This is a genomic window from Fodinibius sp. SL11, from assembly GCF_052060035.1.
GTDB lineage: Bacteria > Bacteroidota > Rhodothermia > Balneolales > Balneolaceae > Fodinibius.
On sequence record NZ_JBPOEA010000013.1, the window covers coordinates 1 to 81059 of the forward strand.

Sequence of the window (81059 nt, forward strand, 5' to 3'; positions counted from 1 at the left end):
TTCAGCCGGTGAGCTTGATCTGCAGCGTCCATCAGAGAACGTGGAGCGCATCAAGATGGATCGCATGCGCAAAACTATTGCCGAGCATATGGTTCGCTCCAAGCAGACCTCTGCTCATGTAACGACCTTCTCTGAGGTCGATGTTACCAAGCTTGTACGTTGGCGCGAAGCTAACAAGCATAAGTTCCAAGAACGTGCCGGGATTAAGTTGACATATACTCCTCTCTTTATCGAGAAGATTATTCAGGCGATGCGCGAATTCCCGCTCATCAACAGTTCGGTAGATAGCGAAAACGATGAAATTATCTTGAAGCGTGATATCAACTTTGGTCTGGCCGTTGCGCTGGGCGAAGGCGGTAAAGGCGGACTTATCGTTCCCGTTATCAAACATGCCCAGGATAAAAACTTGGTTGGTCTGGCAAAATCGGTGAATGATCTTGCCATCAAGGCTCGCAACAAGAACTTGAATCCTGATGATCTGGTAGGGGGTACGATTACGCTTACAAACTACGGTTCGGTCGGTAACCTTATGGGAACGCCGATTATTAATCAGCCACAAGTCGCTATTATGGGGACCGGTGTGATCGAAAAACGTCCGGTAGTTCGCGAAACACCCGAGGGCGATGTGATTGCAATCCGCCATATGATGTATCTCTCAATGAGTTACGATCACCGTATTATCGACGGCGCCCACGGGGGAGCATTCCTCAATCGTGTAAAAGAGTTGCTGGAGAATTTTGATACTGATCGTGCGGTGTAGTAAATCAAAATTTTAATAATCTAAAAGAAGGGGTTTATCGCGATAAACCCCTTCTTTATTGAGAAGTATATGGAAGCACAGCGAACTATTGCAGATATTCGTGATAAGGTGCAATCTCTCAAAGCAAAGGGGAGAACCGTCGCATTTGTTCCAACAATGGGAGCCTTGCATGAGGGCCACTTGTCATTATTTCGGTTGGCCCAGGAGCATGCTGATGAGGTCGTCGCATCTATTTATGTGAACCCCGAGCAGTTTGCTCCTGATGAGGATTTTGAGGAGTACCCGCGTGAGCTTGAGTATGATTTGGAGAAGTGCGAACAAGAAGGCGTCGCTGCTGTTTTTGCTCCAACTGATGAAATTATGTATCCCGGAGAACAGTTTTTGAGTATCGAAGTGAATGAACTTAATGAATACATGGATGGGGGTTCGCGACCGGGATTCTTTGAAGGTATTCTGTTAGTAGTAAATAAACTTTTCAATATTATTGAGCCGCATTTTGCGGTATTTGGCCAGAAAGACATTCAACAGTTTCGCATTTTACAGCAGATGGTTGCTGAGTTTAACCACGACATGAAGCTGATTATGGGTCCAATTAAGCGGGCTAATGATGGATTAGCATTAAGTAGTCGAAACAAGTACTTGGATCATGAACAGCGAAAATTAGCTCCGGGGTTGTTTCGTTCGCTGCAGTATGTGGGGAAGCAGATTTCTGATGGAGCGAAAAACGTGCAATTACTTTTGGACCATCAGAAAAACGAATTAGAAGCAAAAGGGTTTAAAATTGATTATCTTAACCTGTTTTCGTTCGAGAAGATGAAACCGGTTACCAATCCTGAGGTCGACAACAAATATATTTTGGCCGGGGCCGTTTACCTTGGAGAAACGCGCTTAATTGACAATATCATTATTGAAAAATAGCTACGATCATGAAGCTGACGATGTTCAAATCCAAACTGCATCAGATGAAGGTAACAGAAGCAAACCTTCATTATGAGGGAAGTATAACGATTGATCAGGAATTGCTTCAAGAGGCAGGCATCCTTCCCTACGAAAAAGTACAGGTCGTAAATATTACCAACGGTGAGCGCCTGGAAACATATACCATACCCGGTGAGGTCGGATCACGAGTATGTTGTCTAAATGGAGCCGCGGCCCGAAAAACGCAGGTGGGTGATCGAGTAATTATCATTTCTTATGCTGAGATGACCCCTGAAGAGGCCAAAGATTTTAAGCCCAAGGTGGTTATTGTGGATGAAAATAATAACCCCAAAACTATTGTTGATGAGACGGAGTATGCCACCAAGTATGATCTTGAGAAAGGTGTTGTAGATAATTCTGTTGCCAAGGAATAATAAATTGTGTTGCAGATAAGGGGTTTGAAAGAAAATGTGGTAAAACATCCCTATCCCAACCTTCAGGAGTTCATTTCTGAGGGTTTTATATATCTGAGACCTTTTCTAAACCTATCAGGTAAAAATTTGTTTATCTGAGGTGTTTCTCATTGAAGCATGCTATTCAATTAGCTATAATGGCTTTGATCATACCTCCTGAACCGGGGTTGCAAAGCTGATTCGAATCCAAAACCCATTTTTATGAAACGTTTACTACTCCCTTTCTTTGCCATTATCATGTTGCCTCTTGTATTGGTGGCCCAATCCAATCAATCCTTCACCGCCATGGATGTATTCGAGTTGCAATGGGTTGAAGAACCCCAAATATCGCCGGATGGGGAACATATTGTATATTCTCGCGGAGTGATGGATAAGATGAAGGATCGCCGCGTATCTCGTCTTTGGATAATGGATGCCGATGGTTCCAATCACCGGAAGCTTACCGACCGAGATGTTAATGAAGGCAGTGCCCGATGGTCACCCGACGGCAGCCGAATTGCTTTTACTTCTTCATCAGAAGATGATGGCAGTGAAATTTATGTCTACTGGATGCAAAGCCGCTCCTTGTCACGAATTACTCAGCTGGAGGAATCACCGAACGGTATTGCATGGTCGCCCGATGGAAAGCGTTTGGCGTTTAAGATGAAGGTGACGGAGCCTAATCCTAAATTGGCAGATTCCAAACAGCCTCCGAAAGGAGCCGAGTGGGCAGAAAGTCCGCGTGTAACAACCCGACTCAATTACGAATCTGATGGTTCCGGCTACCTTGAACCGGGCTTCACCCATATATTTACGGTACCGGCCGAAGGCGGAGCGCCGCGTCAAATTACCAGTGGCGATTATCATTACTCGGGTAATCCTGTGTGGAGCGCCGATGGAGAACGCCTGATCTTTTCTGCCAACTTAAACGAGGATTGGGAGCATGATCGCAGGGAATCGGAGCTGTATGCAGTGGATGTGGAAAGTGGTAAAATTGAACAGTTAACCGAACGAGAGGGACCGGATTACAATGCACAGGTATCTCCAGATGGAGAAACGATTGCATACCTTGGCTATGATGATAAGGTGCAGACGTATCAACTCACTGAGCTATATATGATGGATACTGACGGGGAAAATAAACGTAGCATTGCACTCAATTTGAATCGAAGCATCTCCTCCATCCAATGGGATGAGAATGGGCAAGGCCTGTATTTTATGTATGATGATGAAGGGAATACGAAAATTGGTCATGCAACACTCGATGGACAGACCACAGTAGTGGCTCATAATGTGGGCGGAACTACAGTAGCACGTCCCTATGGCGAGGGTTCGTATTCAGTGGCGGACGACGGCACGATTGCATATAATGAAACCACACCGTACTACCCGGCGGAGTTGGCAACAACTACAAGAGATCAGGATGGACGAACGAAAATTACCGGTTTGAATGATGCGTTGTTGGATTACCGTCAGCTTGGTGAGGTAGAGGAGATATGGTACAGGTCTTCGGTGGATGGACGCCAAATACAGGGCTGGATTGTGAAACCGCCTAATTTTGATCCCAATAAAGAGTATCCATTGGTGGTTGAAAATCACGGGGGACCTATTTCTAATTATGGGGATCGATTTTCGCCGGAAATTCAGCTTTACGCTTCAGCCGGTTATGTGGTGTTCTATCCCAACCCCCGCGGAAGTACGGGTTACGGTGAAGAATTTGGCAACTTACTATATCACGACTATCCCGGCGATGATTATCATGATGTGATGGATGGCGTGGATGCGGTGCTTAAAAAAGGCTATCTGGACGAAGAAAACTTGTTTGTAACAGGTGGAAGTGCCGGCGGAACGATGACATCGTGGATGGTTGGCAAGACAGATCAGTTTGCGGCATCGGCGGTCATCAAGCCGGTTATGAACTGGATTAGCAAGACACTTACGGCCGATAATTATTATGGATATGCTCACTATCGATACCCGGGTCAGCCTTGGGAAAACTTTGAAGCTTATTGGGAGCATTCCCCTGTTTCTCTGGTCGGCAATATCGAAACGCCAACGATGGTGATGGTTGGGACTAATGATCTACGGACGCCGCCATCTGAAGCCAAGCAGTTATATAGTGCGTTACAGCTGCGCAAGATTGAGACAGCCTACGTAGAGTTACCGGGTGCTTCGCATTTTATTTCTAATAGGCCCAGTCAGCTTATTGACAAAGTTGAGAATATCATTGCTTGGTTTGAGCGGTATCGGACAGATAAATGATTAGCTCAAATAAAAATGGTCACGAACCAGAGGTCCGTGACCAGATAAAAGTATTTACTGATAACAGCAGAAAGTCCGTGTCCGTACCTCTACTTTTGGGAGGTAACGAACTAGAACTCTTATCTTAACATTTAGCTGTGATCAGGAAGCAGCTCAAAGAATTTAGCAGAGGAGTGGATGCCCCGGTAGAAATCTTTGAGGGCAAATTTTTCATTGGGCGAATGAATGGCATCACTGTTGAGCCCAAAGCCCATCAGGATAGATTGCGCCCCCAGAATTTTCTGGAAGTCTGCGACAATAGGAATGGACCCTCCTTCGCGCGTGAAAAATGGTTCCTTGTCATAGACTGCTTCAAAGGCGTCGGCCGCTGCCTGTAGTCCATAAAAGCTCAGGTCAGTTATGGCCGGATGTCCACCGTGATGTTCGTTTACCTCAACGTTAACCGTATCCGGAGCTATCGATTTGACATGTTCCTTGAAAAGCTTGGCAATCTTCTTGGGATCTTGGTCGGGCACCAGTCGCATACTAACTTTGGCTCCGGCTTTGGCAGGCAGCACGGTTTTAGCTCCTTCGCCTTGGTAGCCGCTCCACATACCATTGACATCCAAGGTAGGACGAGCTGAAGTGCGTTCCAGCGTGTTGTACCCTTTCTCTCCTTTCAGAGCTTTAAGTCCCAGCTTTTCTTTGTAGTCCTCCTCGTCGAACGGAAGTTTCTGGTAGGTTTCCCGATCATCCTCGGTTAGTTCTATGACATCATCATAGAACCCGGGAATCTGTATAACGCCATCCTCGTCTTTGAGCTGTGCGATGATTTCACAAAGCACATTGGCCGGGTTGTCAACCGCTCCACCGTAAACACCGGAGTGCAGATCGCGGTTGGGACCTTTAACGTTGATTTCCATATAAGCAAGTCCCCGCAGGCCGTAGGTAATCGATGGGGTATCTTCCGCAAACATGGCCGTATCCGAAATAAGCACCATATCGCATTCGAGCAGTTCTTTGTGTTCCTCGATAAATGGCACCAGGTGGGGAGAACCTATCTCTTCTTCTCCCTCAAAAATAAATTTAATATTTACCGGGAAATCCGTATCGGTTTTTTGATAAGCCTCAAGTGCTTTTAGATGGGTAAACGATTGTCCCTTATCATCACTGGCGCCGCGGGCATAAATATCTCCGTCACGTACCTTGGGATCGAAGGGATCTGTTTCCCATTCGTCCATGGGATCAGGCGGTTGAACATCGTAGTGACCATATACAAGAACGGTAGGTTTAGACTCATCCGTAATTAACTCACCGTAAACAATAGGATTGCCGCTTGTTTCAAAAACTTCCGCACGATCCAGGTCAAGATTATTTAGTTTCTCGAGTAAGAAATTTGCAGCATCGATCACGTTATTTTTGTAATCGGAATCGGTACTGATGCTGGGAATACGTAGAAAATCGAACAGCTCGTGTTTAAACTGCTCTTTGTTAATATCAATATATTCGGTTACGTCAGACATAATAAGTGAGGTTTATTCCTTTGGTTAATAGCATATTGTAGTGCTGCGTATTTCGAAATCCGTTCGGATACGCATTACGAAATACGCCTCAGTAATCAATCAGAGTATAAGTATCTCGCTGTTGGGAATCCATCCGTACAGGCCATTGCTCATGCGAACGTATGTCCACTCTTGTTGCGATTTGCTTCGTCGATGATCAACAGTAAAGGCATAGCCTTCGTAAGCCCGACTTACAATAGGAGCGTCTTCTGTTGGTTTTTCTAATACGGAGATTCGTTCGGTTACCATCACCGCTTTGCTATACCGTTTGCTTACATATTGTGTGTAAAAACTGGTGGCAATGATAAGTAGTGCTGCGCCTATAAAAGAAAGTCCGCCGATGCGTAATACTTTGGGATACGCCTGCCCAAACCAGTGAGCGATAAATAGTAATACCCCGACATTTAGGAAGATAATCCCAAGCAATAAAATATTTTTTGCCCCTACATGTTCCTGTAGCCAGTCGGTAGCTACATCCCATGGTAATTTAGGCAGTACGGCTGATTGGCGACTGAATTGTGATTCAACAAACTGCAGGGCTTCCCGGGCTTGTTGTTCTGTTTCTTCAAATTGAGAAGCTTTCAAGAAGTAATACTTTGCTTTTCCCAGCGAATCGATACGTTGATAACTTATACCCAAATTTAAAAATAGGGCTCCCGAAACAGTGTTTTGTTCTTGCAGATTATGGTACAATGATATGGCCTGTTGATAGTTGCCTTTCTGTAGCATTTCATTGGCATCATCAAAAAGAGCCTGGGCATTTTGCTGGGCAAAGCTGAGAGGTGCCAATCCAACGAAAAGAAGAAAAAAGAATATTTTTATAGATCGATTGGGAATCACGGTTATAATACTTTTTGCAGTTTTTCAAGCGTACTTTCGGCTAAACCGACGTGTGATTTCAGGTATTCGTGGGTAGTGTCGGGTGCGTAGCTGATCGAGGCACATTTATCCAGCAACATGCGAACGTTCTTAACCAGGTTTTCTTCAATACCTTGGCCTTTGAGTGCTTCCACATAGTCTTGGTTAGCTAATCCGGCTTCCGGCATATTTAATCGATCGCTGATAAAACCGGTAATTGCTTTTTGAAGTAGATTATAGGCTTGCTTTATGTCTCCCTGTTCGGAAACTTCAATAGCTTTTTGCAATCGTTGTTGTGCTTTGTCGGGGGCTTTGACCGATCGGGCAAAGGCAATGTCTGTTTGCATTTTTTTAGCGTATGATTTTCGCCAATAGGCGATGCCGGCAATAATTAACGGGAGAACCAGTCCAACCCAAAACCACCACATTGACCAAATTGCTGTTGGCTCTGATGAAACGGTTACCCAGCTGGCCAGACCTGTGATGGGGGATACAGGGAATTGTCCGGGACTATCGGCATTGGCTACTGCTTCCGGGTTTTCATCAATGGAAAAGCTAAGTGCTTCAAGTGTTGTGGTAACATATCGGTCCCGAGAGGGATTATAATAGGAAACTGTTTTCGCGGGGATGGTATAACGTCCTGGGGAACGAGCAATAATAACATCAGTGAATGATTTGCTGCCACTGATGGTACTGTTTTTGCGATTAAGTCGCGTATTTTCCTGCGGTTCATAAATTTCAAGTCCGTCGGGAAGATCATAGTTGGGCTTTGAAATGAGCGGAATATTCCCTGAGCCTCTTACACGCGTTTCAATTTCGATAGATTCCCCAACAAGGGCGTTTTTTGTGCTTATACTTCGCGAGATATCAAAATCACCAACGGCTCCCAGGTAGCTGGCATCATCATTTTGGGATAATGGCTGTACATCTACCGTTATAGGATCGCTTGAAAGTTCAACTTCTCGCTGATTACTGCCAAAGCCACTAAAAAAACTGCTGAATGGATCGTTGCCGGACCTGGCAGAACGCACGGCCACAACAATTTCGTAGGGGCTAATTTCGAGTTTACCTGCTTTGGTAGGGAATAGTGAAAATTGTAACAGTCGTGCTTTTCGATATCGAACGCCGTCTAAAACAGTGGATTCAGCCCGGGGACGGCCAGAATTTTCGAGTTCTTCTTTCCAAAAGCCTTCTGCTTTCCATCCGGGTACCGGTTGGTAGGAGTTGACCTCTAATCCATCTCTGAAATATAAGATCACATCAGTAATAATTTGCTGTCCTGCTACCGGCTGTTTATCGGAAACTTCGAGTTGAAGAAAGATGTCTGGTCGTTCGGATGAATCCTGTGACTTTGCCGACTCGTTGCGATCAATAATATTTACGGCAATAGGATTGGTAGAATAGGTTTCCCCATCGATGGAAACGTTTACAGCAGGTAATTGGAATTTGCCTTTTTTCTGGGCAATAAGGTAGTAGCTGTAAGTGTATGAAACCGTACTTTGACCGTTGATATAGCGATAGCTTCGGGAAGTAGAGGGGTTATTACTCAGGAGTCGAAAATTTTCAAACTCAGGTAGTTCCGGTCGGGACACATTGTTAAAACTGCCGCTTATCTCAATTGAGAGGTTGATGCGTTCACCGGTATAAACGGTTGTTTGGGATAGGCTGGCTTCAACAGAAACAGTTGATTGTGCCCAGCTAAAAGCACTCCCAAGGAGTATAAAAACCAAACAAAAAACGAATGTAAAAAATGATTTACCAATCTTTCTCATTGGAACTGCTACTGGACTCCGTTTTCTGTTTTTTGAATTGCTTTAACAGTTCTTTCTCTTTCTGTTCCAAGGCTTTTAATATCTTTTGAGCCTCGGCTTTGCTCATTTTTTGAGATTGCTGTTGCTGTTTCTGTTGATTTTGCTGGTTTGGTTGGTTCTGCTGCTGGTTTTGTTGATTCTGTTGGTCTTGCTGTTGTTGCTTGTTTTGCTGCTGGTCCTGATTTTGTTTGTTCTTGTCTTGTTGCTTGTTTTGCTGTTGATTCTGGTTTTGTTGCTCCTGTTGTTCCTGCTTCTTTTTCTTGGCCAACTCATAATTATGTTTAGCATCAGCATCATTGGCTGTATAGCGAAGCGACTTTTTAAAATAGTCAACAGCTTTATCCCACTGTTCGTTATCTGATAATACCTTTCCAATATTGTAATTGGCTTTTGCCTTGTCTTCAGCGTTATCTGTCATCGATTTATATTGCTCAAACGTGCGGATGGCCGCTTCACTTTGTCCCGATTGAGCCAGGGCCGAAGCTAAGTTGAAGTAGAGCTTGGTATTTTCAGGATTAGCATCGATAGCCTTTTTGTATAGTGAGACCGCCTCTTCGTAATTGCCATTGTCGTAGGCGTCATTAGCCTTGCGAGCATCCTCAATAGAAGCTCCTATTAACAAAAAACATAGTAGAAAAGCCCAAACGTATCTCATTGTAATACCTTTAAATTCCATTCTTCATATTAACGAAAAAGTAAAACCAAAATTGTAAAGTTTAGTCCATCTGTTCGGCAATAGCCAGTGTTTCGTCATCCATTTTCATATTGGTAAATACATTTGATACATCGTCGTTATCTTCAAACTTTTCAATCAGCTTAAAGTTTGATTCTGCTACACCCGAATCTACTTTTACTTCGGTCATGGGGATGCGAATCAGCTCGGCCGAATCAATATCATAGCCCATATCTTCGAGTTCATCATTCACTTCGTACATCGATTCACGTCCGGTCGTTACATTCAGTACATCACCGTCAGTATCAATATCTTCTGCACCGGCATCAATGGCTTTTAGCATAAACTCTTCTTCGTCGATTTCGTGGTCCTGCTCTTCTTTTTTTATACGGATCATCCCTTTTTGTTCAAATAAATACCCAACAGAGCCGTCGGTGCCTAAGTTGCCACCGTGCGAGGAAAAAATATGGCGTATTTCTCCGACCGTGCGATTATAGTTATTCGTAGTTACTTCTATAAAGTAGGCAATACCTCCCGGACCGTATCCCTCGTAAGTAGCATCTTCATATTTGCCGTCTCCCTCATCGAGCTCACCGGTACCTTTTTTAATGGCACGTTCGATGTTATCCTTGGGTACGTTATCGCTCTTGGCATTATTGATGGCTGTATCAAGCCTGGGATTCATTTCAGGATCACCGCCGCCTTCGCGTGCAGCTACCGAAATTTCACGCAGATGCTTGTTAAAAAGCTTATTCCGCTTTTTGTCTTCTTTCTTTTTTTTATGCTTTATATTAGACCATTTGGAATGACCAGCCATAAGTTGTTATCTGTTTTTTAGAACAAAAAGTGTGTTTGGGTGCAGTGAATGACCAAAAAGCTCTAAGCCCTTAATATAATAGATTACTTACTTTGCACCTAATATGCGATTGTGGGAAATGAGATACACTGTTATTTTGTTTGGATCAATATGGTACTCGAAAATGTGTGAAATACTATTGTTAGATTAATTTTTTAAGCAGCTATAAATGAATATAGGAATTGTTTGTTATCCCACCTTTGGCGGCAGTGGCGTAGTAGCTACAGAGCTTGCAAAAGGATTAGCTCAACGCGATCATAATGTTCATATTCTAAGTTATGCGCGTCCGGCCCGCCTCGATACGTTTCGGACAAATATTTCGTATCACGAGGTGAATATGAATACCTATCCATTGTTTGAATATCCGCCGTACGATCTGGCTTTGGCAAACCAGATGGCCAGCCTTATTGAGTACGAAAAGATTGATGTTCTGCATGTGCATTATGCCATTCCGCATGCCACCAGTGCTTATTTGGCGAAGCAAATATTAGGCGAAAAGGCAGAACATGTACCCCTTATTACAACATTACATGGCACTGATATTACCATAGTGGGCAGCGATCCCAGCTATAAGAATGTGGTTGACTTTTCGATCAATCAGAGTGATGGCGTTACGGCAGTATCGGAGTATCTTCGTAATGAAACCTACGAGCGTTTTGATATCAAAAAGGATATTAAAGTGATTCCCAATTTTATTGATCTGAAACGTTTTCAAAAATCAGATCATAACCATTTTAAAAAGGCCATTTGTCCCAATGATGAAAAAGTTGTAGTACATGTTTCAAATTTTCGGGAAGTAAAGCGCGTCCCGGAAGTGATCAGTGTGTTTTCCCGCATTCTGGAAAACGATATTGAGGCGAAGTTGCTCTTGGTGGGTGATGGCCCCGATCGCCAACGTGCCGAACAGCGGTGCCGCGAGCTGAGAATCTGCGACCAAGTACGTTTTCTTGGCAAGCAAGATCAGGTGGAGGATATCCTTTCTATTGCTGATCTGTTTCTGATTCCATCCGGTTCTGAAACATTTGGGTTGGCTGCCCTTGAGGCCATGAGCTGCAGCGTGCCGGTAATTAGTTCCAATATCGGAGGGCTGCCTGAGGTTAACATCCATGGTGAAACGGGCTACCTATGTGACTTGGATGATATTGATTGCATGAGTGATTACGCGGTCAATATTTTATCGGATGAGAGCTTACACCGGGAACTTTCAGAAAATGCCCGAAAACAGGCAGAAACATTTGAGATGAGTAAAATAATTAGCCAGTACGAAGAGTATTACAAGCAGTGTAAGCAACAGTTAGAAAAAAAATCGAGCAGTGCTGAGTAATAGTAAAGCGTCAGTTATCAAATCAGTAAACATCCTGCATAATTTCTTGATATGACCGATTCTCAAACTTCGCTACGAGCAATAGGTTATATTATTTTTGGTGCAGCTATGGTTAGTTTTACCTCGGTGCTTGTAGAGCTGGCCAACGTTGGCCCTACCGTTTCTGCTTTTTACCGTATGTTTTTTGGCGGACTTATCTTGTTGGCAGTGGCAGTTATCAAACGTGACCGGTTGTGGTTTGGGATGAAAAACCTTGCCATTCCCCTTGTCTGTGCTTTTCTGTTTAGCATGGATCTCTTCTTTTGGCATCGAAGCATCAATTTTGTGGGACCCGGATTGGCAACAATTCTGGGTAATATGCAGGTGTTTTTTGTAGCCCTGTTGGCCGTGATTTTTCTCAAAGAAAAACTCGGATGGCGATTGTTGGTTGCTATCCCATTTGCGGTGGTAGGATTGTTTATGATTGTCCGAACAGGATGGGGAGAACGGGGAGGAACGGTAGAGATGGGGGTATTTTATGGTCTGCTTACAGCTCTTTCTTATGCGCTTTACATCCTTACGCTGCGAAAATCACAGTCATCAGGATATAAGCTCCGCTTTTCGTTGATTCCCAACATGATGTGGATTACCCTGATGTCGGCAGTTTTACTGGGGATTACGGTAATGGTTGAACCGGAAGCTCATTTTGCCATTCCGGATCTTCAGACCTGGTGGGCTTTAATTGGGCTCGGGATTGTGGGACAGGTTCTCGGATGGGTTTTTATTTCTAAGGGGTTACCACAGGTAAATGCTTCGGTGGCGGGATTGGCACTGCTGCTGCAGCCGGCGCTGGCATTTATGTGGGATATTCTTTTCTTTAATCGCCCCACAACGGCGCTGGAATATGTTGGTGCCACTATTGTATTAGCCGCTATATATTTGGGGGCAACCAAAACAAAGCAATAAAAATTGATACCCTGTAATTAATCAGCCCTTTTTCATCTGCTGGTATTTAATATGAGGAGCAGTGTGCCGATTTTGGTACCCGTGAATTGAAGCGGCAATAAATAGTATAGCCGAAACGATGAAAGCCGTAATAACAATAGGTTGATGAACACCCCAGTTGGCAATGGCTACTGCGATGATTCCCCAGATGCCTACTACTGCAAATTCACGCATATTTCGACTTGCAATCATAAATAAGTTAATGAGTCCTGCTGCTATAATCATAGTGATAGCCCAACTGCCATCACTGATGTCCCATCCATTCCAACCAATTTTAGTAAGGTAAGCGGAGATATTTGCGATCACGGCTACAGTAATCCAGCCGGAATAAAGGCAAAACGGCCACCAAAGAAGCAGAATTTTTGGGAAAGGAGCATCCCAGCGCTCCATATTGGTATTAACGACAATCTTCATCAAAGAAAACAGTAGTACAACTATCAGTATAACGGAAAGCCAAATGTAGTCGTAGATCCAGGCGATAAGCCAAAAGCTGTTGGAAATGCAGCTAATTACAAACCACCAGCCTATTTGTAGGATGAACTCATTGTTATCGACTTTTTTATAAAGCCCGCGGGCCTGATAGATGACAAACCCTGTAAGCATCAGATAAATTAAACCCCAGATTGAAAAAGCATAACCGGCCGGGGTAAACAGGTTTTCATAGCGGCCTGAAATGTCGCCAATGGTCTGACCGTTGATTAGCCCGGCACCTGCTACATAATTTAAAATGATGGTAGCAATAAGTGCCACAACGTTCGCGATTTGCAGTGTTTTCTTCATGATAGTCAATAGTATTATGGGGAATCCCTTGTGCTCAAAACTGATATTCTGTTCATACGGTTCCTTTAAATAAAAAACCCCATCAAAGTTTGGAACTCTGATGGGGCAATAACAGTAATTTTTTATGTACTTACGAAGCCGGTGCCAAAACCTTGGACACTTCTTCGGCGGCTTCTTTGAGGAGAACAGCAGAGATTACATTCAAGTCTGAGTTATCAATAATCTCTTTTGCTTCTTTGGCATTAGTGCCCTGGAGACGCACAATAATGGGTACATCCTCAACCTTCTCAGCAATTTCGGGATCTTTTACCGCTTCGATAACGCCATTTGCGACGCGGTCGCAGCGTACAATACCACCAAAGATGTTTATGAGAATTGCTTTTACATTTTTGTCTTCAAGGATAATGCGGAAGCCGTTTTTTACGGTTTCAACATTAGCGCTGCCACCGACATCCAAGAAGTTGGCAGGTTCCCCACCGGATAGCTTGATAATATCCATGGTAGCCATTGCAAGACCGGCACCGTTCACCATACAGCCAACGTTGCCGTCTAATTTTATGTAGCTCAATCCGTATTCAGAAGCTTCCAGCTCAACAGGATTCTCTTCTGATTTATCGCGCAGTTCTTCGATATCCGGATGACGGAAGAGCGCATTGTCGTCGAACGTCATCTTGGCATCGAGGGCCATTACATCGCCACTTGGAGTAAGAACCAGGGGGTTGATCTCAACCATATTGGCGTCCGTTTCCAGGTAGCAGTTGTACAGCGCCATGATGAACTTCACTGCCTTTTTGAAGGCGTCGCCTTCAAGGCCGAGTGCAAAAGCCAAATGTCGGGCTTGATTGTGCTGAAGATCCATGCCAGGCTCAACCCACTCTTTGACAATTTTTTCGGGGGTTTCTTCGGCAACGGTTTCAATATCCATGCCGCCTTCGGTGGATACCATGATTACGTTTTTGCTTTTTGCGCGGTCGAGCAGAATACCGAGATAAAACTCCTGTTCGATATCAACGCCATCGGTAACATAGACTCGCTGAACTTTCTGCCCCTCTTCGCCGGTTTGCTTGGTAACCAATACATCACCAAGTAATGATTCGGCAGCATCACGGACTTCATCAATTGTTTTGCAAAGGATTACGCCACTTGCTCCACTGTTCTTGGTTTCGCCTTTTCCGCGTCCACCGGCATGAATTTGCGCCTTAACAACAAAAAGGGATGAGCCATTTTCTTTCATCTCTTTAGCCGCGTCAACTGCTTCGTCAACCGAAGAAGTTGCTACGCCGGCCGGAACGGGGACATTGTAATCTTTTAAAAGTTCTTTTGCTTGATACTCATGAATTTTCATAACAACAATCGTATAGTTAGTAATTACCTCAGTTTAGCTCGTAAAAATGAGATGTGAAAGACATCCCGAAATACCGTATCAAAATTGAGCAGTTAATATAACAAATGAATGGCAAGAAGTTTAGGGCTTTGAAGGTAAATATTATGTCCCAAGTATTGCCGCATATTATGGAGAATAAGTTATTGCCATTAGGTTTGGATAAGAATTATTTTCCGTTATTCTTTGTACATTATATAAATCTATTAATCGAAAACCAGAGTCTATTATGAATTTTAAAACAGTACTTGCACTATTGTTGGCGATCGTTTTTTCAGTATCGATAACCCATGGGCAGCAAATTGTTGCAGAAAACGCTGAGCCCGAAAAGGTTACAGAAGGCTATGAATTTACGGAAGGTCCGCTCTGGCACGATTCGGGATATTTGTTGTTTAGCGATATCCCGGCCAATACCGTTTATAAATGGACTCCCGACGAAGGCGCCGTGGAGTATTTAAAACCCAGCGGCCATTCAAATGGACTTACTTTTGATAAGAATGGCAACTTGCTGCTGGCGCAACATGACGGACTCGTCTCGAAATTGACAAAGGATAAAGAACTTTCGGTGGTAGTTGATAGTTTTAATGGGAACCGGCTGAACAGTCCCAACGATCTTACGGTAAAATCGGATGGTTCGGTCTATTTTACTGATCCTCCTTTTGGGGTTTCAGATGATGATAAAGAGCTGAATATGAATGGGGTTTATCGCTATACCGAAGGCGAAGGATTAAAACTATTGACCGACAGTTTTGATTTGCCCAATGGTATTGTGTTTTCCCCGGATGAATCGCGTTTGTATGTAAATGATTCTCGGCATAATCATATTCGCGTGTTTGATGTCCAAGAGGATGGAATGCTTGCCAATGGGAGAGTATTTGCAAAAATGGAATCGGATGCCGAAGGAGCAGCGGATGGCATGAAGGTAGATACCGAGGGGAACCTGTATTCTACTGGTCCCGGCGGCCTGTGGATTTTCTCTCCTGAGGGTGATGTACTTCAGCAGGTTCAAACACCAGATCGCATAACGAATTTAGCTTGGGGTGGATCAGAGAACAAAACGTTATTTTTAACAGCACCGAATGCTGTTTATAGTTTGCAAACCCATAAAGTTGGTTCAAAATAAGTGTTGGTTATTTTTATATCTCAAACTCCGCGTCGCATTATCTTGGAGTGGCAGTTTTGTAAAAAAACTGCCACTCCAACTTTTCAAAAGTCATTACCGAAAGGTGTTAATTCGAATTTTTCGCAAGTTCTTGCCGTTTCTATTTATTATATAAATTTCGAATTTTCCGCTACGGTTGGAGCTGAAAACAATTTCATTACCCCCTGGTGACCACGAGGCATAATGATCTTTTCCGGGATCGGCTGTTAAGCGCTTTAAATTGGTTCCATCTGTTTTAATAGTAAAGATGTCAAAGCTGCCAAAGCGGTTTGAGGAAAAGACAAGATACTTGCCATCGGGCGACCACTGTGGACCCAGGTCAAAGTGGTGGTCGGAGGTAAGCTGTTTTACATTAGATCCGTCGGCATCCATTATATAGATATCGAAGTTATCGTTGCGGTTTGATGCAAAAGCAATGTTACTGCCATCTGGTGACCAGATAGGATCAACTTCGTAGGAATGGGGAGTGTAAGTCAGCCGGGTTTGGTTACGTCCATCGGGGCGCATTTTATAGATTTCAAGGTTTCCATCTCGATCGGAGAGAAAAAGAATAAATCGACCATCCGATGAAAAGAACGGATAGACTTCGGTTGCTTCATTGTCGGTAAGTTTTCGGATGTGGTTGCCGCTGTAATCACGAAGATAAATTTCCATATCTCCATCCTCGTTCGAATGATAGACTATATTGCGGCTGTCGGGCGACCATGAGGGCATATCAACATCACGCGCCGAATTTATGGGAAATGCCTTTTCCTGGTAGTCCTCATCTTTATATTTGAGGTCGTAATAATATTGGCGTTGGCGCTCCGAAAAATAAGCTAATCGCTTGCCACTAGGAGCCCAGGAGGGATAATAGTCGTTGGCAGGGTGGCGGCTCATATTTTGAACTTTCCGACTTTTTAAATCGATCACATAGATATCAAAATCCCCAGTTATCGGAGAAGAAAAGGCAATTTCGTTACCGGTGGGCGACCAGTATGGATGGATATGTCCTGTGGAGTCGGGAGGGATCAGTTGTGCAAGGGCATAACTGTTTAGAAAAAACAATACACTTGTTGATATGAGAAAGCGTCTCATGGAACCCTTCTCCTTTTTTAATGGTCGCTATCGTAACATTACTAAAAAATGTTATTTAAAGCATTAAAAACTGGGGAGTTAATTATTGCTTTTCAGGGTGTCAATAACTTCTCCGATATTATTAAAAGCCGAAATATGATGTCTATGTAACCACTGCTTATCTTGTTTAGGCTCGTGCCGTGATCGAATAAAAAAAGGCGTTATGCCGAGTTCAAGGGCCGGTTTAAGGTCGGTAATTTTATCTCCAGCCATATAAGAACTGCTGAAATCGATGTTATGTTTAGTCGCGGCTTTTTTGAACATACCTACCCCGGGCTTACGATCTTTGGGAGTATATTCTTTATCGGGATCATGCTCTGGATGATGTGGGGCATAGTACCAGTCGTCGATGTATAAGTCTTGTTTCGCCAGCTTCTCGTCAACCCATTGGTGGAGATCCTGAACATGTTGTTCGGAATATCGCCCGCGGGCAATGCCGGATTGATTGGTCACTACAATAATTTTAAAGCACTGTTCTTGCATCCAGCGCAAAGCATCAATAGCACCTTCGCACCACGTCCATTCCCTTGGTTTATGCACGTAATTGTAATCCACATTTAAAGTACCATCCCGATCAAGAAAAAACGCTTTATTCATATAAAAAGTTACAGTTGAGGGTAATAAGTAAGGGGTAGTAGATCATTAGGAAAATTAAGGCGTGCAAGAGGTTAATAAATCTTAGACTCATATTGTGGGAACATTTCTTCATGTATGCTATATCAACAAATCCCCATTAGATAAAATATCTAACAGACCCCAATACTAAAAGATAACGAAAAGGACATAATTATGAATACTACAAAAATTAAATCGACAGTTTATCGTGTGTTGCAAGGCACATTGATGATTGGATTTATTGCTTTTATTGCAATTTCATGTGATGATATAAATACCAACGGAACGAATGCTGGAAAAGCCCAGATGAATGTAAGTCTCACCGATGCCCCGGGCGATTATCAGGAGGTCAACGTTGATGTACAAGGTATGCGGATTCACTATACGCCCAGCAGTAACGATACTGCAAGTGCCGATGGACAATGGATTGATCTACCGGTGGAACCTATGAGAGTAAATTTGCTTGAGTTGACTAACGGCGTTGATACTTTACTGACTGAAGCTGAATTGGATCCCGGACGTTATAAGGAGCTACGCCTGATTCTCGGAGACGATAATACGGTAATGGTTGATAGCACAATTCAGGATCTCAAAGTGCCGAGCGGCCAACAGTCTGGCTATAAAATAAAATTTAAAACCGATCTTGAGGCGGGTGATGAGCTGGATGTAGTCGTTGATTTTGATGCCGGTCGTTCTGTACATAAAGCCGGAAACAGTGGCAAATATATCCTCAAGCCGGTACTCAAAGCTTTTGTGGAAGATGGAGATGAAGTTGAGGTAGGATCCATAGCAGGTATGGTTGATCCTTCAGAAGCGGCCCCCAATGTTTATGCATTGATGGATGAAGATACAACTGCTACTACGCAGACCGATGAGGACGGCAATTTCTTACTTCAAGGATTGGAAAGCGGTCAATATGATATCAGTATTGAACCTACAAATGATCAATATTCTGATACCACACTCACAGATATTACCGTAAACGAAGATGAACAAACGGATGTCGGTGTGGTTACACTAAGCGATAACGAATAAAATAAAGTCATTCTCATAAAAAAAGCCCGGCTGTATTAAACAGTCGGGCTTTTTTATTTGAGTAATTTTTCACAGCTCGGATTTACCTCAAATCCGAAATACGGTATCGGATGCTCATCTCTATGCCCAGGTGGTTTTTATCATTTTTATAGATGTAATCGTCATTGAGTTCTCTCCTGTACGTGAAGCCGATTTCGGTTTCGAACTGCTTGTAGTGATAAAGTAGTGAAGCCCCGAATCTCATCTCTACGTTGTGCAGCCAATACTTATTGTTATTTGGATTTTGGATCTCCTCAGCAAACATGGCATCAGAGTTGTATAGGAAATCATTGTTTTGGGTAACCCGCTGGGTGAATATTGTAATCCTGCCTTTGTCAAAATAAAGTGAGCTTCCCAGGTACTGACTATTAGAGCTGGGTCCAATAGATGCACCCAGCAGTTGTCCGCGGTTGGTATAGCCTTGTTGGGAGCGATGGTGAACATAAAAGCTGGGAAATCCTGAGCCGCGAATGGCACCTGTTTTACTGGCTTCAAGCTGAGTAAGTTCTGCATTGACGGACAAAATTTCAGTATTACTCAAATCAAAGGTTTTCTGCAGTCCAATCGTATAGCCCCGGCTGTGTTCGGGCTCGGTAAAAAAGTCGCGCCAGTTCCAGCTGTGATCGGTACGGGCCCATTCTCCATAAATTTCGAGGCCGCTTTGGGGAAAAGTCCATTTGCCGAATAGGGATATAAGCTGGTCAGCCTGATCGTTGCCGCCCGTATTGGTATTGCTCGTGAAATTCACCTTAGTGAAGGCTTCAAAGATTTTGAACAAATCTCCAAACGGTATCCCTTCGGGAGGGATAGTTTCATAAAATATCCTGTTTATGCCCAGAGTTAAGCCCGGTGTGGGTTTGGGTGTAAAAGATAAATTTAGCCCTGAAATATAGCGCTCGTTGTTTTCGGTATTGTTATCAAAATAATCCGATTCAATCAATTTTCCCCAAAGCATTTTGGCTTCCAGGTTTCCAATGTAAATATCTTTCGGTTCGGAGGTGCCGATAAAAAAGTGTCGGAATCCCGGCGCGTTACTGTCCATAAGAAGAGCATTTTGACGGGATGGTCCCCATCTCATCTGTTCGTTGGAAATGCCGGTGGCCCAGCCTCCATAATCGGCGCGGATATATGATTCGCCCGGATCAAGAGTCCAAAACGGGTCATTACCAAATTGCTGAGGCCAGTCGATATTACCGAGTGGATAAGCAAATTCAGACCTGTTTGAACGAGTTGCATAAGGAGAAAGAACAAAGTTTCTATTTTGATTATATATAAGGCGTGGACGAACGGAAGCCGATAAAACGCCGTATCGTAGGTAAAGGCCGGCTGAAAAATCGGTCGTGAAACCGCGCCCTTGCCAGACCGGACCGTCGTGCCATCCTCCCGGTTCCAGTGATTGCCAGTACGATCGAAGTTGGGGATCGTGAGGAGTGATCTCCCAAGGACTATTTTTATTATTCGCCGAGAGGGAACTTTCCAAACCTTGCCAGGGATGCTGTTTTAAGCTGTCCAGTTGACCGAGCGAATTTGAATTGGAAAGGCTTCCGTTAAGCTCTAAGGCTTTTAAATATTCTTTGTAAATATCATTTTCGGGAATGTGTTGAGCCTTCGATGTAGTGTGGGAAGAAACAGTGAGGATAAAAAGCATTACCAATCCACTAATAAGTTTAAGGATAGAATTAATGGAATAAGAATTGTCGGCAGAGTACATGGGAGATTTATCAGATGATAATTTTTAGAAATGTTCAATAGAATATTAAGGGGAGATTATTTGTTTTGTTCCTGAAGAGAGACAGTTTTTGAGATAGTATTATCAGAGGACGAAAAGGTTAAGTTTTTTATCCTCGACGTTGTGTTCTTACGATGCATTCCCTACATTCATTTTCTGAAACAGCACGAATTTTCGAATAAAAGACTTTCGTTTGGATTCTGTAAAAATCATGTCGGCCGAAGACTTAAATCGCACCTACCTGCGATTTGCCCATCAATTTTTAGAGCCGCACGACGATCCCAATCAGCTGGCCATCATTGGTATGCAAACCCGCGGGGTGTATATGGGCAAGCGGATTTTGCAGCACATCGAAGACAAGTTTGCATACGATATTGATTTTGGGGTGCTCGACGTCACTTTTTATAGGGATGATTTTCGAACAAAGCTCAAAATGCCACAGGTAAGAGTTACGGAAATCCCATTTGATTTGTATGACCGCGATGTGGTGCTGGTAGATGATGTGCTTTACACCGGACGAACGGTACGTTCTGCCATGGATGCGCTGATGGATTACGGTCGACCTCGGAGCATCAAGTTTTGCTGTATGGTGGATCGTGGGCACCGCGAACTTCCGATTTGTGCCGATTATGTAGGTACGAAGCTCCCGACTCATGTGCAGGAAGAGGTGCGTGTTAAGGTTAAGGCGTTGGATGATGAAGATGCCGTGTATGTGATAGAAAATGCAGAGGAGGACAAATAAATGACTGAAGATATCGAACTGCAGGATTACGATCACGAATTTACGCACAAACATCTGCTGGGACTTGCAGATTATTCCAAAGAAGATATTTTATTTGTGCTGGAGCAGGCCAAATATTTCCGTGAGATCCTGGATCGTCCTGTGCCCAAGGTGCCTACCCTTCGTGATAAGACTATTGTAAATTTGTTTTATGAGGATAGCACTCGAACGCGTCTTTCGTTTGAACTGGCCCAAAAGCGTATGGGCGCCGATGTTGTCAACTTTTCGAAGGGATCATCGAGCGTAAAAAAAGGAGAATCACTTAAAGATACCATCCGCAACATTAGTTCAATGAAAATTGATATGGTAGTGGCGCGTCACAAAAGTCCCGGCGTACCTCACTTTTTAACGCGATGTGTAGATGCGGCTATTATCAATGCCGGTGATGGTGCGCACGAACATCCTACGCAGGCACTGCTCGACATGTTTACCATGCGGCAGGTGTATTCCGACTTAAGGGATAAAAATATTGCCATTATTGGGGATATTGCTCATAGTCGTGTCGTACGATCCAATATAATTGGATTGTCAAAGTTGGGGGCTAACGTCACAGTTTGCGGGCCCAAAACAATGATGCCAGCTTATGTTCACGAGTTGGGAGCCAATGTATCCTACAATATCGATGAAGTACTGGACTGGTGTGATATTGCGATGGCGCTTCGTATCCAATTGGAGCGACAGGAGGATGGTACTGAACTTTTTCCAAGCATTCGTGAATATCACCAACTTTTTGGAATTACCATGAAACATCTCGAAAGATATCCTGACTTTACCATCATGCATCCCGGTCCGGTAAATCGCGGGGTAGAGATGGATAGCGAGGTGGCCGACAGTGAACGATCTATCATTTTAAGTCAGGTTACCAATGGGGTAGCGGTACGGATGGCTATTTTGTATCTACTGAGTGGCGGATCAAGAGTGTAGTACAAGTTCATGTATGAGAGTAATATGTTTTTACTTCTTGAACCCTTTCCGAATCATTTTGCCCCAGCTTTTCTTGCCTTTTAAAAAGTCTATGAGTCCCTTGAACTGCCACCATGAATGGATTTGTCGATATCCGAGGTTTTCAAGGAAAGAGTAGAAACTCAAAATAGCTACATCCTTGAAGTTGCTGTAGGTTTTAAAAGCTATTTCTTCGGCCAGTACGGCAATCAGGGAGACAATCATCCCATAAATGATAGACACCGCCAAGAATAAAAAGATAAAGGTGAGATTATAAAGAGACGGCATTGAAATAACCATAGCCAAGTAGGCGTAACTAAGGAGGTTTACAACAGGGCTAATAAGTTCAAAAAGTAAAAAGAATGGCATCACAAACATACCAATATGTTTATAAAAAGGATTAAAGAGCATATACTTGTGTCGCCACAGTGAATCGGCCAACCCGCGATGCCAGCGGTTACGCTGGTTCCGTAAGCTCTTGTAGTCAGTGGGTACTTCCGTCCAGCAGATGGGTTCCGGCAGGAATCGAATTTGGTAATCTTCGTTATTTCGCAAGTGATAACTGTGTAACCGAACAATCAGCTCAATATCTTCACCAACAGTATCGGTAAGGTAGCCGCCCACCTTGATCACCGCCCGACGATCAAAAATCCCAAAAGCACCTGAGACAATTAGCAGACTTTTAAAATAATCCCATCCTACGCGCCCAAATAAAAATGCCCGAATATATTCCACCGACTGTAAGCGAGCCCAGAAATTTTGTGGGACATGAATTTCTTTTATCTCTCTATTTACCATTTTACAGCCGTTAATAACCCGGATGACACCACCTGCCGCGACAGTGTTTTTATGTTCTATAAATGTTTGGATGAGTTTCTTAAGTACATCTTGCTCAAGAATGGAATCGGCATCAATGGAGCATATTAAATCGGTTTCAGCTATGTTAATGCCGGCATTAAGGGCATCCGCTTTGCCCCCGTTTTCCTTATCTACTACCGTAAGCATGGGCATATCCGGCGACCGATAGGTGTTACGGATATTCTTGTGCTCAACTTGTTCTTCAAAGTAAATATCGGTTTTGATCAAGTTAAAGTGATTAATAAGCTTTTGAAGCGTGTTATCGGTGCTTCCGTCGTTGATGACTATGATATGATATTCGGGATATTCCAGCTTGAGCAGCGATTCCACCGACTCCACAATATTATCGGCTTCATTGTAGGCAGGTACGAGGATGCTGATAGATTTGAAAAGCTCAGTCTTAAAAAGAGCATCAGCCTCGACAACACTGTGGTGCAGCAGTTGTTTGCGAACATAAATAAGTGCTCCAACGACTAATGCCAGGTAAACTGAATTAATTGTAAAGAAATAGCCTAAGATAAATTGCTCTACAAGATTAAATAACGAAAAGCTGTCAAGCATAAGAATCGTTTAGTCGGTGGTTAAGAGCTATTTTTATGCCGGATGTAATGTCTAAAATTTTATCTAAATATGAATCGAGCTGTTCGTTGGATTTGTTTTTATCAATTTGTGATAGTGATTGCAGTGTTTGTTTAACAAATGTGGTAAGCAAAGTAATACGATCTCCATTTCCTGACATAAATTCATAGATGATCGCCTTGCGGATGGGGAATTCTACTTTAGATAAATGGTCCAGCAAAAAAGTTAGGTTTTCTGATCCGCCAAATGTGCTTAGCGTCTTAACAGCAGCCAGTCTGATGGGAATATTATTCCCTTTGGCACAATAGCTTCGGATAAGATCAGCAGCTTTAGTATGATACAACTCTCCGAGCGCAATTATTAGCCCCCGAATAAGAGTGGCCTTTTCTGGACTAAAGTGCAGCCTCTTTAAATATTGATATAAAAACTCACTGCATTCATAAAATTGTTGATATCCCATATACCGAACAATAATGTGCTTGGCATGAGGATCTATTTCTTTGAGTAGCAAGTCTTTTAGAGCCTCAGAAACATGTTCTCGATCTTCGGCTAAGCCCGAATCAAATATATGAAGCAGTTCTGCTACCATTAGTTCTGAAATATCAGTTCGTTTAAAAAATCGCAGTAAGGCATTCTTTCGAACAGTCCAGTCCCCAGCAGACTGAAGGGCTTTGGTAGCAGCAAATGCCAACTTTAAGTTTTTAGACTTGCTTATGGTAAGAAGCTTGGCCAATATCCGGCTGTCGATATTACCACTTTTTTGAAAATAGATGCAGGCATAAATTTTAGAATCTGTAGAAAGCTCAAATAGTTTTTTCTGGTAAAACGAATCAAAAACGGGATGCACAATAAGATCGCTAAGTCGTTTGCGTTCAGTGCCGTCCAGGATATCATCAAGCTCGTTAAGGAGTTTTATAAAAAAAGAATAATCCTTGGAGCGCTTGCTTATTTTTTTGATAATTTCGTCAGCACTTAGCTTCGGGCTGGATTGCTCGGAGTAATCCAGAAGGAGAGAAAAGAAATAATCCCGAAACTTTTGTTCATATCTATTCCAGTACTGTTGCTTTTTCCGGGTCCAAAAAGTATAGCCCAGAAGAAAAAGGAATAGAAACACCAAAAAGGCTGTTAGCCCGATAAGCGATTGTAAGGCAATGTTAAAATCAAACATGCCATAATATATACTCTAAGCGGCTTTTGTCAATAATTTTCGGATGCGGGCTGCAAACTCCTTGGGTTGAAAGGGCTTGGTAATATATTCATCTGCTGTAAGATCAAAGCCACGTTCAATATCTTCGGATCGAGATTTGGCAGAAACCAAAACTACTTTTGTCTGCTCAAACCTTTGATCTTTCCGAATTTCTTTAAGGATTTCGAATCCATTCATGCCGGGAAGCATTAAATCCAAAATAATCAGTTGCGGCACGTGTTTTTGGGCATACTCCAAGGCTTCAATCCCATTTGATTTGCTAACAACTTCAAAATCAAACTCTTTAGAGACGAGCCGATTAAGCAGTTTTCTGCTGAGTTCATCATCATCAACAATAAGAATTTCCTTTTTTGCTGTTGCTGATTTGTCACCACCCATCCCTTTATCTGCCGAATTTTTTGCAACTCCTGCCAGCTTGCGATAAGAATCCATTCTATTCATGACTGCCTCCTATTTTGCCGTTGATTTTTTATGGCAGTATATATCTATGCTGTTACTTGGAATGTAATAGTTTTCATTAAAAAATCTTAATAATTCTTTTGCATGTTGTATCTTAGGTGCTTTCGAAGTAGTTCGTTAAATTCGTTTGCCACATAACGAGTTGTTATCACCATTTGAAAAGTAACCCAAAATGCCCGATACGACCTCTAACGATAATAATTTTTTTCCGCGGGAAATACTTAGTCTCTTTTTAGCTCTTTTTTCGGTGATGTTATTGGGGCGTAGTTATGAGGTTGTACTTGGAACGTGGAATTTTGGGAGCGAGTTTATCGGTCTTTCATATTTTTGGGCTTCAGTGGTCAGGGACTTCCAATTTAGTGTCTTATTGCTCCCTGTTTTACTGTTTTTTTTATTTGTGTTGGGAAAAGTTCAAAAACCCAAGGTTGCAAATCGGGTTACCGCTCATCTGATAGCTCTAACAGGGATCGTCAATATATTGCTGATATCCTATTTTGGAGCAACACAGATGCCTTTGGGAGCAGAATTCTGGGCCTACTCATTGACGGAAATGACAAATACCGTTATTGCAGCAGAACAGATGACAATAGTGAGTGTTGGTTTTGTTATAATCGCTTATCTGCTGATGTATTTGGTTATTTCAATAATACGGTCTGTGCAATTTTTTGAGGTGAGGAAGTCAAATTTAATGTTCAGTAGTCTGGCTGGGATCTTCAGCTTGTTTGTGGTTTCATTTTTTGTATCGGTAGATAATACTACCCCGGCGCAACAAGAAAAGAATGCTAACAAATTATCATATTTTTTTAGCCGGAGTTTAACTTCCATTGAATGGGGTGGGCAGGAAGAGTCAAGTTTTAATCCGGAAGAATACCCCCTCTTGGAGAAGACAAACTATGAGCAGGATGTGTTGGGGTCTTACTTTAAAGAGTTTGAAGAGCCTCCCAATATTGTATTTTTGTTAGTTGAAAGTCTGGGAGGAGAATTTATAGGCCCTTCGGGTCAATGGACGGGCTTTGCTCCATATTTGGATTCTCTTTCGCGCAAAGGATTATATTGGGAAAATGGACTCAGCCTTTCGGGACGCACTTTTGGGATGGTTCCTTCCCTGCTGGGATCGCTTCCTTTTGGTCGCCATGGTTTTATGGCTCTTGGCCCCGATTATCCGAGCCACCAATCGCTTATTAGTATGCTGGGTGACCGTGGATATTATACCGCCTTTTATAGTGGGTATGATACTTATTTCGACGGCCTCGACCTCTTTTTGGATTATCAGGGTACTGATTATGTGTTAAATAAGCAGAAACTGGAAAGGATATTGCCGGCAGCCAAAAGTCAATCCAACTATTGGGGGGTGGATGACAAAACGATGCTGAATTTTTCTGCAGAATTACTGGATACGGCCAATACATATCCGCGACTGGAGATTTATCACACCTTGCAAAGTCATTCCCCATTTACGGTCCCCAACCCACAAAAATATGAGAAGGAATTCACTAATCGATTAGATCAGTTGGGTCTTGCCGAAAAGAAGAATCAATCCTATCAGAGGTATCAAAATGAGCTAACCACATTGTTATTTGCCGATCAGGCGGTCAAAGATTTTATGCAGTCGTATAAACAAAAGCCACAGTTTGAGAATACGATTTTTGTGATAACCGGTGATCACTGGCTTATTCCTGTTCCGCAAACGACAGCAATCTCGCGCTATCATGTGCCCATCATCATATATTCCCCGAAGTTGAAAAAGCCGGTACAATTCAAGTCGGTTAATACCCATGCCGAGATCATGCCCTCGCTTGTGGCCATGTTGGATCAACAAACAGATCTAAATATGCCGGAACAGGTTCACTGGATCGGCGGAATGATGGATACGACGAGAGCTTTCCAAAATGTACAGTCGGTTCCGTTTATGCGAAATAAAAATAGCATTTCGGATTATCTGGACGGGGAGTACTACCTTTTTGATGATGAACTTTATACGGTGAACAAAACCCTTTCGCTTAGTCGCAGTAATAATGCACAGAAAAAAAGGCAACTGCGCCAGAAGCTGGAGGCTTTTAAATCCATAAATAGCTTTGTGGTGCAAAACAATCGGTTATATCCCGAGGAACAGGCAAACCCATCAGAGAAATATGCCTTTTTATCTGAATACGATACGCTGTTTACAAAGCTGGATTCGTTGTCGTTAACGATTGACGAGCAGTTTCAAAGGGCGCGCCAACGGGCTTTTGATGGGGATTATGAAGTGGCGCGTGCTATTGCAAAGCGTATCCTGTTACAGGAACCTGATTATCACGATGTGAGAATTTTGATCGGCCGAACAAATGCCTGGCAGGGAAACTATGAGCGGGCCGAAAAATATTTCAAGGAGGTGCTGGATGAAGATGCAACCTACGAGGATGCATATAGCGCCTATGTTGATAATGAGCTTTGGCAGGGGGATTACGAGACGGCTTTACGGGTAATTAGTCAGGGACTCAAACATCATCCGCAAAACAAGGCATTTTTGGAACGAAAAATTAAGATTCTTGCTCAATTAGATAGACGAGGTCAGGCGAAAAAAACATTAGAAATGCTTCAAGATCTTGATCCGAACTATAATCAATTGCCAAATTTAAGAGAATATATCGGGGAATGATATTTTACCTCGCAGCGACGGCAAATTAATTGAATCGATGTTATGAGAAAAGTATTGTCCATTTGCATAGGCTTATTATTGTTATTGATTGGTAGTGCTACGGTTTTGGCACAGGAGATGGAGGATTTCACTGTTGATGAGCTATACGAGAAGGCCCGAACGGCTGCATTTGATGAAAGCGATTATGAGAAGGCACGTAAGTTTGCGTACGAGGCGCTGGAACGAAGTCCTAATTATCACGGTATCCGAATTTTTGTAGCTCGGTTATACAGTTGGGAGAGCGAATATGATAAGGCAATAGACGAGTTGAATTATGTACTGGACAAAGATCCTCAAAACAGACAGGCCTTGTCGGCTCTGACCGATGCTCAAAAATGGTCGAAACAAATGGATGCCGCGTTAAAAACTACAAATCTGGCTTTGAAATATTACCCGGACGATCCTGAATTCATGATGGCTAAAGCTTCCGTTCTTTATGGAATGGAAAACTATGAGGGGGCAGAGCAGACTTATGAGGCAATTTTTGCTAAAGATGCTGGAAATCGCAAGGCGCGTGAAGGTTTAAAGGACAGCCAATTGCAACAAATGAAATATCGTGCAAAAATATCCTATCGTTATGACCGGTTTCGAACCATTTTTGATCCCTGGCATTTTACGGAGTTTGGACTCACGCGACAAACGCCTATTGGTTCGGTCACTGGCCGAGTTGAGCATGCTCGACGATTTGGTTCTGATGGATATCAGTTTAACGTAGACGCATATCCATCAATAGCATCGGGACTTTATGCCTATGTAAGTGGCGGTTATTCTCAATCTCCTGTGCATCCTGATTACAGGTTTGGCTTTTCGCTGTATAAGTCGCTACCTGCTGCTTACGAGATCGAAGCTGGAATACGATATCTTGATTTTGGAACGTCCCAAACTGATATCTATACGGTATCGCTCACCAAATATGTGGGCAGTTATCTTTTTACAGCACGGACGTATTTAGTGCCGTCATCGGGAGGAACATCTAAGTCCTTGAATCTCGTGACACGGCGTTATTTTGGGACGGCGGAATCCTATCTGAGTTTAAATGCCGGATACGGATCGGCTCCAACAGAAGTTGAAACTTCATCTGGGACATTAGCAATTGATGCATTAGATTCATGGTCGGTAAGTGTAGATGGGCAAATGCCCCTTTCGGAACGTTTGTTTTTGGGTGGCAATGTCGGATTTGACTCTTCAGAATATCCTAACTTTGTACGGGAGCGGTTTAGTGCAAAACTGAATATCTCCTTCCGATTTTAGCAGGTTATTTGCCTTTAAGTTCAGCGGCAGCAATTTTTTGGGCTTTTTTTCTTTTCCAACGAGCTAATACAATTCCGGTAATAACCAAGGCCGATCCGCAGTATTGTAGTAGGGTTAGTTGTTCATTGAGCAGAATCACGCCAAATACAAGTCCCATTACTGGCACAAGGTTTTGATAGGTTGCAGTGTGAACGGCCCCAACGGTTTGGAGACCGTAATTCCAGATTAGGTAGGCCACGCCAATAGAAAGTAGACCGCTATAGACCACACCGCCATAGGCAGCTACCGAAATTTGGGTCCACTCAAGCTGTATCATGCTCGGCAATCCAATCAGAAAAAGTACAATTGCCCCGATGGTAGCCATAATTGCTGAAAATTGGATAGGTGTATATCTGCTTAAAAATGATTTCGATAAAATCGTATAGCCACCCCAGACAATGGCCGCGCCAATTATAATGATATCGCCCAGAAAGGTTTCGGATCCAAAGGAGAATGGGTTTTTGCCTCCAGATACAATGAATGTGATACCGGCAAAGGCAGCGATAACGCCAAAAGTTTTGAAGATATTCATTCGCTCGAGGTTAAAGAAATGGCTAATGAGCGCCACCCAAATGGGGATGGTTCCCAGCATCACGGCGGCATTCGCTGCGTAGGTGTAGTCGATGCCAACAATAAACAGGCCTTGATAGATGAGGTTACCCAGCAAGCCCATACCTAATAGAGGCAGCCAATCTTGTTTGGGAATTCGAAAAGACTCATTCCGATAGAAGACTACAATCCAGATAATAGCTGCGGCAAAAATAAATCGAAGTCCATTAAAGCTAAGCGGATCAATTTCAGCCAGCGAGTATTTGACGACTGAAAAATTTAATGCCCAAATAACTGCTACTAAAAATAACGAGAATTCTACAAGAGATTTTTTAGAGAAGTTCAATAGTACGGATGTGATTAGATAAGAAAATGAACCCCTAAAGGTAGGAGATAATTTGGAAAGTGTCGCGAGGTATTCGAGGGAGTATATCTGTTAATAAGATATAGGGAATTTTTTGGCTGCGGATGTTGTACTTATCTTAGCTTACTCTTAACTTTGGTCACTTTCTGACTGGTAGTCATTTTTAATGATAAGTATATGGGAAAAGAAGATCGAAAAGCACGTGAAAAGGAACGGCGCCGCAATCAGATTATTGATGCCGCTGAACGGATTATTTTTTCAAAAGGCCTCGAACAAGCTACGATGGACGAGATTGCTGCAGAGGCTGAGCTAAGTAAGGGTACACTCTATCTGTATTTTAAAAATAAAACAGAGCTTTACCTAGCCATTACACAACGTGGGTCAGATTTGTTGAATAGTCAGTTTGCGAAAGTTTTTGCCGGCGGGCATGAACATACCGGCTTAGAACTAATCCGTTTGTTAGGAGAAACATATCTCAATTTTGTACGAGAAAATCCCAACTATTTTAATGCATTTATGTATTACGAGTCGCTGAGCAATGTTGAAGAGCTTAAAAGCAGTAAACATGCAGAGCGGTGCGAAGAAAACAGAAGAGAGGCGTTGAACTTTATGATACGAGCCCTCCAGATCGGCATGCAGGACGGAACGGTAAATGACAGTTATGAACCCAAGGAACTGGCCGTGGTAATACTGTCGAGCACGCGGGGAATCACCGCAATGAGTCACATGCATGGAACAGGGTATCATTTTGAGATGCTCGATGAAATGGAGATTTCAGTAGATATGTTATTTGAAAACTTTTTAAAGCTGGTAGGTGCCGGTATTGCCAGCGACGATGCCCGTAAGCGGTGGATGACTGACAGTCATAATTTTGAAACAAATGGAAAATAAGAGCGTAGAAGCGAGCCTTTAAAATGAAGAACATTCAAAAAAATACGACCAGAAACGCTAAAGTATTTATGGATTACCTTACCTCTGGGTTAGGAAATCGTTTACAGGAAATGATCGCCTTAACATTTATAATGGTTTTCTTGGTGACAGTACCTACGAAAGCACAGCAGATAGATACTGCTTCGGTGAAGGGTGCGCTTTCTGATGCCAACAAGCTACAGCTGACTGAAGCTATTCATGTTGCAATGGCCAATAACTCTGATATCAAACGTTCACTATTTAATCTGAAAGATGCAGATGAACAAGTACAGCTGGCGTGGAGTGAGGTGTTACCAGATATATCAGCTTCAGCTACCTACACGCGTAATTTAGAAATCCCGGTAAATTTTGTTCCTGCACAGTTTTTTGATCCAAGTGCCCCGGCCGGAGAACTGGTACCCTTGCAATTTGGAACGGATAATAACTGGCAGGGAGGTCTTTCGGTGCAACAGACTATTTTCCGGGGAGAGGCTATCGTCGGCATAAACAGTTCTAAATTATACAAGGCAGCCCAGGCCGAAAATCTGCGGGCAACAACCCAGCAGATTGTTACCCAGACCCGATTGGCTTATTACAATGTGCTTATTGCCGAAGAGCAACTTCGACTGCAGGAAGCAACGGTAGAACGGTTGCGGAAAAATTTGGAAGAAAATAGGTCGCGCCAAAAAGCAGGACTAATAGATGAATATGCCGTGATGCAAGTAGAGGTGCAGTTAAAGAATCAAGAACCGCAGCTTGCGGAAGCTCGCTTTGCGGTGCAGAAAGCATACCGAGAATTAAAAGTAGTATTAGGTATTCCTCTTGATTTGGAATTTTCGGTACAGGGAAGTTTAGGTACTTTCGATGTCGCATCTCAGCAAGCGGCCAATGCAGTCAACAATAACCTGAAAAAAGTGGATCGGATGACGCCCTTCCAGTATACCGAAAAAGATAACGTAATGGATTTGGCTACCGATTTAAGGGGAGACATCCGTGTTTTGGAAACCCAGTCAGATTTAAAAGATCGAGAAATTAAAGCGATAAAAAGCCGCTTTTTGCCCACCTTGACGGCAAACTACAACCTTAATTGGTCAGCCGCACAGGCTGGTAATCCTGTCTTTTTTGGTTCCGAAGATACCAGAGCTCGATCGCAAACTATAGGTGTTACGTTTAGTTTGCCCATTTTTCAGGGATTTCAGCGTACGGCCAACTTGAGTATTGCACAGATCGAAAAAAAGGATATTAGGGAACAACAGCGTGCGACTGAACGAGCAGCGAAAAACGAAATACAATCCGCACGAGAATCATTAAATCAAGCATTGGAAACAGCTCCCGCACGTCAAAAGGCGTTAGAGTTAGCCCAGGAAGGATATGAGCGGGCCCAAGCGAGGCTTGAAAATGGAGTTGGTTCACAACTGGATGTTACAAATGCTGAACTTCAGTTACGCGAAGCCGAAGCGAATTATGCACAAATGGTCTTCAACTATCTTTCGGCAAAAGCGCAGTACGACCAGGCTATTGGAATGGTTCCATATGTCGATAGCGAAAAACCCTCTTTAAACGAATAAAAATAATTTTCAGAAGTAAATATTATGACCTCTCGATTATTAATCACAGGAATCTTAGCGATAATGCTTTTTGTTGGCTGTTCTGAAGAAGAACAATCTACTCAAGAAGAGTTGGTGAAAACAGTTAATGTTGAAACAAAAATACTGGAAGCCCAACCCTTTGAACGGAATTTAAAATTAGTAGGTACTGTAGAAGCACCCAATGATGTGCGAATATCGGCAGAAGTGTCCGGACGTATCGAAAATTATTTTGTTGAACAGGGGGATGATATCAAAAAAGGAGATCCCATCCTTAAAATTGACGATGAACAGCTGGTCCACGAACGGCAGCGGTTAGAAGCCGTCACTGCCCAGGCAAGAGAAAATTATGAGCGCTTGAAACGGTTGTTTGAGCAGGATAGCATAGGTTCAGAAATTGATTATTTAAACGCGAAATATAATTACGAGCAGAACAAAGCTTCACTTGAAGCGGTAAAAGTAAATATCAATAAATCGACGGTTAAGGCCCCGTTTGATGCGACGGTCGAAAACATAGTGATGGAAGAGGGGGAGATGGCATCTCCCGGTGCTGTATTGGTGCGGTTAATAGGAAATAAAAACTTAAAAGTATCTACTGGCGTGCCGGCGATGTACGCTGATGTGGTTAACAAGGGCGATATAGCACGAATCTGGTTCGATTTTCAGCCTGAGGATACGCTGCAGCTGCCCATAAGCTTTGTTGCAAAAAGTATTAGCCCACAAGCACGTACGTTTGAAGTAGAAGTGAAATTGCCGGAAAGTAGCGACTATAAAGTAGATATGATCGCTAATTTAATGGTTCGAACAATGACCCTGGACCGCTCTATTGTAATAGGCGAAGAGTTCGTTTATAAGAATAATAGCAACGATGTCGTTTATGTTGTTACTGAGGATGATTCGGGAAATAAAATCGCGAAAATGAAACCTGTAAAACTTGGGCCCAGCTATAAGAATGAAGTCGTTATTGCAGAGGGTCTGCAAGCAGGGGATGAACTCATTACAGTAGGATCATCTTTTCTGCAGGACGATATGCGTATCACGGTCGTAGAGTCGCGAGAGAATAGAATTGCACAACAGAATTTGTAGAGGAAAAGAAGTATGGACAACCAAGAAGTCGAAAATAGCAGTTTAACCGGCAACGGTAAAAGCGGCTCAGTAAAACAGAAAGAGTTTTGGCTTTCTACCTTTTCAATCAACAACCGCATTAGTGTACTTGTGTTGGTTGGGCTGATTGCCATTTTGGGGATCCAATCCTATATCAATATTCCCAAAGAATCTGCGCCGGATATTACGATCCCTAATATTATGGTCATTACGACCTATCCCGGTGTTTCGCCTGAAGATATGGAAAGTCTTATCACCCGTAAGTTAGAAGATGAGCTGAGTGGAATTTCTGACATAAAAGAAATGACGTCAACCAGTGCAGAGGGATACTCGAATATTAATCTTGAGTTTAATTCGGATGTCAATATTGATGATGCGCTGCAGAAGGTGCGTGAAAAAGTAGATCTTGCAAAGCCAGAACTGCCTTCTGAAGCAGAAGATCCTGTTATCCAGGAAATAAATTTTTCTGAATTTCCGATTATGCAGGTCAATATATCGGGGCAATACGGGTTAGTGCAGTTGAAGGAAATTGCCGAAGATCTGCAGGATCAGATCGAGGCCGTACCATCAGTTTTAGAGGTGAATTTAGCCGGTGGGTTGGAGCGTGAGGTCAAAGTGGATGTTGATCTGCCAAAGCTCAAATACTATGGGCTTAGCTTTGGCGATATTATTGCTGCTATTCAGCAAGAAAATGTTACGGTGCCGGGTGGAAATATTGAAGTTGGCATCAAAAAGTTTTTACTGCGGGTGCCCGGGGAGTTTAATTCGGTTGATCCTATTGAGGATATCGTTATTGATGCCCCCGATGACAAGCCGATCTATATACGCGATGTGGCAGACGTTAAGTTTGGGTTTAAGGAAAGGGAAACGTACGCTGAACTTAACAGCGATCCGGTAATTTCGCTGTCGATAGTAAAAAGAAGCGGAGAAAATATTTTGGAGACCTCTGCGGCCGTCAAGACCATCATGGAAGAACAATTGCCTGCGCTGCCACCGACTACGAAATACGAAATTACGTCGGACCAGAGCGAAGATATTAATTCTATGGTGAGTAGTCTTGAGAATAATATTATTTCGGGACTGCTATTGGTGATTGGTATCTTGCTGTTTTTCCTTGGGATTCGTAATGCATCCTTTGTGGGTATTGCTATCCCTATGTCAATGTTCTTGTCGTTTATTATTATCGGAGCACTGGGAATGACGATGAATATGATTGTACTGTTCTCGTTAATTCTCGCTCTTGGCATGTTGGTCGATAATGCCATTGTAGTAGTCGAAAATATATATCGCTACCTCGAAGAAGGTTTCGATAATTTTACAGCTGCTAAAAAAGGAACCGGTGAAGTAGCTATTCCTATTATCTCGGGGACATTAACTACCCTTGGCGCTTTCTTTCCGCTCCTGTTTTGGCCGGGTGTGGTGGGAGAATTTATGGGGTATCTTCCACAGACATTGATCATTACGCTCTCCAGCTCACTTTTTGTAGCCTTGGTAATTAATCCGGTTTTATGTGCATTGTTTATGGATTTGGATCAAAAAGAGGGCAGCAGAAATCCCAAGATGACGGACAAAGGACGGCTATTTATAGCCGGTTCGGTTGCGGTCTTGCTCATCATCGGATTAATAAACAGTGTATTAACTTGGACGATGCTTATTATTGCAGGACTACTGTTGTGGGCGGCCAACCGATATGTGATGAGTCCTCTTGGTGCTTGGTGGCAAACAAAAGGGTTGCCCAGAGCACTTGAAAAATATGAGACTACCCTCAAGTGGTCTCTTGACCATGGGAAAACCATTTTGGCAATATCAATATTGACGTTGATTTCCAGCTTTGTGTTTTTTGGTATTTTTAATCCGGGGATAGAATACTTTCCCGAAGGAATTCCACCGGCGCGAGCTTATATCCAGGTTGAAGCTCCTGTAGGCACCAATGTAGAATTCACCAAACAAATTGTTAATAAGCTTGAAGCCAAAGTACAGAATATCCCCAATAACGGAGATGTTGAATCGGTGTTAAGTACCTCTGGATCAGCTATTACGTCGGGACCCGGCTCTAATCAAGGGAGTTCTTCACATTTGGGGACCGTCGTACTCAATTTTGTAGATTACCAACAGCGTGAAGGTACTTCTTTTGAGGCTATGGAGTATGCACGCAGTAATTTCACAAAAGGATTGGCAGGAGCCGAAGTCACCGTAGAAGAAGAACAGCAGGGGCCACCCTCGGGCAAACCCATTAACCTGGAGATAAGCGGCAAAGATATGGCACAGCTCGAGCGCATATCATCCGAAGTGTTAAGTATTATTGAAAATGATCCGGTTTACAGTAAATTGGATGGCTTGGAGACCGATTTGCCCGAACCAAGTCCCGAAGTGCGAGTAGATATCGACCGGGAAAAGGCGGCTGTATATGGTTTATCAACCCAAAGTATTGGTAGTACTATTCGCCAGGCTATTAATGGTGTAGAGGCATCGCAATATCGCGACGGCAAAGATGAGTATGATATTACTGTTCGGTTAGATGAACAGTTCCGCAATGATTTAAGTGCATTGCAGGATCTGAATATAATGGGCGAAGAAGGTCGGCAAATTCCGTTGTCGAGCGTTGCTACGTGGGGCATTCAGGAAGGTCTGGGAGGAATCAAACATAAGGACCAAGAACGGGTAGTAACTGTTTTGGCCGATGTTCGATCCAGTTATAACGCCAATGCCGTACAGCAGGAAGTGCAAACGGTGTTGGATGAGTATTTAAGTAACGAGGTGCCGGCTGGATACAGTACCAGCTGGACGGGCCAGCAAGAAGATCAGCAGGAGGCAATTGATTTCTTATCCACGGCTTTTTTAATCGCTCTTTTCTTGATTGCTTTTATCTTGGTATCACAGTTTAATTCCATCAGCAAGCCCTTTATTGTAATGACCTCCGTAATTATGTCTACGGCGGGGGTATTCTTTGGCTTGGTTATTTTTCAAATGCCGTTTGTGATTATTATGACGGGTATTGGTGTGATTTCACTGGCTGGGGTAGTGGTAAATAACGCGATTGTTCTAATTGACTATATCGATATTTTACGCACCCGCGACAATATGCCGTTGTATGAAGCATTGGTACAAGGTGGCAAAGTTCGTTTTCGTCCCGTGGTGTTAACGGCCTTAACGACTACATTGGGATTAGTACCACTGGCTATAGGTTTTAACTTGGATTTTATCACGCTGATAAATACGCCGGCTGAATTTTTTACCAATATTGGTGAATATCTTTACTGGGGGGGCGAACAAGCTGCCTGGTGGGCACCGATGGCCATAGCTGTTATTAATGGGCTAATCTTTGCAACATTTTTGACGCTAATTTTGGTGCCGGTACTTTACTATCTGTTTGAAAAAGGGCGGCGTAATATTAATCTATTCTTTTTCAATGAGCGAGATCCCGGAATTATTGTTGAGTCTCCCAAAGCCAATGGTACTTCGAAACGCCATCATGATGTGGAACCGACAGTGAAAGACTAAATTTATTTTCAAAAAAGGAAAGCCCGGGAAAGATCTCCGGGCTTTTTTAAAAACACCGGTATTTGCATTTGATATGACCAACTCGGCAAAAAATTGTATCTTTGCCAATCGCATGAAATAGAATAAAAAATCAGCCATACTCGTGATACAACGGATTCAGTCAGTATTCCTTTTTTTAGCTTTCTTATTAAACGGAAGCGTATTTTTCAATGCACTATATAGCCATGCCATGCAAGATCCACAGCAATGGGTGGGATTAAGCTTCGCGATCATTTTAACCATCGCTTCGCTTGGATCGCTGGGGACAATATTTCTATACAAAAACCGAGAAAATCACCGAAAGTGGGTAAGTGCTTTGCTGCTCGTTCAAATAATTGCCGTTGGTTTTGCGATAGGTATTTATATTTCACTGGGCGGTTTTGGTACGTTTTTATGGGATGAAACCATTGGTCTGGGATTATTAGTGCTGGCACTTGGAGCTCAGCTGTATGCACGCAAAAAAATTAAAGACGATATCGAGCTGGTCAAATCGATGGACCGGATTCGGTAATATAATTTCAATTTCATCTTTGCGATATGGCTGAGGAGTATCCAAAAGTAAAAGTACTGGCAGCCCTGTTGGCCGGACTAACTGCTTTTGGATTTGCGCCTATCCTGGTACGCTTTGCCTCCGATACCTCTCCCTTGGTGTTGGTGGTTTACCGCACCGTTTTTGCGGCCGTTATGTTATTTCCCTTTTGGATTTGGCTACGAAGCAGCGAGCAGCGAACGGGAAAAGGCAAAGAGCGGTTGTGGATAGCGTTATCGGGAGTATGCTTGGGACTGCACTTTACCTTTTGGATTTCCTCTCTTTATTATACCTCTGTTGCTTCAGCCTCGGTACTGGTAACCATCCACCCCATTATTATGATTTTGGTTGAACGACTGTGGTTCAAGCGGAGCTTTGCAACATCCACTTGGATTGGGGTACTGTTGGCCTTCTCTGGATCAGTTTTACTGGGGATTTCTGACAGCCAGATAGAGCAGGATTTTGCTGATCCGCTGTTTGGTAACTTTTTGGCGTTGATGGCTGCCATTATTTTTGTGGTGTATCTTCTCATTGGCCAAAAAATTCGAAAGAAACGAGCGTGGATTGATTACGTTTTTCCCGTGTATTTTTATGCCGCCGCGGCCTGTGTATTAATGGCAGTGCTGCTTGGTAAAAACTTGCTCAATATTTCTACAATAGGAGTTTGGGCGGGAGCCGGCTTGGCCTTTGGTCCGCAGATATTAGGCCATGGGTCTATGAATTATGCGGTAAAGTACGTTTCACCCACATTGTTGTCGACACTCATTTTGGTAGAGCCACTGTTAGCATCAGTGTTGGCTTTTTTCCTATTTGCCGAGTTACCTCCGATTGCTTCTATGTTATCAATGGGAATCATTTTGGTGGGGGTCGGTTTAACATGGCGCAGATCAGCTAAATAAATTGCCTGTTAAGAGTTGTAAAGAGTGACGGTATCGCATGATTATAGTATTTAGGTTTCCGTTTTTCGTTTCTATAATCGGTTGAATTTAGAATTCAGAAATAGATTTCAATGACATTAAGGTATTGGATACTACTTTCAGTCAGCTTGTTACTTTTTACGGTTGATCTGTCAGCTCAGACGGTTCGTGTGGTAGATGGGGATTCACGCCGGCCAATTTTCAACGTTTATATCTTTAATAACGAGCGTAACAAAATGGTGTCAACCAATGATGAGGGGGTTGCTCAGATTGATAAATTTTCTGCTGGGGACACACTGAACTTTCAGCATCCGTCTTATCAAAAGTTGTCCATTACTTTTCAGGAGGTAAAAGAGCAGGACTTTCTTGTACAACTAAAAGGGCGACCGGTTTTAATGGACGATATTTATGTGTCAGCCAGTAAGCGGGCTGAGGACCGCACAAAAATACCACAGCCTATAACCCGGATCGATGAAGAGCAGGTTGCTTTTAATAATCCCCAGACCTCTGCCGATATCTTAAAATATTCTGGACAAGTATTTGTCCAGAAAAGTCAGCTGGGCGGTGGAAGTCCTATGATGCGGGGTTTTGCCGCCAACTCAGTTCTATTGGCTGTAGATGGCATTCGAATGAATAATGCAATTTTCCGGAGTGGAAACCTGCAGAATGTTATTTCAATAGATCCCAATGCCATTGAAAATACGGAGGTGTTGTTTGGGCCTGGTTCGATTATTTATGGAAGTGATGCCTTGGGTGGAGTGATGAACTTTCAAACGCGATCTCCGAAACTTTCTTTTGTTGAGCAGGATACCCGCACAGATATCAATGTTATGAGCCGTTTTAGCTCTGCAAATAACGAAGGGACGATTCATGCCGATGTATCCGTTGGATTTGAAAAATGGGCAAACACAACAAGTTTTACGTATAGTAGTTTTGATGATCTGCGATCCGGCGGTGATTTTTACGATGAGTTCCCAAATTTTGGTAAGCGGAAAGAGTATGTGGTACGGCGCGATGGTTTTGATGCGGTGGTGCCCAATGAGGATGTAACGCTGCAGCGTTTTTCGGGCTATGAACAGCTAAATCTAATGCAGAAAATCCGGTTTAAGCCCACATCTGATTGGGATATGGAGTATGGGTTTCACTTGGGGACTACTACAGATATTCCCCGATATGACCGGCTAATTCAGCGCGAAAATGGCGATTCAGGTCCATTGGTGAATGCGGAATGGTATTATGGTCCACAGATATGGATGATGAATACGCTGAAAGTCGATTATTTTAACGGGACAAGTTGGTTTGACAATCTGACGACTACACTCTCTCATCAGTGGTTTCAGGAAAGCCGAAATGACCGGGATTTCCAGGATGATTGGCTCCGAAATCGTGAAGAGAATGTAAATGTTTATATCGCTCAGTTCGATTTTGATAAGCATTTTAATGATAACAAAGCACTATATTATGGCCTTGAGGGTATCCATAATTATGTGGGATCTAATGCGAAATCCACCAATATAGCCACGCAAAATGTGCGTCAGGTGGCTACCCGGTATCCTGATCGGGGAAGTGATTACTCACAGTTGGCAGCTTATGCGAAATATGAGCAGGATATCACTCCTAATCTGACAGCAATTTTAGGGTCGCGGTACAGTCATGTACTGCTGGATGCTGAGTTCAGTAATACCTTTTATGATTTCGACTTTCAAAAGATCTCGCTGAATACGGGGGCATTAAGTGGAAATATTGGCTTTACTTATCGTCCGGCTTATCAGCTACAATTTAATGTGAATGGTTCTACCGGTTTTCGGGCTCCCAATGTTGATGATGTTGCCAAGGTCTTTGACTCTGAACCCGGTAGCGTAGTTGTTCCCAATCCGGATTTGAGTTCAGAGTATACCTACAATCTGGATGTAGCAGTTATTAAAGGTTTTGGTGAAGGAATGCAATTTGAGATAAATGGTTTTTATACCTGGCTGAGAGATGCAATGGTGCGGCGCGATTTTGGAGACTCATTTGGTCAGGATTCTATCATGTATGATGGTACCTCGAGTAATGTCGAAGCAGTTGTAAATGCAGGAAAAGCATATATTTATGGAGTTAAAGCGAAGCTTGAAACGAAAATAGGCACTGATTTTTCATTCAGTGCCCAAGGTACCTATACCGAGGGTAAAGATAAATCAAATGATGAGCCCTTGCGGCACGTAGCTCCACTATTTGGGATGACGTCTTTGACATATCAGCATGACCCAATAAAAGTTGAACTTTTTTCGGAATTTAATGCCAAAAAGCCTATTGAAGATTTTTCTCCTTCAGAACGTAATAAACGCCATATTTATACTCCTGAAGGAACACCGGCCTGGGCTACCCTAAACTTGAGAACATCGTATCAGCTTACTGAAGAAATAGCGATAAATGTTAGTTTGGAAAATATTTTTGATAAACACTATCGTCCCTATTCGTCAGGTATAAGTGCGCCCGGAAGAAATTTTGTATTAGTCCTACGGGGTCAATTTTAGCAAACGAAGTCGGTTATTTCTCTGTTAATAGCAAATAACCGCTTGTTGCTAAAGATCAGTTAATGAACATTAGAAATTTCTTGTAATAACCGATTTTCCAAGAATTTTGGGTATTTTACATTAAACAAATAAAGATACGTTGGTAAGACATTTGCATATAAGATCCATCTGGCGCTAACCAATTGATACGTTATGCAAAACAAGAAATATTATTTTCCGAAAATACGCTACATGCTTGTTGGCGCACTTTCGGTACTACTAATGAGCACGGGGTGTGTTAATACTGATGATATTGATCAGTTCGTTGATGGCAGTGCTGCAGAAGGGTTGGATGTTTCGGTAACAGAGCCTATCGACCGGGATTATGCTGAGATAAAGCAGGATGGTACAATCAAAATGATCACCCGTTACAGCTCAAACACCTATTTTCTGCATCAGGGTATTGAATGGGGATTTGAGTATGAGCTTGTACGAAAATTTGCCCGCGAACATGACCTTGCCTTAGAAGTTATTGTTATTGGTCCCAACGAAAATCCTTATGATTTACTCAATAGTGGAAAGGGAGATCTAATTGCGGCTAATTATACAGCAACCGAGGAGCGAAAAAAATACGTCAAATTTACGAGGCCCTATAATCTGGTTAATCAGGTATTGGTTTTTTCTGATGAGGTAGAAGATCCACCGAAAACGATAGAAGAAGTGGCAGAGCGTGACATACCGATTACGGTTCGCCGAAATAGTTCGTATTACTATCGTATTCAGAATCTGAAAGATCAGGGAACGAATTTAGAAACACACGAAGTGCCCAATACCAAAGATACCGAGTCGCTTCTTTTTGAAATATCAAATAATACCCATCCTGCAACGGTTGCGGATGATAATATTTTCAATGCCTCCAATAAGTATATGCAGGGTTTGTTAAAGGGGCCGACTATTGCTGAAAATGATACCATCGCATGGGCAATTCGCAAAAATGCTACTGACCTTGAAACGGAGTTAAATCGTTTTCTGTATAAGCATTTTCGATTTGGGAAAGTAGGTGAATCACCTAAGAGGTCGACATTTTTAAATGTTTTGCGTAAGCGGTATTTCGAGTCAGGACAACAGATCGCGGAATATTATAATCCTGAGAGGTCAAGCAGAGGCTCCGGTGTGATTTCACCTTATGATGATCTGATTAAAGAGGTGGCAGATTCTGCTGAAGTTGATTGGCTATTAATTGCTTCCATAGCAGCGCAAGAAACAAAATTTAATCCTAATTCAAAGAGTTGGGCTGGGGCAGTGGGATTAATGCAGGTTATGCCTCGTTTTTCTAAAGTGCCGACAGAAAAACTTTATGATGCAGAAACAAATATCAAAGAGGGGGTTCGCATTATTAAGGAACACCTTGACCATTATTCGTATATGGACAGCACCAATAAATGGTCTTTTGCGCTTGCTACATACAATGCTGGTCCGGGTCATATTGCAGATGCCCGCCGCCTGGCAGTTGATCAGAATAAAGATCCCAATAAATGGGAAAATGTGGAAGATGCCCTGCTCAAACTAATGCATAGAAAGTATTACAAGGATGCTCGCTATGGATTTTGTCGAGGAATTGAAACGGTACGCTATGTTAAAGAGATTAAAAACCGATATAAAACCTATAAGAGTATATTGACGATGGCTGACCACAATAAAAAGGCGACGGGACCTGGTGTAATGGGACTGTTTAATTAACCTTGATGACAATAATGGTTACATCATCATGCTGAATATCTTTCGAGAAACTTTTAACGTCTTTGATTATTGCATTTTGAATCTCTTGGGAGGATAACTCTCGATGTTTCTTGATACACTTGAATAATCTCTCTTCCCCATATTCTTCCGTTCCGTCTTCATTTTTGGCTTCCGTTACCCCATCGGTATAAAAAACCAAGACATCCTGTTTTGAAAGCGTAATGGTTTGCTCTTGATAGGGGGTCATCGTGGACATAGCGCCTAAAATTAGTCCGCCCTCCGAGAGTTCCTCCACTTTATTATTATCAGATCTCAGCAAAATGGGAGGGTTATGTCCGGCATTAACAAATTGGAATTGATGGTTTTTTGGGTTAAAAATGCCCCAGAAGAACGTAATAAACTTATCACTGGGTGTGTTTTGGTAGATGATATCGTTGATTTGTCCGGTAGCTGCACTCAGCGAAATATCAACCGGTAGTAGCACGTGCAACATTGCCTGCAGGTTGGCCATAAGTAAGGCGGCGGGCATACCTTTACCGGTTACATCACCAATAGCAAAAAGCAACCTGTTTTCGGGTGCTTCTAAAATATCGTAGTAATCCCCACCCACCTGATATGAAGAGATGTTACTGGCAGTGATATCGAGCTCTGTACTTCGCGGAATAGGATCCGGAAGCAGCCCTTTTTGAATACTTTTAGCAATATTGAGCTCCTCTTCCATGCGCTCTTTTTCGATACGTTCCTCCAGCAGATACGTTTTTTGGATGGAAAGAACAGCAAGATTCCCAAGCGATTGCAGAAAATTATAATCGGAACTACTATATTCTTCCTCATTTGCTCTTGCACCAACCCCAACGAGTGCTACCCGTTCACTTTGAAATTGAAGTCCGATAAGGGCCTTAATCTCATTGTCTGCTAAAAATGGAATTTCTTGTTCCAGAGATTCATCAACTACGGTAAGGTCGTCATCCAACGAAAATAACTTATCAATAGCATCATCCGAAAGCTTACTGTTGATGCCGCTGGTAGCCATTACCTTACGCTCATTCTCGTGCTCAAGCACAAAAAAGAACTTGCGTATGAGCATCTGACCGAGCATGGCAAACTTAAAAATACGGATAATCTCATCGCGATCGACCAGGATGTTGAAATCTTTGCTGAGGTCAAAAAGCGTGTTAAGCTCATATACTTTTCGATCCAGCATTCGGTTGATGCGCCGCAGCTCGGTAAACATTCTGGAGTTAGCTATGGCTACCGAGGAGATGATGGTAAGGCTTTCTACAAACTCAACCTCGTGCTGGCTAAGTGGTTTTTTGTTGCCCTTGGAACCAAGGCATAAAAACCCGATGTGGTCGTTACTGGTCTGCAGATTAAAAAATGTACAGTGTTTATCTTCTTCAATAAGATCAGGCATTTCAAAATCATCAACACCACACTGTACCACCGATTGTTCTTTTACTTCCTTATCCCAGTCAAAAGAGATTGTTTGTCCTTCTTTAGGACAGTTTCGTCCCTTTGATTTTGAAATGATATAATTATCAGTTCCTGGTTGATACAACAGAATCATACCTTTGCTAACCATTAGTTTACCCATAGTAATTAGCAAAAGATTATTGAGAACAAAATCCATGTCTTGAGACTCAATAAGCATTCGCGAAGTCTCAAGTAGGGTTTTTAACTCAAATCTGGAATGTCTTTCCTCGTGTTTGTTGGAAGAGGTGCTCAAGTTTTTATTTATTTTTGGTCATCCTGATTTCGTTCACCGTACCTTCAGTATGGTATTCCACATCGTCCATAAGCTTTCTAATAAGATAAACTCCAACACCACCACGCTTTTTCTCTTTTATTTTTTGTCGCACATCGGGTTTTGAATATTTGCTGGGATCAAAGGCATCGCCGGTATCCAGTAAAGAAATCCAAAAAATATTTCCGTTGTATCCAAGCTCAATATCTACCGTCTTTTTATCATCGTGCTTATAGGCGTGCTTGATAATGTTGGTATAGGCTTCGTCAACAGCAAGGCGTATATCGGCCACTTCTTGTTTGTTGAACCCAAACTCCTTGGCGTGTTTTGCGACAAAATTCCGCACCTCAGCCAAGTGTTCGGTAGAAGCCTGTACAGAAATACTATATGTGGTAGTAGGTTTTGCCAAGGTAATTATGATTCAGCTTCGTCGGTTTCAAACTTTTCAATAGCATCAGATTCGTCTTCCACTATGTCGTAGAGCGAAGGGAATCCCAGCAGGTCAAACACGTTATAAACCTTGGAATTCATGTTCGTTAGCTTTATATCGCCTCCCAAGGAACGAACATCTTCGATATATGCCATAAATACTCCCAGGCCTGCACTGGCAATGTAATCCAACTCATCGCAATTGACGATTATCTGGTGCTTATCCTGATCTATTAACTTCTTGAGCGAATCCTCTAATTGTGAGGCCGTATGAGCATCCAGTTCACCGCAAAGCTCCAACACATCATAGGACTGAACTTCTCTGTGATTAATTTTAAAATTTTTCATTACTGCGGATTTGTTGTTAGAAACTATTCCCTAAAAGAATGAATGAACGACTAAACATAAAAAATTTTATAAACATGGTACGCAAAATTGAGTAAAGGCCTAAATTTATCTGGAATGGTTTAATCCGGTATTGAACATAACTTTAGGCTTACGGAAAGAAGGGGAAAATGATTCAAAAAATAAGGCCTCACGAGTATCAGTCGTGAGGCCCTGACTATTCATCAAGAGAGACGCTACTTGAGCGCACTTCAATATACATTAATTTCAATGGTTTCTACAAATTTTTTGCTAAAAAAATATTATTGCTACCCTTTAAAAATACCCCAAAGCCTCATTTTATGCTATTTAAATGGGAGCCAACGTTTTTCAGAAATTTATTAGTGTTATCGATAACATTATTGGCAGACTTTGAGACGAGTGAACTACAGATGACGTGGCTGTTAGCCTCGGGGAAGTTTGAGATACTTAGTGATTCTGTGCGAGTACCTAAGTTTTGGATCATTTTTTTTATGGCAGAAACAGAAACGACGGTATCCTGCTCCTTCTTATTTTTATAATAATAACCCACAAAAGTGGGATGAGTTATCCCCTTAAAAAGCTCAGGAGTCATATTATGTTCAACAAACGCTCCCAGCTCCAAGGCACCTGCAAGGGCATAACGTTTATCCCAAATTTTGTCCTCAGCAAAAGTAGTATTTTTTGTTGTGATGAGGTGTTTTTGGCCGGGGATAATTTGTAAAGCTTTGCGGCTTAGCTTATTCGTCAACAGTTTTGCACTTATCCCATAAAAATCGATTAATGGTGAGTATAAAATGAGGGATGAGATATCTTCTTTATACTCGGCTTTAGATGCCAGGTAAAGAGATAGGGAGCCGCCGGTAGATGTGCCCATTAAAATAACTTTCTTTCCAATCCGCTTGCCGATTTCCAAAGCAAAGCGAGCCGAATGGAGCATTTTTTCTTCTGTCAAATTCAACAGGGGATACTCGCTTTTGATCCCGTGCTCTTCGATCCGACTTAAAAAAAGATTATACCCAAACTTTTTAGCTACTGTTTTATGAACGGGATTCCCTTCGGGGTGAGACGCACGAAATCCGTGGAGGTAGACTATCGCATATTCGGACTGCTGTGGTTCGGGTGTTTGCCATATTATCTGTGCCTTTGTGCCTTCCTTCAAATCAAACTGTGATTCTCGATTTTCCAGATAGCTATCTAATTGGCGAAGATCTGTAGGAATCTCAGAAATGCTATTTACCATCGATGCATTAGATTAGTTTGTCATTTAATCAGCGTTAAAATAAAAAAGCACCGTAGATTTAACCACGGTGCTTTAATCAACAGTATAAAGAATTCGATTATTCTTCCGTTTTCATCGTATCTGCTTCAGCAGCATTAGGTTCCTGCATATCCATCGTCATTGAAATCCAAGATTTTGCATTATGGTTACGCATCAGCTTATCCTGCAACTTTTGGGCCATTTCTTTAGTAGCAACGTGTCCCAATCGCACTCGGAACCAAACATCGCCTGTTTCTTCATTTCCCATTTTAACGACATAAGCATTTTCATAGCCTCGGTCCACCCACTTCTGTATCTGAGCTTCCGCTTTTTCTTCCGAACGCCAAGCTTCTACCTGAACTGCAAAGGCACCATTGCTGTCATATTCAATTCTATTTCGCTCACGTTCTCTTTTGGCAGCCTCAATACTATCTTGACGAGCTTGCTCAATGCTATCTTGGCGTTGCTGTTCAAGACGCTGCTGTTTAACTCGTTCCAACGAATCCTGACGGGCCTGCTCTCTCTGTTGAATCTCTTCTTCACTCGGTCCGCAGGCCTGTAGCATACTGATTGCCATCGCCGAAGTTATAAGAAAAATAACTGCTCGTTTCATAAGCTTAGTGTTGTTAATGTATTGGGATGAATTGTTTTAACCTTACTATCTTAATTTTACTTAAAAAAAGGAATGGTACAAAACTAATTAAATAAAAAAGATCATTTTATTTAATTAGGCTACTATTTGATCCTTCAAAAGGATAAAAATTCGGGGCAAACGGTTGCTATCAAGGATGTTTCTATTTAGATTTGATCTAAATTTTTCACTTCTCAGAGAAGGATAAGCACTATTATAGGCACAACATCAAATAGTAAATCGCCCCCGTGGTATCTATTACTTATAGCGGGACTTATTGCGACCGGTGTTTTATTACCCCTTGTTTATTTATTGATCAGGGCTTTTGAAGCATCTCCGGAGATGCTTAATAACGTTGTTTTCCGGATGCGAAATCTGCATCTGCTTGGTAACACCCTGTTATTAACATTTGGGGTGTTGCTGTTGGATATTTTGATAGCATTGCCATTGGCTTATATATCAGTAAGAGTTCAAATAAGGGCGCGGAAGTTTATTACTATATTAGGGGTTCTTCCGTTGGCAATTCCCGGTTATGTAATGGCTTATGCGCTGTTGGGGCTTGGGGGATATAACGGAACCTTTCAGGCTTGGTTTGGATGGACGCTTCCACGCATCAATGGTTTTTCGGGTTCATTAATTGTATTAACGCTTTGCACGTTTCCTTATCTGTATTTAAATCTTAGGACGGCACTGGCGGGCATGGATCGTTCTATTGAGGAGGTATCGCGGTCACTGGGACATGATGCAAAATCTACATTTTTTAAGGTGATACTGCCGCAGTTGAGGCCGGCCTTACTTGCGGGTTCACTCCTGGTTAGTCTTCATGTAATCGGTGATTTTGGAACCGTTTCGCTGATGCGGTTTGAGACGTTTAGTTACGCTCTATATTTACAGTACATTGCAGCATATGATCGGATTTATGCGGCCTGGTTGGCGTTGATGCTTCTGGCACTTACCACGGGGGCGTTGGTATTAGAGTATAAATTGCTTAAAAAGGCGATTTATCATCGGCTGGGACGTGGGGTATCCAAAGCCAAAAATTATTTAGCGTTGGGGTCATGGGCTATTCCCGCTTATACTTTTGTAGGGATATTATTTTTAATTGCGATTGTTTTACCGGTTTCTTCGATTGTTTTTTGGCTAAATCAAACAGCTTTTGCCTCGGTTGCAGGCAATTTATACGACGCCTTTTTGCATTCTGTGCAGGCATCGGCCCCGGCAGCGGTTCTTACAACCTTGATGGCATTGCCACTTGCATATATTGGCGTCCGGTATAAAACGAAGTTAAGTAGTCCTATTGAACGGGTTGCTTATTTGGGATATGCAACGCCGCCGCTTGCTTTTGCACTGGCTTTTGTATTTTTCTCTCTGCAGGTGTCTACAGTACTATATCAGTCCCTGTTGTTATTGGTTATTGCATATTCGTTGCACTTTTTGGCAGAGGGCATTGGCCCGGTACGCAGTGCTTTATATCAGGCGCCGGAAGATCTCGAGGAGGCGGCACAGTCATTAGGGTATTCATCCATAAAGTCATTTTTTAAGGTTACCCTGCCATTGCTGCGCGGTGGAATTATTGCGTCGGCATCTTTGGTTTTTTTATCTGCAATGAAAGAGTTATCGATAACGTTCTTACTATCACCCATAGGGTTTGATACCTTGGCATTGAACGTATGGTCTTACACAGGAGAAGCAATGTTTGCCGAAGCGGCTCCCTTTGCACTGTTAATTTTGTTATTTTCATCCCTGTTCGTGGGATTTTTGTTCACTAAGGAGTTGAAGAAATGATGAGTGATTTACTTACCGTAAAAAGTTTAACAAAATCCTTTGATGAGAATGGTCCGGTTGTGGATAGGCTGGACTTTGAAGTCAGAGAGCATGAGATTTTTGCCCTTCTGGGACCAAGCGGTTGTGGTAAGACAACATGCCTGCGACTCATTTCGGGGTTTGAAGATGCAGACGAGGGAGAAGTACGATTAGACGGCAAGTTACTGGAATCTCCGGAAACCCATGTAGCCCCCCAAGACCGGGGCATTGGTTTCGTGTTTCAGGATTATGCCCTCTTTCCTCATTTGTCAGTGATAGAAAATGTGGCGTTTGGGCTTACCGATATTCCAAAGCACAAACGGTTGGTATATGCCGAAGAGGTATTATGCCGAACGGGAATGGGTGATTATAAAGATCGAAATCCCAGCGAACTTTCGGGTGGTCAGCAGCAACGTGTAGCATTGGCCCGTGCTATTGCACCCAAACCAAAGTTGGTGTTGCTTGATGAACCATTTTCTAACCTTGATGCCATGTTGCGCGATTCTATGCGTAAAGAAGTAAGGGAAGTACTAAAGAAAGCTGGCATGAGTGCCTTGCTTGTTACGCATGATCAGGAGGAAGCTCTTTCCTTTGCGGATCGCATTGCCGTGATGAATGACGGGAAAATCGAACAAATCGGTACACCGGAGGAAGTCTATTATAATCCGAAGACAAAGTTTGTAGCACAATTTCTCGGCCGTACAAATCTTTTCCATGCGAACGCAAACGGGGGATCGAAAGTAGCAACAAAATTGGGTCCCATGAACCTGAATTGTAATGCCTGTGGACGTGTACTCTGTTCTATTCGTCCAGAACATTTAACGTTGGAGAAGCCTAACAATCAAAAACCGGAAAATATAGGCACGGTGCTCGGACGTGAGTTTAAGGGGCACGATATTACCTATCATGTGCAGTTGGGAGAGCAGAAATACTTGGTACATACCGACAATCGTGTCCTTTTTGAGCCCAATGATGCGGTGGTTATCAAACCGCTTGAGTCAGCGGTTATCTTGGATGAATCCGATAAATAAAAACTTGATCTTATGAGCTTTTTATTACTACTCGTAATTGCCGCTATTTGTGGTGCTATTGGCCAAAGTATTGCAGGGTATTCGTTGGGCGGCTGTTTAATTACGACGGTTGTGGGATTTATTGGTGCCTTGATTGGCAAGTGGCTGGCTGCAGAAATGGGGCTTACCTACATTCTTCCCATTGAAGTAGGCGGAGAGACGTTTCCGATTATTTGGTCAATATTGGGATCTGCACTCTTTGCCGTTGCAATTGGATTATTATCTCGCGGAAAAGATCGACTAAAGAAATGATGAGTTGGTGAGGAGTACAAGTCATTATTCTGTTCGTCTGCTACGATCTATTGGGGAGCAGAAAAATCCTGATTAAAGGGGTTTTTATCAAAACCGGGTGTGACTTTCACGAAACCATGTGAAGTAGCATTATGGCAGGAATTGCAAGATTTAGCGAGATCTATCGTTTTTTGTCTAACCTCATCCCAGTTTTTGTTAGCCAATGCTGTTTCCACGGGTTCAACAGCAGGATCGAAAATAAGTTTCATAAACCGTTTAATGTCATATCCTTCATATCCGGGGATGTTTTGTTTAATACCATCTGCTGCCGCTCTCACTTCATGAAAATAAAAGGTGGCTAATTCATGATTTTTTGCGTTAACAGCTAAAGCGTATTTGTGAAAATATTTTTGTAGCTGTCCCATAGCATCAGCAAGTTCGGGGGTATCCTCTTTCGCTTTTTTAACCTCTTGTTGTGTTTCTGATGCACTATTATCCGATTGTTCGGTTGTGCATTGGATGGTTAGAAAGGCACATAGTACGACACTCAATACAAGAGATAATAGTTTAATAGGACTCATTCCGGCAAACATTTTTTAGAGGATATATTCACTATTTAAAATGAGTCTAAGTATATAAAAAAATGACTAAAGGTGGAATCGAAAATCAATTTGTTACGATAGATTAAAATAGCCGCGATACACTGATATTAAGCAACACCGTGGGTTGGTCCAGGCGGGTAGCAAGGTCGAGTCGGAACAGCCCCAATATACCATTTAATGATGCTCCTATCTCCCAATGAGTGCCACTGGTTTGTCTTGGTTGGTATCCGGATTGAGACAAAAAATTGTCGTTTTGTAACCAGGTTTGTGCCATTCCTCCGAAGATTATAAACCCGATATTACGATCTGTTAGTGCTTGTAATCCCAATAGCTCGAAGGGTATGGTACGGAAATTATGCTCGGCATTTATCGAAAAATATTGTTGGCCCTGGTAGGGACGATTTCGGATCGTTTTCATTACACCATACGGAGCTGTTGCACCGATAGTGCCATCGATGATGCCCCATTTTTGTGGGGGAAGATCTCCGCTGTAGGTACCACCCTTGATAGTAAAATCCAGCGTGTTGGATAAAAAGCGGCGTTTATAAAAGGTGGGTAGTGACCATGAAACGAATCCCGTATAACGAGTAAATTCATAGTCGCTGCCAAGAGCATCTGACGAGTGTTCGATACTCAGCTGAATCCTTTTTTGTGATGTGACTCCAAAATTATAGGTTTCGTCAATATTATATCCGGTTGTAAAATCGATTGATTGTAATGTTCCTTCGGGAATGCCGGGATTAGCCTGAAAGTTCTGAGTGTTTCCCAGTATGTCATAGGCGGTAGTAGTAGCCAGGGATGTGTGGTTTTGATGGTTGTATCCCACTTCGAGAGATATATTTTTGGGAAATTCCCACCCAGAAAAAAATCGAAACCCTTCTGATCGATAATAATCAAAATAGCCTTTGTGACCCAGCAAATTGGGAATGATGGTATAGTAGGGGGCATAAATGTGGGACTGGTATCGTGTTTTGGTGTCTGCGTGATAGCCACCGCCAAGGGTTGCCGAGCCCCAGCTGCTCTGAAGCCACGTCATGGAAAGACCTCCGGCATAACTCCACTCTTGGTATCCTGTGTTGTATCCGCCCCGACCGCGTATATTGAGCCACTTGGTCGCATCAATGCTATAGCGTAATCCAATGAACGCTTGGTCAACGCGATTGTACCTTCCGTCAGGCATCATATTGCCGGGTATTTCATTCAGGAAGCTCAGAAATCGAGAGTTGGATTCGCCCTCGTTTTCTTCTCCATCATCAATAAGCTTTGCTAAAAATCCGCTGGGCTTAAACGCTTTTTCGAGTGTGGCTGTACTGTCGAGGGTAGTATAGGCTTGTTCCTCTTCAGAAGAAAGGGGAACGGTGTTGACCTGCCGGACGATCAATGAATCGGATTGAACGGTAGTGCTATCGACGCTAAAGCGTTCCTCCTTTTCATAGAGCGAGTCCGGTAACGGGGTGTTGACTTGGTAGTTAGTAATACGTGAAAGCTGATTGAATTTAATCATCGGAAAATTGAGTCCAACCATCTTTATCTTGATATCGCCTCCAATACGTACATCTACCGGCAACCAAAAATCTTGACCGAAATTATTAAACTGCTGTTTGTAAGAAGTGCTAAATGATTTTATAGGAGCAGGAAATTTGACGACGTCGTTCGGGACTAAATCGACTTCGATCAGGGCATATTCCTTTGCCAACACAAAAGCAGTTCCCTCGAAGAGCGGCTGTAGTTTTCGGTCAGGTGATACTTCAATTACATATACTGTTTGATTATCGATGGAAGTCTGATCTACAAGCTTAAAGTTATAGTATTTAAGTGCTTCAGGATGGGTGATACCTACCAGCTCGAATTCTGCAATTTCGATGTCATCATCATAAAAATTAGGCAGGTAACTGACCCCGGCAAAGTTACTTGCTGCCTCAATATTAGCAGTTTGTCGCTTCGATTTTTGCACTTCGCGGTGTCCTCGCTGTTTATCCCAAAAAACCTCGGAAACGGATTCGGTAATGGAAACAATCGATGTGTCGTTCGATAACGACTGACGAGTGTAAGCTTCTGCTTTATAGGTTTTCAGTTCTTTACGCCACTGCTGCTTCCGATTAATTACTTCGCGCATAATTCGCATTCCGGGATCTTCATCGGTAACGACAATTTCCTGCATTTCAGTGACTGACGGATGCAGAGAGATGTTCTGTCGGGCTTCTGATGTTTGGCTGATGGTCAGTTCCTGGGTTTCATAACCGATATAGCGAATAACAAGTGTAGCCGGTAAAAGCGAGTCCGGAATAGAAATAGAAAAGTTACCATTGCCGTTGGTGATTGTTCCGCGATAAGTGTCTTTAATCAGAATATTGGCCGCGGGGAGTGTTTCCTCTGTTTGGGCATCGATTACGGTGCCGCTAATTGTTTTTTGTGCCCAGGTTGTAGAGCTGATACAGAGCAAGAGCAATAGTAACGCTGAAGTTTGGATATTTTCTGTCATGGAAAAAGTTTGGTTCTAAAACGAAGGGGATATTGTACTATTTCGCTCTGAACAAGTTACAGTAAAAGTGATAGACTTTGCATAGTAAATGCTGAGTGTTGCCATAATTGAAAATTTAGCTTGTGCTTTTAATACTAATCTCCGTATCGTAAAAGCCGTTGCACCAACGGCCCCTATAGTTCAAGTGGATAGAACGGAGGTTTCCTAAACCTTAAATCCGGGTTCGACTCCTGGTAGGGGCACAATATTTTCTTTTATATTATTTTAACCCAATCCATCAAATTGTGTTTAAAAAAATCAACAGGTACTTCTTGAAAAGATAATGTGGATAATTCTTCATCTGTGAAAGTTGGTTTGCTGTTGTCCATGTAATGCCATCTTTGTGGAATCAAAGTTGGTGATTCCAAATTTGGCCATATCAGCAGCGGTGGAGAGAATAGCTCCCAAATCCCAGTTCGCAGTCGGATTACCTCGCTTATTTAATCTTGCTACAAGCTTATCTCGGACCAGCGATCGCAGGGTAGTGAAATGCATCATATCAAGCGGCTGAAAGATTTTTTGTTGCAGGATCTCTTAGTTGAAATGTCCGGGCGCATTATATTTGCTCCCAATTTATGAATTATCAGAACAGGGTTCAGAGGCCTATTGTGATATTGAAACAGGTCAGATCTGTATTGATAAAGCCATAAATGAAATGGGACAAATCAGACTGGCAGTGTATACCCTCTTTCGTCAAGGATGAAGATGAAAAGGGAATCAAATAAAAAAGCCCGCCTTCGTCGGCGGGCTTAAAAACTACTCTCTTGATATTATTTAACGGCTTATCTGTTAGTAAGACCACCGAGGATGATAATCCTTACGAAATTTCTTTTCATATTTTTATATTTAATTTCATGCACTTGTTCATGTATTATTGTATAATACTTCTTATGAAATCATTGACCGACAAACAGCGACAACTTTGGGAATACATCCTAAACTTTTATGAAGACTACGATCAGTTTCCAAGCTATGAAAACATGCAGCAGGAGTTTGGATATAGTTCTTCCAACAGTATTTACCAACATCTGCAAGGGCTTACCAAGAAAAATTATTTGAATAAACATGGCAGAGGCCATTACGATATCCATCCGAGTAAGCGGAATCAACTGAGCGGCTTTTATCCCGGTATTCCTGTTAAAGGACGTATTGCAGCAGGAGCTATGCATGAGGCCATCAGCGAGAATCTCGGTCATCTTCCGGTAGAGATTCATCCCGAAAAATCAGATCACTATTTTGCGTTGATTGTAGATGGAGAAAGTATGATTGATGCTGATATTCGCGACGGTGATTATATTATTATTGATCCCCGAAAGCCTAAAGATGGAGAGATTGGTGCCATTCGTTACCGTGGTGAAACCACCTTAAAGACGATTCGAAAAAGAGAGGATGGTATTACTTTGCACCCTGAAAACCCATCTTATGAGCCCATCAACATTACGCCGGATGAATGGGAGGAGGTAACAGTTTATGGAACGTATGTTGGTAAGGCTTGGAAGAAAAACGGAAACTGGGGACTTATTTTCCGAAACGGATAATAGTGTAATCCAGGAAGCCCGAATATTATAGAAGAATAACCACTGCATATTCAAAACTATTTCTTTGTCTGTACCATGCGCAGCATTATGACATCATAAACAGCATGGGCACTCATGGCGGCGATAAGTCCAGCATGTTCAAAGAGGTAACCCAACATCATGCTGAGGCTAAACATCATCAGACCGAAAATAATGTGGGCTATTGAAGTGAATTTAAAGTAGCCGTGGATACCAATAAAAATAGCGGAGGTGATCCAGATACCAAGCAGGGGCTGGATGGCACCGCGAAATAGCAGTTCTTCGCCAGTCCCCGCAAAGGCGGATAGTTGAATACGATCAAAATGGGTAAGCTTCATTTTTGAAATGATTTTTACAATGTAAAAGTCATTGAGTACGTCGGCTACCGGCGGACGCTTGATAATAAATCCAATGAGGCCCGCTGCAATGGCTCCTGATAATATGCCTATAAGCAGTTGAAAGCTCGTTGTGTAACCGTGATCAAAAGCTGTAAGTAGACTTTTTTGGTGAACGAATCGAAAAAGAAGAAGGGCAACAATCAGATAGGTGAGGGTAGAAAGAAGAGAGAGTAACAGCAAGTTATGGCTTGGCAACCGCGAGTCATCGTCAGTATCAGGTTGGGCGTTATTTTCTTCATTGAGCATAAGAATTCTGATTTACTTGATTGGGCATAAAATGCTGTAATGAATAATATGCTTCCAAAAGTATAAATTTGTAAAACCAATTAGCATAAAAGTCTGAATTATGTAAGTTGGCAAATATTGCTAAAACCTTTCAACCTCTTTGAAATCAACTTTGATATTATGAAACGATTGCTGCTCTTTCCTTTGCTCATATTTTTTGCATATCCACAGGATATGCAGGCACAGGATCTTAGAATTGATCCCCAAATGTATGAGATTATTGATGCGGTCAGTGCGGATCAATTGGAATCAGATATACGAACGTTAGCTAATTTTGGAACGCGGCATACGATGTCAGATACGTCGTCATCAGAACGGGGCATTGGTGCAGCTCGCAGATGGATTAAGCAGGAATTTGAGAAGATTAGTCAGGAATGCAGTGGATGTCTTGAAGTGCACGAGCAGCGCACGCTGGTTGAGGGGGATCCTGAAAGTCGTATTGACGAAGATACATGGGTAGTAAATGTGTATGCTGTTTTGAAAGGCAATACGCACCCTAATAGATATGTGATTATGAGTGGGGATATTGACAGCCGTGCTTCAGATATAATGGACGAAGAGATCGATGCCCCCGGTGCCAACGATAATGCATCGGGTATGGCCGGAGCAATAGAGGCAGCGCGGGTGCTGTCCAAGTACGAATTTGAGAGTAGCATTATTTTTGCCGGACTTTCGGGCGAAGAACAGGGACTCTACGGTGGACGTCACATGGCGGAAATGGCCAAGGAAGAAGGCTGGGAAATTATTGGCGTTCTCAATAACGATATGATCGGGAATATTCGGGGAATTGATGGTGTGGTAGACAACCGTGAATTTCGCATTTTTTCAGAGCCTTATTCTTCGCAAGCTACTGAGCGTGAATTACAGATGAAACGCTTTTTTGGTGGAGAAAATGATGGTATTTCGCGTCAGCTTGCCCGTTATATTTATGAAACGACTGAACTTTATATGCCCCGGATGGATCCCATGCTGATTTATCGCCTGGATCGCTTTGGTCGCGGTGGTCATCATCGTCCGTTTAACGAAGCCGGTTTTGCCGGGGTTCGCATCATGGAAGCCCACGAAAATTATACGCAGCAGCATCAGGATATTCGTACCGAGGATGGCATTGAATATGGAGATGTGATTGAACACGTCGATTTCGACTATGCCAAGAAGCTTACGGCAGTGAACGCTGTAGCAATGGCGTCGCTGGCGAAGGCTCCCCCTGCACCGAAGAATGTAGAAATAGGTGGTGCCGTTGAACCTTCAACTACGCTGCGTTGGGAAAGACCGGATAATGACCTTATTAAAGGATATAAAATTTACTGGCGACCAACGTCTGAATCGCTTTGGGAAAGTCAGCGATATGTAGGCGATGTTAGTGAGTTCACCCTCGAAAATATCGTTATCGACAATTACTTATTTGGGGTTTCTGCGGTTGGAAAAAATGGACACGAAAGTGTGGTTTCATATCCATCCGGATTAATTCGTGATTAATTTTTCAACTATGGCCATGGCAGGGCTCATTAGTGCTAAATTACGGAGTATTAAAATTCACCTTTTTTGATTCCACTTGTCGCAAGTGCAGCGGCAGGATGGTAATTTCTTTGCACTTACTAATTCATCACAAAAAAAATAGAAAACCATGAAAAAACGAATATTCTCTATTTTAATAGCGGTTATAGCTTTGTTGTATTGTGATAAAGCTGTAGCCCAGTCCGATCTGTTTACGCTCGAGAATGTCTTTGATCTGGAATACGTATCCGATACGCAGATTTCACCGGATGGAAAACAAGTGGTCTATCAGCGTAATTTTATGGATATAATGGAAGATCAGCGGCGCTCAAACTTGTGGATAGTGAATACCGACGGAAGTCGGCATCGTCCGCTAACATCAGGTAACAATAATAACTTTTCGGCTCGTTGGTCGCCCAGTGGAGATCGCTTGTTGTTTGCCTCCACACAGAGTGGTTCCAGCGAACTGTATATACGCTGGATGGATACCGGTGAAACAGCTAAGATTACCAATCTGACGCAATCCCCGCGCTCTATAAGCTGGTCTCCTGATGGGAAATATATTGCCTTTACAATGTTTGTCCCCGCCAGTGAAAAGCCGATGGTATCGCTGCCCGGCAAACCCAATGGCGCAAACTGGGCCGATCCCGCAAATGTTATTGATGATCTCGAATATCGCCGTGACGGGTCTTCCGGCTTTGTAAAAGATGGATTTACGCATGTGTTCGTTATACCCGCTGAAGGCGGAACCCCTCGACAAATTACCGAGGGTGATTACAATCACAGTTCTCCTGAGTGGACGGCTGACGGGGAGCATCTTATCATATCATCCAATCAAAAAGAAGATTGGCAGTATAAAGAACGTGATACTGAGCTCTATAAAGTTTCGGTCGATGATGGAGAAATGGTGCAGCTTACGGATCGGCGCGGACCTGATTATGGGGCACAAGTTTCGCCTAATGGGCAACAGGTAGCTTATCTTGGGTATAATGATAATATGGACAGTTACCAGCTTAGCAACGTTTATGTGATGAACGTGGATGGTTCCGGGAAGCGAGCATTGACGAATAATTTTGATCGTAGCGTGAGCAACCTGCAATGGACTGATGACGGAAGCGGACTCTATGTTCAGTATGATGATGAAGGCAATGGAAAAGTTGGATTTATTGCATTGAATGGTTCTCAAAGTGTGCAGAAGATTTTGGATGATCGAGGTGGTACCACCATCGGACGTCCATACGGAAGCGGATCATATACTGCTTCAAATGGCAAAATCGCTTATACCTATGCCACGCCGTATCATCCGGGAGATGTGGCGGTGACCGATCGTAATGGTAATATGAATCGGTTAACGAAGGTGAATGAAGATCTGTTTGGTCATAAGACACTGGGTGAGGTAGAAGAGATTTGGTACGAATCATCGTATGATGATAAGTTGGTTCAAGGGTGGATTATTAAGCCCCCAAACTTTGATCCTGATAAAAAATATCCGCTGATCTTGGAAATTCACGGCGGACCACACACCAACTACGGCAATCGTTTTACGGCTGAGCTGCAGCTGATGGCTGCCGCAGGCTATGTTGTCGTTTACACCAACCCAAGAGGCAGTACCAGCTACGGTAAAGCCTTTGGTAACTATATCAACAAGAATTATCCCAGCGAAGACCATGATGATCTGATGTCGGGCGTAGATGCAGTGATCGACAAAGGATATGTTGATGCCGATAGCTTGTATGTCACCGGTGGTAGTGGCGGTGGGGTACTTTCGGCCTGGGCTATTGGTAAGACCGATCGCTTTAATGCTGCCGTTGTAGCCAAGCCGGTGATTAATTGGTACAGCTTTGTTCTTACTTCGGATGGGTCTTCCTATCATAAATACTGGTTCCCGGGTTTTCCATGGGAAAATCGCGACCATTATATGGATCGTTCTCCTATTTCGCTGGTGGGTAATGTGACAACCCCAACGATGTTGTTAACGGGCGAAGAAGACTATCGCACCCCTATGTCAGAAACAGAACAATATTACCGAGCATTACAGCTGCAGAAAGTGGAATCAGCGATGGTTCGTATTCCGGGTTCCGGTCATGGTATTGCCAGCCGCCCAAGCAATCTGATGAGCAAGGTGGCACATATTTTGGAATGGTTCGACAAGTACTAATTGTTACATAATATAAATTTATCTAACAGCCCCGGTGGGATTTACTCATCGGGGTTTTTATTTGGGATAATTTCGAAGGATTTTTCTTTCAATGAAGCATTGTCACTGATATCTTCAGCACCTTTTAAAAAGGATCTATCAATAAAGTTCTCGAAAAATGTATTTAACTAACAGGATTGCTATATCTACACTTACTTTATCAATATTCATCTCACTATTGTTTTTGGGGATATATACTAACAGTCAAGCCCAAGAAGCTGAAACCCTGGATACCCTGATAGTTTCTAAAGAGGTAATTATATCATCAAGCCGGGTACCTCAAACGGCTGCCGGATCGGGTCGCAATATCTCAACTATTTCTGCCCCCATGATGGAAACTACTCCAGCTCATACTCCCGACGAAATGCTGCGCTATATCCCTGGGGTAGAGGTGCAGTCGCGTGGTGCGTTTGGTACGCAATCAGATTTTAGCCTTCGAGGAAGTACGTTTTCGCAGGTACTGGTACTGGTTGATGGAATGAGGATAAACGATCCATTGACGGCACATTTTAATTCCAATATTCCGGTTGCTCCGGCCGAAATTCAGCATATTGAAGTATTGCATGGTCCGGCGGCCGCACAATACGGTGCTGATGCGGTTGGAGGTGTTATCAACATTATTACGCATACTTTTGGCAGTCAATCAAATGAGAAGAAAACCAATGCTCACATTAAAGCAGGATATGGCCAAAATAATTTAAAAATGGGCCGTGGCGGGTTTTATCACAGCGCTGAAAATTATCGCCTCAGTGGAGGTGGGATGTGGCACCAGAGTCCGGGACAGCAGCTGGCTGATGACTATAAAAATCGGTTTAATATTGCCAATGGATCTATTTCAGGTGGCATTAAATTAAACAATAAATGGGATTTGGCGCTTCGAACTGGTTATGATTACCGAGATTTTAATGCCCGCTATTTCTATACTGCCAGCCCGTACGATGATGCCACCGAAACCGTATCGGCATGGTGGAATCAGATACGGCTGCAGCGATCATCCGAAAGTAGTATTACAACCCTAAAAGGGTCGCTAAAGCGAAATAGTGATGAATATATCTTTAACCCTAATACGCCGGCCAACGAGCACACTACAACGCTGGGTTCGTTGCAGATGTATCAATATAGAAAGTTGGCGGCCGCTTGGGATATTACCTTCGGCGCGCAGTTGGAAAATCGAAGTATACGTAGTACCGACCGAGGGGATCATAACAATTGGCATTACGCAGGGTTTACGATGTTGCAGTGGAAGCCGACCAATCCAGTCACAATTTCAGGGAGCCTGCGACTGGATCATGATGAAAATTACGGTACGGAGCTAATGCCTCAGCTAAGTTTTTCGTACCACCAAGAGCGATGGATTTTGCGGGCTTCGGGTGGTCGTAGTGTTCGGGCCCCCAGTTACACGGAGCGATTTATTTCAACGAATCTGGCCGGCCCCCTGGCGGAGGGACGTAATGTCGGAAATCCCTGGCTACAGGCTGAGCGAGCATGGTCCGGAGAAACAGGTATGGATCTATTTCCGTGGAAAAATGTTCGCTTTTCAGCAACGGGATTTGTCCGAGAGTCAACCGATTTAATTGACTATGCCCTTACAAATACTACTCAAATTAGAAATAATGAAAATCTGCAGGCCGGCGGAAATTATCTGTATGCCCAAAACATCAACAACATAACGACAGCGGGTGTAGAAACGGAACTTTCTGTGAGCCAAGACCTGGGCAATCGCTGGCTGGTTAGCAGTACAATAGGCTATGCTTTTACCGACTTTTTTGGGGATGACAATGTAGCCTCAAAATACATCGCAAATTATGCTCGACATCTGGTAAATGGAATCCTAAGCGTTAGCCATGGACCGATGGAGGGGACGATAAGTGCAGCCTGGAAAAAGCGGGAACCTTCCGCCAACCCAAATATTGGGGCTTTTAAGTCGTCAATTTACAGCTTGTGGAATCTGAAACTCAATTATGAGATCACGCCACGAGTGTCACTTGGAGTACAGGTTGATAATGTGTTTAATCAGGAGAATCAGGATGTCCTTGGCGCGCGTATGCCGGGACGCTGGGCGTTGGGAACAGTAAGTTGGAGATTATAAACTGATTTTACAGGAGTAGGAGGATTTAAATTTTAGATCCTCGTAGTAAAATACTGCGGGGATCTTTCTTTTTTATAATAGTATTATCATCGCATTTCTGTGGCTGGGGTTGGTAATTCCTCCACTGGTGGACGGCCCATTATACCACGCTTATTGTGCAGGGATTGGATTTGGCACTGCTGCTGCCATTGAGTTTGTTGGAGGGATCGCCATTTCGCAGCTATTTAATTCCGGGATTCATTCTTTTAACTGTGTTTGGAGTATATCCCTTGGTTGTTGTATTATTGTATCATCAAAAAGAATGGGCTTGGCTGGGAGCACTATCAGTTAGCATAATGTTGATAATATGGATAGTTGTAGAAGTTTAAAGGTCGGCTATCATGCTGATCCGCCGTTGCAGCTCATTTATGGAGTCCTTGGTGTTGTTGTACTGGGTCTAACACAAACATCTTCGGTAAAAGGTCTTTGTCATACAAGGTCATGACCTAAAATATTGGAACCAATAGTGGCCGGTTGCATAAATTAATAGGGGATTATTTGTTAGTAATCCCCTATTAATGAAGCTGTGAAATAATGTTGTTTATTGATTCTTTCTGTTGCTCATACGCCAACCTCTCCAGACAGGAAATCCGTTTTTATCTCGAAGTTGCAGCGTCATTTGATTCCGTTTTATTGTAGAGGCAATAAGAGCAGGTTTGTTTTCAAATGTAACGCGTGAGCCGGTAACAACAACCTGATCACCTTTCTGTATTTTTTCTTGTTGCTCTAAATACCAAGCAGGTCCAAGGTGAACCGGGATGGTCTCGTTATCGGTTTTGATGGTCATGTGAACGCCCATCTGATTGGCTTTAGCCTTACTGGCCTGATAGGTAATATCTGTAACTTCACCCTCAACAGTTTCTATGCTCGAGGTATCGAATTCCCGATTATACATCTGCTTTTGCATCTTTTTCCCGGATCGCTGCTGCGCAAAAACAGTGGTTAGGAGGGGGGTAATTACAAAAAACAGGACGATATTTATTAATGTTCTTTTCATAATGATTATGTTTGATATAGTTGATGTTTTAGAGTTTTATACTCCATCCTAATCCTACGCTAAAATCCGAAGCTGATTCGGTTAGCCCGAATGAAAGATTGGAGTTAAGACTCATCTTATTAGAAGCTTGTAGGGTGAGTCCGGTTCCTACTGTTAGTGGGGGATCAATTTCATTAATAATTTCTGTTATCCCGGAGAAAGAGACAATACCCATCCATTTGCCGTCATGGAACGACTGTCCCAAGGCTGCGCTGTAAGTTATAATATTGTTGAAATCGAGATCGTCCATATCTCCCAGTTTCCAGAACATCCCGTTGGCCAGAAAAAGCGTTTGTGCAGTGATGCGTTGTGACCAAGATAAACCGCCTCCCAAATCCCATTTGCCGGTACCAAAACCTTTTTTGGGATTAGCAAGAGGGATCTTGACGCCTGCATGGGCGCTAATGGCAGTGGTTCTGTTCTCCGTTGAAAAAAGTTCTGTAGATGCGGACAAAGAGGGGTCTCCAAAGTTAGTCTGGGTATAGGATAGGGTATCAGCGGTACCTAAATCGACTTTTCTATTCCCCCTTCTTTTACTACCGTTTGCGCTATTACTAATCATACCGTTTTTGGGACCGCCGGTAGGTAGTATTCCAGTGCCAACATTCGAAACCCATGGAGTACTTTGAGCGATGAATGGAACAGATATAGAGAAACTGATTTTATCTCCCGAAATCCCCAAGCCATTATTGAAATAAAAACTTCCGGTTCGTTCGGTAAAATAGTATGAGCCGGTGGAATATTGCAGGGACCCCATATATCGGACTTCTTGTCCGTACGAAATCCCTGCAGAAATAATCAATAATATTGATCCGCTTAAGATAAATAGCGCAAAATAAAACGGTTTCGTAAGGAAACCAGCATTAATCATTTTCGTTGAGATCTGCTGTTTTTTGTTGGTGCATACGTTTCGTAAGTCGTTCCATGGTTTGCACAGCATCTTCGGCCTGTTGCGACATTTCACCGAGATGTTTCTGGAGCTGCTCCATTTCTTGTCGCATCTCCTTGTCCTGCATCATGTCTTTGTTTTGCATCATCAAATCGCATCGCTCCGCAGCATTTTTCATATTGCCAAGTGCCATATGGACTTGTTCATTAAACCGGTACATCATCTGATAACGGTTCTTCATTTGTTCATCCTGAACTTGCTTCATCTGTCTGTTCATTTCTTGATTCATCCTTTGTGTGCGTTCCAGAAGATTATTCATTTTCTGGGTCATCTTTTGCATCTCCTGCATCTGTTGATGCATTTGCTGCTGTCCGGTTTGTTGAGCAAATAAAAGCGGTGCGCTCATCATAAGTAGTAACGTTGCCAAAAGTAGTTTTTTCATGATGTAGTATTATTATGGTGGTTGAGATTGTTGCTATGGTAAAAGGTGGTTGTTTATAAGGTCTCAAGAAGTGCTGATTCCACATAATGTCTTGCAGTAGTTATACTTACGAAGGTGTAAGGGAAAACCTTATTTGTCAGGACTTTTATACGAGCGTTGATTTTTATTGTACATTTACAAATATATTAGGATGTGAATTGCGGGATTATTAACAAATCAATAAATAAAGAGAGGGTTGTTATGAATAGATTGGTGCTATGTTTAATAGGATTAGGATTTGCTTTGAGTATTGCAGGGTGTATGTCATCCAAGCAACAGGAGGAGAAGCCCCCACTGTTAGATCGAAATTTGTTTTTTGGAAATCCGGAAATTTCAGGGGCACAAATATCACCTGATGGTGATTATGTAGCATTTCAGAAGCCTTATAAAGGTGTGATGAATATTTGGGTTAAGGAAACTGGAGCTGATTTTGAAGATGCTCAACCCATTACGGCTGATACAACTCGACCTGTCCGCGGATATTTTTGGAGCAAAAACAGCGATTATGTCTTGTATGTACAGGATAAAGGTGGGGACGAAAACTTCAATATTTATGCGGTGGATCCTTCTGCAGAAGTTGGTGATCTTGGAGTACCTTCGGCGCGAAATCTGACTGATCTTGAAAACGTACGTGCCCAGATATTGGCTGTGCCCGATGCCACACCCAACGAGATTATTGTAGGACTAAACGATCGTAACCCACAACTGCACGATGTATACCGATTAAATATAGAAACCGGTGAACGAGAACTTATACGTCAAAATGACCAGGGCATTGCTGGATGGGTCGTCGACAACAATGGAGAGTTAAGATTGGGGGTTCGTCAGACTCAGTCGGGTGGTACCGAACTGCTTCGGATTGATGGAGACGAATTGGTGAAAGTGTTTGAAGTGGATAACGAAGAAGCGCTGAACCCTATTCGATTTCATAAAGATAATGAGCAGGTATATATGGCTACCAACAAAGATCGAGATCTTAACAGCCTTTTTCTGTTCAATCCCCAGAACGAAGAATTGTCGCTTGTTGAATCCGATCCTGAAAATGAGGTCGATTTTAATGGAGCCATATTTTCAAATGAAACACATGAATTATTGGCAACTACGTATGTGGGAGATCGTTTGCGGGTTTATCCCAAAGATGAGCAGTTTAAGCAGGATTATGAGTTTCTAAAATCGGAATTACCGGATGGGGAAATTAATTTTGGAGCCCATACTTCCGACGATCAAAGGTGGATTATCAATATTGAGCAAGATGTGGACCCTGGTTCAACCTATTTGTATGATCGATCTGATCAGACACTGGCAAAACTGTATGAATCTCGGCCGGAGTTGGAATCCAATCACTTGGCAGAGATGAAGCCTATTCGATATCCCGCACGTGATGGATTGGAGATTCCGGCTTATTTAACAGTTCCAAAAGGCTATGGAGAAAAAGGTTTGCCTGTTATCGTACTACCGCACGGCGGTCCTTGGGCGCGAGACACCTGGGGCTATAGTCCAATGGTACAATTTTTAGCCAATCGAGGATATGCTGTCTTTCAGCCAAATTTTCGAGGGTCAACAGGTTATGGGAAAGAGTTTTTGAATGCTGGTAACGAAGAGTGGGGCACCGGTTATATGCAGCATGATATTACTGATGGCGTTAAATATCTAATTGAGGAAGGTATTGCAGATTCATCAAGGGTTGCCATTTACGGAGGCTCGTATGGCGGTTACGCTACCCTTGCAGGTCTGGCATTCACCCCTGATTTGTATGCCGCAGGTGTTTCCTTTGTTGGGCCGTCAAATATTATCACCCTGCTCAATTCTATTCCACCTTATTGGGAACCCATTCGCAAAATATTTGCTGTGCGCGTTGGAGATCTTGATGATCCTGAAGATGTTGAACGGATGAAAGAGCAATCGCCGCTTTTTTCTGCAAGCCAAATTACAGCCCCACTAATGGTCATACAGGGTGCGAACGACCCCCGGGTCAAAAAGCAGGAGTCCGATCAAATTGTTCAGGCTCTTCGCGAGTTAAATCGAGAAGTGCAATATATCGTAGCTCCTGATGAGGGGCACGGTTTTGCCGGTGAAGAAAATAGAATTGCGGCTTACGCTGCAATGGAGGAGTTTTTTGCCAATCACATAGGGGGACGATATCAAGAAGATATGAAGCCGGAAATTGAACAACGATTAAAAGAAATAACCGTAGATATTAGCACTGTTAATGTGGAAGGGATAGAAGATTAATCTTCTATTATACTAATTGTGGTCAGACAAGTAGCTGTTTATACTATCCTTGAAATAAAAAAGGCGATCTCCAAAAGAGATCGCCTTTAATAATTTATCTTTCGTTTAAGCCTTAGTTGTTTGGCTCATACTGATAAGGATTTAACGGATGTGATTCTGCACGTCGGTTTTTACGGCAGCCTTTCTCTTCCGTTTGATCCATACACGGTTGAGGCGCTTTTCCTAATCCTCGTGATTCAATACGATTTCCGGAAACGCCATTTTCAATATAGAATTGTTTAACTGATTCTGCACGGCGCTTACTGAGACGCAAGTTATACTGATCGCCACCAACATGGTCAGTATAAGCATCAATGCGAATTCGGAATTTAGGAGAGTTCATCAATTTCTTGATGTTCTCATTCAGAATTCGTGCAGCAGTCTCGTCAATATTAGACTTGTCAAAGTCAAAGTTTATAGTTCTAAGATCATCCTTTTTGATATAAGGCGGATCGTTGCTGTCATTAGGGTTGGTGCCCATTTCAATCTCTTGACCATCGGTAAAACCATTCCCGTCAGAGTCAGCGTTATTAGGATCAGTACTATATTTATTGACTTCATCACCATCGTTGATGCCGTCATTGTCACTGTCAGCATTTAATGGATCAGTATTGTATTCGTTAACTTCCTCACCATCAGTTAAGCCATCGCCATCAGAATCTGCTTCAAGCGGGTTGGTTTCATAGGAGTTAACTTCTTCACCGTCTTCAAGGCCATCACCATCAGTGTCGGCATTGTTGGGATCGGTGTCATATTCATTGATTTCCTCGGCATCAGTAAGACCGTCATCGTCACTGTCTGCTTTTAATGGATTAGTATTATGTTCATTCATTTCTGCCCAATCACTCAGACCGTCATCATCAGTATCAAGCGACCGGAGGGTCTCTTCATCTAATGATTGAAGGTATGCTAAATCACGGTCAGAAGGAGCTCTGAGTTCTTCGGTACCGGCACAGCCTGTGAGCAATGCCATCCCAAGAAACACGGAAGATAATAGTAGTATTAATTGTTTGTTAATCATCGTGTTACGAGTATAGGTTAAAAGTTGATTTGTGATGAATTGTAAGATAGAGTTTTCCAGAAGAATTATAAATACCTGTTAAAACTATTAGCTACAATATGTTATGTAATATAATCAAAAACAAAATAAAGTTAATCAGATAAATGAGTGTAAATTTCGAAAAAAGTTCTTTATATTCACCAACTCTTAAATGGGGCTATAGCTCAGTTGGCTAGAGCGCTTGCATGGCATGCAAGAGGTCCGGGGTTCAAGTCCCCGTAGCTCCACTTTTTTGTTTTGCATTTCTGCTAAGAACCACATTTCTTGACTAACACTGCTTCATACTTGTGATGGGGGCAAATGTTCCAAGTCTTTTAATTAATATTTAAACATCAAGAGATATTAATTGAATAACAAGCGTTGTTGGTAAAGGTTGCGATAATTTCGGGAGGTAATATATGTGGTTAGGACATATCAAACAGGTTTGTGGTCTTCTGGTTTTTTTATTTTTGATGGGTATTGGGAAACCAGTTTTTGGGCAACTTACCTTGAATTTTGAGATCGATGAAACGCTTGAAAATTCTCAGGCCATAAATGCCCAATCATTGTTAGCTAATGATTTAAGAGGGCCAACCTTATATCGGTTATCACTTCAAAATGAAAATAGTTCGGAGTATTTAAACAATCTTTATTTGCGTGTAGTCATCGAATCAGATAAAATTGGCAGGATTTTAGAAGTTCGTCAAATATCGGGGCGTCCGTTTAGTTTAGATCCGGGTCAGCAGGTATTTGCTAATAATAACAATTCAGGCAATGGATTACCCGGTGTTGAGGAGGTAATCCTTTTCGAGCGTAATTTTACCGAACGTGGACGAAACTTTTATAATGAACTAAAGGGATCAACATCATTACCTGCCGATCAGTATCAGGTTACGGTAGAAATATATCAGGGATCAGTGAATGGAGAATTGCTCGCTTCAGAAACTGATGAGGTTGGATCAAGCTTGGTCGAAGATACGCGTGATTTTTATTTGCTTTCGCCCGGTGATGAGCTTGGATCAGAAACAGTAATTTCAAGTAGCTATCCCAACTTTCAATGGCAGGGTGGTTCCTCAGCTGTTCGTTATCGGTTGGTGGTCGTAGAATCAAAAAACAATGAAAGTCCTCAGTCATTAATGGAAGGGGCTATGAGTACGGATCCCATTCAATCATTTGGTTCGAATGGAGGAGGTTCACTGTTAGATTACGAGATGCTGGATGTTCTTGTTGATGGTTCTGGATATCAGTATCCCAGTTCAGGTGTGCAGGATTTGGAATCCGGAAAAGATTACTTTTGGCGGGTAATTAGTCAGCTTGAGACCAGTGGAGGAGTTGAAGAAAGAGAATCTGAAATTTGGAGTTTTAGGCTGGCCGATTTGCAGAGGTCATACGGAGACCAACGAGCCGGAGAAACTGTGAGGGCACTGCAGCGTATTTTAGGAGATCGATTTGAAGAGGTTCGACAAAATGGTTTTTCATTTGAATCTATAGAGATTGGGGGACAGAGCTTTCGGAGTGGGCAGGCTGTGCAGAAATTGAGAGAGCTTGTGCGCAAAAGTGAGCAGGGTGATGTATCAATTGTGATAGAAAATTGATAATTGTTATGAAAAGGGCATTAAAATATTTTTTACCGCTATTGATAATAGGTGCTTTGGGCATGGGAGCACATATTTATGATGCCAGTGATCGCCCCTTGGCTTTTGTACAAAAGTTTAAGCCAAGTGTTGCACTCGAAACAAACGGAGAGCTTATCGATATTCGGGAGCGGGGTAAGCCGCTTTTTGATGGAGATACCTTACGGACGAATCAGAATGGGTTTGCTTTGGTACAGTTTATGGATAAAAGTATGGCTAAAATTAAACCTGATTCTCGTTTAATTGTTCATGGAGATATTCAGGATAAGCAAAATACGAGCACTCGCATTGGGCTTGAGTTGGGAGAAATATTACTGAATGTCACGGATCAGGGAGCACAGGATTTTGAAGTAGCTACCAATTCATCGGTGGCATCTGTGAAGGGGACAACCTTTGGTGCGACGGTTGATGATTATTTCTGGGTGGAAGAAGGAGAGGTGGAGGTAACATCTAGCCAGACAGGCCAAAGTGTAACGTTGTCTGCAAAAACGTATGCTCAAGTCCAAGAAGATGGCTCTATAGAATCCGGGGAACTCACAGACGAGGAGCTGGAGGAAAGAAATGGAGAGTATTCTGAGATGAATGAGAAGCTTGAACCGACGATTTATAAAGTGCGTTTCACAAACGAAAATGGAGAAGAGAGAGTCATTGAAGTAAAAGTGTTTGAAAACGGAAACTAAAAACAGTTAGTCGTACAACCGGTGAAAGGGGTAGTATTCGTTAGAAAGATAGTATTGTTTATTTTTTTTACGGGGATAGCATGTCTCGAAGTAGAAGCATTTTCTATTTCTGATACGAATCCCGTACAACATCAGAAACCCACCCTTGTTGAACGCAATACCTCCTTTGAGCTACGTTTTTTGGCACCATCAGTTAATGCGGGTGATGTGGCTGATGCTTATCTCTTTTTTAAGACAGATGGCGACATGGGCTATCGCCAGAAAAAAGCTGCTCTTGTTTCTTCCAACTTTTTAACAGAATTAACGATAGAAGATGAACAGGCAAGTGAGCTGGAGTACTATCTGCAGATCCACTTGAATGATGGTAAGACTATAACCTATCCAAATAATGATGGTTCTGTTAGTCCATTGAGTGTTGATATTGTAGACCCCCAGAGAAGTGGGCGGCAGCGTATAGTAGAAGAAACAGGTGTTGATTATACCATCCTTTCACCTGATCCAGGGACAACCGTTTCGAAGCAGGATGTGGTGATAGCACTGACTTTATTTTACGATCCCGCAGAAATTGATACCTCGGCTTCTTTCCATATGTATGTTGACGGGGAGGATATAACAGAAGAGGCAAATGCCAGCGATTATTTTTATACGTATTCTCCCAGTAATTTGTCAATGGGACAGCATAATGCCGAATTTAAATTAGAAAATGCAGATACTGCTTATGTTCTGGCCGATTGGAATTTTTCGGTAATTGAACCCGGCCAAACAGTAAGTGCTTTTACCGGTGAAAAGCAACAGCAGAGTTGGATGCCACAGGGTAATGTAGAGCTTCGAGCAAGAAATCAACAAGTGGGTGGGTACCCCAACGATGCCTTAAGTGGCAATGTCAGAATTTCTGGTCAAAAAGGGGATATCTCATATTCGGCCTTTGGATTACTGACAACGCAGGAAGATCCACGCTTACAGCCCCAAAATCGCTATGGCCTTCATTTATATGTGGGGAACTGGCTTGAGCTTGAAGCAGGCCATGTCTATCCAACACTAAATACATATACTATCGCTGGTCAGCGTATGCAGGGTGTTAATGCGGGGTTTTATTTCTGGGATGAAACTCTGAATCTGCAGTTTATCTACGGGAAACTACGTCGGGGAATTGATAATATTTATGATGAAATATCTGTTGAAGAACAAACATTTGGAGATGTCCAAGAACCAATGCGTTCATATACATTAAATACCGATGACAGTGGGACATTTCAGCGAGAAATTGCCGGTGGACGTATTGGGTTTAAGAAAGATGATCGATTTAAGATTGGGCTTAATGTGATAAAAGTTGAGGATGATACCAGCTCAATTCGTCTCATTGATGATTATAATGATGTAATGGAAGTGAATCCCAATCTTGCTAACAGCCTTAACAGTCAACAGCAGCAGATATTAGGAAATAATCCTGAAGATCTTGGTGTAAGTGGAAACCCAACACCAAGGGGGAATTTTGTAGCTGCCTCAGATATCGAAGCTCAATTTGATAATAATCGTATCCAGTTTGAAGCTGATGGAGCGGTGAGCTTGCTTAACCAAGATATTTCGGATGGCACATTAACGCAACAGGCCGCCGATCGCATTGGCTATGATATTGACGAAGACACAGAAAACTTACTCGATCGTCTTTCTTGGCTTATTGTCATAAATGAAAATATGGAAACGTTACCCATTCGTTTTGATGAAGGGACGACGAATACTTCAGCAGAGCTGTTTTTTTCAACAAGCATTTTAGCCGGACATTCTCAGTTGGGGCTTAGTTATTTTAATAACGATTTACGCCTGCGTTATCGTTGGGTAGGGCCGGGATATAACTCCCTGGCTAATACTACAATCCGTAAAGATATTGCCGGTTTTTCTATAAGAGATCGTGTTCGATTGTTTGAGAATCAGATATACCTGACCCTGGGGTACGAAAATCTGCGAGATAATGTTGTTAATAACAGGGATGCCACAACAAGTACTGTAAATTACCGTGGTAATGTAAGTTGGTATCCTGTTAATCAAGATTTACCAAGAGTAAGTTTGGGTATTAGGAAACGTACCCGGGATAACGAAGTAGAGTTGAATAATCCTTTGGTTGCAACCTTAGATGGTATATCGGAACAGGCAGCTGTGCAGAATATTATGATCCAGAATGGAGATACATTGACTGTGGCCACTCCAAGACTTTCGAATTCATATCAGTTTACGGCATCGATTAGTAAGGAATTTTCACTGTTGGGGACTAACCATAACGCCAGTGTTAACTATTCGTTGTTGAATACTTCCGATGAAGTATTTGAGTATGGAGACACCCAAAGTCAAAGCATTTCGGCGCGAGTAGTTAACCGATTCCAGAATTTGCCGCTACAAACAAATATTGGGTTTAATTATAATAATTCAGAAACATCTGGTGGTCTTAACGATGTAAAAATAGCGGGTGTAAATATTGGCGGAAGTGTGTTTTTGTTTGATGATAAGCTCAATATCGAAATGTCGGTAGCTTTTACTAAAAATCGATCGGAGTCGATTCCATTAGTTGTTAATGATAACGGAACGCCTCAACAGTCGTTTGATGATTATTACATGGCAGCTACGGCCGGTGAAGGATCAATAACAGAAAGCAATTCTTATATTGTAAATACACGCACTCGATATAATCTAAATCAGAGACATTCCTTTCTTTTGGATTTTAAATATTCGAATGTTCGGAATATGCTCTCATCCTCAATAACCTATCCGAATGATCATCTGATGCAACTTCGTTATATCTTTAACTTCTGATTATGGCCGAATCCCAAAAGACATGGAAAAGCACAACAATCTTATTGGGACTGCTGCTTGGAAGTTTACTTGTGACGATACTATTAGCCTTTTCTACTCCCGTGATGGAGCTCAAGTTAGATGTCACTGATCAGCTGTTCGAATTGCGCGGTCCTATCGCCATTGAAGATTCTTCTGTAGTTATTGTTTCCATAAGCCAGCAGGCTGACCAAGAGATACCATATAAATATCCATGGCCCACAAATTTACATGCAAAGCTTGTTGAGCATTTAAATGAAGCCGGAGCCAAAGCCATCGGATTTGATGTCCTTTTTGATAAAAGAGACAACTATAATCTTGCTAACGATTCAGCATTTGCAGATGTGATTAGCAAATATGGTAATGTTGTGTTGGGGTCTAATATTCAAAGCACAACACAAGGTCGAGGACAGGGAAGCCGGTCGTCATCATTAATGCTCATAAGGCCGAATCGCGTATTGCAAAAAGCAAATAATAGTAGAAGTGGTATTGTTAGAGCTCAATATGATTCTGACGGTTCAATTCGAAAATATATTTTAGGCTTGGAGTATAATGGTCAGCAGATGTATTCGCTTGGGTTGGAATTGCTGAAGTTATATTCTGATATCGACTCTTCTCAGATTAATGAAACAGATGAGCATGTCAGTTTTGGGTCATACGAAATTCCCAAGTTTGGAGAACATCTGATGACCATTAATTACTATGGTCCTCCTGGCACATTTCCCCGGCATTCGTTTGAGACCGTTATTGATGATTCATCTATTGTTCTTGCTTCGGAAGATTCAGCGTTCCAGATAAACTCATACTCTGATCCTGATTTTGGACTGAAAGATACAGATGTTTTTAAGGATAAGATTGTGCTGATTGGTGCGACGATGCCTGAACTTCAAGATCTGCATGCAACGCCCTTCGCTGAACAGGCTTCCATGCCCGGTGTCGAAATGCATGCGAATGCTATCCAGACCATATTATCAGCAAATTATATTTATCATATAGACCCCTGGATGAATATAGTTCTATTAGTCATTGCCATTGGAATAATGATTTTCGCAATTCGTCGGCTTTCAGGATTATATGGTTTTGGACTCTATCTGCTCTTAATCTTATCGGTTGTTGGTGTTACCATCTGGATGTTTTTCCAGTTTAATGTGGTTATGGATGTGGTTGCGATGCTTACGGCGCTATCAGTGGGATATGTTTCTACGCAAAGTTATCGGTATATCATGGAGCAACGCGAGAAAAGGCGTATTCAAGGATTGTTTTCATCCTATGTTTCTCCAGCTATTGTGGAAGAGATGGTGGAAGGAGGCAAAGAGCCCGAATTAGGAGGCAATGAAGTATATATGACTGCCTTTTTTAGTGATATTCAGTCGTTTTCAACTTTTTCCGAGCAGATGCCCGCCAAGACACTGGTAAGGCTGATTAACGAATATCTGTCGGCTATGACCAACATAATCCGCGATCGTGGGGGCACACTGGATAAGTATATCGGGGATGCTATTGTGACCTTTTTCGGTGCCCCGATTCCCAGCGAAGATCATGCCTATAAAGCGTGTGTGGTGTCTCAGCTCATGCAGTATCGACTTGAAGAACTGCGCGAAAAATGGCGAAACGAAGGAGAGCAATGGCCCGAAATAGTACATCATATGCGTAATCGTATTGGGATTAATACAGGTGTAATGGTAACAGGAAATATGGGATCTGAAAGCCGTTTTAACTATACTATGATGGGTGATAATGTAAATCTTGCCGCTCGGTGCGAAAGTGGTGCCAAACAATTTGGAGCTTATACGATGGTTACGTCCGCTACTAAAGAAGAGGCCCAAAAGTTTGGGGATCGCTGCGTATTCAGGTATTTGGATCGCATTGTGGTAAAAGGTCGAACCGAACCGGTGGAGGTGTTTGAGATAATGGGGCTTCGTGATAAACTTTCTGATGAGAGCTTTAGCTGTAAAGAAAAATTCGAGCAGGGAATGGAAGCGTATGAAAGCCGACAATGGGATCAGGCTATCGAATTATTTCAAGAATCTTCAGAGTTGGAAAGGTTTGTCCCGAACGATGATTCCTTCATTTACACCAATCCTTCCTTGGTATACCTGAACCGCTGCGAAGTGATGAAAGAAAATCCTCCTCCTGAGGATTGGAACGGTGTTTATGTAATGAAATCAAAATGATATTTCAGGCTAATTTTGTTTGCCAAATACCCAATGAAAACCGTATCTTTGAACTTCGAGGGTAGGCCCTACGCAGCCAGCTCCCTCTGAACTCCGTCAGGACCGGAAGGTAGCAGCGGTAGGAGGTTGTAGCGGCGTGATGTAGGTCGCTTACCCTCTCTTTTTTATCTCATATTTTTTTGCTGAAATATGGGCATTCAGCTTTGAACAAGCAGAGGTTTTACCACAAATGTGGTTGTTCGAAATTATAGATCAGATCTTATTGTCGTTTCAGCCAGAAATTCGCAGTTAAGGTCCAGAAAGCTCTACCTGCTCCCCACATGGGATGATCTCTCCTATAGGCTATAGCAACTTTTTCTCAATATCACCGGCAATATGTTCAGCATGGATGCGGGTATTCTCAATGAATAATTTGCTGGTATCCATTCCACCACAGACTACACCGGCAACATACATTCCCTTGCGATTCGTCTCGAGGTTTTTCTCATTATATACGGGCATTTTATCTTCATCATCGGTGAGATCAATACCAAAGCTGGTCATCAAATTAAAGTTTGGCTTATAGCCAGTCATTGCCAGCACAAAATCGTTGGCAATGGTTTTTGTGCCACCGGGCGTATCCAAGACTACTTCATTTTTTCGTATTTCTTTTACCTCAGTATTAAAATAGCCGGTAATTTCCTCATTTTTGATGCGGTTCTGTATATCAGGCTTAACCCAGTACTTTACGGATTCTTTAATTTGCGAATCGCGAACAGCTAATGTAACATTGGCGTTAGTACGATAGGTTTCCAAAGCAGCATCTACAGCCGAGTTGCCGCCGCCAATGACAAGCACATCCTGCCAGGCATAGGCATGAGCTTCATCGTAATAGTGACGAACCTTATCGAGATTTTCACCGGGAATGTCCATCATTTTGGGCACATCATAAAATCCGGTGGCAACTACAACTTTTGACGCTTTATAGTTGTCTTTATCTGTTTGAACCGTGAAGTTTTGATCTTGGCCGGAAATATTTTGCACTTCCTCATAGAGATGAATATCCAGATCATAGCTTTCAGCGGCGCGACGGTAATACTCAAGCGCTTCGCGACGTGTTGGTTTCGAATTGTGAGAGATGAAAGGTACATCTCCAATCTCCAGTCGCTCGGAGGTGGAGAAAAAGGTCATATCTTTAGGGTAATGGAAGATGCTATTGACCAAACAGCCTCTTTCAATAATTTTTGCAGGAATGTTCCTTCGTTTCAGTTCAATAGCGGTGGCCAATCCAATAGGGCCTGCACCAACAATAATAACCATGAGTAGCACATTAATTATTCAAAATTTTGACTGTTAAAATACAGCATTTAACAAAAGGTAGCCAAGATCAGTTTATGGAAATAACCGATAGCTGAGATAATCAGAGTTTATATATTACTGCTCAGGTAGTTTTCGATCACAAAGTTCAGCCATCCCTTTGGTTTGCTCCAAAACCCTACGTGTCCCCCCTCTTCGGTAATAATGTAATCGGTATTTGGATTTTGGTTAATCTTGGCCAGAGGTATTGCCTCGGCGGGACATAACGGATCTTCTTTGCTGTGGACAAGCAGGGTGTCAGTTTTAATCTCATCTACAAAACGTCGGGCTGAGCATTGTTTGTAGTAATCTTCGGCTCCATCAAAACCGTGAAGGGGGGCTGTTACCTGATTATCAAACTCGTAAAGGGTAGATCCATCAAAGGTAGGTAAACCTGGAATGCGTTTTCTTTTTTGATCGAGTTTGTCACGCAAAGTGCGCAGAAAATGATATTCGTAAATACGATGGAACCCTTTTGAAAGTAAGATTGAACCAATCCGTAAATCATAGGGGACTGATACAGAAACGGCTGTTTTGACCAAACTTTCTTCTCCGGTTTCTCCCAGGTACTTCAACAAAGCATTACCGCCCAGCGAAAAGCCGACTGCTCCAATTTTTTTATCCGGATACTTTCCAGAAATCCAATTGAAAACGGTTTGGTAATCATTTGTTTCTCCGGAATGGTAAAACCGTGGTTGTTTATTGGGCTTTGATCCACATCCCCTAAAGTTAACCCCTACAATTGAATAGCCGTTGTTAATCAATGTTTTCATCAACTCAACCATGTAGTAACGATTGGTTGAGCCTTCGAGTCCATGGAATAGCGCAATGATGGCATCTGACTCAGGTTGTATATGATAGTCGAGCTCCAGAAAGTCCTCATCAGGGGTCGAAATTTCTATGTGACTTAAAGGAGGTTGGTTGGTATCTCCAAGCAAAGACCGGCTGATAGTATGAATATGACCGCTAAAGCACCAGGATGGTGCTTGTAAATCGGGGACATGTCGAAGATTTGTCTTCATGGCTACTTATAATTCAGGAAGTCTGAAATTATTGTATCATGTGATTAGGGGGTCTTTATCTTTGTTATGGGGATGGTTTGCGAGCCCCGAGTTGTTTCAAGACGTATAAAATAAACACCACTACTTAAATTACGTGCATTTAGTGTTAAAAAGTGTGCGCCTGCATCAAGGTCGGTATCAGCTAACTGACGAACGTTACGTCCCAACACATCAAAAACGGTTAAAGTTACATGAGAGTCTTCGTTTAGGTCGAAATGGATTTCGGTTTCTTCATTAAAGGGATTGGGATAATTTTGAAAGAGTCTGGTCTGCTGAGGAATTTCATCTGCGGTAGCCCGCCCGATGGGCGAAACTTCAAAAAGGTTACGTGATCGAGCTTCGGAAATTTGATCCCGGAGTTCATTCAAATCATCTCCGAAAGCATAGATAAAACCTACAGTAATATCAGCCCCAGGGTTTAAGGTGTAGGGTCCTGAACTGGTGACGGCTGAGACATCGGAATTTTGCACAGTGGTGCGAACCGTACCGGCTGTTAGCGATGATTCCTTTTCGTTATCCGAAAAACCATCGTAGATACCAAACGTAACCGAGTCCTGCCTGGCTTCTACTGCATTATCGATAGCAAGAGCTCCTGAAAGGGGGCCCAGATGTGCAACGGCAACGATGGGTTGATTGCTTGATGAAGAGGCATCGGAAATATAGAGCAGGCTGTCGCTTTCACTATATTCAATAGTATTGTTCCCCGGGTTAGCACCTATATCCCAGTCGTTAAATAACCCCACATACATATTTTTCATGGTTAAAAATTCAGATGGATTACTGATGGTATATTTAACAAAGACGACATTGCTTATGGCCGGCTCATCATAGGCCAAGGTTTCCAGTTCGATCGTAGCTCGTCTCGCACTGTCATTCAAAGTGGTAAAATAGGTAGATCCTCTTAATCCGTTTCCATCTTCAGTTGGGTTGATGGCAACAGCATCAAGAGGAAGAAAGTCGCGGGAAACGTTTCCATTTAATGTGCGAACGGCATCAAAAAGTTGTTCGTTAAATTTCATAATAAGCCCGCCCTCAAAGAGTAGATTATCTCCTTCGGGAAAGCGGGGGATAAAGCCTACACCGCCACGACCGGCCATGGGGTCGGAAAACCCAAACGTGCCCTCAGCTCCAAACGAAGTTTTAACATTATTGGCTGCAATAATATCAAAAAACATGTCTTCATAGATGAGCGCTTTAAAATCGTCATACCCTTGGTTTTTATCTCGAAAATTTAATCGGAAAGTCGGTATTTCGGTAAGGTCAAAGTCGTTGGCAATCGTAATTGGAAAACTTAAATCAACAGTGTTGCCTGTAGCGAATGATCCCAACTGCTGCTGTGAATTTTCCAGTTGTACTTCACTGTCATTTAGTGATAAAAGTTCTAATTCAAGATTAGAGGTGGTATTCCCCACATTGGTAAGGGTTACCTCAATCCTTCCTTCTTCGCCCAGTGAAAGTTTGTTTCCTTCACTATCAACAAATTTTTGAGAAACCACTTTTAAACCGGGTTGGTTGGTATTGAGCGCTTTGTAGGCATCAATAGAACCATGCCCAAGTTGATGTTCGAAATTGGGGTTTGAATCATCAATATAGCGGGCAGACGTGCGAATTTGCATGCCGATGCGCTGGGGGCCCCAATTGGGATGCACATCTTTAACAAGTACGGCAAGCCCACTTACGATAGGGGCAGACATAGAAGTACCTGATTTAGAAATATAGGGGTCAGGGTTACCAGTTGTATCTGTGCTGAGAATATCTGTCCCGGTAGCGAGTACATCCAGATTATACCCAAAATTTGAATAGGAGGCTCGATTACCATTTGATTCTACGGAACCCACAGCAAGTGTCCTGTTATAGCGAGCGGGATATCCCGTTCTGCTGGCCTCATTACCTGCCGCTGCTATAACGAGAGAACCCATTTGCGTAGCAAGATTGATAATATCTTCTTCGGCCTGCGAAGCAGATCCACCACTCCAGCTGCAGTTTATGATATCGGCTCCGTTATCAGCGGCATATAAGATACCCTCGTACCCAAACCCAATAACGTCGGCAAAGTTTGGAGCTCCGCCTGTTTTGATTGGCATATAGGTAGCATTATAAGCGGCGCCGGCAACCCCATCACCATTATTCGTTTCAGCTGCAGCAATGCCGGTTACATGTGTGCCATGATCAGTAGCATCATGGATGGGATTGTTATCTTGGGTAATGTTTTGACCATTACCACCTGACTCCCAAAAATCCCAGCCAAAAAGATCGTCCGTAAATTCATTGTTGTCATTGTCGATATTGTCTGTGAAATCAGAATTACTATGCAGAGCATCTTCCAAGGTAATATTTCCATCGCCATTATGGTCAGCCCCATTTTGTTGAAGATAAGTCTGTACTTCTGAAGCTGTTACCTTTGCATCATTATTTTCATCGGCTTGGGGAAAAACGGTGTCCGGAATTTCATCTTGGTTTATCCAAAGATTATCGTTTAGCTCGGGATGCGTATAGTCAACCCCGCCATCTACTACGGCAACTATAATATCTCGAGAACCTTGACTTAAATCCCAGGCATCGGTGAAGTTGTGGGCCTCAACGAACTTCTGGATTTTAGGATCATTGGGTTGGGTGCTCATGTGCCGAATATATCGAGGTTCGGCATAGGCTACGCCAGGCATTCTATTAATTTTGGAAGCGAGTTGTGCCGGATCAATATTATGGCTAAAAATAACTTCTTCGATACGGAGAACATCATTTGCTGCCGGTACCCGTTGGGCTTTAACGAGCTGCTGCGTTTTGGATGAAAGGAGAGGACGGCTGATTTGGGCACCATACTGATTAAGTACTTGCTGCACTTCTGCCTTGGGATTATTGCCGATCTTGTTTTGAATCTGCTGTAGCTTTTGGTTGGACTCATACTTTATAATGAGCCGATTGGGGAAATAATCGGTTTGCTGTGATTGGGAAATCCCCAACAAAGGCATTAGAAAAAGGAAAGTAAGCAGAACTGTTAATAACTTTTCAAACATGGGGAGATAAATAAAAAGTGCAGTTTATTGACAGGCACAGGTTACTAAAATCGTATTTTAAAATAGTATATCAGTTTAAGCACGTATATCCAATTTGTTGCTATCCGAGCAATAGCATAGTGCAAACACATAACCTATAACAGGCAACAATAAAGATTTAATTCAGTTATTGTAACTGTATAATTAATTGGGCAATTTTAGACGCCACTGAATGTCCGTTTTAATCGTATATCGTAATAAATTAACGCACAATGAATAAGAAGGTATTTGTAAGGTCTTGCAAGGTACTAACATCTGCATTGTTAGTACTTTTGTCGGTAAGTGTTTTTTCTAATGTTGTATTTGCTCAGACGCAAAATTCGTCAGATAATAACGGGATTCGCCCTCTAAATTATGATGTCGGAATCCACGGATTGACAGCCAATACCCATTGGCTCAGTGATCTGTATTATAAGGGTAATAGCGATTCATTAAGCTTTGACGGCAGTTCGGAGCTTGAGTTTGTATATCGAAATGTACGTACCATGTTTCCACGTCTGGGAGTAGGTTATCAGGTAGTAACCAGCTTTTTTACGGATGGTGAAAATGCTGATTTTGGTATAGGAAGCTGGGGCGTTGGACCTATTGTTCGGGCTTATCCCTTTAAAACTGATAGATTGCAGCCATATGTGCAATTAAACTCATTATTTGGCAATAATCTGGCACTGGGGCCCTTGTCAAATACCACTGAGGATTACGGATTTCGTGTCCGCTTCGGAATGCGTGCCGGGGTAGCAGTACGTCTAACCAATACGCTGGGTCTATTTACTGAAATAGGTTATGACTGGGAAAGCAATCGTCTTTTCAAATCCGACAGTCGAAACTTACAAGCGAATATTGGAATTGACTATTACCTGTTTAACTAAGCACTAAGCAAGCAGGGTTTATACTAATTATTGCTGAGATCGTCATGGGGGCGTTTTAGTGAATCTGGTATATCCTGCTTTTCTTCCCGAAGGCGCTGTATATATTGCTGACGTTTGACAGCGCCACGTCGTATCCCAAAATAAGTGCCTAAGAAAGCCGAAAAGATAACGGTGAGTAC

General features: G+C 42.6%; 63 protein-coding genes, 2 tRNA genes and 1 other RNA gene. 36 read left to right on the forward strand and 30 right to left on the reverse strand.

Annotation, left to right across the window (positions count from 1 at the left end; genetic code table 11):
* The 4 genes from ACQ76V_RS12640 to ACQ76V_RS12655 all read left to right on the forward strand — a co-directional run.
* Positions 1-760 (forward strand): dihydrolipoamide acetyltransferase family protein (locus tag ACQ76V_RS12640; RefSeq protein ID WP_441000867.1); only part of this gene is annotated, 760 nt, incomplete at its 5' end.
* Positions 761-829: 69 nt separating this feature from the next.
* Positions 830-1678 carry a pantoate--beta-alanine ligase gene (gene panC, locus ACQ76V_RS12645; RefSeq protein WP_441000868.1) on the forward strand — a complete coding sequence of 283 codons (849 nt, stop codon included), beginning with the start codon at positions 830-832 and terminating at the stop codon, positions 1676-1678.
* Between the two features lie 8 nt (positions 1679-1686).
* Positions 1687-2112, forward strand: a complete 426-nt coding sequence (panD, locus tag ACQ76V_RS12650) for an aspartate 1-decarboxylase (RefSeq protein ID WP_441000869.1) — start codon at positions 1687-1689, stop codon at positions 2110-2112.
* Between the two features lie 240 nt (positions 2113-2352).
* Positions 2353-4392: a prolyl oligopeptidase family serine peptidase gene (locus ACQ76V_RS12655; protein WP_441000870.1), complete on the forward strand. Its 2040-nt coding sequence runs from the start codon at positions 2353-2355 to the stop codon at positions 4390-4392.
* 131 nt (positions 4393-4523) lie between these two features.
* Here ACQ76V_RS12655 and ACQ76V_RS12660 read toward each other — a convergent pair whose 3' ends face one another.
* From ACQ76V_RS12660 to ACQ76V_RS12680, 5 genes are all read right to left on the reverse strand, one after another.
* Entirely contained in the window at positions 4524-5894 is a 1371-nt protein-coding gene (locus ACQ76V_RS12660; RefSeq protein WP_441000871.1) for a dipeptidase, read from the reverse strand.
* A gap of 99 nt (positions 5895-5993) precedes the next feature.
* The gene (locus tag ACQ76V_RS12665) at positions 5994-6773 is read right to left on the reverse strand and encodes a hypothetical protein (RefSeq protein WP_441000872.1); all 780 of its coding nucleotides are present in this window, start codon (positions 6771-6773) and stop codon (positions 5994-5996) included.
* Positions 6774-6775: 2 nt separating this feature from the next.
* Entirely contained in the window at positions 6776-8521 is a 1746-nt protein-coding gene (locus ACQ76V_RS12670; protein WP_441000873.1) for a BatD family protein, read from the reverse strand.
* 25 nt (positions 8522-8546) lie between these two features.
* Complete coding sequence (locus ACQ76V_RS12675; RefSeq protein ID WP_441000874.1) at positions 8547-9257, reverse strand: tetratricopeptide repeat protein; 711 nt, start codon at positions 9255-9257, stop codon at positions 8547-8549.
* A 61-nt stretch (positions 9258-9318) separates the two neighbouring features.
* A complete protein-coding gene (locus ACQ76V_RS12680) occupies positions 9319-10092 on the reverse strand; it encodes a YebC/PmpR family DNA-binding transcriptional regulator (protein ID WP_441000875.1) in 774 nt (257 codons plus the stop codon).
* A gap of 208 nt (positions 10093-10300) precedes the next feature.
* On the opposite strand from ACQ76V_RS12680, the gene bshA reads away from it, so the two are divergent.
* Complete coding sequence (gene bshA, locus ACQ76V_RS12685; RefSeq protein WP_441000876.1) at positions 10301-11455, forward strand: N-acetyl-alpha-D-glucosaminyl L-malate synthase BshA; 1155 nt, start codon at positions 10301-10303, stop codon at positions 11453-11455.
* 51 nt (positions 11456-11506) lie between these two features.
* Positions 11507-12400, forward strand: a complete 894-nt coding sequence (locus ACQ76V_RS12690; RefSeq protein WP_441000877.1) for a DMT family transporter — start codon at positions 11507-11509, stop codon at positions 12398-12400.
* Positions 12401-12421: 21 nt separating this feature from the next.
* Here the strand turns inward: ACQ76V_RS12690 and ACQ76V_RS12695 are convergent, their stop codons facing one another.
* A complete protein-coding gene (locus ACQ76V_RS12695; RefSeq protein ID WP_441000878.1) occupies positions 12422-13219 on the reverse strand; it encodes a tryptophan-rich sensory protein in 798 nt (265 codons plus the stop codon).
* 130 nt (positions 13220-13349) lie between these two features.
* Positions 13350-14564, reverse strand: a complete 1215-nt coding sequence (gene sucC / locus ACQ76V_RS12700) for an ADP-forming succinate--CoA ligase subunit beta (RefSeq protein ID WP_441000879.1) — start codon at positions 14562-14564, stop codon at positions 13350-13352.
* A 265-nt stretch (positions 14565-14829) separates the two neighbouring features.
* Here sucC and ACQ76V_RS12705 point away from each other — a divergent pair, with 265 nt between their 5' ends.
* Positions 14830-15723, forward strand: a complete 894-nt coding sequence (locus ACQ76V_RS12705) for an SMP-30/gluconolactonase/LRE family protein (protein WP_441000880.1) — start codon at positions 14830-14832, stop codon at positions 15721-15723.
* Positions 15724-15816: 93 nt separating this feature from the next.
* Here the strand turns inward: ACQ76V_RS12705 and ACQ76V_RS12710 are convergent, their stop codons facing one another.
* Together ACQ76V_RS12710 and ACQ76V_RS12715 are read right to left on the reverse strand one after the other, a co-directional pair.
* Positions 15817-16839, reverse strand: a complete 1023-nt coding sequence (locus ACQ76V_RS12710) for a TolB family protein (RefSeq protein ID WP_441000881.1) — start codon at positions 16837-16839, stop codon at positions 15817-15819.
* A gap of 78 nt (positions 16840-16917) precedes the next feature.
* Complete coding sequence (locus ACQ76V_RS12715; RefSeq protein ID WP_441000882.1) at positions 16918-17475, reverse strand: D-glycero-alpha-D-manno-heptose-1,7-bisphosphate 7-phosphatase; 558 nt, start codon at positions 17473-17475, stop codon at positions 16918-16920.
* A gap of 192 nt (positions 17476-17667) precedes the next feature.
* On the opposite strand from ACQ76V_RS12715, the gene ACQ76V_RS12720 reads away from it, so the two are divergent.
* Positions 17668-18528, forward strand: coding sequence for a DUF4382 domain-containing protein (locus ACQ76V_RS12720; RefSeq protein ID WP_441000883.1), 861 nt, complete (start codon positions 17668-17670; stop codon positions 18526-18528).
* An 82-nt stretch (positions 18529-18610) separates the two neighbouring features.
* Here ACQ76V_RS12720 and ACQ76V_RS12725 read toward each other — a convergent pair whose 3' ends face one another.
* Positions 18611-20278 carry a capsule assembly Wzi family protein gene (locus ACQ76V_RS12725; RefSeq protein WP_441000884.1) on the reverse strand — a complete coding sequence of 556 codons (1668 nt, stop codon included), beginning with the start codon at positions 20276-20278 and terminating at the stop codon, positions 18611-18613.
* Positions 20279-20489: 211 nt separating this feature from the next.
* Here ACQ76V_RS12725 and pyrR point away from each other — a divergent pair, with 211 nt between their 5' ends.
* Together pyrR and ACQ76V_RS12735 are read left to right on the forward strand one after the other, a co-directional pair.
* Positions 20490-21038, forward strand: a complete 549-nt coding sequence (gene pyrR / locus ACQ76V_RS12730) for a bifunctional pyr operon transcriptional regulator/uracil phosphoribosyltransferase PyrR (RefSeq protein WP_441000885.1) — start codon at positions 20490-20492, stop codon at positions 21036-21038.
* Positions 21039-22001, forward strand: coding sequence for an aspartate carbamoyltransferase catalytic subunit (locus tag ACQ76V_RS12735; protein ID WP_441000886.1), 963 nt, complete (start codon positions 21039-21041; stop codon positions 21999-22001).
* A 30-nt stretch (positions 22002-22031) separates the two neighbouring features.
* Here ACQ76V_RS12735 and ACQ76V_RS12740 read toward each other — a convergent pair whose 3' ends face one another.
* The 3 genes from ACQ76V_RS12740 to ACQ76V_RS12750 are packed head-to-tail and all read right to left on the reverse strand — an operon-like array spanning position 22032 to position 25104.
* Complete coding sequence (locus tag ACQ76V_RS12740) at positions 22032-23438, reverse strand: glycosyltransferase (protein ID WP_441000887.1); 1407 nt, start codon at positions 23436-23438, stop codon at positions 22032-22034.
* Positions 23431-24624, reverse strand: coding sequence for a HEAT repeat domain-containing protein (locus ACQ76V_RS12745; protein ID WP_441000888.1), 1194 nt, complete (start codon positions 24622-24624; stop codon positions 23431-23433). The genes ACQ76V_RS12740 and ACQ76V_RS12745 overlap by 8 nt, the downstream gene beginning before the upstream one ends.
* Positions 24625-24639: 15 nt before the next feature.
* Positions 24640-25104: a response regulator gene (locus ACQ76V_RS12750; protein ID WP_441000889.1), complete on the reverse strand. Its 465-nt coding sequence runs from the start codon at positions 25102-25104 to the stop codon at positions 24640-24642.
* Positions 25105-25294: 190 nt separating this feature from the next.
* Between ACQ76V_RS12750 and ACQ76V_RS12755 the strand changes: the two genes are divergently transcribed.
* Both ACQ76V_RS12755 and ACQ76V_RS12760 read left to right on the forward strand, forming a co-directional pair.
* The gene (locus tag ACQ76V_RS12755; RefSeq protein WP_441000890.1) at positions 25295-27760 is read left to right on the forward strand and encodes a sulfatase-like hydrolase/transferase; all 2466 of its coding nucleotides are present in this window, start codon (positions 25295-25297) and stop codon (positions 27758-27760) included.
* 42 nt (positions 27761-27802) lie between these two features.
* On the forward strand, positions 27803-29050 hold the full coding sequence (locus ACQ76V_RS12760) for a YaiO family outer membrane beta-barrel protein (protein ID WP_441000891.1): 1248 nt from the start codon (positions 27803-27805) through the stop codon (positions 29048-29050).
* A gap of 4 nt (positions 29051-29054) precedes the next feature.
* Here the strand turns inward: ACQ76V_RS12760 and ACQ76V_RS12765 are convergent, their stop codons facing one another.
* Positions 29055-29984: a DMT family transporter gene (locus ACQ76V_RS12765; protein ID WP_441000892.1), complete on the reverse strand. Its 930-nt coding sequence runs from the start codon at positions 29982-29984 to the stop codon at positions 29055-29057.
* A 195-nt stretch (positions 29985-30179) separates the two neighbouring features.
* Between ACQ76V_RS12765 and ACQ76V_RS12770 the strand changes: the two genes are divergently transcribed.
* From ACQ76V_RS12770 to ACQ76V_RS12805, 8 genes are all read left to right on the forward strand, one after another.
* Positions 30180-30893: a TetR/AcrR family transcriptional regulator gene (locus tag ACQ76V_RS12770; protein ID WP_441000893.1), complete on the forward strand. Its 714-nt coding sequence runs from the start codon at positions 30180-30182 to the stop codon at positions 30891-30893.
* 23 nt (positions 30894-30916) lie between these two features.
* The gene (locus tag ACQ76V_RS12775) at positions 30917-32479 is read left to right on the forward strand and encodes a TolC family protein (RefSeq protein WP_441000894.1); all 1563 of its coding nucleotides are present in this window, start codon (positions 30917-30919) and stop codon (positions 32477-32479) included.
* Between the two features lie 24 nt (positions 32480-32503).
* Positions 32504-33583, forward strand: coding sequence for an efflux RND transporter periplasmic adaptor subunit (locus ACQ76V_RS12780; RefSeq protein WP_441000895.1), 1080 nt, complete (start codon positions 32504-32506; stop codon positions 33581-33583).
* 12 nt (positions 33584-33595) lie between these two features.
* Positions 33596-37102 carry an efflux RND transporter permease subunit gene (locus tag ACQ76V_RS12785; RefSeq protein WP_441000896.1) on the forward strand — a complete coding sequence of 1169 codons (3507 nt, stop codon included), beginning with the start codon at positions 33596-33598 and terminating at the stop codon, positions 37100-37102.
* A gap of 142 nt (positions 37103-37244) precedes the next feature.
* Entirely contained in the window at positions 37245-37652 is a 408-nt protein-coding gene (locus ACQ76V_RS12790) for a DUF4293 family protein (protein ID WP_441000897.1), read from the forward strand.
* A 26-nt stretch (positions 37653-37678) separates the two neighbouring features.
* Entirely contained in the window at positions 37679-38569 is an 891-nt protein-coding gene (locus ACQ76V_RS12795) for a DMT family transporter (protein WP_441000898.1), read from the forward strand.
* Between the two features lie 110 nt (positions 38570-38679).
* Positions 38680-41103, forward strand: a complete 2424-nt coding sequence (locus ACQ76V_RS12800; protein WP_441000899.1) for a TonB-dependent receptor plug domain-containing protein — start codon at positions 38680-38682, stop codon at positions 41101-41103.
* A gap of 192 nt (positions 41104-41295) precedes the next feature.
* Positions 41296-42822, forward strand: coding sequence for a transglycosylase SLT domain-containing protein (locus ACQ76V_RS12805; RefSeq protein WP_441000900.1), 1527 nt, complete (start codon positions 41296-41298; stop codon positions 42820-42822).
* On the opposite strand, the gene ACQ76V_RS12810 is transcribed toward ACQ76V_RS12805, so the two are convergent.
* From ACQ76V_RS12810 to ACQ76V_RS12830, 5 genes are all read right to left on the reverse strand, one after another.
* Positions 42815-44416 (reverse strand): SpoIIE family protein phosphatase, encoded by a 1602-nt coding sequence (locus tag ACQ76V_RS12810; protein ID WP_441000901.1) that lies wholly within the window; start codon positions 44414-44416, stop codon positions 42815-42817. The genes ACQ76V_RS12805 and ACQ76V_RS12810 overlap by 8 nt on opposite strands.
* 136 nt (positions 44417-44552) lie before the next feature.
* Complete coding sequence (locus ACQ76V_RS12815; protein ID WP_441000902.1) at positions 44553-44975, reverse strand: ATP-binding protein; 423 nt, start codon at positions 44973-44975, stop codon at positions 44553-44555.
* 5 nt (positions 44976-44980) lie between these two features.
* Positions 44981-45343, reverse strand: a complete 363-nt coding sequence (locus ACQ76V_RS12820; RefSeq protein WP_441000903.1) for an STAS domain-containing protein — start codon at positions 45341-45343, stop codon at positions 44981-44983.
* Positions 45344-45674: 331 nt separating this feature from the next.
* Positions 45675-46601 carry an alpha/beta hydrolase gene (locus ACQ76V_RS12825; protein WP_441000904.1) on the reverse strand — a complete coding sequence of 309 codons (927 nt, stop codon included), beginning with the start codon at positions 46599-46601 and terminating at the stop codon, positions 45675-45677.
* A gap of 97 nt (positions 46602-46698) precedes the next feature.
* The gene (locus ACQ76V_RS12830) at positions 46699-47232 is read right to left on the reverse strand and encodes an SPOR domain-containing protein (protein WP_441000905.1); all 534 of its coding nucleotides are present in this window, start codon (positions 47230-47232) and stop codon (positions 46699-46701) included.
* 360 nt (positions 47233-47592) lie between these two features.
* Between ACQ76V_RS12830 and ACQ76V_RS12835 the strand changes: the two genes are divergently transcribed.
* The 3 genes from ACQ76V_RS12835 to ACQ76V_RS12845 are packed head-to-tail and all read left to right on the forward strand — an operon-like array spanning position 47593 to position 50375.
* Positions 47593-49035: an ABC transporter permease gene (locus ACQ76V_RS12835; RefSeq protein WP_441000906.1), complete on the forward strand. Its 1443-nt coding sequence runs from the start codon at positions 47593-47595 to the stop codon at positions 49033-49035.
* Positions 49032-50084: an ABC transporter ATP-binding protein gene (locus ACQ76V_RS12840; RefSeq protein WP_441000907.1), complete on the forward strand. Its 1053-nt coding sequence runs from the start codon at positions 49032-49034 to the stop codon at positions 50082-50084. Before ACQ76V_RS12835 ends, ACQ76V_RS12840 begins: the two co-directional genes overlap by 4 nt.
* 12 nt (positions 50085-50096) lie before the next feature.
* Positions 50097-50375, forward strand: coding sequence for a GlsB/YeaQ/YmgE family stress response membrane protein (locus tag ACQ76V_RS12845; RefSeq protein WP_441000908.1), 279 nt, complete (start codon positions 50097-50099; stop codon positions 50373-50375).
* 47 nt (positions 50376-50422) lie between these two features.
* On the opposite strand, the gene ACQ76V_RS12850 is transcribed toward ACQ76V_RS12845, so the two are convergent.
* The gene (locus ACQ76V_RS12850; protein WP_441000909.1) at positions 50423-50935 is read right to left on the reverse strand and encodes a hypothetical protein; all 513 of its coding nucleotides are present in this window, start codon (positions 50933-50935) and stop codon (positions 50423-50425) included.
* A 103-nt stretch (positions 50936-51038) separates the two neighbouring features.
* A complete protein-coding gene (locus tag ACQ76V_RS12855; RefSeq protein ID WP_441000910.1) occupies positions 51039-53438 on the reverse strand; it encodes a DUF5686 family protein in 2400 nt (799 codons plus the stop codon).
* Positions 53439-53607: 169 nt separating this feature from the next.
* Between ACQ76V_RS12855 and ACQ76V_RS12860 the strand changes: the two genes are divergently transcribed.
* Positions 53608-53680, forward strand: a tRNA-Arg gene (locus ACQ76V_RS12860).
* Between the two features lie 94 nt (positions 53681-53774).
* Here the strand turns inward: ACQ76V_RS12860 and ACQ76V_RS12865 are convergent.
* Complete coding sequence (locus ACQ76V_RS12865) at positions 53775-53975, reverse strand: hypothetical protein (protein ID WP_441000911.1); 201 nt, start codon at positions 53973-53975, stop codon at positions 53775-53777.
* 392 nt (positions 53976-54367) lie between these two features.
* On the opposite strand from ACQ76V_RS12865, the gene ACQ76V_RS12870 reads away from it, so the two are divergent.
* Positions 54368-55015, forward strand: a complete 648-nt coding sequence (locus tag ACQ76V_RS12870; protein ID WP_441000912.1) for a LexA family protein — start codon at positions 54368-54370, stop codon at positions 55013-55015.
* 56 nt (positions 55016-55071) lie between these two features.
* On the opposite strand, the gene ACQ76V_RS12875 is transcribed toward ACQ76V_RS12870, so the two are convergent.
* Positions 55072-55677 carry a CPBP family intramembrane glutamic endopeptidase gene (locus ACQ76V_RS12875; protein ID WP_441000913.1) on the reverse strand — a complete coding sequence of 202 codons (606 nt, stop codon included), beginning with the start codon at positions 55675-55677 and terminating at the stop codon, positions 55072-55074.
* A gap of 159 nt (positions 55678-55836) precedes the next feature.
* On the opposite strand from ACQ76V_RS12875, the gene ACQ76V_RS12880 reads away from it, so the two are divergent.
* The 3 genes from ACQ76V_RS12880 to ACQ76V_RS12890 all read left to right on the forward strand — a co-directional run bounded on the left by ACQ76V_RS12880 (position 55837) and on the right by ACQ76V_RS12890 (position 61499).
* Positions 55837-57195, forward strand: coding sequence for a M28 family metallopeptidase (locus tag ACQ76V_RS12880; RefSeq protein WP_441000914.1), 1359 nt, complete (start codon positions 55837-55839; stop codon positions 57193-57195).
* 148 nt (positions 57196-57343) lie between these two features.
* Positions 57344-59371 (forward strand): S9 family peptidase, encoded by a 2028-nt coding sequence (locus ACQ76V_RS12885; RefSeq protein WP_441000915.1) that lies wholly within the window; start codon positions 57344-57346, stop codon positions 59369-59371.
* Between the two features lie 157 nt (positions 59372-59528).
* Positions 59529-61499, forward strand: a complete 1971-nt coding sequence (locus tag ACQ76V_RS12890) for a TonB-dependent receptor plug domain-containing protein (RefSeq protein WP_441000916.1) — start codon at positions 59529-59531, stop codon at positions 61497-61499.
* A gap of 580 nt (positions 61500-62079) precedes the next feature.
* On the opposite strand, the gene ACQ76V_RS12895 is transcribed toward ACQ76V_RS12890, so the two are convergent.
* The 3 genes from ACQ76V_RS12895 to ACQ76V_RS12905 all read right to left on the reverse strand — a co-directional run bounded on the left by ACQ76V_RS12895 (position 62080) and on the right by ACQ76V_RS12905 (position 63905).
* Positions 62080-62535, reverse strand: coding sequence for a DNA-binding protein (locus ACQ76V_RS12895; RefSeq protein ID WP_441000917.1), 456 nt, complete (start codon positions 62533-62535; stop codon positions 62080-62082).
* Between the two features lie 28 nt (positions 62536-62563).
* Positions 62564-63376, reverse strand: coding sequence for a transporter (locus tag ACQ76V_RS12900; protein ID WP_441000918.1), 813 nt, complete (start codon positions 63374-63376; stop codon positions 62564-62566).
* A gap of 61 nt (positions 63377-63437) precedes the next feature.
* Positions 63438-63905, reverse strand: a complete 468-nt coding sequence (locus tag ACQ76V_RS12905; RefSeq protein WP_441000919.1) for a hypothetical protein — start codon at positions 63903-63905, stop codon at positions 63438-63440.
* Between the two features lie 240 nt (positions 63906-64145).
* Between ACQ76V_RS12905 and ACQ76V_RS12910 the strand changes: the two genes are divergently transcribed.
* The gene (locus tag ACQ76V_RS12910) at positions 64146-66176 is read left to right on the forward strand and encodes a S9 family peptidase (RefSeq protein WP_441000920.1); all 2031 of its coding nucleotides are present in this window, start codon (positions 64146-64148) and stop codon (positions 66174-66176) included.
* Between the two features lie 112 nt (positions 66177-66288).
* On the opposite strand, the gene ACQ76V_RS12915 is transcribed toward ACQ76V_RS12910, so the two are convergent.
* The gene (locus tag ACQ76V_RS12915; protein WP_441000921.1) at positions 66289-67236 is read right to left on the reverse strand and encodes an OmpA family protein; all 948 of its coding nucleotides are present in this window, start codon (positions 67234-67236) and stop codon (positions 66289-66291) included.
* A 192-nt stretch (positions 67237-67428) separates the two neighbouring features.
* On the opposite strand from ACQ76V_RS12915, the gene ACQ76V_RS12920 reads away from it, so the two are divergent.
* The 6 genes from ACQ76V_RS12920 to ffs all read left to right on the forward strand — a co-directional run bounded on the left by ACQ76V_RS12920 (position 67429) and on the right by ffs (position 74724).
* Positions 67429-67502, forward strand: a tRNA-Ala gene (locus tag ACQ76V_RS12920).
* A gap of 171 nt (positions 67503-67673) precedes the next feature.
* On the forward strand, positions 67674-68849 hold the full coding sequence (locus ACQ76V_RS12925) for a hypothetical protein (protein ID WP_441000922.1): 1176 nt from the start codon (positions 67674-67676) through the stop codon (positions 68847-68849).
* Between the two features lie 8 nt (positions 68850-68857).
* Positions 68858-69568, forward strand: coding sequence for a FecR family protein (locus tag ACQ76V_RS12930; RefSeq protein WP_441000923.1), 711 nt, complete (start codon positions 68858-68860; stop codon positions 69566-69568).
* A gap of 54 nt (positions 69569-69622) precedes the next feature.
* Positions 69623-72373 carry a hypothetical protein gene (locus ACQ76V_RS12935; protein WP_441000924.1) on the forward strand — a complete coding sequence of 917 codons (2751 nt, stop codon included), beginning with the start codon at positions 69623-69625 and terminating at the stop codon, positions 72371-72373.
* Between the two features lie 2 nt (positions 72374-72375).
* On the forward strand, positions 72376-74565 hold the full coding sequence (locus ACQ76V_RS12940; RefSeq protein WP_441000925.1) for a CHASE2 domain-containing protein: 2190 nt from the start codon (positions 72376-72378) through the stop codon (positions 74563-74565).
* Between the two features lie 59 nt (positions 74566-74624).
* An RNA gene (gene ffs / locus ACQ76V_RS12945) (signal recognition particle sRNA small type) lies at positions 74625-74724 on the forward strand.
* A 183-nt stretch (positions 74725-74907) separates the two neighbouring features.
* Here the strand turns inward: ffs and ACQ76V_RS12950 are convergent.
* The 3 genes from ACQ76V_RS12950 to ACQ76V_RS12960 form a co-directional block, all read right to left on the reverse strand.
* Positions 74908-75864: a YpdA family putative bacillithiol disulfide reductase gene (locus ACQ76V_RS12950; protein WP_441000926.1), complete on the reverse strand. Its 957-nt coding sequence runs from the start codon at positions 75862-75864 to the stop codon at positions 74908-74910.
* A 107-nt stretch (positions 75865-75971) separates the two neighbouring features.
* The gene (locus ACQ76V_RS12955; protein ID WP_441000927.1) at positions 75972-76922 is read right to left on the reverse strand and encodes a YheT family hydrolase; all 951 of its coding nucleotides are present in this window, start codon (positions 76920-76922) and stop codon (positions 75972-75974) included.
* Between the two features lie 44 nt (positions 76923-76966).
* Positions 76967-79975, reverse strand: a complete 3009-nt coding sequence (locus tag ACQ76V_RS12960) for a S8/S53 family peptidase (RefSeq protein ID WP_441000928.1) — start codon at positions 79973-79975, stop codon at positions 76967-76969.
* A gap of 251 nt (positions 79976-80226) precedes the next feature.
* Between ACQ76V_RS12960 and ACQ76V_RS12965 the strand changes: the two genes are divergently transcribed.
* Complete coding sequence (locus tag ACQ76V_RS12965; protein ID WP_441000929.1) at positions 80227-80880, forward strand: hypothetical protein; 654 nt, start codon at positions 80227-80229, stop codon at positions 80878-80880.
* The last annotated feature ends 179 nt before the right edge of the window (positions 80881-81059 follow it).

Bases quoted from the DNA above. Each gene is read 5' to 3' on its own strand.
- ACQ76V_RS12885 (WP_441000915.1), top strand. From the start codon at position 57,344: ATGAAAAAACGAATATTCTCTATTTTAATAGCGGTTATAGCTTTGTTG.
- ACQ76V_RS12845 (WP_441000908.1), top strand. From the start codon at position 50,097: ATGAGCTTTTTATTACTACTCGTAATTGCCGCTATTTGTGGTGCTATT.
- ACQ76V_RS12810 (WP_441000901.1), bottom strand. From the start codon at position 44,416: ATGGGTAAACTAATGGTTAGCAAAGGTATGATTCTGTTGTATCAACCA.
- ACQ76V_RS12715 (WP_441000882.1), bottom strand. From the start codon at position 17,475: ATGAATAAAGCGTTTTTTCTTGATCGGGATGGTACTTTAAATGTGGAT.
- ACQ76V_RS12675 (WP_441000874.1), bottom strand. From the start codon at position 9,257: ATGAGATACGTTTGGGCTTTTCTACTATGTTTTTTGTTAATAGGAGCT.
- bshA (WP_441000876.1), top strand. From the start codon at position 10,301: ATGAATATAGGAATTGTTTGTTATCCCACCTTTGGCGGCAGTGGCGTA.
- ACQ76V_RS12680 (WP_441000875.1), bottom strand. From the start codon at position 10,092: ATGGCTGGTCATTCCAAATGGTCTAATATAAAGCATAAAAAAAAGAAA.
- ACQ76V_RS12865 (WP_441000911.1), bottom strand. From the start codon at position 53,975: ATGATGCATTTCACTACCCTGCGATCGCTGGTCCGAGATAAGCTTGTA.
- ACQ76V_RS12690 (WP_441000877.1), top strand. From the start codon at position 11,507: ATGACCGATTCTCAAACTTCGCTACGAGCAATAGGTTATATTATTTTT.
- ACQ76V_RS12740 (WP_441000887.1), bottom strand. From the start codon at position 23,438: ATGCTTGACAGCTTTTCGTTATTTAATCTTGTAGAGCAATTTATCTTA.
- panD (WP_441000869.1), top strand. From the start codon at position 1,687: ATGAAGCTGACGATGTTCAAATCCAAACTGCATCAGATGAAGGTAACA.
- ACQ76V_RS12760 (WP_441000891.1), top strand. From the start codon at position 27,803: ATGAGAAAAGTATTGTCCATTTGCATAGGCTTATTATTGTTATTGATT.
- ACQ76V_RS12910 (WP_441000920.1), top strand. From the start codon at position 64,146: ATGAATAGATTGGTGCTATGTTTAATAGGATTAGGATTTGCTTTGAGT.
- ACQ76V_RS12835 (WP_441000906.1), top strand. From the start codon at position 47,593: ATGCTTAATAACGTTGTTTTCCGGATGCGAAATCTGCATCTGCTTGGT.
- ACQ76V_RS12805 (WP_441000900.1), top strand. From the start codon at position 41,296: ATGCAAAACAAGAAATATTATTTTCCGAAAATACGCTACATGCTTGTT.
- ACQ76V_RS12890 (WP_441000916.1), top strand. From the start codon at position 59,529: ATGTATTTAACTAACAGGATTGCTATATCTACACTTACTTTATCAATA.
- ACQ76V_RS12755 (WP_441000890.1), top strand. From the start codon at position 25,295: ATGCCCGATACGACCTCTAACGATAATAATTTTTTTCCGCGGGAAATA.
- ACQ76V_RS12960 (WP_441000928.1), bottom strand. From the start codon at position 79,975: ATGTTTGAAAAGTTATTAACAGTTCTGCTTACTTTCCTTTTTCTAATG.
- ACQ76V_RS12695 (WP_441000878.1), bottom strand. From the start codon at position 13,219: ATGAAGAAAACACTGCAAATCGCGAACGTTGTGGCACTTATTGCTACC.
- ACQ76V_RS12905 (WP_441000919.1), bottom strand. From the start codon at position 63,905: ATGAAAAAACTACTTTTGGCAACGTTACTACTTATGATGAGCGCACCG.
- sucC (WP_441000879.1), bottom strand. From the start codon at position 14,564: ATGAAAATTCATGAGTATCAAGCAAAAGAACTTTTAAAAGATTACAAT.
- ACQ76V_RS12965 (WP_441000929.1), top strand. From the start codon at position 80,227: ATGAATAAGAAGGTATTTGTAAGGTCTTGCAAGGTACTAACATCTGCA.
- ACQ76V_RS12925 (WP_441000922.1), top strand. From the start codon at position 67,674: ATGTGGTTAGGACATATCAAACAGGTTTGTGGTCTTCTGGTTTTTTTA.
- ACQ76V_RS12870 (WP_441000912.1), top strand. From the start codon at position 54,368: ATGAAATCATTGACCGACAAACAGCGACAACTTTGGGAATACATCCTA.
- panC (WP_441000868.1), top strand. From the start codon at position 830: ATGGAAGCACAGCGAACTATTGCAGATATTCGTGATAAGGTGCAATCT.
- ACQ76V_RS12770 (WP_441000893.1), top strand. From the start codon at position 30,180: ATGGGAAAAGAAGATCGAAAAGCACGTGAAAAGGAACGGCGCCGCAAT.
- ACQ76V_RS12735 (WP_441000886.1), top strand. From the start codon at position 21,039: ATGACTGAAGATATCGAACTGCAGGATTACGATCACGAATTTACGCAC.
- ACQ76V_RS12710 (WP_441000881.1), bottom strand. From the start codon at position 16,839: ATGAGACGCTTTCTCATATCAACAAGTGTATTGTTTTTTCTAAACAGT.
- ACQ76V_RS12955 (WP_441000927.1), bottom strand. From the start codon at position 76,922: ATGAAGACAAATCTTCGACATGTCCCCGATTTACAAGCACCATCCTGG.
- ACQ76V_RS12850 (WP_441000909.1), bottom strand. From the start codon at position 50,935: ATGAGTCCTATTAAACTATTATCTCTTGTATTGAGTGTCGTACTATGT.
- ACQ76V_RS12800 (WP_441000899.1), top strand. From the start codon at position 38,680: ATGACATTAAGGTATTGGATACTACTTTCAGTCAGCTTGTTACTTTTT.
- ACQ76V_RS12785 (WP_441000896.1), top strand. From the start codon at position 33,596: ATGGACAACCAAGAAGTCGAAAATAGCAGTTTAACCGGCAACGGTAAA.
- ACQ76V_RS12795 (WP_441000898.1), top strand. From the start codon at position 37,679: ATGGCTGAGGAGTATCCAAAAGTAAAAGTACTGGCAGCCCTGTTGGCC.
- ACQ76V_RS12915 (WP_441000921.1), bottom strand. From the start codon at position 67,236: ATGATTAACAAACAATTAATACTACTATTATCTTCCGTGTTTCTTGGG.
- ACQ76V_RS12750 (WP_441000889.1), bottom strand. From the start codon at position 25,104: ATGAATAGAATGGATTCTTATCGCAAGCTGGCAGGAGTTGCAAAAAAT.
- ACQ76V_RS12745 (WP_441000888.1), bottom strand. From the start codon at position 24,624: ATGTTTGATTTTAACATTGCCTTACAATCGCTTATCGGGCTAACAGCC.
- ACQ76V_RS12840 (WP_441000907.1), top strand. From the start codon at position 49,032: ATGATGAGTGATTTACTTACCGTAAAAAGTTTAACAAAATCCTTTGAT.
- ACQ76V_RS12725 (WP_441000884.1), bottom strand. From the start codon at position 20,278: ATGTACTCTGCCGACAATTCTTATTCCATTAATTCTATCCTTAAACTT.
- ACQ76V_RS12895 (WP_441000917.1), bottom strand. From the start codon at position 62,535: ATGAAAAGAACATTAATAAATATCGTCCTGTTTTTTGTAATTACCCCC.
- ACQ76V_RS12950 (WP_441000926.1), bottom strand. From the start codon at position 75,864: ATGGTTATTATTGTTGGTGCAGGCCCTATTGGATTGGCCACCGCTATT.
- ACQ76V_RS12655 (WP_441000870.1), top strand. From the start codon at position 2,353: ATGAAACGTTTACTACTCCCTTTCTTTGCCATTATCATGTTGCCTCTT.
- ACQ76V_RS12830 (WP_441000905.1), bottom strand. From the start codon at position 47,232: ATGAAACGAGCAGTTATTTTTCTTATAACTTCGGCGATGGCAATCAGT.
- ACQ76V_RS12780 (WP_441000895.1), top strand. From the start codon at position 32,504: ATGACCTCTCGATTATTAATCACAGGAATCTTAGCGATAATGCTTTTT.
- ACQ76V_RS12930 (WP_441000923.1), top strand. From the start codon at position 68,858: ATGAAAAGGGCATTAAAATATTTTTTACCGCTATTGATAATAGGTGCT.
- ACQ76V_RS12825 (WP_441000904.1), bottom strand. From the start codon at position 46,601: ATGGTAAATAGCATTTCTGAGATTCCTACAGATCTTCGCCAATTAGAT.
- ACQ76V_RS12940 (WP_441000925.1), top strand. From the start codon at position 72,376: ATGGCCGAATCCCAAAAGACATGGAAAAGCACAACAATCTTATTGGGA.
- ACQ76V_RS12855 (WP_441000910.1), bottom strand. From the start codon at position 53,438: ATGACAGAAAATATCCAAACTTCAGCGTTACTATTGCTCTTGCTCTGT.
- ACQ76V_RS12720 (WP_441000883.1), top strand. From the start codon at position 17,668: ATGAATACTACAAAAATTAAATCGACAGTTTATCGTGTGTTGCAAGGC.
- ACQ76V_RS12880 (WP_441000914.1), top strand. From the start codon at position 55,837: ATGAAACGATTGCTGCTCTTTCCTTTGCTCATATTTTTTGCATATCCA.
- ACQ76V_RS12820 (WP_441000903.1), bottom strand. From the start codon at position 45,343: ATGAAAAATTTTAAAATTAATCACAGAGAAGTTCAGTCCTATGATGTG.
- ACQ76V_RS12660 (WP_441000871.1), bottom strand. From the start codon at position 5,894: ATGTCTGACGTAACCGAATATATTGATATTAACAAAGAGCAGTTTAAA.
- ACQ76V_RS12775 (WP_441000894.1), top strand. From the start codon at position 30,917: ATGAAGAACATTCAAAAAAATACGACCAGAAACGCTAAAGTATTTATG.
- ACQ76V_RS12705 (WP_441000880.1), top strand. From the start codon at position 14,830: ATGAATTTTAAAACAGTACTTGCACTATTGTTGGCGATCGTTTTTTCA.
- ACQ76V_RS12875 (WP_441000913.1), bottom strand. From the start codon at position 55,677: ATGCTCAATGAAGAAAATAACGCCCAACCTGATACTGACGATGACTCG.